At 33.7% G+C, this 115,343-nt stretch carries 78 protein-coding genes (2 of these 78 only partly in view); 34 read left to right on the top strand and 44 right to left on the bottom strand.

The features are described from left to right. Nucleotides 1-702, bottom strand: the 5' portion of a protein-coding gene (locus GQR97_RS06890; protein ID WP_158846783.1) for a DNA polymerase III subunit alpha. It extends 2,292 nt beyond the left edge of the window; 702 of the gene's 2,994 nt are visible here — the first part of the coding sequence; the start codon lies at nt 700-702; its stop codon lies beyond the left edge, outside the window. Between the two features lie 79 nt (nt 703-781). Between GQR97_RS06890 and GQR97_RS06885 the strand changes: the two genes are divergently transcribed. Together GQR97_RS06885 and GQR97_RS06880 are read left to right on the top strand one after the other, a co-directional pair. Then, entirely contained in the window at nt 782-1,564 is a 783-nt protein-coding gene (locus tag GQR97_RS06885; RefSeq protein ID WP_158846781.1) for an XRE family transcriptional regulator, read from the top strand. A 103-nt stretch (nt 1,565-1,667) separates the two neighbouring features. Then, complete coding sequence (locus GQR97_RS06880) at nt 1,668-2,114, top strand: LexA family protein (RefSeq protein WP_158846779.1); 447 nt, start codon at nt 1,668-1,670, stop codon at nt 2,112-2,114. Nucleotides 2,115-2,192: 78 nt separating this feature from the next. Here the strand turns inward: GQR97_RS06880 and GQR97_RS06875 are convergent, their stop codons facing one another. The 7 genes from GQR97_RS06875 to GQR97_RS06845 form a co-directional block, all read right to left on the bottom strand. Further along, nucleotides 2,193-2,471 (bottom strand): F0F1 ATP synthase subunit epsilon, encoded by a 279-nt coding sequence (locus GQR97_RS06875; protein WP_158846777.1) that lies wholly within the window; start codon nt 2,469-2,471, stop codon nt 2,193-2,195. Between the two features lie 114 nt (nt 2,472-2,585). After that, nucleotides 2,586-4,094: a F0F1 ATP synthase subunit beta gene (atpD, locus tag GQR97_RS06870; RefSeq protein ID WP_158846775.1), complete on the bottom strand. Its 1,509-nt coding sequence runs from the start codon at nt 4,092-4,094 to the stop codon at nt 2,586-2,588. A gap of 158 nt (nt 4,095-4,252) precedes the next feature. After that, complete coding sequence (locus GQR97_RS06865; RefSeq protein WP_199269914.1) at nt 4,253-5,824, bottom strand: G-D-S-L family lipolytic protein; 1,572 nt, start codon at nt 5,822-5,824, stop codon at nt 4,253-4,255. Between the two features lies 1 nt (nt 5,825). Further along, on the bottom strand, nt 5,826-8,609 hold the full coding sequence (locus GQR97_RS06860; protein WP_158846773.1) for a TonB-dependent receptor: 2,784 nt from the start codon (nt 8,607-8,609) through the stop codon (nt 5,826-5,828). A gap of 217 nt (nt 8,610-8,826) precedes the next feature. Further along, entirely contained in the window at nt 8,827-10,680 is a 1,854-nt protein-coding gene (glmS, locus tag GQR97_RS06855) for a glutamine--fructose-6-phosphate transaminase (isomerizing) (protein ID WP_158846771.1), read from the bottom strand. An 11-nt stretch (nt 10,681-10,691) separates the two neighbouring features. Continuing rightward, on the bottom strand, nt 10,692-12,377 hold the full coding sequence (locus tag GQR97_RS06850) for a DUF4270 domain-containing protein (protein ID WP_158846769.1): 1,686 nt from the start codon (nt 12,375-12,377) through the stop codon (nt 10,692-10,694). 28 nt (nt 12,378-12,405) lie between these two features. Then, nucleotides 12,406-13,215 carry a glycogen/starch synthase gene (locus tag GQR97_RS06845; protein ID WP_158846767.1) on the bottom strand — a complete coding sequence of 270 codons (810 nt, stop codon included), beginning with the start codon at nt 13,213-13,215 and terminating at the stop codon, nt 12,406-12,408. Nucleotides 13,216-13,377: 162 nt separating this feature from the next. Between GQR97_RS06845 and panC the strand changes: the two genes are divergently transcribed. The 9 genes from panC to GQR97_RS06800 all read left to right on the top strand — a co-directional run bounded on the left by panC (nt 13,378) and on the right by GQR97_RS06800 (nt 28,467). Beyond that, nucleotides 13,378-14,229 carry a pantoate--beta-alanine ligase gene (gene panC, locus GQR97_RS06840; RefSeq protein ID WP_158846765.1) on the top strand — a complete coding sequence of 284 codons (852 nt, stop codon included), beginning with the start codon at nt 13,378-13,380 and terminating at the stop codon, nt 14,227-14,229. Nucleotides 14,230-14,242: 13 nt separating this feature from the next. Beyond that, entirely contained in the window at nt 14,243-14,593 is a 351-nt protein-coding gene (gene panD / locus GQR97_RS06835; protein ID WP_042499542.1) for an aspartate 1-decarboxylase, read from the top strand. A gap of 4 nt (nt 14,594-14,597) precedes the next feature. Next, complete coding sequence (locus GQR97_RS06830; RefSeq protein ID WP_158846763.1) at nt 14,598-15,569, top strand: lysylphosphatidylglycerol synthase transmembrane domain-containing protein; 972 nt, start codon at nt 14,598-14,600, stop codon at nt 15,567-15,569. Between the two features lie 74 nt (nt 15,570-15,643). Next, nucleotides 15,644-16,795, top strand: a complete 1,152-nt coding sequence (locus GQR97_RS06825) for an alpha/beta hydrolase (RefSeq protein WP_158846761.1) — start codon at nt 15,644-15,646, stop codon at nt 16,793-16,795. A 44-nt stretch (nt 16,796-16,839) separates the two neighbouring features. Then, complete coding sequence (gene radA / locus GQR97_RS06820; RefSeq protein WP_158846759.1) at nt 16,840-18,198, top strand: DNA repair protein RadA; 1,359 nt, start codon at nt 16,840-16,842, stop codon at nt 18,196-18,198. 824 nt (nt 18,199-19,022) lie between these two features. Further along, complete coding sequence (locus tag GQR97_RS06815) at nt 19,023-23,696, top strand: LamG-like jellyroll fold domain-containing protein (protein ID WP_158846757.1); 4,674 nt, start codon at nt 19,023-19,025, stop codon at nt 23,694-23,696. A 120-nt stretch (nt 23,697-23,816) separates the two neighbouring features. Further along, complete coding sequence (gene ileS / locus GQR97_RS06810; protein WP_158846755.1) at nt 23,817-27,401, top strand: isoleucine--tRNA ligase; 3,585 nt, start codon at nt 23,817-23,819, stop codon at nt 27,399-27,401. Nucleotides 27,402-27,405: 4 nt separating this feature from the next. Beyond that, a complete protein-coding gene (locus GQR97_RS06805) occupies nt 27,406-27,783 on the top strand; it encodes a TraR/DksA family transcriptional regulator (protein ID WP_158846753.1) in 378 nt (125 codons plus the stop codon). 63 nt (nt 27,784-27,846) lie between these two features. Further along, nucleotides 27,847-28,467: a lipoprotein signal peptidase gene (locus GQR97_RS06800; RefSeq protein WP_158846751.1), complete on the top strand. Its 621-nt coding sequence runs from the start codon at nt 27,847-27,849 to the stop codon at nt 28,465-28,467. Between the two features lie 19 nt (nt 28,468-28,486). On the opposite strand, the gene GQR97_RS06795 is transcribed toward GQR97_RS06800, so the two are convergent. The 4 genes from GQR97_RS06795 to GQR97_RS06780 are packed head-to-tail and all read right to left on the bottom strand — an operon-like array spanning nt 28,487 to nt 31,377. Then, nucleotides 28,487-29,050, bottom strand: a complete 564-nt coding sequence (locus GQR97_RS06795) for a 5-formyltetrahydrofolate cyclo-ligase (protein WP_158846749.1) — start codon at nt 29,048-29,050, stop codon at nt 28,487-28,489. Nucleotides 29,051-29,098: 48 nt separating this feature from the next. Further along, nucleotides 29,099-30,073: a succinylglutamate desuccinylase/aspartoacylase family protein gene (locus tag GQR97_RS06790; RefSeq protein ID WP_158846747.1), complete on the bottom strand. Its 975-nt coding sequence runs from the start codon at nt 30,071-30,073 to the stop codon at nt 29,099-29,101. Further along, nucleotides 30,074-30,949: a 30S ribosomal protein S6--L-glutamate ligase gene (rimK, locus tag GQR97_RS06785; RefSeq protein WP_158846745.1), complete on the bottom strand. Its 876-nt coding sequence runs from the start codon at nt 30,947-30,949 to the stop codon at nt 30,074-30,076. A gap of 2 nt (nt 30,950-30,951) precedes the next feature. Continuing rightward, nucleotides 30,952-31,377, bottom strand: a complete 426-nt coding sequence (locus GQR97_RS06780) for an ATP-dependent zinc protease (RefSeq protein ID WP_158846743.1) — start codon at nt 31,375-31,377, stop codon at nt 30,952-30,954. A 341-nt stretch (nt 31,378-31,718) separates the two neighbouring features. Here GQR97_RS06780 and uvrC point away from each other — a divergent pair, with 341 nt between their 5' ends. The 3 genes from uvrC to GQR97_RS06765 all read left to right on the top strand — a co-directional run bounded on the left by uvrC (nt 31,719) and on the right by GQR97_RS06765 (nt 37,198). Further along, complete coding sequence (uvrC, locus tag GQR97_RS06775; RefSeq protein WP_158846741.1) at nt 31,719-33,518, top strand: excinuclease ABC subunit UvrC; 1,800 nt, start codon at nt 31,719-31,721, stop codon at nt 33,516-33,518. A gap of 58 nt (nt 33,519-33,576) precedes the next feature. Then, complete coding sequence (locus tag GQR97_RS06770) at nt 33,577-35,805, top strand: patatin-like phospholipase family protein (RefSeq protein ID WP_410488948.1); 2,229 nt, start codon at nt 33,577-33,579, stop codon at nt 35,803-35,805. A gap of 235 nt (nt 35,806-36,040) precedes the next feature. Beyond that, nucleotides 36,041-37,198: a homogentisate 1,2-dioxygenase gene (locus tag GQR97_RS06765; protein ID WP_158846739.1), complete on the top strand. Its 1,158-nt coding sequence runs from the start codon at nt 36,041-36,043 to the stop codon at nt 37,196-37,198. 32 nt (nt 37,199-37,230) lie between these two features. On the opposite strand, the gene GQR97_RS06760 is transcribed toward GQR97_RS06765, so the two are convergent. Further along, entirely contained in the window at nt 37,231-37,422 is a 192-nt protein-coding gene (locus tag GQR97_RS06760) for a hypothetical protein (RefSeq protein WP_158846737.1), read from the bottom strand. Nucleotides 37,423-37,450: 28 nt separating this feature from the next. Here GQR97_RS06760 and GQR97_RS06755 point away from each other — a divergent pair, with 28 nt between their 5' ends. The 4 genes from GQR97_RS06755 to GQR97_RS06740 all read left to right on the top strand — a co-directional run bounded on the left by GQR97_RS06755 (nt 37,451) and on the right by GQR97_RS06740 (nt 40,775). Next, nucleotides 37,451-37,936 (top strand): CCC motif membrane protein, encoded by a 486-nt coding sequence (locus tag GQR97_RS06755; protein WP_158846735.1) that lies wholly within the window; start codon nt 37,451-37,453, stop codon nt 37,934-37,936. 26 nt (nt 37,937-37,962) lie between these two features. Next, complete coding sequence (gene hppD / locus GQR97_RS06750; RefSeq protein WP_158846733.1) at nt 37,963-39,123, top strand: 4-hydroxyphenylpyruvate dioxygenase; 1,161 nt, start codon at nt 37,963-37,965, stop codon at nt 39,121-39,123. A 206-nt stretch (nt 39,124-39,329) separates the two neighbouring features. Beyond that, on the top strand, nt 39,330-40,214 hold the full coding sequence (locus GQR97_RS06745) for a cupin-like domain-containing protein (protein ID WP_233267618.1): 885 nt from the start codon (nt 39,330-39,332) through the stop codon (nt 40,212-40,214). Between the two features lie 63 nt (nt 40,215-40,277). Then, nucleotides 40,278-40,775, top strand: a complete 498-nt coding sequence (locus tag GQR97_RS06740; RefSeq protein WP_158846731.1) for a DUF6646 family protein — start codon at nt 40,278-40,280, stop codon at nt 40,773-40,775. An 85-nt stretch (nt 40,776-40,860) separates the two neighbouring features. Here GQR97_RS06740 and GQR97_RS06735 read toward each other — a convergent pair whose 3' ends face one another. Further along, entirely contained in the window at nt 40,861-41,337 is a 477-nt protein-coding gene (locus GQR97_RS06735; RefSeq protein ID WP_158846729.1) for a regulatory protein RecX, read from the bottom strand. Nucleotides 41,338-41,579: 242 nt separating this feature from the next. On the opposite strand from GQR97_RS06735, the gene GQR97_RS06730 reads away from it, so the two are divergent. After that, complete coding sequence (locus GQR97_RS06730; protein WP_158846727.1) at nt 41,580-44,000, top strand: T9SS type A sorting domain-containing protein; 2,421 nt, start codon at nt 41,580-41,582, stop codon at nt 43,998-44,000. Nucleotides 44,001-44,017: 17 nt separating this feature from the next. Here the strand turns inward: GQR97_RS06730 and GQR97_RS06725 are convergent, their stop codons facing one another. The 4 genes from GQR97_RS06725 to gdhA all read right to left on the bottom strand — a co-directional run bounded on the left by GQR97_RS06725 (nt 44,018) and on the right by gdhA (nt 51,119). Then, a complete protein-coding gene (locus GQR97_RS06725; protein ID WP_158846725.1) occupies nt 44,018-46,426 on the bottom strand; it encodes a TonB-dependent receptor plug domain-containing protein in 2,409 nt (802 codons plus the stop codon). 2 nt (nt 46,427-46,428) lie between these two features. Continuing rightward, entirely contained in the window at nt 46,429-47,124 is a 696-nt protein-coding gene (gene recO, locus GQR97_RS06720) for a DNA repair protein RecO (protein WP_317164127.1), read from the bottom strand. 23 nt (nt 47,125-47,147) lie between these two features. Then, the gene (locus GQR97_RS06715; RefSeq protein ID WP_233267617.1) at nt 47,148-49,568 is read right to left on the bottom strand and encodes an ABC transporter substrate-binding protein; all 2,421 of its coding nucleotides are present in this window, start codon (nt 49,566-49,568) and stop codon (nt 47,148-47,150) included. Between the two features lie 207 nt (nt 49,569-49,775). Further along, entirely contained in the window at nt 49,776-51,119 is a 1,344-nt protein-coding gene (gene gdhA / locus GQR97_RS06710; protein ID WP_158846721.1) for an NADP-specific glutamate dehydrogenase, read from the bottom strand. Between the two features lie 201 nt (nt 51,120-51,320). On the opposite strand from gdhA, the gene GQR97_RS06705 reads away from it, so the two are divergent. Both GQR97_RS06705 and GQR97_RS06700 read left to right on the top strand, forming a co-directional pair. Further along, complete coding sequence (locus tag GQR97_RS06705; RefSeq protein WP_158846719.1) at nt 51,321-52,124, top strand: THC0290_0291 family protein; 804 nt, start codon at nt 51,321-51,323, stop codon at nt 52,122-52,124. A 235-nt stretch (nt 52,125-52,359) separates the two neighbouring features. Continuing rightward, nucleotides 52,360-53,046, top strand: a complete 687-nt coding sequence (locus GQR97_RS06700; RefSeq protein ID WP_233267616.1) for a DUF3298 and DUF4163 domain-containing protein — start codon at nt 52,360-52,362, stop codon at nt 53,044-53,046. Here GQR97_RS06700 and GQR97_RS06695 read toward each other — a convergent pair. After that, nucleotides 53,023-53,487 carry a DinB family protein gene (locus GQR97_RS06695; protein WP_158846715.1) on the bottom strand — a complete coding sequence of 155 codons (465 nt, stop codon included), beginning with the start codon at nt 53,485-53,487 and terminating at the stop codon, nt 53,023-53,025. The genes GQR97_RS06700 and GQR97_RS06695 overlap by 24 nt on opposite strands. A 133-nt stretch (nt 53,488-53,620) precedes the next feature. Between GQR97_RS06695 and GQR97_RS06690 the strand changes: the two genes are divergently transcribed. Further along, a complete protein-coding gene (locus GQR97_RS06690) occupies nt 53,621-53,968 on the top strand; it encodes an arsenate reductase family protein (RefSeq protein ID WP_158846713.1) in 348 nt (115 codons plus the stop codon). A gap of 18 nt (nt 53,969-53,986) precedes the next feature. Here the strand turns inward: GQR97_RS06690 and GQR97_RS06685 are convergent, their stop codons facing one another. From GQR97_RS06685 to GQR97_RS06675, 3 genes are all read right to left on the bottom strand, one after another. Next, nucleotides 53,987-54,706, bottom strand: a complete 720-nt coding sequence (locus GQR97_RS06685; RefSeq protein WP_158846711.1) for an endonuclease/exonuclease/phosphatase family protein — start codon at nt 54,704-54,706, stop codon at nt 53,987-53,989. A gap of 152 nt (nt 54,707-54,858) precedes the next feature. Beyond that, the gene (locus GQR97_RS06680; protein ID WP_410488937.1) at nt 54,859-55,398 is read right to left on the bottom strand and encodes a YciI family protein; all 540 of its coding nucleotides are present in this window, start codon (nt 55,396-55,398) and stop codon (nt 54,859-54,861) included. Nucleotides 55,399-55,406: 8 nt separating this feature from the next. Then, nucleotides 55,407-55,886 carry a CYTH domain-containing protein gene (locus GQR97_RS06675; RefSeq protein ID WP_158846709.1) on the bottom strand — a complete coding sequence of 160 codons (480 nt, stop codon included), beginning with the start codon at nt 55,884-55,886 and terminating at the stop codon, nt 55,407-55,409. An 82-nt stretch (nt 55,887-55,968) separates the two neighbouring features. Between GQR97_RS06675 and dinB the strand changes: the two genes are divergently transcribed. From dinB to GQR97_RS06660, 3 genes are all read left to right on the top strand, one after another. Continuing rightward, nucleotides 55,969-57,066 (top strand): DNA polymerase IV, encoded by a 1,098-nt coding sequence (gene dinB / locus GQR97_RS06670; protein ID WP_158846707.1) that lies wholly within the window; start codon nt 55,969-55,971, stop codon nt 57,064-57,066. 277 nt (nt 57,067-57,343) lie between these two features. Further along, nucleotides 57,344-59,770: a TonB-dependent receptor gene (locus GQR97_RS06665; RefSeq protein ID WP_158846705.1), complete on the top strand. Its 2,427-nt coding sequence runs from the start codon at nt 57,344-57,346 to the stop codon at nt 59,768-59,770. Between the two features lie 15 nt (nt 59,771-59,785). Next, complete coding sequence (locus GQR97_RS06660; RefSeq protein WP_158846703.1) at nt 59,786-61,126, top strand: hypothetical protein; 1,341 nt, start codon at nt 59,786-59,788, stop codon at nt 61,124-61,126. A gap of 80 nt (nt 61,127-61,206) precedes the next feature. Here the strand turns inward: GQR97_RS06660 and pyk are convergent, their stop codons facing one another. The 5 genes from pyk to GQR97_RS06635 form a co-directional block, all read right to left on the bottom strand. Beyond that, the gene (gene pyk, locus GQR97_RS06655; RefSeq protein WP_158846701.1) at nt 61,207-62,649 is read right to left on the bottom strand and encodes a pyruvate kinase; all 1,443 of its coding nucleotides are present in this window, start codon (nt 62,647-62,649) and stop codon (nt 61,207-61,209) included. Then, the gene (locus GQR97_RS06650; protein WP_158846699.1) at nt 62,649-63,134 is read right to left on the bottom strand and encodes an IPExxxVDY family protein; all 486 of its coding nucleotides are present in this window, start codon (nt 63,132-63,134) and stop codon (nt 62,649-62,651) included. Before GQR97_RS06650 ends, pyk begins: the two co-directional genes overlap by 1 nt. 129 nt (nt 63,135-63,263) lie before the next feature. After that, on the bottom strand, nt 63,264-64,004 hold the full coding sequence (gene rnc / locus GQR97_RS06645) for a ribonuclease III (protein ID WP_158846697.1): 741 nt from the start codon (nt 64,002-64,004) through the stop codon (nt 63,264-63,266). A gap of 7 nt (nt 64,005-64,011) precedes the next feature. Next, nucleotides 64,012-65,262, bottom strand: a complete 1,251-nt coding sequence (gene fabF / locus GQR97_RS06640; protein ID WP_158846695.1) for a beta-ketoacyl-ACP synthase II — start codon at nt 65,260-65,262, stop codon at nt 64,012-64,014. A gap of 12 nt (nt 65,263-65,274) precedes the next feature. Continuing rightward, the gene (locus GQR97_RS06635; RefSeq protein WP_007647141.1) at nt 65,275-65,508 is read right to left on the bottom strand and encodes an acyl carrier protein; all 234 of its coding nucleotides are present in this window, start codon (nt 65,506-65,508) and stop codon (nt 65,275-65,277) included. A 184-nt stretch (nt 65,509-65,692) separates the two neighbouring features. Between GQR97_RS06635 and GQR97_RS06630 the strand changes: the two genes are divergently transcribed. The 4 genes from GQR97_RS06630 to GQR97_RS06615 all read left to right on the top strand — a co-directional run bounded on the left by GQR97_RS06630 (nt 65,693) and on the right by GQR97_RS06615 (nt 70,103). Then, nucleotides 65,693-66,259 (top strand): phosphoribosylglycinamide formyltransferase, encoded by a 567-nt coding sequence (locus GQR97_RS06630; protein ID WP_158846693.1) that lies wholly within the window; start codon nt 65,693-65,695, stop codon nt 66,257-66,259. Nucleotides 66,260-66,310: 51 nt separating this feature from the next. Next, nucleotides 66,311-66,949 carry a viroplasmin family protein gene (locus GQR97_RS06625; RefSeq protein WP_158846691.1) on the top strand — a complete coding sequence of 213 codons (639 nt, stop codon included), beginning with the start codon at nt 66,311-66,313 and terminating at the stop codon, nt 66,947-66,949. Between the two features lie 189 nt (nt 66,950-67,138). Continuing rightward, complete coding sequence (locus GQR97_RS06620) at nt 67,139-68,065, top strand: PfkB family carbohydrate kinase (RefSeq protein ID WP_158846689.1); 927 nt, start codon at nt 67,139-67,141, stop codon at nt 68,063-68,065. Nucleotides 68,066-68,204: 139 nt separating this feature from the next. Further along, nucleotides 68,205-70,103: an amidophosphoribosyltransferase gene (locus tag GQR97_RS06615; RefSeq protein ID WP_158846687.1), complete on the top strand. Its 1,899-nt coding sequence runs from the start codon at nt 68,205-68,207 to the stop codon at nt 70,101-70,103. Between the two features lie 665 nt (nt 70,104-70,768). Here GQR97_RS06615 and GQR97_RS06610 read toward each other — a convergent pair. Next, complete coding sequence (locus GQR97_RS06610; protein WP_158846685.1) at nt 70,769-71,377, bottom strand: superoxide dismutase; 609 nt, start codon at nt 71,375-71,377, stop codon at nt 70,769-70,771. A 125-nt stretch (nt 71,378-71,502) separates the two neighbouring features. On the opposite strand from GQR97_RS06610, the gene GQR97_RS06605 reads away from it, so the two are divergent. From GQR97_RS06605 to GQR97_RS06585, 5 genes are all read left to right on the top strand, one after another. Further along, nucleotides 71,503-74,643 (top strand): UvrD-helicase domain-containing protein, encoded by a 3,141-nt coding sequence (locus GQR97_RS06605; protein ID WP_158846683.1) that lies wholly within the window; start codon nt 71,503-71,505, stop codon nt 74,641-74,643. A gap of 435 nt (nt 74,644-75,078) precedes the next feature. After that, entirely contained in the window at nt 75,079-76,473 is a 1,395-nt protein-coding gene (locus GQR97_RS06600) for an OmpA family protein (RefSeq protein ID WP_158846681.1), read from the top strand. Nucleotides 76,474-76,554: 81 nt separating this feature from the next. Then, complete coding sequence (locus GQR97_RS06595; protein WP_158851629.1) at nt 76,555-79,314, top strand: PD-(D/E)XK nuclease family protein; 2,760 nt, start codon at nt 76,555-76,557, stop codon at nt 79,312-79,314. Nucleotide 79,315: 1 nt separating this feature from the next. Further along, nucleotides 79,316-80,164 (top strand): alpha/beta hydrolase family protein, encoded by an 849-nt coding sequence (locus tag GQR97_RS06590; RefSeq protein WP_158846679.1) that lies wholly within the window; start codon nt 79,316-79,318, stop codon nt 80,162-80,164. A gap of 92 nt (nt 80,165-80,256) precedes the next feature. Next, entirely contained in the window at nt 80,257-80,976 is a 720-nt protein-coding gene (locus tag GQR97_RS06585) for an NUDIX hydrolase (protein WP_158846677.1), read from the top strand. A gap of 74 nt (nt 80,977-81,050) precedes the next feature. Here the strand turns inward: GQR97_RS06585 and GQR97_RS06580 are convergent, their stop codons facing one another. The 16 genes from GQR97_RS06580 to GQR97_RS06505 form a co-directional block, all read right to left on the bottom strand. Then, the gene (locus tag GQR97_RS06580; protein WP_158846675.1) at nt 81,051-83,090 is read right to left on the bottom strand and encodes a discoidin domain-containing protein; all 2,040 of its coding nucleotides are present in this window, start codon (nt 83,088-83,090) and stop codon (nt 81,051-81,053) included. Nucleotides 83,091-83,535: 445 nt separating this feature from the next. After that, nucleotides 83,536-84,468 carry a glycosyl hydrolase family 17 protein gene (locus tag GQR97_RS06575; RefSeq protein WP_158846673.1) on the bottom strand — a complete coding sequence of 311 codons (933 nt, stop codon included), beginning with the start codon at nt 84,466-84,468 and terminating at the stop codon, nt 83,536-83,538. A 4-nt stretch (nt 84,469-84,472) separates the two neighbouring features. After that, nucleotides 84,473-86,806 (bottom strand): MFS transporter, encoded by a 2,334-nt coding sequence (locus GQR97_RS06570; RefSeq protein WP_158846671.1) that lies wholly within the window; start codon nt 86,804-86,806, stop codon nt 84,473-84,475. Between the two features lie 45 nt (nt 86,807-86,851). After that, nucleotides 86,852-88,267: a glycoside hydrolase family 30 protein gene (locus GQR97_RS06565; protein ID WP_410488947.1), complete on the bottom strand. Its 1,416-nt coding sequence runs from the start codon at nt 88,265-88,267 to the stop codon at nt 86,852-86,854. Between the two features lie 111 nt (nt 88,268-88,378). Continuing rightward, nucleotides 88,379-89,623 (bottom strand): glycosyl hydrolase family 17 protein, encoded by a 1,245-nt coding sequence (locus GQR97_RS06560; RefSeq protein WP_158846667.1) that lies wholly within the window; start codon nt 89,621-89,623, stop codon nt 88,379-88,381. A gap of 10 nt (nt 89,624-89,633) precedes the next feature. Beyond that, complete coding sequence (locus tag GQR97_RS06555) at nt 89,634-93,083, bottom strand: hypothetical protein (RefSeq protein WP_158846665.1); 3,450 nt, start codon at nt 93,081-93,083, stop codon at nt 89,634-89,636. 107 nt (nt 93,084-93,190) lie between these two features. Further along, nucleotides 93,191-94,864, bottom strand: coding sequence for a family 16 glycosylhydrolase (locus GQR97_RS06550; RefSeq protein WP_158846663.1), 1,674 nt, complete (start codon nt 94,862-94,864; stop codon nt 93,191-93,193). 12 nt (nt 94,865-94,876) lie between these two features. Further along, entirely contained in the window at nt 94,877-96,919 is a 2,043-nt protein-coding gene (locus GQR97_RS06545) for a hypothetical protein (protein ID WP_158846661.1), read from the bottom strand. A 12-nt stretch (nt 96,920-96,931) separates the two neighbouring features. Then, entirely contained in the window at nt 96,932-98,401 is a 1,470-nt protein-coding gene (locus tag GQR97_RS06540) for a RagB/SusD family nutrient uptake outer membrane protein (protein ID WP_158846659.1), read from the bottom strand. A gap of 12 nt (nt 98,402-98,413) precedes the next feature. Beyond that, nucleotides 98,414-101,428, bottom strand: coding sequence for a SusC/RagA family TonB-linked outer membrane protein (locus tag GQR97_RS06535; RefSeq protein WP_158846657.1), 3,015 nt, complete (start codon nt 101,426-101,428; stop codon nt 98,414-98,416). 631 nt (nt 101,429-102,059) lie between these two features. Then, complete coding sequence (locus tag GQR97_RS06530) at nt 102,060-105,152, bottom strand: PKD domain-containing protein (RefSeq protein WP_158846655.1); 3,093 nt, start codon at nt 105,150-105,152, stop codon at nt 102,060-102,062. A 40-nt stretch (nt 105,153-105,192) separates the two neighbouring features. Then, nucleotides 105,193-106,044 (bottom strand): family 16 glycosylhydrolase, encoded by an 852-nt coding sequence (locus GQR97_RS06525; protein WP_158846653.1) that lies wholly within the window; start codon nt 106,042-106,044, stop codon nt 105,193-105,195. A 32-nt stretch (nt 106,045-106,076) separates the two neighbouring features. After that, entirely contained in the window at nt 106,077-107,489 is a 1,413-nt protein-coding gene (locus GQR97_RS06520; protein WP_158846652.1) for a glycosyl hydrolase family 16, read from the bottom strand. Between the two features lie 13 nt (nt 107,490-107,502). Beyond that, on the bottom strand, nt 107,503-110,637 hold the full coding sequence (locus GQR97_RS06515; RefSeq protein ID WP_158846650.1) for a glycosidase: 3,135 nt from the start codon (nt 110,635-110,637) through the stop codon (nt 107,503-107,505). Nucleotides 110,638-110,916: 279 nt separating this feature from the next. Next, nucleotides 110,917-113,730, bottom strand: coding sequence for a triple tyrosine motif-containing protein (locus GQR97_RS06510; protein WP_158846648.1), 2,814 nt, complete (start codon nt 113,728-113,730; stop codon nt 110,917-110,919). A gap of 197 nt (nt 113,731-113,927) precedes the next feature. Beyond that, nucleotides 113,928-115,343: the 3' portion of an alpha-amylase family glycosyl hydrolase gene (locus GQR97_RS06505; RefSeq protein ID WP_158846646.1), read on the bottom strand. 246 nt of this gene lie beyond the right edge of the window; the window shows 1,416 of its 1,662 coding nt (coding positions 247-1,662); its start codon lies off the right edge, out of view; it ends in the stop codon at nt 113,928-113,930.

The raw sequence follows: 115,343 nt of genomic DNA, 5'->3' as shown, positions 1-115,343 counted from the left end.
TGGTGTCCCTGTTGAAAATTCAAAATTCACAGAACATTTATTTAAAATAGACTTAGTATTTTCAATAAGTTCGGGGAATTCATGGTAAATTTCAAATAACTCCTTAGCAGAAAGCATCACATCCGTTTCCTGTCCTTCTTCATTTTTAGGTAATTTACTTAACAGACAATTATTGGCTATCGCCCGAAGTAATCTATGCGTGTTAAATCCCTTTTTATTTTCAAAAGAAACCGCTTGTAAAATCACTAATTTATTTCGACTATTATTTTTTTTAGAGAATTTAAGTCGGTTCAAATCTTGCGGTTTCACACCTAAATACTCATGCTTTTTTAGATTGAAATCTCCATCATGCTTATAAGGATAAATAACAAATGTATCGCCTAATACGGGAGCTATATCGGGTATAACAAAACTAGTATTATGCAAAAAGGTTGACAAATATGTATTAATATTATGAAAGCCTTGATTACTTTTAGCAAGCATTACAAATTGTTGCTTTGCTCCGTTTCTAAAATCGACACCCAAGACTGGCTTTATTTTATATTTCTCCGATAACCGAACAAAATCTAAACAAGCCGATGTATTATTAATATCAGTTAACGCCATAGTTTCAAACCCTTTTTCGGAAGAAATAGCAAGTAGTTTTTCAGGGCTTATTGCCCCGTAACGCAGACTGAAATATGAATGACAATTTAAATACATAAGTTTTACAAAATTAGCTACATTTAAAAGTAATTGTTGCTTACATTTGTAGTAAACCAAATTAAATATTTAAAGGTTAATGAAATTTATTCAATCGAATATTAAACATTTACGAAGTCTGAAAAGTTTTTCGCAAGAACGTTTTGCGGACGAATTAGGTTGGACGCGCTCAATTGTGGGTTCATATGAAGAAGGACGCTCAGAGCCACCAATAGATCGTTTAATTGAGCTTTCTACTTACTTTAATATACCAATAGATATTTTGGTTAAAAATGACTTACGCCGCACTAAAAACACGTCGTTTATAGAGGTAGGGAACAAGCGTGTGTTATTTCCGGTAACGGTAAACGATATGGACGAAGATTTAATCGAGATTGTCCCAACGAAAGCTTCGGCGGGTTATTTACAAGGTTATGCCGATCCTGAATATATTGAGCAACTTCAGAAAATAAAATTACCGTTTTTACCTACGGGAACACATCGTGCATTTCCGATAAGTGGAGATTCTATGCTACCTGTAAAAGACGGATCTTTTATTGTTGCTAAATTTATCGATTCTATAAACGATGTGAAAAACGGGCGAACTTATATTGTTTTAACTAAAGATGATGGACTTGTTTATAAAAGAGTTTATAATAAAATTAAAGAAAAAAACTGTTTAGAACTTCGATCTGATAACAAATTATACACACCTTACGATGTGAAAACTGCCGATATTATGGAAATATGGGAATTTACTTGCTGTATCAATACACAAGAATATAGTGAGGAAGAACTTAAACTAAGTAGTATTATAAACATGTTTCAGGAACTAAAAATTGAATTAAAATCTATTAAAGGTTTAGAAAACTATGCTTTATAATAACCAAATTCGATTTTAATACTATATTTAACCAGAGTAATAATGATAATTAATTAAGTTCTTTTAAAAACCAAAGTATCATTAAAAAATAAAAACCACCGCCATGCTACGACCAAAATCAACACCATTAACGCTTTTTAACCCTGAAGAAACCGATAGTTTAGGTGCCCTTTTTTTCGATACAGGAATTTCTGCAGGTTACCCTGCTCCTACCGAAGATTTTAGTCAACAACAGCAACACTTATCTTTAGATAATGAACTTGTACGAAATAAAGAAACCACATTTTATGCACGTGTTAGTGGGCAATCAATGATTGGAGCTGGTCTAGACGACAATGATTTGTTGGTTATAGATAGAAGTATAGAACCAACAAATAATAAAATTGCAGTTTGCTTTCTAGACGGTGAATTTACGGTGAAGCGTTTAAAAGTAGATAAAGATGAAATGTGGTTAAAACCAGAAAACCCAAACTATCCTATTATTAAAATCACCAGTGACAACAAATTTCTTATCTGGGGAATTGTTACTAATGTGATTAAAAAAGTATAATTTTAAAGTTAAATTTAGAACATAAAAAAATGCGAAGCTTTACACTTCGCATTTTTAATATAAAATAAAATTGATATTTTAGTCTGCTAAAACAATCAACTTATTGTTTTTTAATTCTAACGTTCCAGAGTTAATTTTTAATAATGTCGCTCCTTTTGCATTTTTAGTAAATTTATCCTGAACCTCTTCATCTAATTCTATGTTTCCCGAAATTTTTACAAATCCTTCTTTTAAAATAGATATAATTGGCACGTGATTATTTAACATTTCGAATTCACCATTAACTCCTGGTACAGCAACGCTAGTTACTTCTCCGCTAAATAATACTGCTTCTGGCGATACAATTTCTAAATACATAGTAAAACTTATTTTACTACTCTGAATTTATTTCAGAGTCTTTTTAATTTTTATTGAAAATTCTATTTAAAAGATACTAGAGACCGAACCAAGTTCGGTATTTACTTCTTCGGCTTATACCTCTGCAAGCATTTTATCTCCAGCTTCGATAGCTTCTTCAATAGTTCCTTTAAGGTTAAACGCTGCTTCTGGTAAGTGATCTAATTCACCATCCATAATCATGTTAAATCCTTTAATAGTTTCTTTAATATCTACTAAAACACCTTTAAGACCAGTAAATTGCTCTGCTACGTGGAAAGGTTGAGATAAGAAACGTTGTACACGTCTTGCTCTACCTACAGCTAGTTTATCTTCTTCAGATAATTCTTCCATACCTAGAATAGCAATAATATCTTGTAATTCTTTATAACGTTGTAATAACTCTTTAACACGTTGTGCACAGTTATAGTGATCATCACCTAAAATATCAGCAGTTAAAATTCTTGAAGTAGAATCTAATGGATCTACCGCAGGATAAATACCTAACTCAGCAATTTTACGAGACAATACTGTTGTTGCATCTAAGTGAGCAAACGTTGTAGCTGGTGCAGGATCCGTTAAATCATCTGCAGGTACGTAAACCGCTTGTACAGATGTAATAGAACCTCTTTTAGTTGAAGTAATACGCTCTTGCATAGCACCCATTTCTGTTGCTAATGTTGGTTGGTAACCTACCGCAGAAGGCATACGACCTAATAATGCAGATACCTCAGAACCAGCTTGTGTAAAACGGAAGATATTATCTACGAAGAATAATACATCTTTCCCTTGTCCTTCACCAGCACCATCACGGAAATATTCTGCAATAGTTAAACCAGATAAAGCTACACGAGCACGAGCTCCAGGAGGCTCATTCATTTGTCCAAATACGAAAGTCGCTTTAGATTCTTTCATTCCAGCTTTATCAACTTTAGATAAATCCCATCCGCCTTCTTCCATAGAATGCATAAAGTCATCACCATATTTGATAATTCCTGATTCTAACATTTCACGTAGTAAATCGTTTCCTTCACGAGTTCTTTCACCCACTCCAGCAAATACAGATAAACCACCGTGTCCTTTTGCTATATTGTTAATCAACTCTTGAATTAATACTGTTTTACCTACTCCAGCACCACCAAATAAACCAATTTTACCACCTTTTGCATAAGGCTCAATTAAATCGATTACTTTAATACCTGTAAATAAAACTTCAGTAGAAGTTGATAAATCTTCAAATCTAGGTGCTTGACGGTGAATTGGTAACCCAGCTTCTCCAGCTTTAGGTAAATCTCCAAGACCATCAATAGCATCTCCAATTACGTTGAATAAACGTCCGTAAACATCATCGCCAACAGGCATTTGTATAGGCGCACCGGTAGCAGCAACCTCTGTTCCTCTACTTAATCCATCAGAAGAATCCATAGCGATAGTACGCACAGTATCTTCACCAATGTGAGATTGTACTTCTAGTACTAAAAGCGATCCATCGGCTCTTTTAATTTCTAATGAATCATAAATTTTTGGAAGTTCAGCACCAGCTCCGAATTCAACATCGATAACTGGACCTACTATTTGTGCAACTTTACCTGTAACTTTAGACATTACTTATATGTTTAATATTATGCGTTTTAATTCAACAAAAACCTTTTGGGTTTTCGCGTGCAAATATAATGGTTTTAATTTAAAATGAAAGTCGTTTTTTAGAATAAAAAAGGGTATCCTGATGGAATACCCTTTTTGTATCTTTTTAAATTACTTTTTTATTGCAATGTTGGAGAATAGTTTGTTGGATAATCTCCTGGATTTGGCACATTACCAGATGCTATAAAATTAGCCCCAAAAGAGTCATCAATAGCTTCCAAAAATTTATATGCCATATAAGAATATCCCCTACCTGTTAAATGAATACCATCTAAACTAACAGCTCCACCAGTTACCAAGTTAGCTTTTAAAGTGTAATTTCCAAAAGAAATTCCTGTTGTTGCTAATTCTGATAAAATAGTATTTAAATCTACTAGAGCAATATTATCATTAGCATCTGATACAGCCTTAATCGTTACATTATATGCATCTGTAGCATCTTTAATTGCTAATTGTTCTTCTGGTGTTAAAACCCATTTATCTGCTAGAGGAACAGCTACTCCATTTACACTTAGCGGGTTCCCGGGAACAGCTTCTGTTCCTATAAAAGAAGAGGCACTAAGCACTAACAAATCCTCAGCGGTTGCTTGTCTCATACTAACTAATGCTGGATTTATGGCTGTTAAATCGGTTAAATCTTCATCCATAATTACAACGGCGTTAGTTGCCGATTCAGAAAATTGAATTGTACGTTTTATAATTTCGGCATCGGCGTCTACTTGCGCCATTAAACCATTTCCAACTAGATATGCAAAACCTTGAACAATTCCCGCATTGTATGCGCCGTAAGCTGCTGCACTATTTAAATATCCTGCTGTAGCTGCATCTAATGGAATTGGATTATAAGGCACTGTTGTAAAATGTGGTAAATCTGTTATATAAGGCACATTAGTTACCACACCTTTAGCGCCTCCACTTGTTAATGTGGCAACTAAACCACTTAAAACATTAGCAAAAACATTAGGATCTGTAATATCATTACTTCCGTATGTAGAAGGATCTAAATTCCCTTGTTGATCTACACCACTTCCACCAGAAACAGCGAAACTTAAAACATCATTCGCTCCCATTTCTGATAAGGTAAAAAACGTAGGGCTTTGTGCCATAGCATCTCCTAATATGGTTGTACTTGGACTTGATGCCATTCTTACAAAGTAAGGATTAGCATAAGAACCTACACCCGCAATATTCCCATAGCTATCTGATAGTAAATGAAAACTTTTTGCTCCAGGCACACCTAAATTACTAAAAGGCCCTGTTGGATTATTTAAAACAATATCTGTAGATACCGTTACTGGGCCAACCAACGACTCTAAAGGCACCGGAGTAGACCCTCCAAAAACAAGTCTTGGTTCTGCTATTCTTGTACCGCCCGCTGCCAAGCCTCCGAAATTATCATTGGTTAAAGGTTGTGCGAAATCACCTCCTCCTAGAGAGGCAAATTGATTGGCCAATAAGTTTGGAAAAGAATTATTTTGCCCGGCTATAAAAAGCGCGCCATCTGTATATCCAGCTGTAAAAGATGCCCCTAGAGACACGTAGTTTGTAAAATCTGCTGACCCAGAAACTAGCTCTGGTAGAACCTCAGCCGCTTCTTCTCTACTAACATCGTCAATTTCGTTACAACTTGTAAAACCAATTAAAGCTGATAATACTAATATATATTTTGAGTTTATTATTGTGTTCTTCATCTTATAAATTATTAATTGTCCATGAAACATAATACATAGACCCAATGTGCCCTGTACCCACTGCTGTGAAATATTCATCTCCTAAAAGATTGGTTGCACCTGCCTTAAAAATAGATTTCATAGATGGAACCTTTAAGTTAATTTGTGCATCTACAACATGAAATTCTGGAACAACACCATTTGCAAAGGTTGCTTCCCAATAATAATCATCACTAAACCTATAAGCTACGTTAAAACCGAAATTTTTAAATAGATTTGGATTCCCAAAAGTAGCTTTAAATTTATGTTCTGGTGTATTAAAGTTTGTTGCAAAATCCGGGTATTTATTTCTATCGAAATCTAATTTTGCGTAAGTATAACTTGCGCTTAAATCGAAATCTTCAAATACTTTAGTTGATAAACCGACAGAAGCCCCATATGAATTAACATTTGCCTCAGAATTTGTATATGTACTATATGCTTGACTATCCCCATTTGCTAATGCTGCAATGGATAAGCCTCCATCACCAACGGTTCCGTAATATGGTGCAACAACAACTTCTTGTGAAATAAAATCTTTATAACTATTGTAATAAGCACTTAAATCAACAGTAATATTACTGAATTTACCTCTATAACCTACCTCTGCTGAGGTTACTTGTTCTGGTTTTACTATTTCTGGATTTGCAACTTCTAATACCGCAGGATTACCTGTCTCTGCAAGTTCTAAAGCAGAACTAGCCGTGTATGAATTATTATAAGCAGCAGATCCTGTTTGCGTTATACTTGCTGGTTGTAAAAGTGCTCTTCCTCCAGCTGATACCTCATAATTTCTTGTCCATCTATCTAAGTTAGTAGGAGCAGAACCAACTAAAATTGCTCTACCTGCATTTAAACCAATAAATAAATCTTGAGTTGTTGGGTTTCTAAATCCAGTTTGAACTGACGCTCTAATGTTATGATTTTGATTAAGTGTTAAAGCTCCAGAAATTCTTGGAGAGATAAATCCATCAAAAAATTCCGATTTATCATAACGAGCAGAACCCGTTAGTTTTAATTCCATATCATCGCTTAATTCAAAATTTTTCTGAATTTGTGTATAAATTCCAAATTCCGAATAAGTAATAGGCCCATCGATATCTGTATAAATGGTTCCAGATGAATTTAAATTATATTTTCTATAAGAACCACCAACCTGAATATCTGCGAAATCTATAAGATGACTAAAGTTATAATTTGCATCTGCATGATAATACGTAGAAGCATCTTGAAATTTAGAACCTGTTGTTAAGTCTGGATCATTTATACTTCTATTAAAAGCTGCTACAAACTCATCCGATCCTGGAAGAAATCTTCCTGTATCAGCAACTGTTCTTGCTGCTGCATGTGCTTGAGTTTCATCGGCACCACCAAGAGTTGCAGAAATAAATGCTCCAGTATATTCTCCAAACCATGTATTATTATCTTTCCAAGCACTATTTATATTAATACCAGTAAACACCATATCATAGGAGTCTCCTGCCTTATCAGACACAACATAGCCTCTTACAAAAAAGTTGTCATTTTTGAATTCAATTTTATGTTGTTCTTGAAAAAAGTTATTGATATTATATCTATTTGTTCCTTGATAAATTGTTGAACCTGTTCCAACCTTACCAACATAAGATATTTCAAAATCGTTTTCCCATGGACGATAGTACAATCCCCAATCGGATTTAATACTACTTGCATCATAATTTGTTAAATCTCTTTCATCATAACCTGTTCTACTTACATCTACAAGTGGTACCAAATCGACCAACGACGGGTTAGGTAAATTTGCTAAAAAAGTCTCGCTTTCTATTACATTTTTTAAATTTGTAGATACCTCATCTCCATAAACATTAATACCATCGTAATCTATATTTGCTCTTGTTCCACCGATATTAGTTTTATCTTCTTCACTAACGGCAGCCCAATCGGTTCCTTTTAAATACCCGAAGTTTACTTTAGCAGCAAATTTATCACTAAACTTATAAGCTGCGCGAATACTAACATCGGTATATTCGTTATCACCAGAAGCTTCTTGTGAAGTAATCCCTCTTTTAACAGAGGCACTAATACCGTGATGATCGAAAGGACTCTTACTTCTCATAAATAAAATACCGTTAAAGGCATTTGCTCCATATAATGCAGAAGACGCTCCGGGCAGCAATTCTACGCTTAAAACATCAGTTTCTGTCATACCAACTAAATTCCCTAAAGGAAAATTTAATGCTGGTGTTGAGTTATCCATACCGTCTACCAACTGCATAAACCTGTTGTTAGAAAATGTTGCAAACCCTCTTGTATTAATAGACTTAAATGTTAAACTATTAGTATTTACATCTACACCTTTTAAGTTTTCCAAACCATCGTAAAAATCGGCAGAAGCTGTATTTTTAATTTCTTTAAGGCCGAAACGTTCTACTGTAACAGGAGACTCGAATACTCGCTCTGGCGTTCTAGATGCTGAAATAACTACTTCGTCTAAAGCATTACCTTCTTTTAAAATAAAATCGACTTTTTGATTGTTTTTTGTAATTTCAATTGTAACCGTTTCAAAGCCAACGCTACTTGCTTGTACTGTGAAAGGAGGACTTTGATTGTAAGTTAGAGAAAAATTACCATCAAAATCGGTAATATTTCCTGTAGAAGTACCGAGAACGATAATATTCGCTCCAGGAATAGGTTGACTGTTATCGTCGACAACAGAACCAGAAATTGTAGTTTGTGAAAAAGTTATTCCACAAAAAAACAACATAACAAGGGGGAGAATTGCTTTCATTTATATTAGTTAGTTTTAATTTAGAATAGCAATATATGTATATTAAGTATTATTTACATACAAAAAAGCATAAAAATTATGCGCGCATAGCACTTATTAACAAAAAACCAGAGATAAAATTGTGATTTTCATAAAATAAAGATGGTATAAATGAAAATTAGCCTGATTTCAAAAAAAAATGAAACCAGGCTAATAAATTTATTTTTTATGCTAAATATTACTCTACCGTAACCGATTTTGCAAGGTTACGTGGTTGATCGACATTTTTATCTAATAACACCGCAATATGGTAAGATAATAATTGAAGTGGAATAGTTGTTAATAATGGAGACAGGGACTCTAAAGTTTCAGGAACTTCAATAACGTGGTCTGCTAGATCTCTCACTTGCACATCACCTTCGGTAACTATACCAATAATTTTTCCTTTTCTCGATTTAATTTCTTGAATGTTACTTACAACTTTCTCGTAATGTCCTTTTTTGGTTGCAATAACCACAATTGGCATATTTTCGTCAATTAATGCAATTGGTCCATGCTTCATTTCGGCAGCAGGATAACCTTCAGCATGTATATATGAAATTTCTTTAAGTTTCAATGCTCCTTCTAAAGCAACAGGGAAATTAAAACCTCTACCCAAATAAAGGAAATTACTAACATCCTTATAGATATCCGCAATCATTTTTATATGAGCATCAGATTCTAAAGCTTTTTCAACTTTCTTGGGAATCATTTCTAATTCTAATAAATGCTGACGAAAATCAGAACTACTAATTGTTCCTTTTGCTCTTGCTAATCTTAATGCAATAAGCGTTAAAACCGTAATTTGAGTTGTAAATGCTTTAGTAGATGCCACTCCAATTTCTGGACCTGCATGAGTATATGCTCCAGCATCGGACTCTCTAGCAATAGATGAACCAACTACGTTACAAACTCCGAATACAAATGCACCTTTAGATTTTGCTAATTTTATAGCAGCCAAAGTATCGGCAGTTTCACCAGATTGTGAAATAGCGATAACAATATCGTTCTCTGTAATTATTGGATTTCTATATCTAAATTCTGAAGCGTATTCAACCTCTACAGGTATTCTAGCTAAATCTTCAAAAATATATTCTGCAACTAATCCAGCATGCCAAGACGTTCCACAAGCAACAATGATAATACGATTAGCGTTTAAAAACTTTTTCATATTATCTTCAACACCAGCCATTTTTATAATCGCTTCATTTCGCAACAATCTACCTCTATAAGTATCTGTTATTGCCTTTGGTTGTTCATGAATTTCTTTCAGCATAAAATGCTCGTATCCACCTTTTTCAATTTGCTCTAAGTTTAATTGAAGCTCTTGAACGTAAGTCTGAACGATAGAATCGTCTTTTATTTTTCGAACTTTAACTCCTTTATGGAATCTAATAACAGCCATTTCTTCATCTTCTAAATAAACAGCATTTTTTGTATATTCTAAAAATGGTGAAGCATCACTTGCAATAAAGAACTCATCTTCGTTTTCCCCAATACCAATAGCTAATGGACTTCCTAAGCGAGCCACAACTATTTCTTCTGGTTTGTTTTTATCAAAAATAGCAATAGCATAAGCACCAACAACCTGGTTTAAGGCTACTTGTACAGCCTTACCTAACTTAACGTTTTCTTTCTTTTTTACATCTTCAATTAAATTAACAAGGACTTCAGTATCCGTGTCAGAATAAAATGTATATCCTCTAGAAATTAGCTCTTGCTTAAGGGAATCGTAGTTTTCAATAATTCCGTTGTGAACTATAACTAATTCACCAGAATTTGAAAGATGTGGATGCGAGTTAACATCGTTTGGTACACCGTGAGTTGCCCAACGTGTGTGACCAATACCAACACTACCTGTATTTGTAATCTCAGCTTTTACACGTGCTTCTAAATCAACAACCTTACCTTTAGTTTTAGAAACTTTTAGATCTTTGCCATCAAAAAGAGCAATTCCGGCACTATCATACCCTCTATATTCTAATCGTTTTAACCCTTCTATTACTATCGGATAAGCTTCTCTATAACCTATATAACCTACAATTCCGCACATATGTTAATGTTTTATTTGTTTGGCTCTGTATAGAACACTTTAAGTTTAATTTTTTTCTCTTGATCAACGCTTTCATTAGAACCATACAATACTGTTCCTCTTGGGGTAATAACGGATGCTGCAGGTACATTAGTAACATCTTCATCATCACTATCCGCGATTTTAGCATTTGTTATATAGTTCACATTGGTAGATAATACTAAACCAATTTTAGTATTTGTAGAATCGTTAACCAAGATATTATTTAAGTGTTCAGTTAAACGAATTTTATATTTATAATTACCATTTTCATCACCAACACGTTGTCCTTGGCTAATTAATTTAGAATTAAACGGATCCGTATCTGATTCAATTGGGTCGAAATCATAATCGATAGTAGATTGACTATTATTTACATCGTAAGCATAAATTCTATTGAAATGACTATAGTTATTACCATTAGAATCGTCTGGAAACGCCTGCATAACCTCATCTTCATATATAACAAGCTGTGCATCATTCACTAACCTGTTTAAAATATAGTTACCATCTTCGTCTTTTTCGTAATTATCTCCACTAGGAATTCTAAAACTATCTAAGAAATCTTTTTTAGCTTCATCATTTTCAAACAAATCAACCACAGCCATAGAATTACCAGAACCTTTTAAATAAAGTTCTTCATCTCCATTAGTTTCATCTCCATCTGCTAGAGTAACCTCTGTAATTTTATTTACAAAAGTATTTAGTGTATTACCTGTAAAAGACAAAGTATAAGTTCCTTCTATAGTTTCGTCTACAATAGTAGAATCATAACTATAGTTAATAACAATATTAGCCTCTGTAGAACTCATATCAAGCATAACCATACTCCCATCATCATCTACAGCTTCTGCTTTAAAAAACAGACCTCTAAAATAATTATTAAAATTATTAGCATTACTTAATTCTGATTCACCTTCTTTTTCAATTATAAGGTTTTTCCAAAATTCAGGATCTAACTCAACTTTAAAAGCGGGTGCACTTCTTGTTGTTAACTCATCATCGGTTCCTACATCTGTAACAGTTATAATAACATCAGAACTCGGCTCCACACTTTCATCCTCAAAAATTAATTCTCCTTTTAGATTATCGAAATTAATAGTAGAGCTTCCGTTGTAGGCCACATTATCAGAACTCCCATCGGGATATGAATAATATTTTTGAGTAGTATCTCCATCGGCATCAGCAAAAGGATCAAAGTCTCTTAAAAAATAGTCGTTTTTATAAATAGACAACTTAAACGGTTTTACTGTACCCGTATAATCACCATATAAAGAATCTTGAATAGTATATTCCGCATTACCATCTTCATCGTAATTATTAATTCTACTATAGTAAGGAATTGTAAGTACGACTGAAGTTATCTCCGGATTATCACCAAAATCTGGATCATAACTAGATGGGGTTACTTGCGTAACAATACTAGCGGTAGTTTGTCCGTAAGCAGGATCGTTAAACACTCCTAATAAATAAGAAGCCAAATTATTAACCTGAACAGACTCTAACTTTTTATTATACGCTACAATTGGAATTTCGTATAAACCAGTATCGAAATTAGCGTTGTCTTTTCCTAAAACGGCACTATCCAACTCGGTAAATTCTTTATCGCAAGCAACAAAACTAGTTAATAAAAATAGGAATGCAGCAGGGAATTTAAGGGCTTTAAATGTCTTTTTCATAAATTTTTTTAAATGAATTTTGAGTAGGCTAGCCTAAAACTTCGTTATTAAAGAAGTTTGTATAAGCTTCACCAAATTCATCTTTAGTTTTATACTCTAAAATAGGCTTGTCAGATGCTTTTATGTACGCATCTACTTCTTCTGTTATGTCTTCAGACCCTACTATTATTGCATCAGAGTAATCAATAGCAACTTTCATTAGGTTGTTATATGTTGGCTCCTCAAGCACTTTAATAGCATCTTCATTAATATTGTCAAATTTAACTTTATTAATCAGATCTTTATTTAACGTATTGTTAAAACTTTGATTGTATATCGAAGTCACAATTTTACTTTCGTTAAAAAGAGGCTCATCTTTATAATATTCTTTTAAGTAAACTGGCAATAATGATGCTAACCAACCATGTATATGTATAATATCTGGAGACCAATTAAGTTTCTTAACCGTTTCAATCACGCCTTTTGCGAAGAAAATAGCACGTTCGTCATTATCCGAAAACAATTTCCCAGCCTCATCCGTTAACGTCGCTTTTCTTTTAAAATACTCATCATTATCGATAAAATAAACCTGAATACGTTCTTTCGGAATAGATGCAACCTTGATAATTAAAGGCATATCTAAATCGTTTATCACTAAATTGATTCCCGATAACCTAATAACTTCGTGTAATTGATGTCTTCTCTCATTAATATTCCCGTATCTAGGCATGAAGATTCTTATTTGCCCTCCTTGTTGATTTACTAATCTTGGCGCTTCAAACGACATTGACGAAATCTCCGTTTCTGGTAAATAAGGAACTACCTCAGATGATACGTATAATACCCTCTTATCTTTCATATGTATATTTTTGATGACTTTTAACTTATTTTTTTATAAAAATTCATTGAAAAAACCCTTAGTTTGTTGCGAATTCTCGTTAAAAAACACGCAAAAGTACAAAATTTTATGCAGATTGCTTGTAAAATCTTAAGTTTGCAAGCGTTAAATTTTAAATAAAAGGTGGAAGTTTACTCGGAAAAACAACAAATTACAGCTGCAATTGATGCTGTAAAAGCTAAAAAACTAACTTTAGGATTAGTGCCTACAATGGGCGCTTTACATGAAGGGCATTTGCAATTAGTAATAAAGGCTTTAGAAGAAAATGATATGGTTGTGGTTAGCATTTTTGTTAACCCAACCCAGTTTGATAATCCTGAAGACCTCGATAAGTACCCGAGGACATTGGAAAGTGATGTTGCATTATTAAAAACAGTTAGTGAAACCAAAATTATGGTTTACGCACCCTCTGTAGATGATGTTTATGAAGGCAATACGGTTTCGGAAGACTTTGAATTCGACGGATTAGAATTTGAAATGGAAGGCAAATTTCGTGATGGGCATTTTAATGGTGTTGGAACCATAGTAAAACGCCTTTTTGAAATTGTAAAACCAAACAAAGCTTATTTTGGTGAGAAAGATTTCCAACAACTTCAAATTATTAAAAAATTAGTTGAAAAACATCAAATGCCATTAGAAATAGTGGGTTGTAAAATTCATCGCGAAGCTAATGGCTTAGCTATGAGCTCACGAAACACAAGGCTAAAACCGCATTTCAGCAAAGCAGCACCCTTCATCTATGAAACACTAAAAACTGCCAAAATAAAATTTGGCACAAAAAGTGCTAAGAAAGTAATGGAATGGGTTGAGAGGCAATTTAAAAATCATGATTTATTAGAATTAGAGTATTTCATAATTTCCGAAGTTGAAACATTAAAACCTTTAAAACGAAAAACGAACAACAAAGCATATAGAGCGTTTATTGCAGTATATGCAGACGATATTAGACTAATTGATAATATCGCACTAAATTAATTATCTTTGCCGCATGCAAATTCAAGTAGTAAAATCTAAAATACACCGAGTAAAAGTTACAGGTGCCGATTTAAATTACATTGGTAGTATCACTATCGATGAGGATTTAATGGAAGCTGCTAACATTATTCAGGGTGAAAAAGTCCAAATTGTAAACAACAATAATGGAGCAAGACTAGAAACCTATGCCATTCCAGGACCAAGAAACAGTGGCGAAATCACTTTAAACGGCGCTGCTGCAAGATTAGTTGCACCTGGCGATGTACTTATTTTAATAACTTATGCCTTCATGGATATTGAAGAAGCTAAAGTATTTAAACCATCGTTAGTATTTCCTGATGAAGCGACCAATCTACTGAAATAAGCTTTTGAATAAACAAGCAAAAAATATACTTAAAATTACACTCCCATTACTATTGGGAGTTTTTTTAGTCTGGTATTCACTATCTAAAGTATCGATAGAAGAAATCATTGAATACGCGAAAAATGCCGACTATAAATGGATTATATTAGGTGTCTTTTTAGGTTTATTAAGTCATTTATCACGCTCTTACCGCTGGCTTTTTATGCTAGAACCCATGGGTTACAAAATAAAATTCGGAAATAGCATCATGGCTGTTTTTGCAACTTATTTAATAAACTACACCATACCAAGGGCTGGCGAAGTTGCAAGAGCATCGATACTTACAAATTACGAAGGTGTGCCATTCGAAAAAGGCTTCGGAACTATTGTTGCCGAACGTATCGCAGACATGATTGTTATGCTTAGTATTATTGCAATAACACTCTTTCTACAATTCGATTTTATTTATGGTTTTTTAGTCGAAAAGTTTAATCCTGTAAAAATAGGAATAGCACTTGCTATATGTATTTTGCTAGGTTTTTTATTTTTACGATTATTAAGAAGAAGTCATTCTAAAATAGCATTAAAAATTAGAAGTTTTGCTAACGGATTAATTGAAGGCGCATTGAGCATTTTTAAAATGAAGAAGAAATGGGCGTTCATTTTCCACACTCTTTTCATTTGGGGCATGTACTTACTCATGTTCTACATAACATCCTTTTCCTTAACAGATTTACACGGTATTTCTGCAGGCGCCATTTTAATAGGTTTTATTTCGGCAAGCTTTAGTATTGCTGCCACCAATGGAGGAATAGGCTCCTACCCTTTAGCTATTTACGCAGCCTTTTCAATTTTTGGAATTGCAGAAGAACCAAGTATTGCTTTCGGATGGATTATGTGGGCATCACAAACTTTAATGGTTATTATTTTTGGTGGCCTTTCATTAATTTACCTTCCAATTTACAATAGAAAAAAAACAAATAAAACTGTGCAATAGAACAAATTATCTTTTTTTGAATTGTAAATGCATATTTCATACCTTGCCATATTAAATCTCAAATCATCATTAAAATGAAGAAATCTATCCTTTTATTTTTCCTATTTAGCCTTGTTATTAATAATACTGAAGCTCAAGTAAAATATGAAACTATCGAATCTTCTAAACTTGGAGAAACGCGCCAGATAAAAATTCAACTACCACGTGGCTACAACTCTAACGATAATAAAAGCTATCCTATTTTCATTGTTCTAGATGGCGATTATCTATTTGAAGCCGTAGCTGGAAATGTAGATTACTATTCCTACTGGGAAGATATGCCAGCATCTATAGTCGTTGGGGTAAACCAAATGGAAACCAGATATGACGATTGTTTATATTCTGAACAAAACTCTTTACCTGTTGAAACCGGAGCAGCATTTTTCGAATTTATTGGCCAAGAACTAGTTCCTTATATCGAAAAAACATACCGTACAGTAAATTTTAGAGTTGTCGTTGGTCACGGACAAACAGCAAATTTTATTAATTATTATTTATTAAAACCTCAACCACTATTTCAAGGTTATATATCTATTAGTCCCGAATTGGCGCCAAGCATGATAGATTATATTCCTGAAAGCTTAGCTAAAGCAGAATCTAAAATATTCTATTATTTAGCAAACACGAATAACGACGGGTCTTCTATAAAAAAAATGACCAAGGCTCTAAACACAGATATTGCAGCATTAGATAATAAAAATATAGTTTATAATTTTGATAGTTTCGATGGCCCATCACATTATTCTGTGCCAACACATGCTATTCCAAATGCTATCGAAGATATATTTCAGATATTTCAACCTATTTCAAAAAAGGAATATAAAGAAACCATTCTCGAATTAGAAATTTCACCAGCTTTATATCTTCAAGAAAAATACGATGCTATCAACGAATTATTCGGAATTGACAAAAAAATTCTAATTAATGATTTTAAAGCAATTTCGGCAGCAATCGAAAAAAATGAGCTTTACGAGTATTATGAAGAATTAGGCAAAATAGCAAGAAAAGAATATCCCGAAACACTTTTAGGCTCCTATTATATCGCACGTTTTTACGAAGAGACAGGTGAACCTAAAAAAGCGATGCGCACTTATCAATCTGCCTATACTTTAGAGGAGGTTGCTGGTATTACTAAAGATGAAATGTTAGAAAAAGCAAACCTTATTAAAGAAGATTTTGGTTACTAACTATTAAAATTTTCAAAACAAAACTTAAATTCCAAATCTAAAAAATGGCTAAAGTAAAAACCACTTTTTTTTGCCAGAACTGCGGCACGCAATACGCCAAATGGCAAGGGCAATGTAATGCCTGTAAAAACTGGAACACCATAGTTGAAGAGGTAGTGCAAAAACCAGAAAAAAGTGATTGGAAAACACCGACATCCTCGACGAAAAGAGCATCGATTCCATTAAGGATAAAAGATATAGATTCTTCTAAAGAAGCGCGACTAGATACTTTTGATGGTGAATTTAATCGCGTTTTAGGAGGTGGTATTGTACCAGGGTCATTAACACTTTTAGGCGGTGAGCCAGGTATTGGAAAAAGCACACTACTACTTCAAATTTCATTAAAATTACCTTATAAAACTTTATATGTTTCAGGTGAAGAAAGCCAAAAACAAATAAAAATGCGTGCAGAACGCGTTAACCCTAACAATAACAACTGCTACATTCTAACCGAAACTAAAACGCAAAACATATTTAAACAAATTGAAGCTTTAGAGCCCGATATTGTTATAATAGATTCTATTCAAACCTTGCATAGCGATTATATCGAATCGTCTTCCGGAAGTATTTCTCAAATAAAAGAATGTACAACCGAACTTATAAAATTTGCAAAAGAAACAGCAACACCCGTGTTATTAATTGGCCATATTACCAAAGACGGTAACATTGCAGGTCCAAAAATCTTAGAACACATGGTAGATACAGTTTTACAATTCGAAGGCGACCGAAATCATGTATTTAGAATTTTAAGAGCAAACAAAAACCGTTTTGGATCAACAAACGAATTAGGCATTTATGAAATGCAAGGTTCTGGTCTGCGTGAAGTTACTAACCCAAGTGAAATTTTAATTTCTAAAAAAGACGAAGATTTATCAGGCAACGCCATTGCCGCAACACTTGAAGGCATGCGCCCGCTTATGATAGAGGTGCAAGCCTTAGTAAGCACAGCCGTTTATGGTACACCACAACGAAGCGCCACAGGCTTTAACGCCAAACGCTTAAACATGCTTTTAGCTGTTTTAGAGAAACGAGCAGGTTTCCGCCTTGGCGCAAAAGATGTTTTTTTAAATATTACAGGAGGCATTACAGTAGATGATCCCGCAATAGATTTAGCCGTGGTTGCCTCTATCCTGTCTTCTAATGAAGATGTCGCTCTACAAAAAGATTTTTGTTTTGCAGCCGAAGTTGGACTTTCTGGAGAAATCCGTCCCGTTCAACGTGTTGAACAGCGTATTTTAGAAGCTGAAAAACTGGGATTCGCAACCATATTTGTATCTAAATACAATAAAATCTCTCTTAAAAATACAACGATTAAAATTCAGTTAATATCTAAAATTGAAGATTTAGTATCAAATTTGACTTAAAAAATCTATTAAACTACTGTAAAGCGCAATTGGTCGCTAAAAACCACCTGTTTCAACGAATATTTATTGAATTACAAATTTAGTTCTTTAATTTTGTCGAAATATTTATACGGAACAGTTTTAAATAATTGAAAATTTACTCCCTCGATATATTTCAATTAGCTAGAATACATTTAAAAAACAATAAAATTTCCCTCCGTATACACCTTTTAACGATTATTTAAGTGTTTTATATCAAAAAAATGCTTTTTAACGATTATTTTAGTTATTATAACGATGAAAAGTATTAATATTACATTCAATAGAAGTCTAATTTAGATTTACAAACCTAAAAAATTAACACATTATAAGTTTACTTCCCTCGTAAATATTTTTTTAATAGATCCATTTATCAAAAAATAGTTTATAGTCAAAATTTAATAGTCCCAAACTAATTAAAGTTTTAACCTATGAGGATAAATTACGATAACCAATGTCTTGTTACAAAAAAACATTTAGCATACACATCTTGTATAGTTTTATGTTTATTAGCTAAAATATTTTATGATCTAATTTTTTGTAATCAAAACAGTTCATGCATCTCAACTCTTACTTTCACTAGTATTAGCCACATCTTTTTATTTATAACCTATTCTTTTTTCCAATCTAGACAACACTATACAACCCCTAGCTTAGGCATACTCGATTTAGTGTCGCAAAGTATAAGAAACCAATACCATACTAACACAAAACCTTAAGAGTAGAAGATTTGATTTTTAAATAATTCGAAAAATCTTTACCTCAAAAAAACATACAAATTTATAATCACCCAAATTAATTCAACAATGCACCTCAATAATTTTAAGTCCAGATTTATTCTATTAATTTCATTTGTTTTATTTAACACTGCAAATGCTCAATTAAGTGATTTACATTTTTTACCTCCGTTAAAACAAGATAGTAACAATCAAGCTATTCAACAGCAAACAATTTATTTGTCAACTCCGGTTACAAGTTCATTTACTGTAAATGTATATATAGGCACGAGTACAACGCCTATTAAAAGTTTTTCTTTATCCAAATCTACTCCTGTATCTTATGATTTAGCTAATGGAGACAATAATATCACCTTAGTAACCAATGCTAATACAGGAATTGTGTTAAGTAACGCTGGTTTAAGATTTGAAGCTCCATCAAGCAATAAATTTTATGTAAACTATAGAGGTAGATCTAGTGCACAAGCAGCATCAATAACGTCTAAAGGTAGAGCGGCTATGGGGCAAAAATTTAAATGGGGTGGCGCACCTATAGAGGCAAACCATAGCTCCATGAGTGCTACCTTAGGTATTATGGCTTCAGAAAATGATACAAATATTATTATTTCGGGCTACAACCCCAACTGTAAGTTCCGTCTAGGCAGTGATTTAGATGGTATTACATCAAATTCAATTAGCGTTACCCTACAAAAAGGAGAGTCTTATGTAGTAGAAGCACCTAAAGACGCTACAGATGAAAATATTGATGGCTGGATTGGAGCCTCAATAGACTCTGATAAAGATATTGTTATCAGTAATGGAATGTTAAATTTTGGAGTAAGTGCTTCTAGCGCAAGTAGAGATGCTGGAGCAGACCAACCAGTTCCAGAAGATAAGTTGGGTAAAGAATATGTTTTCGTAAGAGGCTACGGAGGTACTACGAATGAATATGTTATTATAATCGGAACTCAAGCAAACACTAATGTTTATGTAAACGGGAATACAACACCATTTGCCAATATAGATGAAGGGGAATATGCCGAAATACCAAGTTCATATTTTTCAGGAAGTTTAGTTGGCGAGAATATGCTGGTTACCACCTCTAAAGATGCATATGCTTATCAAGTAATTTCCGGAGCTTCGACTATTTACACAGTAAGTCTTAATTTTGTCGCCCCCGTAAACTGCTTAATGCCAGACTCTATGGATTATATTTATGATATTAAAGATATTGCTGGAATTACTGCTTCTGGTGGATTGTTTTTAATAGCATCTTCTACAACGCCTAATTCAAATATAATAGTGGAAGACGAAACAGGAACAGTTACATTGCCTGAACCATTAACTGTAGCAGGCACATCTTCATGGAAATCCTTTTATATTTCAGATCTTACAGGAAATGTGTCCGTTGAATCCTCAGGACCAATTGCTGTCGGCTTTTTAGGCTACAATGGAGCTAGAGGTATTGCAGGGTACTTTTCTGGTTTCGATACTGTACCAGAAGTAGATCTACAAGTAGGAGGCGGAGGTTGCTTACCAGGCGCTATTGTAGAAGTGTATGATGAGACATTTGATTCTTATCAATGGTTTGAAGATGGTGTATCAATAGAAGGAGCTACAGACCCTACTTATACACCAACAAAATCTGCAGACTATTATGTAAGAGTTGTTAAAGGTGGGTGTACTTATGATTCACAACCACTTTCGGCATACTATTGTAATCCTGATATTTTACTAAACAAAACGGTTGACAAAGAAAGTCTTATCGAAGGTGAAACAGCAATATTTACTATTGAAGTAGAGAACTTTGGTGTAAATCCAGTTACCAATTTAACCGTTGTAGATGATATTCCTAGCGGACTAACTCTAATAAGTTCTAACCCCTCTATAGGAACTTGGAGTGGCAACACATGGACTATAGGAACTTTAAGCTCTGGAAGTAAAGAAACTATAGAATTACAAGTTCAAGCCGATGAAATAAACACTCTAATTACAGATTTAACTAATACAGCATATAATTATCAAGACCAAACAGATAATAATATTACTACAGACAGTCCTTCTGCTAATATTTCCGTATATAATTATATCAACGAAGCTACAGTATATTTTGATGGTCAAGACGACTATCTTGATGTAGATTCTTTTATTACTAACTGGGACTCTGCAACCATAATGGGTTGGGTTAAACTAGAAAGTGACAATACTGGAAATTTAACTGGAAATTATAGCATTGCCGGGCAAGAAACTATTAGACTATATGTTACTTCGGGAAGAACTCCAGCTTTTTTAGTTTATACACAAGCCCAAGTAACTAGTTCAAAAACATACCCATCCAATAATATTCAAGTACAGCCAAAGGCTGCAGATAATATTAAACTAGACAATGATATTTGGTATCATGTTGCCGGTGTTTTTGATTCGAGTTCTCAAACAATAAAACTTTATCTTAATGGCGAACTACTAAATACGGTAACCGACTCGGATTTAAACTCAGAAATACTATCCACATTTGATAATGGCACACCACACACCTATGCAAACCGAGACTTTGTTATTGGTAGATACCCAACCAATACTAGTACAGCAGGAAACGCTCATTTTCATGGAAATATTGACGAAGTTCGCGTGTTTAATAGAGCCTTGAGTGAAGAGCAATTACAACAAATGGTTTATCAAGAAATTGAGGATAATAGCGGAAACTTAATAGGAACAATAATCCCTAAGGATATTCAAGATTCACAAACTAACGAAAAAATATTATGGAGTGATCTTCAAGCTTATTACCCAATGACAGATATAATAGGCACAACCATTACAGATTATTCTAATAACAACCATGCTCTTACTATGCATAACATAACTACCATTAACGAGCAAACTGCACCCATGCCATATGTTTCAAATTACGATGGCGATTGGACTAGCAAAAGCACATGGTTACATGGAGACGTCTGGGATATAACAGATACGGACACAAATAAAGCATGGAGTATTGTAAGTATACAAAATGATATCGATGCCAATCATTCTATAGAAAACATAGGTTTAATTATAGATTCAGGTAAAACCCTGACTATAAACGGAGACAATCTTGTGCAAAATAATTGGTATTTAGAGCTAGGAGGAACACTCGATTTAATGAACGATTCTCAACTTATTCAAACTAAAAACAGTGATTTAGTAACATGGGAAAACGGCAAAATATTACGTAGACAAGAAGGAACATCCAATGTATATTGGTACAACAGTTGGTCGTCACCCGTCGGAGTTACAGGTATCACATCGTTAACAGATAATAACACCTCTGCCAATAATAACAATAATACTGACTTCGAAATAGATATGATAAAATTCAATTCTGGTTTAGAAGGAAAGTTCACCTCTAGCTATAGCGGATCAGGAAGTATTAGCACCTATTGGCTATATACTTTTATCAATGGATTAACCTATTGGGACTGGGAAAAAATATCCACATCAACTCCTATAAAAACCGGAGTAGGATATACACAAAAAGGAACAGGAAATGTAGGCACAGAACAGGAATATATTTTCGAAGGCAAACCTAATAATGGAACAATCTTAATCGATGTTATTGACAAAGGAGGAGATGGATCGGTAGTTAGTGTTTCAAAAACAGAGTATCTTTTAGGAAACCCTTATGCATCAGCACTGGATATACACAAGTTTATAGATGACAATGAAGGTTTAATTGATGGAACACTGCAACTATGGCAACAATGGAGCGGTGCTTCTCATAATTTAAGAGATTACAATGCAGGATACGCACAAGTTAATAAACTAGGGGCTTGTAGAGCACGCCAATTTGCAGGACGAAACGGAGGGACTACAGGTGGTGAAGTCGGAACACTTACCCCTACAAAATATTTACCTGTAGCTCAAGGTTTTATTACAGAAATTATAGCAACAGGAAAAATAGAATTTAATAATAGCCAGCGTATTTTTATAAAAGAATCTGATGTCGACGGGACAGAAAATAATGGTTCGGTATTTTTTAAAGGAGCACAAGGAAAAACTACCACTACAACTAATATCACTTCTGAAGAAAACGTTATTCAAAAAATTAGATTAGAATTTAACTCGATTACCGGACCAGAAACAAAAAGAGAGCTTTTACTTGGGTTTAGCGAGCAAACCTCTGACGCCTATGATTACGGATACGATGCAGAATCAGATGATGTAAACAACAACGATTTAAATTTAGTTTTAGACGGTAAAAACATGAACCTGCAAGCTTATAGCGAAATCACTGAAGACAAAGTTGTTCCGCTAAACTTCAGATCATCTGGTGATAATTCTTTTGAAATTAAAATCTCTGAAAAAATTAATTTAAATGAAGATCAAGAGGTTTATTTACATGATAATTTATTAGGGTTGTATTTCAATTTAAATCAAGAGTATGGATATAGCTTCACCTCTACCCAAGGTATATTTAATGAAAGATTCGAAATTGTATTTCAAAATGAAACAACAACACTAAGTAACGAAGAGTTAGCTACTACAGAAAACTTTATCTATTTCAAAAATAGCGCAAACACATTATACGTTAAAAAGCTAAATAGCGAAGTGACTAAACTAGCCTTAATTAATATGAGAGGTCAAACAGTTTTAGAGCAACAAAACGTATCGTCTAGCGAACTAAGCAATGGTATTCCATTTAATAATTTTGCGACAGGAACTTATATTGTTTGCTTAAGAACAGAAGCTAATGAGGTGCTTACTAAAAAGATAGTTATAAACTAACAGTTAATTACATAAGCGTATTTTAAAAGACCACAACTCTAGTGGTCTTTTTTTATTTTAAAAAATTAATGTTTTAAGTATTATTGCTTAAATTCGCATCCTTACTAGAATTAATGATAAATGAGCGCTAAATTTCCTGAATACAAAGGACTTGACTTACCAAATGTTGCAGACCAGATCTTAAACTATTGGCAAGAAAACAACATATTTGAAAAAAGTGTAACCACTAGAGAAGGTAATAAACCTTTTGTGTTTTTCGAAGGCCCGCCTTCGGCAAACGGTTTACCTGGTGTACACCATGTTTTAGCACGTGCTATTAAAGATATTTTTCCACGCTATAAAACCATGAAAGGTTACCAAGTTAAGCGTAAAGCTGGTTGGGACACACACGGTTTACCTATTGAGTTAGGTGTAGAAAAAGAATTAGGTATTACCAAGGAAGATATTGGTAAAACCATTTCAGTAGAGGATTATAACGCTGCATGTAGAAAAGCAGTAATGCGCTATACAGATGTTTGGAACGACCTCACTCAAAAAATGGGATATTGGGTTGATATGGACGATCCATACATTACTTACGAACCAAAATACATGGAAACCGTATGGTGGTTGCTAAAAGAAATATACACTAAAAAACTAATGTATAAAGGCTACACAATTCAGCCTTATTCACCAAAAGCAGGAACTGGTTTAAGTTCTCATGAGGTTAACCAGCCAGGAGCGTATCAAGACGTAACCGACACTACTATCGTTGCTCAGTTTAAAGCTATAGAAAGTACATTGCCAGATTTTTTAAAAAATGAAGGTGATATACATTTTACTGCATGGACAACAACTCCTTGGACATTACCAAGTAATACAGCATTAACTGTTGGACCAAAAATTGACTACGTTTTAGTTCAAACGTATAATCAATACACATTCAAACCTATTAAGGTTATTTTAGCAAAAGCTTTAGTTGGAAAACAGTTTGGAGGAAAAAATAATACTCAAGTAGAAACTAAAGCAGAGTTATTAGATTATAAAGAAGGAGACAAGAAGATTCCGTTTTATATAGTAGATGTTGGTTGGGATTATTCTGACGAAGAATATGAAGAAATTAAAAACACATATAAAAAAGAGAGCATAATAGGTGATAAAAAAGCTCCAAAACAAACATTTTCTCGAAAGGAATTTAAAGGAAACGATCTTGTTGGCATTAAATACGAACAATTATTACCATATGCCTTACCAAATGATAATCCAGAAAATGCTTTTAGAGTTATAGCCGGAGATTTTGTAACTACCGAAGATGGTACTGGAATAGTGCATACAGCACCAACTTTTGGAGCAGATGATGCTTTGGTTGCAAAACAAGCTACACCAGAAATTCCGCCACTTTTAGTAAAAGATGAAAATGACAACCTAGTACCACTTGTGGATTTACAAGGTCGTTTTAGACCAGAAATTAAAGATGATATTTACGGTTTTTCAGAAGAATATGTAAAATCTGAATACTTAAGTGAAGAGGAGTTTATTATAGAACTAGCAAAACAACAAGAAAAATTAAAGCCTGTTATTGCAGATTTAAAAAGCTATTTGAGTGTTGATGAAAGACTAGCTCTTAAATTAAAAAATGAAAACAAAGCTTTTAAAGTTGAAAAATATAAGCATAGTTACCCACATTGTTGGAGAACAGATAAACCTATTCTTTATTACCCATTAGATTCTTGGTTTATTAAAGTAACGGACATAAAAGGCCGTATGCACGAGTTAAACACAGGTATTAACTGGAAACCAAAATCGACTGGAGAAGGTCGTTTTGGAAACTGGTTAGCAAATGCAAACGACTGGAATTTATCACGTTCACGTTATTGGGGGATTCCATTACCAATTTGGAGAACCGAAGATGGTAAAGAAGAAATTTGCATAGGTTCTGTTGAAGAACTGAAAGCAGAAATGCAAAATGCAGTTACAGCCGGTGTTTTAGCTGAAGATATATTTGCAGATTTCGAAGTTGGAAATAATTCCGAAGAAAACTACGCGAAAATAGATTTACATAAAAATATAGTTGATGAAATCACTTTAGTTTCAGCAAGCGGACAACCTATGAAACGCGAAAGCGATTTAATTGATGTCTGGTTCGATTCTGGCTCTATGCCTTATGCGCAATGGCACTACCCTTTTGAAAATAAAGATAAAATTGACGAAAACAAATCGTTTCCAGCAGATTTTATCGCTGAAGGTGTCGATCAAACACGTGGATGGTTTTATACGCTTCATGCTATAGCGACTATGGTTTTCGATTCTGTAGCTTATAAAAACGTAGTCTCTAACGGATTAGTGTTAGATAAAAACGGACAAAAAATGTCTAAACGTTTAGGTAACGCCGTGGATCCGTTTGAAACTTTAGGGACATATGGTGCCGATGCTACGCGTTGGTACATGATTGCCAATGCAAATCCTTGGGATAATTTAAAATTCGATTTAGAAGGGATAGAAGAAGTAAAACGTAAATTCTTCGGAACACTTTACAACACCTATTCATTCTTCCAGCTTTATGCTAATCTTGATAACTTTAATTATAGTGAAGCCGATATTCCGTTAAACGAACGTCCAGAAATAGATAGATGGATTCTTTCAGAATTACACACATTAATCCAAAAAGTAGATGCTTTTTATGCCGATTACGAGCCAACAAAAGCAGCGCGAGCTATTTCAGACTTTACACAAGATTACGTAAGCAACTGGTTTGTACGTTTAAGCAGAAGACGTTTCTGGAAAGGTGATTACCAACAAGATAAAATTTCAGCATACCAAACACTTTACACCTGTATGGTAACTATTTCGAAATTAGGCGCACCCATTGCACCGTTCTTTATGGACAAGTTGTATTTAGATTTAAATTCGGTTACTAAAAAAGAATCTTTCGAGAGTGTTCACTTATCAGAATTCCCAGTATTCGATGCTAATTTTGTTGATAAGTCGCTCGAAAACAAGATGGAAAGCGCTCAAATCATTTCATCTTTAGTACTTTCATTACGAGCTAAAGAAAAAATAAAAGTAAGACAACCATTACAAAAAATCATGATTCCTATTGATAGTGAATCTCAAAAAAATGAAATACTAGCGGTTGCAGACCTTATAAAATCTGAGGTTAATGTAAAAGAAATTGAAGTTCTAGAAGATGCTTCGGATATTTTAGTAAAACAAATAAAACCAAACTTTAAAGTTCTTGGCCCACGTTTTGGAAAAGACATGAAAGCCATCGCGCAATTAGTTAATAACTTCACTGCTAGTGACATAAAAAACATCGAGCAAAATGGTATTTTGGACATCGAAGTTAACGGAAAAAGTATTACCTTAGAACGTACAGATGTTGAAATAACATCACAAGACATCGAAGGGTGGTTGGTTGCAAACGAAGGTTCATTAACTGTAGCTTTAGATGTAACGATTTCTGAAGAATTACGTAAAGAAGGTATTGCGAGAGAATTAATAAACCGCATACAAAATTTACGAAAAGATTCAGGATTAGAAGTTACCGACCGTATTAATGTAACTTTTCAAAAAGACGAACATATTGTCAAGGCTGTAGAAGCAAATATTGCGTATATTAAGTCTGAAACACTAACAAACGAATTAAATATTATTGATAATTTACAAGATGGTATAGAAATTGCTTTTGATGAGGTAAATACCAGATTGTATATCCAAAAAAACTAAAACTATGGCTGAAAATACTGAGAGATATTCGGATGCTAATTTAGCAGAATTTAAAGTGCTAATATCTGAAAAAATAAAAAAGGCACAACACGATTTAGCACTAATACAAAGTGCGTATATGAACGACCATAACAATGGTACTGAAGATACATCGCCTCAATTTAAAGCTTTTGATGAAGGCAGCGCGGTAATGAGCAAAGAATCTAACTCACAGCTAGCAATACGTCAAGAAAAATTTATCCGTGATTTAAAAAACGCATTAATTCGTATCGAAAACAAAACTTACGGTGTTTGTCGAGTTACAGGAAAATTAATAAACAAAAAACGTTTAGAGCTTGTACCACACGCTACATTAAGTATCGAAGCTAAAAACATGCAATAATCACAATTAAAATTTTATATTTGAAACGTCTCATGCTTTTATGAGACGTTTTTATTTTTGAACATGTCTTTAAAAAAATCCATCATACTTATTATTTCTATTTTATTAATCGATCAGATTAGTAAAATCTATATTAAAACCCATTTTGCTCTTCACGATAGTGTTGAGGTGTTTAGCTGGTTTAAAATATATTTTATTGAAAACGATGGTATGGCTTGGGGCACAAAAATTAGTGATTTCGTTTCATTTATTAATGATAGAACTGCTAAAATAGCTTTAACCCTATTTAGAGTATTTGCCATTTTCGGTATTGGTTATTGGTTATTTGATGCTACAAGAAAACAGAGTTCAAATATATTGATAGCAGCTATTGCTTTAATCTTTGCAGGCGCTTTAGGAAATATTATCGATTCTGTATTTTATGGTGTTTTGTTTGAAAACAGCATGAATCAAGTTGCTTCATTTTTACCAGAAACAGGAGGTTATGATAGTTTACTTCACGGTAAAGTAGTAGATATGCTCTACTTCCCTCTATTTCAAGCCGATTTGCCACAATGGCTTCCTCTATATGGCGGACAACGCTTTAACTTCTTTGAACCCGTTTTTAACGTTGCCGACATGGCTATAAGCACGGGTTTTATAATGTTGATTGTTTTTAATAAAAAAGCATTTAGTAAAAGCTAAAAGAAAGTAACTTCTATAACTAAAACTCATAAACAAGCTCGGGAGTCACACAATAATCTAATCGTACATCACTTTCAAAAACATCCGTAATTTCAGTATCAGCTTCAAAAAAAGACAATCCAATTTTAATAGTTTCAGGTTTACATTTCGCCAAAAACCGATCGTAAAAGCCTTTACCATAGCCCACGCGATTACCAATTTCATCAAAAGCTAAAAGCGGAATAAAAACAACCTCAACTTTATCATCTAAAATTTCGATACCATCAACAGGTTCAGGAATATTATAACTATTTTTTTTAATAATGGTATTATCAGTTAGCAGAAAATGAATCATTCCACCCTCTTTAAAATCACTTTTAGAAATTAAAATATTTTTATCTTTTCCCGATAAAATATTCAGAATATAATCGGTATTTACTTCCTTATGCTCTTCAATAGCAAGAAACACGTGGTAAAACGAATGTCCCCAAATAGGTAATTTTAAAAGTTGATTAGCAATAGCCAAACTAAAATCGTCTATTTGAGTCGTCGATAAATTATTCCGTAGACTTTTATATGTTTTTCGCAACTCATTTTTAGTCATACTAAATACAGATTTTCAAACCTTTATAATCAAAAAAGTTTTTCAAAATTAATGTTTTAAAGTCGTAGAAATATGAAACAATGCATCACCTTGATACACAATTGGCGATTCGTTCACATTAATAATATATCCAGAATTTGGTGCTTTTACAGCGTAATCAAACTTCCCGTATGGATCTGTAATATTCCCCAGCACATCACGTCTATCTACGTAAGACCCAATGGCAACATCAGGCTTAAACATACCCGAATATTTAGCACGCTGCCATTTACTATCATCAATAAAAACAGTGCTTTTTCTAGGAGTAGCAGATTTAAAATTAACACCTAACATACCCAAATATTTCAACACACGTTTAGAGCCATTTACACCAACATTGGTAACTGCATCATCGATATGGTTAGATTTTCCACCTTCAAAAAGCAACATGGGTTTCCCTAGCTTAAAGCAAGTTGTTCTAAAAGACTTGGATAAGTTTTTAGAATACAAAACAAAAGGAGCTCCAAAGGCCTTCGCTAAATTGTTAAGCTCTAAATCTTCTTTAACATAACGTAATTGAGGCGCATTAAAGCGGCCAGAACCACCTGTATGGAAATCTAAAATAATATCCACGTGCGGCAAAATTTCATTCACCAATTTAAATGCTACACGAGCAGCCAATGAGCCCGACGGACTCCCAGGAAACACGCGGTTTAAATCACGTCCATCAGGAAATTCTCGTTTTAAATTGATAAAACCAAAAACATTAATAACCGGAATACAAATAATAGTTCCAATTTTGGGTTTATTAATACCCTTAGCAATAATTTGCCTTACAATTTCAACACCATTAACTTCGTCGCCATGTATTCCTGCAGTAAAAAGAACTACTGGCCCAGGCTTTTTAGCACGTTCAATAATAACAGGTACATTTACCGGTGTGGATGTATGTAAATTAGCGACATCAAAATTAACTTCTCTCCGCTCTCCAGGTTTAATATCCTCTCCTAAAATAGTTAAAATGTCGCTACTTAATTTTGCCATTTATTTGGTGTTTTTCTCAATATAAACAATAATATTTTTTGCAATGTTTCGTCCAGTAGCCCTTTCAATACCTTCTAAACCAGGTGTAGAGTTTACTTCTAAAAGTAACGGTCCACGTTCAGACTGTAACATATCAACACCACAAACAGGCAATTTCAAAGCCGTTGCTGCATTCATAGCAACTTTCAACTCATCGTGATTTAGCTTAACAATCTCTGCCGATCCGCCACGGTGTAAATTAGATCTAAACTCGCCTTCTTTTCCTTGACGCTTCATGGCACCAACTACTTGTCCATCTACAACTAAAGCACGTAAATCTGCCCCTTTCGCTTCCGAAATATACTCTTGCACCAAAGCACGAGCCTGCAAACCATTAAAAGCCTCTAAAACAGATTCGGCAGCATTTTTAGTTTCAGCTAAAACCACACCTAAACCCTGAGTACCTTCCAAAAGCTTAATAATAACAGGCGTTCCACCAACATGCTTAATAACACGTTCCACATCGCGCGAATAATTAGTAAATACCGTTTTTGGCATACCAATCCCCGCTTTAGATAAACGTTGAAAACTACGTAATTTATCACGCGAACGAATTATAGCGTCCGATGTTACCGTAGTAAAAACACCCATCATTTCAAATTGGCGCACCACTGCACACCCAAAAAACGTAACCGACGTTCCAATTCTAGGGATAATAGCATCAACATAGTCCAAATACCGATCTTTATAAAAAATCGTTGGCTTTTCTTTCTCAATAATAAGGTCACACTTCAACGGGTCTATAACCTCAATTTTGTGGCCTCTTTTTTCTCCTTCCTCCACCAAACGATCGGTCGAATACAATTCCGCATTACGCGATAAAATTACTATGTTCATTGTTATTGTTTTTTCATTTTAAAAGAAACCTGTTCCAAATCCACATCGATTAAAAATTTTTGCTTTAAAAATTGTCTACCAATCAATACGGGATATTTCATATCGCTTCTCGTGCTTAAAGTTAAGTTAATCTTGTACGTTTTTCCAAAAATTACGACATCCGATTTTACTTTATATCTATTTTCCTTAAAACCGTTACTGCTTTTCACATTAGTGCGCCAAAATTCGGTAAAAACAATCTCTGTATCACCAAAATTTTCGTGTACATCACTATTAAAACCACATTTAAGCACATTATTTTCTTCAATAATCTCTGTGCAATGTATAGCCGATGTATAAGCACCCGTATCCATTTTTACATCAATATTAAACAAACCTAATCCCGGAAAATCCACAACATCGGTTCTACCTAAAATTTTTTTACTCATTTTTCAATTATTTCTTTGGGCGTTACCACAAGGGCCGGGCTTTCAGCAGTCGCTTTTTTGTGTTGCATAGGCGCAACAACACAAAAAGAGCTTCAACAATGCCTCAATCCCTAACGCGGTCTCGGCCGCCAACATACATTTTCTTCATTAAATAAAATACGATCTAATTAAATAGAAGCATTTTTAAAAGTGGCGAAAGTATACAATTAGTCAATTCAAAAAACATTTTTAAAAATTATTTTCAATCAATAATATTACACGCATAAGTTATAACATCTATTCCTATAAATTCGTGAGATTACTACCTAAAAAACATCAATAAAATAATTACCTTTGAGACAATGGAGACCCCTGACTTAGACATACAATTAAAAACCCTACCAAACCAACCTGGTGTTTATCAATATTTCGATAAAGATGATACCATAATTTACGTAGGTAAAGCCAAAAACCTAAAAAAAAGAGTAAGCTCCTATTTCACTAAAACCCACGATAATGGTAAAACCCGTGTGTTGGTAAAAAAAATAGTGAATATCAAGCACATTGTAGTCGATACAGAAACCGATGCGCTTTTACTAGAAAACAATCTTATAAAAAAATACAAACCGCGATATAACGTTTTACTAAAAGACGATAAATCGTACCCGTGGATTTGCATAAAAAACGAACGTTTCCCACGTGTGTTTTCTACCCGACGTGTTTTTAAAGATGGTAGCGATTATTTTGGACCATACACCAGCGGAAAAACCGTTTACACCCTTTTAGATTTAATAAAAGGACTTTACAGTTTGCGTACCTGCAACTTTAATTTATCTCAAGAAAAAGTAAACTCTGGCAAATATAAAGTCTGTTTAGAATATCATTTAGGTAACTGCAAAGGCGCTTGCGAAAACCGAGAAACCGAAGCGCAATACAACAAAAACATAGTAGCGATAAAAGAAATTTTAAAAGGAAATTTTAAAGATTCTTTACAGCAATTTAAACAACAAATGCGGGACTTGGCCGATAATATGCAGTTTGAAGAAGCGCATAAAATGAAAGAGAAAATTCAGGTTTTAGAAAACTACCAAGCCAAATCTACCATTGTAAATCCAAAAATTAGCAATGTAGATGTATTTTCAATAATGAGCGATGAAGGTTACGGTTACATTAACTTTTTACAACTATCCTATGGTTCCATAATTCGTTCGCATACTTTAGAAATTAAAAAGAAATTAGACGAAACCGATCAAGAACTACTAGAGCTTGCTATTACAGAAATTAGACAACGTTTCGATTCGAACTCTAAAGAAATATACGTGCCTTTTAAAGTCAATTTAGGAGAAAACTTAAAAGTTACGGTTCCGCAATTAGGCGATAAAAAACACATTTTAGATTTATCACTTCGGAATGCCAAATATTTCCGAATGGAGCGTTTCAAACAAATAAAAATAGTAGATCCCGATAGGCATGCTAACCGAATTATGGCACAAATGAAGGCTGATTTACGTCTTTCTGAAGAACCTCGGCACATAGAATGTTTCGATAACTCGAACATACAAGGCACAAACCCTGTTGCCGCCTGCGTAGTATTTAAAAACGGGAAGCCAAGTAAAAAAGATTACCGTCATTTTAATATAAAAACCGTTGTTGGCCCAGACGATTTTGCCTCTATGGAAGAAGTAGTGTACCGCCGTTACAAACGCTTAGTTGAAGAAGATCAACCTTTACCTCAACTTATAATTATAGATGGTGGAAAAGGACAATTATCATCAGCATTAAAAAGTATAGATGCTTTAGGTTTAAGACAGACCATTACGGTAATTGGTATTGCAAAACGTTTAGAAGAATTATTCTATCCAGACGATCCAATTCCCTTATATTTAGATAAAAAAAGCGAAACCTTAAAAGTGATACAATTTTTAAGAAATGAAGCCCACCGTTTTGGTATTGAACATCACCGAAATAGACGGAGTAAATCGGCATTAAATACAGAGTTAGAAACCATTCCAGGAATTGGTGATAAAACTATTGTAGAACTTTTAAAACATTTTAAATCTGCCAAACGCATAGCCAATGCGAAACTAGACGAATTGGAAGATGTTGTTGGCGTATCTAGAGCTTCTAAAATTTATAGTTATTATCATGAAAAGCAAAATTAAAATCGATTATCATTTCAATATTTAGAGGAATTACAGAATAGTTAAAACAAAAGCAGTGATTAAAAAAACCTTCATATTACTTCTAATTCTGTTCATTACTTTTTCCGCGAAAGCGCAAAACAAAACAGAAACACACAAAACAAAAGTTGGCTTAGTGTTAAGTGGTGGCGGCGCAAAAGGACTCGCGCATATTGGTGTTTTAAAAGTAATTGATAGCTTAGGCATAAAAATAGATTATGTTGCAGGAACGAGTATGGGCGCCATAATTGGAGGACTTTACGCTGCGGGATATTCTGGTAATCAACTCGATTCAATTTTTCATGAAGTAGATTTTGATAAACTTATAAGCGACGATTTACCCCGAAGTTCCAAAGCCTTTTATGAACGTGATAATGCCGAGCGCTATGCTGTAAAACTACCATTCGATAATTTTAAAATAAAATTACCATCGGCTCTCTCTCGTGGGCAAAATACTTATAACTTATTTTCATCATTAACATTACCCTTTAACGGAATTAGTGATTTCAATAAATTACATATTCCATTTTTCTGCATTGCTACAAACGTAGAAACAGGTAAACAAGTGGTTTTAGATACTGGCGACTTAACACAGTCTATTATGGCGAGTAGTGCGTTACCATCATTATACCAGCCTGTAATAATTAATAACAATGTACTTATCGATGGTGGTGTAACAAATAATTATCCAATTGAAGAACTACGCGCTAAAGGCATGGATAAAATTATTGGTGTCGATGTGCAAGACGGACTTTTAAATCGTGATGAGCTTCTTTCGGCTCCCGATGTTTTGTTCCAAATAAATAATTTCAGAACCATAAATGATATGAAATTAAAAACAAAGCATACCGATATTTACATAAAGCCGAATATTAAAGAATACAACGTGGTATCCTTTAATGAAGGTCGAGAAATTATTGAAAGCGGAAAAAAAGCAGCTTTAGAAAACTTAGAAGATTTTAAAGCATTACCAATACGAAAAAAGACGCATTACCTTAAAGAAAAAATTCCTGATAGTATTACCATAAATAACTTCTCTGTTAAGGGAAATAACAACTATACCCGCGCCTATGTTTTAGGAAAACTAAAATTAAAACCAAATGAAAAAATAAGTTATAAAGACCTTGTTAAAGGCGTTAATAATTTGGTAGCGACTAATAATTTCGATTCATTTCAATATAAATTAAAACCAACAGGAACTTCTGAAACTTATAATTTAGAAACTCACTTAACCGAAACAAAAAATACTACATTTTTAAAGTTAGGCATCCATTATGATGATTTATATAAAAGTGCAGTCCTTGTAAATATCACAAAAAAACAATTGCTTTTTAAAAATGACATCGCATCTTTCGATTTTATTTTAGGAGATAATGTCCGTTATAATTTCGATTATTTAATAGATAAAGGTTTTTACTGGAGTGTTGGATTCCGTTCTAGATTTAACACATTTACTAAAAACATAAGTGCACAATTATTACTAGAAGACAGCGAAATAGACGCCACAGGATTAAATAAAGTAAACACAGAACTAGATGACCAAACTAATCAGCTTTACCTACAAACACTGTTTAGAAAAGATTTCGCCTTTAGTATAGGCGCAGAGCACAAACGTTTAGAACTTAGCTCGGAAACCTTTTTAACCGGCAGTAGTGATGAAGAGTTTGTATTCGAAAAAACAGATTACCTAAGCGTATTTGGAAACTTAAAACTTGACACGTACGATAATAAATACTTTCCTAAAAAAGGAGTTTATTTTAATGGGGATTTACACATGTATTTATTTGCATCGAATTTCAATAAAAGCTTTGAAAAGTTCTCTATAGCAAAGGCCGATATAGGTTACGCCTTTAGCACTTCAGATAAAATGTCGTTTAACCTCCAAACAAGTGGCGGATTTAAAACCGGAGATAAATCGACAAAAACACTCGATTTTGCTCTTGGTGGTTACGGTAATAATTTTATTAATAATTTTATTCCTTTCCTTGGTCACGATTATGTTTCCCTTACGGGTAATAGTTACGTAAAGGCATTTGCAAGTGCCGATTATGAAATTGTAAAAAAACATCACATTACACTCGAAGCCAATTGGGCTAACGTAGACGATGATATTTTCGAATCTGGCGAATGGTTCTCTCTACCCGATAACCGTGGTTACGCATTAGCTTACGCCATGGAAACCTTAGTTGGCCCAATTCAAGTAAAATACAGCTATTCGCCCGATCTTAAACAAAGCATTTGGTTTTTCAATTTAGGTTTTTGGTTCTAGCCCGAGCACTACGATTTACTCAAAATAAATTCCATTTACCTATATATAATTTAAAAATTCACGATATTTGTAGTAATATGACACTTTTTTGGGCAAATTTACTTCAGCACCTTAATTTCCTTATCAAGAGAAATCCTGAATAGGCAGGCAATATTATATCTTTAAACCACTTTTTTTTAAGTTTAAAGCCACACGCTTCAAAGCTTTTAATTATTAACTTATAATTCTAAAAAGTATGCCTTTTTATCATAAATTAGGAAGCATTCCTCCTAAACGACACACACAATTTAGAAAACCCGACGGCAGTTTATACGCCGAGCAACTCTTTGGTACCATTGGGTTCGATGGTATGGCAACTAATAGCTACCACGAGCAGCGACCAACGCAAGTAAAAGCAATAAAAAACCAATACAGCGTAGCTCCAAAAATTGCTTTAAAAAACAACATAAAATCGTATCGTCTAAGAGGTTTTCAAGTAAAACCAGAAAACGACTATTTAGAAAGCCGAAAAACGGTTTTAGTAAATAGCGATTGTGCTATTATTTTAGCCGCACCAAAACAATCCACACAAGATTATTTCTATAAAAACACCGATGCCGACGAGCTTATTTTTATCCATAAAGGCACCGGAAAATTACGCACGCACTTAGGAAACATAGATTTTAAATATGGAGATTACCTTATAATTCCGCGTGGTGTAATTTATAAAATGGATTTCGATACCGAAGATAATAGACTTTTTATAGTAGAATCGCGTCGTCCAATTTACACACCAAAACGCTATCGCAATTGGTTTGGGCAACTTTTGGAACACGCTCCATTTTGCGAGCGAGATATTCGCCGTCCACAAGAACTAGAAACCCATAACAAAAACGGCGACTTTTTAATAAAAGTAAAAAAACAAGATGATATTATAGAAATGGTTTACGCCTCGCATCCCTTTGATGTTGTAGGTTACGACGGCTACAACTATCCTTACGCCCTTTCCATTCACGATTTCGAACCCATAACCGGCCGCATACACCAACCACCTCCAGTGCACCAAACTTTCGAAACCGATGCCTTTGTGGTTTGTAGTTTCGTACCGCGTCTTTACGATTACCATCCGCAATCAATTCCGGCCCCATACAACCACAGTAACATCGATTCCGATGAAGTTCTATACTACGTTGATGGCGATTTTATGAGCCGTAATGATATCGATCAAGGTCATATTTCCTTGCATCCCGCAGGCATTCCTCACGGTCCACACCCGGGAGCAACCGAGCGCAGTATTGGCAAAACCAAAACTAACGAACTCGCTGTAATGGTCGATACTTTTAAACCACTTATGCTAACCGAGGAAGCCATGAAAATTGCCGACGAAAATTATTATAAGTCCTGGTTAGAATAATAAAAGGACTAAGAAGCTAATCCTGCTTTCCGCTATATCTTTTTACAAAGCCAATCCCTACCAAATTTCAGGGTTTCGAGTTTTAATAAAGGTTTAGCTAAAATTAAAATAAAGTCTATATTAAGGCTTTTTAAAAAGGATGCCGCTGCAATCAGGGCTAACCAACCTGCCAACAAAACGCTTAACCTAAAAACACTCAAATCCCCAGTTTGAGCACCTTCCAAACCAGAAGTTTAATTATGGGTTTATTATATGAATTACAGTAAATTACCAGCCGATCCAGCTACACTAATTTTAGGAATTGTAGCACTCGTATTTGGCTTTGCTGGCTGTTGTTGCTATGGTATTTTCGCTATTATACCATTAATAATTGCAATTATTGGGTTAGTTAGCGCTAATAAAAGTTTAAAAGAATTCGCCAATAACCCGGAAGCCTACACACCACAAACACGAAGCAATGTATCTACAGGGAAAGTAATAAACATTATTGCTATTGTTTTTAACGGCATTATTGTCCTAATATTTATAGGTGCGTTAATATTTTACGGAACCATGATATCCTCAGGGTTTCTTGATGAATTTAAAAACTTCGAAGATTTTGAAGACTTTGAAACTGAAGAAATTTATGAATATGAAAACGATAGCATTTTCAGTGACACAGAATACGATGATACCGAAGTTATTATAGACACCATTGATGTTGAACGGCTTAAAGATACTTTTGAGGAAGACCAATAAAAAGCAGAACTAACAAATAAGATATCATGAGTAAAGATATAAAACCAGTGAATTACGGATTAGAAAAAATATTTGAAGGCGCACAAGATTTCCTACCGCTTTTAGGAACCGATTATGTAGAATTCTACGTTGGAAATGCAAAACAATCGGCCCATTTTTATAAAACCGCTTTTGGTTTTCAGTCTTACGCCTATAAAGGCTTAGAGACTGGCTCTAAAAATTCTGTGAGTTATGTACTTACACAAGATAAAATTAAACTTGTTTTAACCACGCCTTTAAATAGTAAGTCGAAAATAAACGACCATATTGTAAAACATGGCGATGGCGTAAAAGTAGTTGCCCTTTGGGTGGAAGATGCTCGAAAAGCTTACGCTGAAACTACAAGCCGTGGTGCAAAATCGTATATGGAACCTACCGTAGAAACCGACGAACATGGAGAAGTGGTTCGTGCTGGTATTTACACCTACGGAGAAACTGTGCACATGTTTGTAGAACGCAAAAACTATAAGGGTGCATTTTTACCTGGATTCGTGGAGTGGAAATCGGATTATAATCCAGAACCTGCAGGTTTAAAATACATAGACCATATGGTTGGCAATGTGGGTTGGAATCAAATGAATGTTTGGGTTAAGTTTTACGAAGATGTTATGGGCTTTGTCAATTTTTTATCTTTTGATGATAAGCAAATCCATACCGAATATTCGGCCTTAATGAGTAAAGTGATGAGTAATGGTAACGGACGCATAAAATTCCCGATAAATGAACCTGCGGAAGGAAAAAAACGTTCGCAAATTGAGGAATATTTAGATTTTTACGAAGGTGCTGGTGTGCAACACATTGCAGTTGCAACAGATGATATTATAAAAACGGTGAGCCAATTAAAATCTAAAGGTGTTGAGTTTTTATCTACACCACCCGAGGAGTATTACAGAGCCGTACCTGGAAGATTAGAAGAGTACAGCCACGAACTGCGCGAAGATATTGAAGCGCTTAAAAAATTAGGCATTATGATTGATGCTGATGAGGAAGGTTATTTACTTCAGATTTTCACGAAACCTGTAGAAGATAGACCTACTTTATTTTTCGAAATTATACAGCGTATGGGTGCTAAAGGTTTTGGTGCGGGTAATTTTAAAGCGCTTTTTGAATCTATTGAGCGTGAACAAGCTAAACGAGGAACGCTTTAAGTTTTACTACATTTTTTTTAATATTATTGATAATTATAATTTATAAAACCCCGCCGAGTTGTAAAAAACAAGGCGGATTTTCTTTTGCGTTAGCGATTGAACGACCTGTTTGAGCTCCCGACCTAAGGAGGAGCGAGTAGTGAAAGCGCGACCCTTTTGGGTAAAGCCCAAATTAGTGTTTTTAAATCGGTCGCGTTTTGTTAACTTTGACACCGAATACAAAATTAGCTTTAACCTTGAACTTACAGGATATTCCGCGCGTAAAACACATTACGAAAGCGGATTTTTTAGAACAGTATTTTATTCCACAAAAACCTGTGGTTATCGAACATTTTATCGATGACTGGCCTGCTTATTCTAAGTGGAATTTAGAGTACATGAAGCAAGTTGGCGGCGATATTACCGTACCACTTTACGATGATAGGCCTGTGGATTTCAAGGATGGTTTTAACGAGCCACATGCTAAAATGAAACTTGCCGAGTATATTGATTTACTTAAGCGTGAGCCTACTAAATTTAGAATATTTTTATGGAATGCGTTAAAAGAGATCCCAGCTTTACAGAAGGATTTCACGTTTCCCGATTTTGGTTTACGCCTTTTAAAAGGTGTCCCTATGTTGTTTTTTGGTGGTGAAAACTCGCATACCTTTATGCATTATGATATTGATTTGGCTAATATTTTCCATTTTCATTTCGAGGGTAAAAAGCAATGTATTTTATTCGACCAAAAACAGAATGATTTTTTGTATAAAGTCCCACATTCATTAATTTCTCGCGAGGATATCGACTTTAATAATCCCGATTTCGCCAAATGGCCCGCATTAAAAAAAGCAAAGGGTTATAAAACAGAACTTAACCATGGTGAAGTACTCTATATGCCCGAAGGTTATTGGCACTATATGCGCTACATTACACCTGGTTTCTCTATGAGTTTACGCGCTATTGCTAGAAACCCAAAAAACCTCGGACAAGCCTTATACAACCTCTTTATTATGAGAAATTACGATAACTTAATGCGTAGAATTAAGGGACAAAATTGGATTGATTGGAAAAACGAACAAGCCATACTGCGTACAAATAAGCATTTATGAATTAAACCTTTGATTTTAAAAAAGTTGGTAATACCTTTGCCGACTTAAAATAAAACTCAAATCATGAATAAAAATTTAATAGTATTAGCATTAGTTATACTTAGCGTATCGTTTGCGCATTCGCAAGCATTTACAGGTAAGGGAGATAATAAATTTCAAGTTGGTGCTAACTTGCAAGATAATGGAACAGGACTTAACTTAAGTTACGATTATGGTATTGGCGAAAATATTTCTATAGGCCTATCGGGAACTTACGTATTAGGTGTTAATAATGATATTGATGCCGATTTTGGTGATCGTGCAGATCTTAAAGCACGTTTTAATGCAAATCTTGGAAACGTAATTAATGTTGACGATAATTTTGATATTTACCCTGGTTTAAGTCTTGGATTACACAATTTTGGTGGACACTTGGGAGCACGTTACTTTTTTTCTGATGGGTTTGGTGTTTACACAGAATTTAATACGCCTTTAGCAAAATATGATACTGGAAAATTAACAGCTGCGGAATCTTTAAACAACCAATTTACGGTTAATTTAGGTATGGTATTTAACATATAATTTTTAGTTTATCCTTATTTTTTTAAGGATGAAACTCACAAAAAAAGCTGATAGAAATAATTTTCTATCAGCTTTTTTTTATGCCTTATTTTATTAATTCGTGCGCTTTTTCGTAAACCAAGTAAGACTCCCAACCGCGATATAGAAAATAGTCTACAAATTTTTTACGTTTCTTATAAACGTTGCTCTCTTTTATGGTTTCAACCTTTTTTTCGGCTAACTCATTGAAAATCTCGATGTAATCCTCATTTTCGATTTCGGCAAGTGCCTGATTTACATTAAATTTACTAATGTCCTTTTTCTTGAGTTCAAAAGATAATCGACCTTTGCCCCAATGCTTAATTCTGAACTTGCCGCGAACATAAGCCTTCGCAAATCGTTCTTCATTAAGATAATTATTTTCGATAAGATGAACGGTAACGACATCTACAATTTCGGGAATCATGTGCATAGAGATTAGCTTTTGCCTAACCTCTTGATGGCAACGTTCTTGATATGCGCAATAATGCTCCAGTTTTTTGGTGGCTTCTTGTAAAGTATAAGATTTTATGGAACGCTGCATAAGTAACAAAAATAACAATTAGATTAAATAAAATTGAAATTTACATAGTTTAAAACTAAAGTTTATCGATAAATAAAAGGTATTCAACGTATTAATTAGGCATTGCGTCTATACAAATACCCTTTAGTATAAAAAATATGTAATTTTGCCCTTGTAATTACAGTACCGTTAGAAATTTTGAAAGTCTCTAACGGTGTTGTTACTACTAAAAATGAAAAGATAATTATAAAACCCCAAATGTTTTGAAAAAATTCTCTCTTATAATATTAATGCTTTTAGCTTATAATATTGGACAATCACAAATAATGATTAGCCAATATATAGAAGCTGCTTCGGGAACTACTCCAAAAGGTATTGAAATATACAATGTATCAGGCTCAGATATTGTTTTTTCACCTACAAATAACCTACGGGTTTATCTAGGAAGGAATGGAGGAGCTTGTTCAATTTTATCTGGTATAAATATTACTTCGGGAACTTTACGAGCTAATGAAGTATGGGTAATAGGAACAACAAATTTAATTACCTATGCAAATTCGAATGGAACAAATCTATCAGGAACAACAGATTACGGATTTGACTTTAATGGAGACGACTCTTTACAATTATATTTAGGCGGAGCTTTACAAGATGTTTTTGGAACTTGTGGTTCTGACCCTGGTAGTGCTTGGACTGGAGGAGGAGTCTCTACGGCAAATAATAATTTACAAATTAAAGATGGTTTATGCTCGGGTAACCTTACCGGTTGGTCAGATCCAAGCACCCGGTTTGATGAAATAACCGACGGTGAAGATATGACAGGTTTTGGAAATGCTCCTACTTCTTGTTGCTTATCAACTTCAATCTGGAACGGATCAACATGGAGTACAGGCACACCAGATTTAACAACAGAAGCGATTCTTGATGCCAACTACGATACTAGTAGTAATGGAAACATTCAAGCTTGTAGTTTAACCGTTAGCTCAAACTTCGATTTAACCATTGCAAACAACACCTTTGTTGAAGTAAAAAACGACCTAACTGTAGAAGCAAATGCAAACATTTATGTGGCATCTCAAGGCGCATTTGTACAAAATGACGACTCAAGCACCATTACTAACAATGGTTATATTGAAGTTACAAAAATTACCGCCCCAACAAACTATTGGTACGAATACACCGCCTGGAGTTCTCCTGTAGCAGGAGCAGATATTGATAATGGTTTATCTGAATCTAAATCGAACAGACGCTATAAATTTCTTAGCGAAAATTTTCTAGATGCTACGGCAGAAACTAACAACAACAACGCAACTATTGCCGGACAAGATGATATTGATGATAATGGTGACGATTGGCTTAATGTAAACGGCTCGACAGTTATGGAAACAGGTGTTGGTTACGCATCTATGCACGACCCTGTAGGCTTTGCTGGCCCTGGTAGTGCTCCATATGAATTTAGCTACACTTTTGAAGGCGCCTTTAATAACGGTGTTATATCTGTACCTGTTCATAGAAATGATTCTGAACTTAACGACACAAACTGGAATTTTATTGGAAACCCTTATCCTTCTGCTATTGATGCCGATTTGTTTTTATTGGCCAACGATGGCACTACTAGCACAGCTGATTTAGGTGGAGCCATATTTTTATGGTCTCACAACACACCGCCTGCCTCTACTGCTAACGGTAACGAACAACTCAATTTTTCAAATAATGATTATGCTATTATAAATGGCTCTGGCGAAACTGCTGGAGGCGATGGAACTTTACCAATTGTAATAACATCAACAGGACATAGAGCAATTCCGTCGGGTCAAGCCTTTTTTGTAGGCTATTCAAACTCATCTCCAACAACATCTGTTTCTGGAGCTATTGCAACGGGCGAAGTTATTTTTAACAATGCAATGCGATTAACTGATATAACGGCAAATAGCGAATTTTTTAAAGGCACTAATTCTAAAAACACATCTAGCAGTACAACTATTGCAGATAAATTATGGCTTGATTTAACATCTGATAATGGTGTTTACAATCAAATTTTAATAGCTTATGTAAATGGCGCAACTAATGACGATGATGGTTTAGTCTTTGATGCTGATAAATACCCAACTAGCGGTGCTGCACTTTACTCTACCATAGAAGGCTCTATTAAAAAATTCGCCATTCAAGGGAAGTCTTCAGAAAGTATAAATGAAGATGAGATTATCAATTTAGGTTTCAACTCATTTATCAATGCAGAAACAGAATACACAATATCTATAGACAAACTACAGGGTGATTTTCTTGACAATAACACGGTCTATTTAAAAGATGATTTGCTTGACATCTCACATAACTTATCGGATAGCGATTATAGTTTCACATCGGAAACAGGAGAGTTTAAAGAACGTTTTCAAATTGTTTTTAAAGAGGACACTACGCTTTCGGTAAGCGATATAGCTACTAACGAAAATACGTTACAAATTATTCAATTAGATAACGACCAAGTAAACTTTAAAACAGGAACTAGCGAAACTATTAAATCGATTATTATTTACGATTTATACGGTAGAAAACTATACCAATTTGAAGGACAAAACAGCTCTGAAACGTTTAGGCTTTCAAACATAAATACTGCAGTTTACATTGCTCAAGTTCAACTTTCTAACAATGCTGTAATCACAAAGAAAGCAATAAAAAGATAATTAGGTTTACACCGAAATTACAAAGTATACTTTAATGCTAAAATAACATTTATTCCAGCCGCTGCAATTCCAGAAGAATAGGTTTTGTAGCGTTTGTTGGTTATATTCTCTACACTTGCCGAAACCGATGTAGATTTATGTATTTGGTATTGGCCTCTTAAATTAAATGTGTGCCAAGCCGGAGAATAAGGGTTTCCGTTAGCATCCAGAGCATATATATAATCTTTTTCAATTTCTGAAGGCGCTAATTGATTATACGATAATTCGTTATTATAATTAGCAAAAGCATCTAGTTTCAACTTGTTTCTAGCCCACGTAATGTGCGTATTTCCAAAATATGGAGCAACATGCCTAATTGGAACTTCAATACCTTCATCTTCTTCTGTGCCACCAATAACGTTATATTGCGAAGTTAGTTTTAACTGTTTTGATATATGGTATTTCAATCCAACTTCAAAACCATAAATCCATGCTTTTGATGCATTCTGAATGGCTTGTACGTTACTTAATTCGCCATCGTACATAATTTCGGTTTCACCATTTAAACTATAATCTCGGCGCACCAAAGCATTATCTAAATACGTATAATAGGTGTTTAAATCTAAAATAACTGTGTCGTCGAAATTCAATTTTAAACCGAGTTCACCACCATAAGCGTATTCGGGTCTTAAATTATTGTTTGGAACTACCACCGAACCAGGTTCGGAATCGAAAACCTTACCAATATCGTCAATATTTGGTGCTCTAAAGGCCGAAGACGCATTAAGCTTCCATTGTATGATATTATTTGGCGACCAGCTTATTCCTGCTGTGCCTGTAAGCGCACCAGCTTCATTTTTAGAAGTTGTAAAAGGTAAATTTAAATACACATTGTTTTCGGTGAAATCTGCTTTAGAAATAACATGATTAAAACGCAACCCAGATTGAAATACAAACTTGGTATTTGGTTTATATTTTATACTAGAATAAACCGCAGCAGATTGCCAAGTAGCACCATTGGGATAGCGAGAAACTGTTGATGTTAATATGTTTGTATCTATGTTTTCTTCGGAACCAATTGATGATACTTTATTATAAACATACTCGAAACCGTAAAAGAATTGCATTTTAGAGTTTATAGTTTTTTCTAAATCTAAATTGAATGAGTAAGCGTCTACAGCTTCTTCCCGAATGCTCCTGATGGATGATTGAAAATCGCGATCCATTCTACTTTCTTCAAAATTTTGATACGCCATTGTCGCATTTATTTTATCGTAAAGATTAGAGTTACTACTCAATTTAGTAATCTGCAAATTAGACATAAACCAATTTTGCGGTCCATAATTCCATTCTGCAGAGCGTAAAGTGCCACTTCTATATCGAATTAAACGATCGTATCTTGGAATATTAGACGATGTGGTGTAAAACAAACCTAAATCGAAACTTAAATTCTCCAAAGGTTCATACCTAACTTTTTGCATTAAATTTAATTGATTGTAACCCGAATACTTTTGCTGTAATGGATTCGAGTTTTCTTCAATAACATCGCCATCACTCCTTGTTACAACATATTCTGGCCTTAAATAATCGTCTGGGCCGTTTTTACCCATTTTTAAATCTCCAAAATTGGTATAACTGGCACTGGTAACAAATGCTAGTTTTTTATAACCCAAATTAATATCGAAATGCCCTGTATTTTCATTACTTGCGGAGGCGTATCGTGCAACAATATTCGATTTAATTAAAAGGGAATCGGTGTAAGATAATTGAGGTTTTCGGGTATAAAAACTCATAACACCACCAACAGCATCACTTCCATAAATTACCGATCCTGCGCCTAGAGTTACTTCTGTGTTTTGTACTGAAAAAGGATCTATTGCAATTACATTTTGAAGATTTCCGCCTCTAAAAATAGCGTTGTTCATACGTACACCATCAACGGTAATTAATAATCTATTGGTTGAAAATCCTCGAATCATTGGGCTACCTCCTCCCATTTGGCTTTTTTGCACATAAACTTGCCCCGTGGTTTCTAATAAATCTGCACTAGTTTGTGGGTTGGTAAATTGTATATTTTCCGCGTTTAGACTTACTATTTTTTGCGGAATATCTCTTTTGCTTTGTTCGAATTTTGAAGCTGAAATAACAATTTCCTGAAGTCCTTCGGTATTCGATTCAAGAAATATTTTTTTTAACGATCCAATCTCTACTTTGGTAGTTTGCTTTAAAACGTGGGATAAGTGTTTAAAATAAATAACTTCGGTATCTTGAAACTCACTCAACGAGGCTTCGCCTCTAAAATTAGTAACTTCCGATTTCGATTTATCGACATTATAAATAGCAACTCCAAAAATAGGCTCTTGGGTTCTTTTATTAAGCACCTTTACATTTTGAGCACAGGATGCCCAAATTAAAAAAAAGAAAAATATGCTATAAAAAAATTTCATGCTTAATTAAAAACTTGATTAAAAATCTTTAATGATTTTGGTGTTTTAAAACTTCCCAATTGTAGTTCGAAATATAGCAAAATCATATTTAAAAACGATTGCCTTTGCCTCGCATTAATTTTCACATCTTGTAAGGTATCAAATGTTGTTTCCAATAGTTTTTTAAGCAGGTTTAAATCTTCACCTGTTATAGTATTTCTGAAGTCTTGCTTAATTTGAAATTTACCTTCAACTAAATTAAAATGATTTAATTCTCTATCGATGACATCAGGATAAAAGCCTAAATACTTCGTTAAATTTAGTAAAAATAATAAGTGAAAATTAGCGTAATCACTTTGTTCGTCTAGCCATAATAAAGTAGTCTCTAAATAGCTAAATAGGATTTCATTCGATTCTTCTTCGCGTAAAGCACTGCTTAAAACCTCGGACAGAAACATGACAATAGCACTTTTTAAAACATGCGTATGTAAACTACCATATAGATGATTTAACCTCACCTCGCTTAAACTTTGCAGCGAGCGACTTGATTTATAATTAACAGTAATTTGCAACTGAGATAACAATTGAAAGTATGCAACTTTGGTGCTACCCTTTTTACTTTTTAAAACACCACGAAGTAAAAAACTAACAACACCTAATTCTTTGGTATAGCATTTTACTATTAAATCGCTGTCTCTATATTTTAGTTTAGACAACACTATGGCGTTGGTTTTAACTAACATTACCTAACTACCATTAGTTTAACAACCTTAGTTTCGAAAGTATCTAAATCGGAAATCATAACTAAATACACTCCAGAAGACACAATATTATTTGCCATATTTTTTCCATTCCAAAATACGGTTCCACCATCTATTTCAAGGTTGTAGTTATTATATCTTAGATTAATTCGAGATTGCGCTTCGGCTACCAAATTACCTTCTATATCCGTAATTTTGATATTTACGTTATCGGAAATATTTTTAATAGTTACCTTTTTTTCAACGATATTAAAGTTTGGACGCACTGGGTTTGGATAAGCGTAAACTGATTCTAAATCTTCCGTTGTGCTTGAGCCTCCCGACTTAAATGAAACTAAACCTTTACTTGTAGCAAAATAAATGAGGCTATTAGTCTCATCGATAGAAATATCATTGACATCGTTTGAAGGCAATGGTGAATTATCGGTTGTAAAATGATATATAGTTTCCTGCCCATCTGAAGATAGATAAAACACACCGGCTCCAATAGTGGAAATCCATTTATTGTTTCCTCCATCCACTTTTATATCTGAAATATATTGATCTGCTAGGAGTTCTTTTGCAATACCATCTTCAATAATTATAATCTCATCTGTAGTAACATTTTCATCTGTAAAAAATCCAGATGTATTATATAAAACTCTTAAACCAAGATCAGTACCAACCCATAGTTGATTTCTATTATCTAAAGCTAATGCTCTTACTGTTTTAATAGGTAAATTACCATCGAGTTCACTAATATTTTTAATTAACGGACTTCCGTTATTTTCATTAAAACCAATAATACCTTTAGAAAAACTTGCTATCCATTTTGTACCATTATCATCTACAATTAAATCGCTAAACCCTAAATTATCATTTATTACATCTTCAATTATATCTTCAAAACTATAAGAAACCCATTGATTACCAACGGGGTTATATGATTTCAAAGGTTCTTCGACTAAACTCGTTATAGTCCACAACAAACCATTATTATCAAATACAGACCCACCAACTCTTATACTTCTATAGTTTGAATTCCCTGGTAATTGAAGCGATTCTAACGCACTATTTGTTTCATCATACAAAACAGTAGGCTCGTCGTTATTAAACTCCAATAAACCTTGAAAAAAAGAACTCACAAACACTTGATTGTTGTTTGAAGGATTAACAGAAACATAATTTAAATGAGTAGCTCCTAACAAATCACTATAAGCTGTATTTATCCAAGTTCCATCGTTTAAATGACTCATGCCCCTATTGCCAGAAAGCGGCTCGTAATACAAAGAATACTCTCCATAAGTAACCCATATACCATTAGGTTCGGATTGAATTAAAAAAGGAGCATTTAATAAAGGTCCGTCTGGATAAATTTCTTCATAATTAGCAAGATTTGATAAAGATGTAGATAAAACACCAAAATTATCGGTACCTACATAAATATTATCGTTATTAACTATGGCCGCATTAAAATCGGTATCGTAATCTGTACTTTTTGAAGCTTGAACTAGCAAATTAAAATCGATATCGTAAACAAAAATATTGTTTTTAGTGGTTACAATTAAATTTTGTTCTGCAGCAACCATTTTTAAAGGCGTATCTGAAAACACAAACAAACTAGTTAACACATCATTATTAACCTCGTATATTCTTTTACTTGTATTTATAGCATACAATTTATTTTGGTTTGCTTCTACAGACAAAAAATCACCACCAGTTACTAGCTGCCAATTTTTATAATCGATTAAATTTGGGCTAGCAATAGCAGCTTTTTTCAAACCACCACCATCGCGGCAAGCTGCATAAATATAATCACCAAAAACAGTGGTTTGACTCACTTCTATCTGACTTCCTAGGTCTCCAATAAAATAAGTATCTCCAAACTCTAAACGCTCTAGATCGAATACAGAAATACCATAACCTGTAGACAAATAAATAAAATTTTCATAAGCATTAATATGATTAATTTTTTTATCGCCATCGCCGATAGTAGATTTATTTACAATATCGACTACAGTTAATACATTATCGTCGTCGTCGAAAACAATTTCAATTAAACCATTTTCGTAAGCAACCACTAACAACGCATAGACATCACTGTAATATATGGTTGAAATGGTTTCACCCGATAAGCCATTAATTGTGGTAATTTCTTCTAATTCTTTAGTTTGTGGGTCGAAACTAAAAACAGCATTTTCTGAAGCTGCATATATTTTATTATTTCCAACTACAACATCATTGACTTGATTGTATGAAAAATAACCATCCCAAATATTCGAAAAATCTTGAGCATACTGCACCAATGGCAAAATATAAATTAGAAAAATTATTAATTTTTTAAGCATCATTTTTAAGTATAAACAAGGTTTTCCGTTTTCCAAAATATTTATCGGATTATTCCATAATTTATGAAATTTCAAAAAAATTATTAATTTTAGATAGAATCCTTTGATAAAACCACTAGTAGTTTAATTTGATCCAAATATATTTATAACTAACGAGTTTTGCTTCAAAAAAATATATTATAGCCCTTAAAGTTAAGATTAACAGCTAAATTTTTTATTCTAAAACAAAAAAAGCCTTCTGCAAAAACAGAAAGCTTTTTTTTAAAACCTATTTTTTAGACTTTATACCACTCCTTGTGCTAACATGGCATCGGCCACTTTTACAAAACCAGCAATATTTGCTCCACGAACATAGTCTACATATCCATCTTCATCTTCTCCAAACTCTAAACATGATTTATGAATATCGGACATAATATCCTTTAATTTACTATCTACTTCTTCTCTTGTCCATTTAAAACGTAATGAATTTTGAGTCATCTCTAAACCAGAAGTTGCTACACCACCAGCGTTTGAGGCTTTACCTGGCGCGAATAATATTTTTGCTTCATGAAATACCGTAATAGCATCCTTTGTAGATGGCATATTAGCACCTTCGCTAACACAAATACAACCATTTGAAACTAAAGTTTTAGCATCGTCTTCATTTAATTCATTTTGCGTAGCGCATGGTAATGCAATATCACATTTAACTCCCCAAGGCGTTTTTCCTTTTACAAAGGTTGCGTTCGGGTAGCTCTCTAAATATTCACTAATTCTGCCACGTTTAACGTTTTTAAGGTTCATAACAAAGGCTAATTTATCAGCATCGATACCATCTTCATCATAAATATATCCAGAAGAATCAGAAAGTGTAAGCACCTTTCCTCCTAATTGTAGCACTTTTTCTGCAGCATACTGCGCCACATTACCAGAACCAGAAACTACAACTGTTTTTCCTTCAAAACTATCTTTTTTAGTTTCAAGCATTTTTTGTGCAAAATAAACATTGCCATAGCCTGTTGCTTCAGGTCTAATTAACGATCCACCCCAAGACATTCCTTTTCCTGTTAACACGCCCGTAAACTCATTTGAGAGCTTTTTATACATACCAAACAGAAATCCAATTTCGCGAGCTCCAACACCTATATCACCAGCAGGAACATCTGTATTTGCGCCAATATGTCTAAACAATTCACCCATAAAGGCATGGCAAAAACGCATAATTTCGTTATCACTTTTCCCTTTTGGATCAAAATCACTTCCACCTTTTCCGCCACCCATTGGTAACGTGGTTAAACTATTTTTAAAGACTTGCTCGAAAGCTAAAAACTTTAAAATACTCATATTTACAGTTGGATGGAAACGCAATCCGCCTTTATAAGGACCAATGGCAGAATTCATTTGAATTCTATATCCACGATTTACTTGAATTTCGCCAGCGTCATCTACCCAGCAAACCCTGAATGTAATGACACGCTCCGGCTCTACCATCCTTAACAAAATATTTTTGCCGTAATATATATCGTGTTTAACAATGTACGGAATTACAGTTTCCGCAACCTCTTCTACAGCTTGTAAAAACTCAGGCTCATTGCCATTTCGTTCTTTTACTAGATCTAAAAATGCTTTAATGTTATTTTTCATTTAATATAAAATGTATTAAAAATTATATAATATACAATTATCGGATGCAAATATACGTTATCTTTAAAAATATAGTGTTATTTTTTAAAAATTCGCAATACAAGTTTACACTTTATTAGCTCTAAGGTTATAAACATTTGTTAGTTCGATGAGATTTTCTATATTTGCTTTTATTAATGCCTCAAAAACAGTATATTAATTATGCTTAACTTAAAGCGTTTAGCTTGTTTTATTTGCGTGTTTGCTACCTACCAAACAGCATTTGCCCAACTGGGATTTTCTCACGAAATTGGTGTTATAGCAGGCCCAGTTCAATTTAGATCGGATTTTGGACAACGCGATAACTCAAGTACAAATTTTGGTAATTCAGGCTTTGGAATTGGAATTGTTCATTATTTAAACTTTTCTTACGAAGCCGATTGTAATTGCTACACGACAGACACCTATTTTAATGATCATTTCAAATTACGAAACGAAATATCTTACAACAAAAGTAATTTAGAACATGTTGGCCATTGGGTCGATGCGAGTAAAAACTCAGCAGAAGCCAACCAATTAAGAGGCCATAAAGGCGTTGCAGAAAATTTTGATATTGGTACCCAACTTGAATTTTATCCTTTAAGCATACGCTCATTTCAATCTTTTGATCCTAGAATAGCTCCTTTTGTTAGTTTAGGAATTCACTATACGGCCTTTTCACCAAGTGTAAGCACTACTTACGCAAACCCAGATCCTACAGCTATAGGTGATGTCACAGATGCTAGTAATTTTTATTCTCAATGGGATCCTGGTTCTGTAGATGCTACAGCAGGTGGCACTTGGTCTACAGTATCTAGTATTGGAATACGATATAAGCTAGATCGCGTATCAGATTTAATGATAGATTTAAGAGGACAATTTTATTTTAGTGACTGGGTTGATGGACTTAACCATCAATTAGACTATAATAAAAACAACGATTGGCTTATTTGGCTTAACGTTGGTTATATTTATTACTTAGATTAATAAAACTCAATTTATATAAAAGGGAAAAGGCAGGTATTTAAATAAAATATCTGCCTTTTCCCTTTTAGAATCAACATAAGGTTCCATACCTGTTTTTGAAATATTCCCCACTAATGTTTCTCTTAATATTATTACCTTTTAATTCGGTGTATTCAAATGCAATAATTATCTTTAATGTTGCTAAATAACACCATCCATGCTTAAAACGAATTCACTCTTTTTTATTTGCTCTCTCATGCTATTATTCAGCTGTAAAGACGATATAGACACTACTTTTGAAGATATAAATATTACAACAGAAGAAAATACCATTGTTGAAGTTAACATACCGAAAGCTCTAGGAAATACATCAATTTCTAATGCTATTAACTCTGCAATTAATAAAGAGGTTATAGCAGATTTACATATTGGAGAACCAAAAAGTATTCGCACAACTACTATTAAAGAAAGTATTACAACTTTTAATAAAGAGTTTGATAACTTTCAAACCGATTTTCCTGAAACTACTCAAGTATGGGAAGCACAAATTGATGGTGAAATCATGTTTACTTCACCAAATATTATAAGTATTGCCTTAACATCATATACGAATACAGGTGGTGCGCATGGTATGCTAAAAATTTCATTCCTAAATTTTGAAGCTTCAACTGGAAAAATAATTTCTAATGAAAATTTAATAAACGATATCGAAGCTTTTAAACAAATAGCCTCACCCTATTTTAAAGAAGCCACAAAAGATAAAGATATATTTGAATCGGAATTAGACATTTTTAATTTACCAGAAAACATGGGTTATAACGACGAAGGCATTGTTTTACTTTATAATGCATACGAAATCGCCCCATATTCAACAGGTATTATAGAATTCGAAATTCCTTTTAATGAAATTGAGAGCTACTTAACCTTTAACGGCGCGAGATAGTGCAAGAATATAACCAAAATGCATCCCTTCGTGAACCAAATCAAACTGTAATGCATCATCAATACTTCTTAATGTATTTCCTGTGGTAGATACGGTATACTCCGTATAATTTTTAAAAACGCCTGTTTTATAATCGGCTTCTAATTTCGTAATGGTAGAAATTAATAGACCATTAATTTCATCAACCTCAGCTTGAGTAACATCACCTTCTGGTTTGCTATCTTTTTTGTATTTACCAATCATCTCATCACTAACAACCATTGGTAAGCCAGAAAGCTTATAAACTAAGACTTGCGTAGTAACTACCATATGAGCTATATTCCAAATAATATTATTATTGAATCCTTCTGGAATTTTATTTAAATCCTCTAAAGTATTATTTTCAATATGTTTTTGTGCCATAGCACGAATATTAGCTAAGATGCCGAATGTAAATTGCATATTTTTAATTTTTGCATAAATATACTTCTAAAACAAAATACAGGCTAAAATAAATTCATTTTATTCAATAACATTTTCTAAATCAATTGGCATAAAACTGAAAATTAGCTTTATTTTGCTTTAAATAAAAGTTATGAAAAAAGTATATTACTTAAAAACGTGTAGCACTTGTATTAGAATTTTAAAAGAATTGGATCTTCCTTCCAATTATATTCTTCAAGATATTAAAACAGAACCTATAACCGTAACTCAATTAGAGGAAATGGAAGCTCTTTCTGGAAGTTACGAAGCCTTATTTAGCAAACGCGCTAAGCTTTACAAAGAAATGGATTTAAAAAACCAAGACTTAACTGAACGTGATTACAAACAATACATTTTGGAGCATTACACTTTTTTAAGCCGTCCAGTAATTATAAATGAAGCCGCTATTTTTATAGGAAACTCTAAGAAAACTGTTGAGGCTGCAAAACAAAGCCTTTAATATTTTATTTGAAATGCCTTATTTTCTAATCACAGTTTTAATCATACTATGATCGGAATTTCTTGTATTTATCTTTTCAGAATTTATGATCTTCAAATCTTTAGACACCCAAATATGGTCAATAGATAACAACGGCATATTCCAAGGCCAAGTTTCTCTAAAACCATTACCTTTTTTGGAAAAAAAGTGATTGTAATGATCTTTTAAATCATTTAAAAACCTAGATTCGTAAGGCACATTAAAATCACCTAAAACAATAGTGTTTTCGGTGTTTTTTACAATTTTGTTTTCAAATTTAAACTCCCAAGTTTTAGGCACATCTAGACTTGCTACCATGTCCACAACATAGAAATTAATACCCGCAGAACTAAACTTAATTACTGCCGAATTAAATTTCGATACCTGCTCTATTTCTATATCAATAGGTGTTTTTGAAAAAATATCAATCTGAAAATCAGATTTATAAAAATAATATTCAGGGTATTTTTTCTTTACTCTATCTAAGCTAATTGCTTTAGCTTCATTTAAAACCATAATATCCGGAATCCCTTCGTTCTCTAAAAAAGCTGTTTTAAAACTATTAGCTCTAGCGCAATTCCAAAACACAACTTCAACATCATTCTCTATCACATCTTCAGGAAAACTGATGCTAAAGCTTCTAAAAAACCATAAACATAATAGTAACCCTGCTAGGATTAAATTGTACTTTCTACGCTTTCCAAGAAAAACAGAAAACATTAAAACAACTACAATTATGATAGGTAAAGGAAATCGGTAAAACCAGTATTCTAACTTTTGTATACTATCTTTTAAAATAAAATGAAGTATTAATAATGCGGAAACAGTTATAATATTTCCAATAAATAGAATTTTACTTAAAACCCTAAGTATTATCTTAAACGGTACCCTTTTGCTGCCCACCATGGATGTATTTCAATTTCTAATCGTTCCGCTTCTACCATTGGATCGGATTTCGCTAAACTATCTGCCATTTTTAAAGTTGGCACATTATAGATGGTTATACCTCTAATATCACCATCATCACCAAAAGGTCCAGAAATATCTGCATAACCCAACTCGTACATTTTAGATAAATGTTCTAGATGGAGCTTTTGCAAACGTTCACTCTCCTCTTCGTTTTGCATATGGATCTCACTTTTTTTCAAAAATGCCATAAAATACTGTTGCATAAGTATGGTATCCTTTGTTTTTTCATCAACGTAATCAAAAGTTTTAAAACCTTTGGCTGTTAATTCTTCTTTTATTTGTTTAATTGATTTTTTAACAGGTACTGCAGGAACTTCAACAATAATGGTGTCAGTTTCTTTTAAACCCATTTCATCAACAGATTGATTTCCTTGTTTTGTCTCATTCTTACAAGACCCTAACAATAAAACACATAACAATGGTAGTATTATTTTTTTCATCATAAATAATATTAAAGTTCTTTATTCCAAGATTTAAAAGGTTGTTTACTTAATAGCGAATTATAATATCTAACATCTCCGGTAACTTCTACTCCCAACCAATCTGGTTTTATATACGTTTCGTTTTCACTATTCAGTTCTATTTCTGCAACAATTAAACCAGAATTTTCGCCATAAAATTCATCTACCTCAAAGATATGGTTTCCTTTTTTTATTTCATATCTGGTTTTATCAATAATTGAAGGTTCACATAACTCTAATAGCGCTTCCGCTTCAACTTTTGGAATTTCTTTTTCCCATTCAAAACGAGATACTCCATTTTTAGAAGATATACCTTTTACCGTTATAAAACCATGTTCTCCTTTTAACCTTACACGAACCGTGCGCTCTTTATTGGTATTTAAAAAACCCTGACTTATTCGTGTTTGTTTGAAAGCCTCCTCTTTAAACGCTTCCGATTTTACTAAAAATTTACGTTCTATTTCTACCATAGGAAATTCCGCGAAAGCGAAAATATTTTAAAAATATTAAGTTTAAGAACTGCCCTTAAATATGAATTGATAAATTTACACTATGTTAACCGATTTACCAATAAGAAAAATTATTCATGTGGATATGGACGCCTTTTATGCGTCTGTTGCGCAATTGGATAATCCGGAATTAATTGGTAAAGCCATTGCTGTTGGCGGAAGCGGCAGGCGTGGCGTAATTAGTGCAGCCAGTTACGAAGCCCGGAAGTTTGGTGTAAAAAGTGCTATGTCTGGAAACTTGGCCATTAAGCTTTGTCCGGAATTAATTTTCGTAAAAACCGATTTTGAACGCTATACCTCTATCTCCAAAAAGATTAGAAAAATATTTCTCGATTATACCGATTTGGTAGAACCGCTTTCCTTAGATGAAGCTTACCTCGATGTTACGCAAAATAAAAAAGGTAATCCAAGCGCCTCTATGATTGCTGAAGAAATTAGAGCGCGTATTTTTAATGAAGTAGGCTTAACAGCTTCCGCAGGAATCTCAATTAATAAATTTATTGCCAAAATTGCCAGCGATTACAATAAACCTAACGGACAAAAAACAGTAAATCCAGAAGAGGTTATTCCATTTTTAGAAACGCTAGATATTAGAAAATTTTATGGCGTTGGTAAGGTTACTGCCGAAAAAATGTATCAAAAAGGCATTTTTACAGGCATGGATTTGAAACAAAAATCTATAGAATTTCTAGAGGAGCACTTTGGAAAATCGGGTAGCTATTATTACAACGTGGTTCGCGGTATACATACTAGTGAAGTGAAGCCAAACCGGATTAGAAAAAGCTTAGCCGCCGAACGTACTTTTAGTGAAAATTTATCTTCGGAAGTTTTTATGATGGAGAAATTAGAACAGATTTCTGAAGAAGTTACCAAACGCTTATTGAAAAGTAAAGTTGCAGGCAAAACAGTAACTTTAAAAATAAAGTACAGCGATTTTAGTTTACAAACACGAAGCAAAACACTTCCCTATTTTATAAGTGATAAAAACATTATTCTAGAAACGGCAAAAGATTTACTTTATCAAGAAAAAATGAGTAATTCGGTGAGATTACTAGGCATTTCTCTTTCCAATTTAAATACAGATACTAAAAAAGCACCAGAACCAAAAAGTGTTAGCGCACAGCTAAAATTTGGATTTTAAAAGTTTAAGATATTTATTAAAAATCACCCAAACTTAACTTTATTTAACAACTTCTAGCCATTTTTTTGCTTATTTACTCATCTAATTGTATAAATCTAGGACATATCACTATTTAGAATAATTAAAAATAGACACAAAAAACTTAAATATTCTTAATGAGAGTATAGAATTTCTTGTAAATAAAAAGTAAATCTACCATTGCATTAAATTATCATCAAATCCATTATTTTTATTTGGACTAAATATAAATAAGAGTAGTTTTGTAAAAAAATTACTCATGCCATCAGTAAAAATATTTTCAACTTTCTTATTGTTCTTCTTCAGTATTCTTGCTTTTAGCCAAGACGGAGATCTATATGGTAAAGTTAAATTTGACAGCAACGAGCCAGTTATAGGAGCCTATATTATTTTAAAAGGTTCTAATTTTCAAAAGGAAGCAAACTCAGATATTAATGGTGATTTTTACTTCGAAAGTATCCCTTACGGAAATTACACGCTTCAATTTCATTCTTTAGATGCTAAAGTTAAAACTGTAGATGTTACCATAAATACTTCAGAAAAAAAAGTAGATATTTTATTAACATTTGCCTCTTATCAAGATTTAAAAGAAATAAAAATTGCAGGTAAAACCGTAAAAAGACAAATTGAAGATAAAGGCTTTGCTGTAAATGTTATTCAAACAAAGGAAGCTAGTATTAGAAACATTCAAACAAACGATTTACTGAACACCACAGCTGGTGTAAAAATTCGCCAGAATGGTGGTTTAGGTTCCAATGTAGAATATAGTTTAAACGGCTTATCTGGTAGTTCCGTTAGAATTTTTATTGATGGTGTTCCAATCACCATGTATGGTTCTTCTTTTAGTCTAAACAGTATTCCAGCCTCAATGATTAAAAATATAGAGGTTTACAAAGGTGTTGTTCCTGGACATTTAGCAGACGATGCTTTAGGTGGCGCCATTAATATTATACTTCATAATTCTACTCAAAACTACTTGAATGCTTCAGCTTCTTATGGATCATTTAATACATTTCAAACTAACGTAAACGGTTTATATAGATTCGAAAAATCTGGTTTTACGGTTAAGGCCTCTGTGTTTCATAATTATTCTGACAATGATTATAAAGTTTCCGGACGCAGTGTTGTGGTTACTGGTTTAGGTGGTGTGCAAACCCCAATTACTGCAAGACGATTTAATGATGCATATAGATCTACAGGTGGCGTGGCACAAATTGGTTTCACAAACGTAAAATGGGCAGATCAATTTTTTGTTGGAGTAACAAGTTCCGATGATTACAAAGAAGTCCAACACGGCGCTTTTATGACCATCACACCATACAAAGATCGTTTTTTAGAGTCTGATGCATTGATAGGTAATTTAATTTACAAAAAGAGAGACCTTTTTACAGAAGGCTTTGATGTAAATATAAACGCTTTGTACGGTAAACGAAACCGAACTGTAAATGATACCATCGCTGCTGCATACAGTTGGAATGGAGAAAGAGCCGTAGATTTTAGAGGAGATGAATACGAATATACTTGGGATTCTCAGCAAGAAGGCGGACCAACTCTAGCAAAAATAGAAAGGAACGTCGCTGCTGTTAGAACCGGATTATCTTATACTATAAACGAGCATCATAAAGTACTATTCAACCATGCATACTCCAGTATTAAAAGAGAAGATAGCGATGCCTTAAGGACGATTTTAGAAAACACCTTCATGGGTACTAGAGATTTATATAAAAATATTTTTGCTTTAACCTACGAGCTATCTGCTATTAACAACCAATTAAAAACGAGCATATTTGGTAAATATTATAGCCAAAAAACTTTGAGTATCGATCCTACCATTGCAACAGATAGTGAAGGAAATGATACCGTAGTTGATGAAGTTGTAAGCGCTAACAATAAGTACGAAGGTTTTGGTTTTGCAGCCTCTTATGCTATTACACCAACGGTTAGCTTATTAACATCGGCCGAAAAAGCGATTAGATTACCTAACGAAACGGAAGTATTTGGTAACGATGGTGATAATGTTGTTGCAAACCCAAGCTTAAACCCAGAGGTTAGCAACAATTTCAACTTGGGTTTTAGATTTGGTAGATTCAAAATAAAAAAACATGCTTTTACCATTTCGACCAATGCTTTTATAAGAGACATAAAAGATAGAATTGGATTACCTATAGAAACATCTTTAAACGTAGATGACGAATTAATTTTATACGTTAATCAGGGTAATGCAAAATCTAAAGGTATAGATACACAACTTAGCTACACGTACAATAAAAACTTAGGTTTTAATTTTAATATATCTCGTTTCGATTTAACAAGTGAAACCGCCAACGGAACAGAATTCGATATTCCGAACACACCCTTTTTCACAATGAATGGTAGTTTGAGGTATTCATTCAAAGAACTTATTCAGAAAAAATCTTTATTAAATCTTTTCTACTCTGTGTATTTCACAGACGAGTTTTCATACTTAGTATCTCAAGGCTCTAACACCGTTGGTGACGATTTCTTTAAAGTACCCGAACAATTGGTTCACGATTTAGGCCTTACCTACTCTTTCCCTAATAAAAGATTAGCGATGAGCTTCGATATTAAAAACATTTTTGACGAGCCCGTTTACGATAACCTTTCGGTACAAAAACCAGGACGTGCTTTTTATTTTAAACTGAATTATACAATCAACAAATTTTAAATCAACTCTAAAAACATGAAAAAACAAATTTTAAACCTTAAAACCTTAGCCTTGCTATTTAGTATTTTATTATTGGCCTATAGTTGTAGTGATGACGATGCTCCAAAAGAAGTTATAGACGAAATAAGTGAAGAAGGAAGTAGATGGATAACAGTTGCAGCCGCTAGAATGAGTGAAGAACCTGGCGATGGTAATGGCGGTACTTTAATTTACTCCGTTAGTAGTGAAGACGCTAAAGACCCAACAGTATCTATTGAAGCTTTTGAAAACGGATTTATTGCACCATCAAACAGAACGGCTCGTTTACAATCATCTGAAGATGGAAATACTATTTTTAACATTAGCTACGCCGGTGATACTGGTGGTAACTATACTAAATATCTTGTAGAAGGCGGACAAACCTTTACTCAAACCGGAACAGAAATCAGTATTGCGCCTTACGTAGGAACAGCTCCAAGATGGATTAAATTATTCGATGGCGACCAAACAGGTGCTGCCGTTTACGTTTCTACAGAACATGAAGCTGATGCCGATGGAAATTACACAAGAACTAATGCTACTATTGGTGTAGTAACTTTAGATTTAGAAAACTCGCTAATAAACAACTTCCAAGAGCACGATGTGCCTTTAACAGCTGAAGAAGAAGCTCTAGGTTACTATATTTCTAGAATTGATATGCCAACTTTAAATGCTGCTGGCGATAAATTATATATTGGTGCACGTTTAAGTAAAGTTGACCCTGCCACTACTGAAGGCGATAGCGATTATGAAATTTTAGGATCTAAAACGATTGTATTAGATTATCCATCACTTTTAAATCCATCAGTTATTACATCAACTGTAGGACACGGAAATACTAACGGATACCGTAGTATTAATGCTTTTCTTTATGACGGAAGTGTTTATCAAGCTAACCAGAATGACCCTGAAGGTTCTCATATTTTAAAAATCAATGCAGATAACACTTATGACGATTCTTATGATTTTAATTTAGATGAAGCTTTAGGTATCGAAGGTGCTTATATTCTTGCTTGGAGACCTGCCTCTAACGGAAAAGCTGTATTAGCTTACCGTCATGATGGTTCTGCGGAAGGCGTTGCTGGAGCTCAAGGATTTTTTGCTCTTGTTGATTTAAATGCTAAAACAGCTCAAAAAATTGAAGATATCCCATATCACGAAGATTTCTACTTATTCCAATACCAAGGTTTTGTAGTTGATGGAACAGAAATATACTTAACTCAAACTCCTGTTGGACAAAATGGAAACATATATGTTGTAGATACCGAAACTGGTGTTGTAACAAAAGGTGCAGAATTAGTTAATGTAGAAGGAAGCCACTTTATAGGAACTTTCTAATAAACAAGCCATATAATTACAAACAAAAAACGCCAATAGATTTAAATCTATTGGCGTTTTTAATATAAAAAATTTAAGTTTTAAATGCTACAAGAAGTAATCTCTGTAACTCTTAAAGTATTTACCATACCTTTATCTTGAATTGGCATAGCAGCTAAACTAATTAACATATCACCAACTTCTAAATGACCTTTTTTACAAGCTATTTCATTAACATCTTCGATAGTTTCATCGGTACTAACGAACTTATCATAATAAAACGCATGAACACCCCAAAGCAAACTTAAACGTGTTAAAATTCGTTTATTTGATGTAAAAACTAAAATATGACATGAAGGTCTCCAAGCTGAAATTTGAAATGCAGTATAACCACTATTTGTTAAGGTAGAAATAGCTCTAGCATCAATTTCATTTGCCATAAGCGCCGCATGATAACAAATTGATTTTGTAATATACCTATTTGTTCTAATATGCGGTGGTAATTGCGGCACCTTAATTAATTCAGAATCTTCAACACTTTTTAAAATGTTGCTCATTTGTCTAATAACTTCCACAGGATATTTACCAACTGATGTTTCACCTGAAAGCATAACAGCATCGGCACCATCCATAACAGAATTGGCAACATCATTTACTTCTGCTCTTGTTGGCGTTAAACTATCTATCATAGTTTCCATCATTTGCGTAGCAATAATTACCGGAATTCTCGCTTTTTTAGCACGTAAAACCAATTGTTTTTGGATTAACGGTACTTCTTCTGCAGGAACTTCCACACCTAGATCTCCACGAGCTACCATAATACCATCACAATGCGTAACAATTTTATCAATATTCTCTACAGCTTCTGGTTTTTCAATTTTAGCAATAATTGGAATTTTATGTGTACCATGTTTTGCTATTAAATCACGCAATTGTATTAAATCTTCAGCATGACGCACAAACGATAATGCCATCCAATCTACATCTAGTCCTATAGCAAAAATAGCATCTTCAATATCTTTTTCTGTAAGTGCAGGTTGAGATATGTTTGTATTTGGAAGATTTACTCCTTTTTTAGATTTTAATGGTCCACCTTGAACAACTCTTGCTAAAACTTCAGATTTTCCGTCTGTAGAAACAACTTCAAAAAGTAATTTTCCGTCATCTAAAAGAATACGTTCACCTGGTTTCGCATCTTGCGGAAACCTATCGTAAGTCATGTAAACACGCTCCTTAGTTCCTACAAAACGTTCACCCGTAGCGAAAATAATTTCGTCACCAGGGTTTACAAAAACATCTTCTTCCATAACTCCTACACGAAGTTTCGGACCTTGTAAATCACCTAAAATGGCGGCAGTAAAACCAAACTCTTCGTTTAACTCACGAATCATGGTGATACGCTCAGTCACATCTTTATAATCAGCATGAGAAAAGTTAATTCTAAATACATTAACACCTTCTTCAAGCATCGCTTTTAGTACTTCTTTCGTGCTTGTAGCTGGCCCTAGGGTTGCTACTATTTTGGTTTTTTTTCTTGTTGCCATTAGCTAAAAATTAAATTGTCTTTTGATTTTAATTGATTTGTATCAATACTATAAGCAGTTGCAATTAAAGATATTTCTAAAATATTATCTAAAATATATTTTTCTTTACTTGAACTGAACTCGTTTTCTATTTTTAAAAAATAATTAACACGCTTATATTCTGGTATTAAATGAATTGTTTTTGTTATTTTTTCTTGATTATCAAATAAAGATTCATAACTAATTTGTTGAAAACTCTCGGTTTTACAAGTATTAGACACTAAACTCCATGTGGTTAGCTGCTTTTTATCTTCCCATTCAAATATAGAATAGTTAGATTTACCCTTGTTAAAATCTAAATCCTTAGACCTTCTAGCAAGTTTTATCTTTAAGTGTTTATTAAGAAGAAAGGCCAGACGGTAGTCCTCAATCGAGCAATGCATTGCTACTAATATGTATGATACATCGTCAAAAACATCATCAAGTATCAGTTTATGAACAGCCATAACTTCATTTTAATATTTGTAAATATAGTATATATAACAATTACTAAATACATTTTATAACGAATCTTAATAAGAATCGGTACTAAAACGTTATAGTTAATTTTATTTTCTAGTAGAGCTTAAGTTTAGCTAAACTGTTTTAGTAATTTTATTTTGAAAAACGAAAAAAGCACGCTTTGAAGCTTTTTCTTCTGCTTTTTTCTTTGAAGTTGCTCGCGCTTTCGATACAACCTTATTATCTATAGATAGCTTAACCGAAAAATGCCTAACATCATCATTTCCCGTATCTTCATAAACGTTATACCCAAAAGTCTTCTTTTCTTTCTGGCACCACTCGATAAGCAGACTCTTATAACTAATAACTTTACCTTCTAAGGTCGCGATATCAACATAAGGCAAAATTACGCGATTATAAATAAATTTTTCGCAATACTTATAGCCTCTGTCTAAAAAAATAGCTCCTACTAAAGCTTCAAACAAGTTACCGTGAATATTATCGCCAAATTGGCCTTTTGGTATTTTGCTTTCTACTAAATCAATAAGTTTTAAATCCTTACCTAACTCGTTTAAATGCTCTCTACTTACTATTTTAGAGCGCATTTTGGTAAGATAACCTTCATCGCCACTAGGCACTTCTAGATATAAGTGAGAAGCAATAACTCCGCTTAACATGGCATCACCCAAGAATTCTAATCGTTCATAATTAATAGCATTTCCTTCGCTATCTTTTATGTTCATAGAACGGTGTGTAAAAGCCTTTCTGAAATACTTTATATCCTTAGGCTTAAAACCAAGAATTTGATTTATTTCCATAAAAAAATTCCCGCTGCGTTTAAAACGGGAATTTAATATGTTACGAATGTATTTCATTCGGGATTTAATCTAATTTTTTGAATACTACACAGGCGTTGTGACCGCCAAATCCAAATGTATTACTCATTCCTACTTTTATATCTCGCTTTTGTGCCTTGTTTAAGGTTAAATTTAATTCTGGATCTATATTCTCGTCTACCGTAGTATGGTTTATGGTTGGAGGTATAACTCCGTTTTCCATCGCCAAAATAACCGAAATCGCTTCAATAGCGCCTGCTGCACCTAATAAGTGCCCAGTCATAGATTTTGTTGAATTAATATTTATGTCTTTAGCGTGACTTCCAAAGATCTCTGAAATTGCCTTTAATTCTGCAACATCTCCTAAAGAGGTTGATGTACCATGTGTATTAATATGGTCTACATCTTCCGGTTTAAGTCCTGCATTTTGCAAGCAATTTTTCATAACCGCTACAACTCCAATTCCATCTGGATGCGGTGCTGTCATGTGGTAAGCATCAGAAGATAAACCTCCTCCAATAAATTCCGCATAAATTTTAGCCCCTCTTGCTTTTGCATGCTCATATTCTTCTAGAATAAGTGCGCCTGCACCTTCGCCTAGAACAAAACCATCACGCGTTCCATCAAATGGACGTGAGGCCGTTTCCGGACTTTCATTTCTAGTTGATAGTGCGTGCATAGCATTAAATCCGCCCATACCTGCAATAGTTACTGCTGCTTCACTTCCGCCTGTAACAACCACATCACAATGCCCTAAACGAATAATGTTTAAAGCATCAAACATAGCGTTAGCCGAAGATGCACATGCAGAAACTGTTGTATAGTTTGGCCCCATAAAACCATGTTTTATAGAGATGTTTGCTGGTGCAATATCCGCAATCATTTTAGGAATAAAGAACGGGTTAAACCTTGGTGTTCCATCTCCTGCAGCAAAGTTTAAAACTTCGTTCTGGAAGGTTTCCAATCCACCAATTCCTGCTCCCCATATAACACCTACTCTTAACTTGTCAACTAAATCTAAATTCAATTTTGAGTCTCCAATGGCTTCATCTGCTGCTACCATAGCATATTGTGCAAACTTATCCATTTTTCGAGCCTCTTTTCTATCAAAAAAATCAGTCGCGTTAAAGTTTTTCAATTCGCAAGCGAATTTCGTTTTAAACTTTTCGGTGTCATAATATGTTATAGGCGCAGCACCGCTTTTACCACTAACTAAACCTTCCCAAAATTCATCTTTGGTATTGCCTATTGGTGTTAAAGCCCCTAATCCTGTGACTACAACTCGCTTTAATTCCATAAAATATTTTGCTTATTTTGCTGCTTCGATGTATGATATAGCTTGACCTACTGTTGCAATGTTTTCAGCTTGATCATCTGGAATTTGGATATCGAATTCTTTTTCAAATTCCATTATTAATTCCACAGTGTCTAAAGAGTCTGCTCCTAAATCGTTTGTGAAGCTAGCTTCAGTTACAACCTCATTTTCGTCTACTCCTAATTTATCAACGATAATAGCTTTTACTCTTGATGCAATGTCTGACATAATTTTAATTTTTTAATTTTATTAGTTGGCAAAAATAAAAAACTTTATTTTTAAAACACACCTTTACTCTAAAAATGTGTGTGTAATTTACTAAAAAAAGTTTTAAGTATTTCTATTTTACCTTCTTATTGTTAATATTTATTCTTTTTTTTGTTTGAATAATTATTAAACACAATGTCTGTAAATGAAACGAATTGTAATTTTTGCGTCCGGGAGTGGTACTAATGCTGAAAATCTAATTAAGTTTTTTCACAACAGAGAAAATGCTTCTGTTATTCAGATACTAACTAACAATCCTCATGCCAAAGTTTTGGATCGCGCCAAAAAACTTAAGGTTAGTGCTCTTTCTTTTAATAAAATTGCGATTTCTCAAACGGAAGACGTTCTTAACATTTTAAAGGCATCAAAGCCTGATTTAATAGTATTGGCGGGCTATTTATGGAAATTTCCCGAAAACATATTAAAAGCCTTTCCTAATAAGGTAATTAATGTGCACCCTGCATTATTACCAAATTACGGCGGAAAAGGGATGTTTGGAATGCATGTTCATAATGCTATTGTTAACAATAAAGAAAAGGAAACTGGAATCACCATTCATTATGTAAATGAACATTATGATGAAGGCGCTATAATTTTTCAGGCGAAATGCGATGTGAATGAAACAGACTCGGCTGATGATGTTGCAGCGAAAATTCATGAATTGGAAATGGAATACTTTCCGAAGGTTATAAATGATATATTGTCGAAATAAATACTAAACTTTAATTTATATAGATTGCCACTTTCGTGGGAATAACCAAACATGTCTAAAAAAAAGAAATACTATACCGTTTGGAAAGGCAAAAAAACAGGCGTTTTTAAAAAATGGAACGACTGTAAAGCACAAATAACCAATTTTGATGGCGCACAATATAAATCCTTTACAACATTAGAAGCAGCAGAAACGGCATTAGAAGGTAATTATTTTGATTACATCAGAAAAAACAAAGGTTTTAAAAGCGAATTAACTCCCGAACAGCTTAGAAAAATAGGGCAACCCAATTATAATTCCATTTCGGTTGATGCTGCTTCTAGCGGAAACCCAGGTATTATGGAATACCGCGGTGTAGATACCAAAACGAAAAAACAACTATTTATTCAAGGCCCCTTTCCGGAAGGCACCAATAATTTAGGTGAATTTCTCGCACTAGTTCACGGTTTAGCTATTCTTAAAAAAAATAACAGCGACCGTATTTTATATACAGATTCGCGCACTGCGATGAGTTGGGTACGCAAAAAAATATGCAATACTAAACTAGAACGTAGCGCCAAGAACAAACCCGTTTTCGATTTGGTAGATCGTGCCATAGATTGGTTGAAAAACAATAGTTACAAAACCGTAATTGTAAAATGGGAAACTAAGGCTTGGGGAGAAATTCCAGCAGATTTTGGACGAAAATAATTGTTTTCAATAAAAAACTTAAAGGACTTCTCTTATTGATAGATTCACAGAATTAATCTATAATAATTAAATTTTCTTGCAATAAACACCCAATAAATTAAGAATTTAAAACACGTAAATTCTAACAATTTATTAGGGAAATGGTGCTTAAAAAAACCATATATTTGCAGAAAATTATCAAGAACTTTCATGGGTAAATTAGTAATAGTTGGCACAGTAGCTTATGATGCTATTGAAACGCCATTCGGTAAAACCGATAAAATTTTAGGTGGCGCTGGTACGTACATCGGCTTATCTGCATCTAATTTTGATGTAGACTCTGCCATTGTATCTATTGTTGGTGGCGATTTTGAACAAAAATATTTAGACTTACTTTCTAGTAAAAATATCGATATTTCGGGTATTGAAATAGTGAAAGAAGGCAAAACATTCTTTTGGAGCGGAAAATATCATAACGATATGAATTCTCGCGACACTTTAGTCACTGAGCTAAATACTTTAGAAGACTTCAATCCTATTGTTCCAGAAAACTATAAGGATGCCGAAGTGGTTATGTTAGGAAACTTACACCCACTCGTCCAATCTAGTGTATTAGATCAAATGACTACTAAACCAAAATTAGTAATTCTAGATACTATGAATTTTTGGATGGATATTGCACTCCAAGATTTACACAATGTAATAAAACGTATTGATGTGATTACCATTAATGATGAAGAAGCACGACAATTAACTGGCGAATACTCGTTAGTTGTTGCAGCGCAAAAAATTCATGAAATGGGACCAAAATATGTGGTTATTAAAAAAGGAGAACATGGCGCATTATTATTTCATAACGAACAAATGTTTTATGCACCAGCTTTACCATTAGCAGAAGTATTTGATCCAACAGGAGCCGGAGACACCTTTGCAGGTGGCTTTGCAGGTTATTTAGCAAAAACAGGCGATGTATCTTTTGAAAACATGAAAAATGCTGTTATTTATGGCTCTGCCCTAGCTTCTTTTTGTGTCGAGAAATTTGGCACAGAACGCATGGAAAATCTATCGCATAGCGAAGTACAACAACGACTGATGCAGTTTAAGCATTTAACGCAATTTGAAATAGAATTAACATAAACTAACGCGCTCAAAATTTGGGCGCGTTTTTAGTTTAACAGATATTGTTATTCTCACAAAGCCTGATAGTTATCAGATGAGAAATTAAAAAATTTATTTTTAAAGTGAACTTAAAGAACAAAGCGAAAACATTTAGACTATGAGTGATGCCCTAAAACACGAATGTGGAATAGCAGTTATTAGACTATTAAAACCGTTAGAATTTTACAAGGAAAAATACGGTAGCGCATTTTATGGCGTAAATAAAATGTATTTAATGATGGAAAAGCAGCACAACCGTGGTCAAGACGGAGCTGGGCTTGCAAGTATTAAATTAGATACAAAACCAGGTGAACGCTACATTAGTAGAGTACGTTCTATTGCTCAGCAACCTATTCAGGACATTTTTGCTCAAATAAACGACCGTGTTAATGCCGAGTTTAAAGCACACCCGGAATATATGAATGATGTGGCTGCGCAAAAAAAGAACCTTCCTTATATTGGCGAAGTGTTACTTGGACATGTGCGTTATGGAACTTTCGGAAAAAACAGTGTCGAAAGTGTACATCCATTTTTAAGACAAAACAACTGGATGCACCGTAACCTTATTATGGCCGGAAACTTTAACATGACTAATGTAAAAGAATTATTCAATAGCTTGATTGAATTAGGGCAACATCCAAAAGAATATACTGACACCATTACTATAATGGAAAAAATTGGTCATTTTCTTGATGATGCAGTTAGTAAAATATATCGTGATTTAAAAAAAGAAGGTTATAATAAACAACAAGCTTCTCCTTTAATTGCTGAACGTTTAAAAGTTGGTAAAATTTTAAAACGTGCTGCTAAAAGTTGGGATGGTGGTTATGCTATGGCTGGACTTATTGGCCATGGTGATGCTTTTGTTTTACGTGATCCAGCAGGAATTCGACCAGCTTACTATTATCAAGATGATGAAATTGTTGTTGTAGCTTCAGAACGTCCAGTAATTCAAACCGTATTTAATGTGAAGTTTGAAGATGTTAAGGAACTAGAACCAGGACAAGCTATTATTATCAAAAAATCTGGAGAATTTAGATTGAAACAAATATTAGAGCCTTTAGAGCGTAAATCTTGTTCATTCGAGCGTATTTATTTCTCAAGAGGTAGTGATGCCGAAATTTATCAAGAACGTAAAATGCTTGGTAGATTACTTATGCCGAAGGTTTTAAAAGCTATTGATAACGATACAAAAAACACGGTATTCTCTTTTATTCCAAATACTGCCGAAACATCGTTTTTCGGGATGATTGAAACTGCAGAAGACTATATTAATAAAAAGAAAACGGATGCTATTTTAAACGGAAAACGCTCTATTTCAGCAGAAGAAGTAACCGAAATTTTATCAGAACGTGCTCGTGTTGAAAAAATAGCAATTAAAGACGTAAAGTTAAGAACGTTTATTACGGAGGATAGCAGTCGTGATGATTTAGTAGCTCATGTTTACGATGTAACTTACGGGGTTATAAAGCCAACCGATAATTTGGTAATTATTGACGATAGTATTGTAAGAGGTACCACTTTAAAGAAAAGTATCTTAAAAATGCTAGATCGTTTAAATCCTAAAAAAATAATTGTTGTATCATCGGCTCCACAAATCCGTTATCCAGATTGTTATGGAATTGATATGGCAAACTTAGAAAGTTTAGTTGCTTTTCAAGCTGCTTTAGCGTTGTTAAAAGACAACAATAAGTATCATATTATCGAAGATGTTTACAAAAAATGTATAGAGCAAACTGATTTGAAAGATAAGCACGTACAAAACTTTGTAAAAGAAGTTTACGATCCGTTTACAGATGAGCAGATTTCAGATAAAATATCAGAGTTGTTAAGCGACGATAGTATGAAAGCAGAAGTTAAAGTTATTTTCCAATCGGTTGATAATTTACACAAAGCTTGCCCGGAACATTTAGGAGACTGGTATTTTACAGGAGACTACCCAACCAATGGCGGAAACCGTGTAGTTAATCGTGCATTTATCAATTTTTACGAAGGCAATAATGAACGTGCGTATTAATTTTTAAATTATCGTTTTTCTTAAATTTAATTACGAAAAATGTATTTCACCCTAAAAAAATGTATTTCATCTAAAATATAACAAATTTACGGCAAATACACATAAATTAGTCTCACCATAACATAAGTAGGTTAAGTTCATGGTAGATTTGGGGCAAAAAAAGGCGAACATCTGTTCGCCTTTTTTTATGCACAATATTTTCGTTTCTAATTTATTTTCGATTAAACCCCAACAATAATTAATATAACTCTTAAACCAATATATCAGTAGTTTAACTAAGAAATTTTAGTAACTAAGTATACAAACATATATTTGTCTCACCATAACATAAGTAGGTTAAGTTCATGGTAGATTTGGGGCAAAAAGGTGAACATCTGTTCACCTTTTTCATTTTATAAAATCTCGCATTTTCTTTAAATAAACTTCAAGTAGAATCAACTCCTTTTACCCCCCTTATATTCTACTTTCATATAAAGGCCTAATGGTACTGTTTCTTCAACTAAACAAATACATTCTACAAATCTTAATCAAGTAACGATCAAGCTAGATTTCATCGTCATATTTTTCCGAAGATAAAATCTATTAAATTTCCGAATAGAAATTATTAAAAAAAAAACCGTCTCCTTTAACAGAAACGGCTTTATAAAATATTATATGTTATTTACTTACTTTGCTTCAGCATAACGTTTTTCAACTTCATTCCAGTTAACAACACTAAAAAATGCTTTAATATAATCTGGACGACGGTTTTGGTAGTTTAAGTAATATGCATGTTCCCAAACATCTAAACCTAAAATTGGAGTTCCTTCACAAGTTACACCTGGCATTAATGGGTTATCTTGGTTTGGCGTAGAACAGATTTCTAGCTTCCCTCCTTTATGAACACATAACCATGCCCAACCAGATCCAAAACGAGTAGCTGCTGCTTTACTGAACTCAGCAATAAATTCATCTTTAGATCCAAAAGTTGCATCTATAGCATCTTTTAATTCTCCAGATAAATATCCTTTATCTTCAGGATTCATTACACTCCAAAATAAAGAGTGGTTAAAAAACCCACCTCCATTATTTCTAACCGCTGCATTATCCATATCTAAATTTGTAAGAATATCTTCAATAGATTTCCCTTCTAAATCGGATCCTGCAATAGCATTATTTAAATTATTTGTATATCCTTGGTGGTGCTTAGTATGGTGTATTTCCATAGTACGTGCATCCATATGTGGTTCTAAAGCGTCGTAAGCGTACCCTAATTCTGGTAATTCAAAAGCCATAATTTTTATTTTTATTTAATTAATATTTAATTTATTTCAAATCTACACATAAATCAGGTTAATTAAAAATAATAAATTGTTATCAACTCATCGATAGTTTTTATCTTGTATGCAAATTAAAATTCATGCAAAGCAACCAACCTTTTACTATTTACAACGCCTCAGCGGGCAGCGGAAAAACATTCACCCTAGTAAAAGCCTATTTAAAAATCCTATTTAGTTCAAATAAACCTTATTTATTTAAGAATATTTTAGCAATTACTTTTACAAATAAAGCGGTTGCAGAAATGAAAGGCCGCATTATAGATACTTTAAAGGAATTTTCGAGTGAAAAAATTCTGAAATCTGACAATGCCATGTTTTCATCAATTTGTAGCGAATTAGATTTAAAACCAGAACAACTTCATAATAAAGCTATTACACTTTTAGAAAGTATAATACATAATTACGCTGCTTTCGATATTTCTACCATAGATGGTTTTACCCATAAATTGATTAGAACTTTTGCACACGATTTAAAATTACCATTAAATTTTGAGGTTGAATTGGACCAAGATTCTCTTTTAAGGGAAGCCGTAGACAGCCTAATTTCTAAAGCAGGAACCGATGATATACTTACCAAGGTATTGGTGGATTTTGCTATTGAAAAGACAGACGACGATAAAAGTTACGATGTAGCTTTCGATTTTAATAAAATAGCCAAACTATTGGTTAATGAAAACGATATCCCTTTTTTTGAAAAAATAAAAGATAAAACTTTAGAAGATTTTAAAACACTGAAAAATCAGCTAAAAAAAGATATCATACAAGAAGAAGCCTTTATTGCAGAAAAAGCAAAACAATTTTTAGTACAGCTTGAAGCATCTGGACTAGAATTTAAAGATTTTACTAGCGGATATTTACCAAAACATTTTGAAAAACTAGCCAACAACAATCTAAATGTCGCCTTTGGGAATAAGTGGCAAGAAAATCTTGAAAACGGCACATTGTACCCAAAACGAGTTACGGCAGAAATAGCCGGAATTATTGATAGTTTACAACCACAGATAAACCTCGTTTTCAACATAACTAAGCAAGCGGTATTTAACCATAAATTTTTGAAAGCTTTTTATAAAAACATCACACCACTATCTGTTTTAAATGCTATAAACACAGAACTTACTTTACTTAAAGAGGATCAAAACAAAATGCTGATTTCAGAATTTAATAGCATTATTAGCAAAGAAATTAAAAACCAACCTACACCATTTATTTATGAGCGTATTGGTGAAAAGTTTAATCATTATTTTATTGATGAATTTCAAGATACTTCCGAAAGCCAATGGAGTAATTTAATTCCGTTACTCGAAAACTCAGTAGCCTCCGAAAACGGTAGCACCATGATAGTTGGTGATGCAAAGCAAGCTATTTACAGATGGCGTGGTGGTAAAGCAGAACAATTTATAGATTTGTTTAACAAAAAAAGTCATCCATTTCCAATCGAACAACTGGTAGACAATTTACCAGACAATTACCGAAGCTTCAAAGAAATTGTTGGTTTCAATAATAGTTTTTTTAAGTTTCTTTCGAGTCAAATTTTTAAAAAAGAAGATTATAAAGATTTATATGAAAACGCAAGTCAAAACATAAAAAAAGATCAAACAGGTTATGTTGAAATCTCTTTTCTAGATTTTGAAAAAGAAGATGATAAAGACGATGTTTTCCCAAAAAAAGTACACGAAAACATAAAAAACTGCTTAGTAAACGGTTATAAACTAGAAGACATCTGCGTTTTAGTTAGAAAGAAAAAGGAAGGTGTAGCAGTTGCAAATTATTTAAGTCAGCAAAATATCCCGATTATATCATCGGAAACTTTACTAATCAACAATGCTCCTGAAGTGGTTTTTACAAATGCCGTTTTAGGCTATTTAATGCAGCCTAAAAATGATGAGCTTAAAATGGAGATTTTGGATTATTTAGCGAAGCTTTTTAACATTGAAGACAAACATGGCTTCTTCGCAAATCATATTACGCTTAATATTTCAGATTTTTTCAAGAGCTTTGAAGCCTTCAATATTTCAATAAATAGTGAAACTTTATTGCAATTACCACTTTATGATTTAGCTGAAACTATTGTTAGAAGTTTCAATTTAGTAAAAACATCAAACGCTTATGTGCAGTTTTATTTAGATATTGTTTTAGACTTTTCACAGAAAAAAGGATCGGATATTTCGGCCTTTGTAGAATATTTCGACAAGAAAAAGGAAAACCTGAGTATTATTTCCCCGAAAGGGCAAGATGCTGTGCAAATAATGACCATACATAAATCTAAAGGTCTAGAATTTCCGGTAGTTATCTTTCCGTATGCAGATATGGATATTTACCGAGAAATAGAACCTAAAGAATGGTTGGAAATTGATAAAGAAAAATATAATGGGTTTTCGCATACGCTTTTAAATTTCAATAAAGATTTTGAGTTCTTTGGAGAACAAGGCCAGCAAATATTTGAGAACCATAAAGCAGAGCAAGAATTGGATAATATTAATTTGCTTTACGTTGCACTTACACGCCCAGTAGAACAACTATATATTATATCGAAAAACGATAGCGCTTTGAAAGAAGAGGCAAAATCTAAAAAATATTCCGGCTTACTTATCAATTATTTACAACATTGCAATCTTTGGAACGATAGTGAATTGATTTACAGTTTTGGCGACATTACAAAAACATCAAAGGAAACTTCAACTTCAAAAGAAACTAATATTCAACACGAGTTTATTTCAACCTCAAAAGAACATCACAACATAAAAGTTGTTACCAAATCTGGTTTTCTTTGGGATACCAACCAAGAGGAAGCAATTGAAAAAGGGAATTTAATACATGATATTATGTCGCACATTGAAACAAAAGATGATGTTGACAGTGTTATTAAGGATTTTGTTTCATCGTCCACTATAAATCAAGAGCAAGCTTTTGAGCTTAAACCGCTAGTTTTTGAAATCGTAAATCACAAAAAACTCGCTACATTTTTTACAAAAAGCAATACCATATATAATGAGCGAGACATTATAACGAAAGAAGGTGTTATTTTACGTCCAGACCGCGTAGTTGTAAATGCAAATAAAGAAGCCGTAATTTTAGACTACAAAACTGGTATTGAAGACAAAAAACATGAACAACAACTTCAGGTTTATCAAGATATTTTAGAAAGCATGAATTTCTCTGTTAAACAGAAATTCCTTATATATATTAACCAAGAAATTAATATTAAAGAACTTTATTTTTAGAAAAACTGTTAAATTACACATGAATTAAGGGTGTTAAATTGTTAAAAATAGCAGCACACTTAATCTAAATGTAATTTCTTACAAAGAAAAATATTTTATTCTTAAAAAAGACAATAACGCCTTCTTTTGTTGCAAATTCCAAACGCTTAACTGTCTCAAACTATCGCATTTTGCTGAAAAAAAAGAAAATTCACTGCTTTTTTTTATAAAACTTTAAAAAAGTAAAATTTGAATGATTAAACACTCCAAAACAAGGCGAGACAATGTTAATACGGCAACGACACGTTATACATAACTGTTAAATTTGATAAAAAAAGACTTGAACAATCGACGAAATACACGTGTCTAACTATTTTTTATATATTTGTCTTTGTTAATAAGATATAACAACTTACTTTTGTTCACAATTAACACTTAAAATTTAAAATTTTGAATATGAAAAATCTTAGCAGATTATTGTTCGCTATGTTGCTTGTACTATGTTATAGCAACGCTAATGCGCAAGACAAAAACAACCCTTGGCAAATCACCATTGGTGTAAACGCAGTTGATGCTTATCCTTCTGGAGACGGTAGTCTTTTTACTGGAGGTGGTTTCGCGAGTGACTCTTTCGCAGATGAGTTCGCTAATGCTTCTGATCACTGGAACATTTTACCTTCTTTATCTACTATTTCGGTATCTAAATATTTAAGCGATGGTTTCTCTTTTGGAGTTACTGGTTCTTTAAATAAAATTGAAAAATGGGGAGATATTAGTTCTAACCCAGATGTAGAAAATAGCGTTGATGATTTATCATACTACGGTGTTGATGGTACAATTAAATATAACTTTTTAGAAAACACTACAATTGATCCTTTCGCAGGAATTGGTGGTGGATACACTTGGATTGATGAAATTGGTGCTGGTACTTTAAATGGTACTATCGGTTTAAACGTTTGGTTTAACGATAACATCGGTTTAACAGTTCAAACATCTTACAAACATGCGTTTGAAGATTACTTAGATTCTCATTTCCAACATTCTGCTGGTATCTCTATCAAATTTGGTGGAACTGATACTGACGGTGATGGTATATTTGATAAAGATGATGCTTGTCCAGATGTTGCTGGTTTAGAAGCTTTCAACGGTTGTCCTGATACTGACGGCGATGGTATCGAAGATAGCAAAGATGATTGTCCAAACGAAGCAGGTACTGCTGAATTTAACGGTTGTCCTGATTCTGACGGTGACGGTGTTGCTGATAAAGATGATAACTGCCCAACTGTTGCAGGTTTAAAATCTTTAGGTGGATGTCCTGATGCTGACGGTGACGGTGTTACTGATGCTGATGATAAATGTCCAGATGTTGCAGGTCCTGCAGCTAACAAAGGATGTCCTTACACTGATACTGATGGTGATGGTGTTTTAGACAAAGATGATAAATGTCCTGAAGTAAAAGGTACTGTTGCAAATAATGGTTGCCCAGAAGTTACTGCTGCTGTTCAAAAACAATTGAATGAGTATGCTAAAACTATCTTATTTGATACTGGTAAATCTTCAATCAAAGCACAATCTTCTGCTGTATTGACTGATATCATCAATATCTTAAAAGAATACCCAACTTCTAAATTTACAGTTGAAGGTCATACTGATAGTGTTGGTAGCGATAAATTAAACCAAAGATTATCTGATTCTAGAGCTAATTCTGTAAAAGAATACTTAATTCAAAACGGTATCGATGCATTTAGATTATCTGCACTTGGTTATGGTGAATCTAAACCAATCGACTCTAACAAAACTAGAGCTGGTAGAGCAAATAACAGACGTGTTGAAATTAACTTAGCTAAGTAATTAGATATAGTTAACTTTAAATAAAATAAGTTTACAAAAAACGCTTCGGATATCCGAAGCGTTTTTTATTTTTATAAAATGATAACAACTTTCATTTTTGATGTTTTAAACGATTTAAAAAAGAACAACTACAATCTTTCTGAAATCACTTTTGTTTTACCGAGTAAAAGAGCCGGTCTCTTTTTAAAACATCAATTAGTCCATGTTATACAAGAAACTATATTCGTTCCAGATATCATTAGTATCGAAGAGTTTGTTGAAGATTTATCTGGACTTAAAACCACATCGAATACCGAGTTACTTTTCGAATTCTACAATAGCTATTTAGCACTTACTAATAAGGAAGATCAAGATAGTTTTGAATCCTTTTCTAAATGGGCCCAAATATTACTTCAAGATTTTAATGAAATAGATCGTTACCTGATACCTCAGGAAAACATATTTAACTATTTAAGCGATATTCAAGAATTGACACATTGGTCGGTAGAAGCGAACCAAACAGACTTTGTTAAAAAATATTTACAGTTCTGGAATAAGCTTTATAAATACTACATCCACTTTACCAAACAACTTTTAGATAAAGAGATTGGCTATCAAGGTTTAATTTACCGTAAAGCTGCAGAAAACTGTGATACATACATAAATAACAACTCAAATAAACATCACGTTTTTTTAGGTTTTAACGCGTTAAACACAGCTGAGGAGACCATTATACAAAAACTATTAAAAAGTAGCTTAGCGAAGGTTTATTGGGATATTGATAGCGTGTTTATCAATAATCCAAAACACGATGCAGCACTTTTTACAAGACAACATAAAAAAAATTGGAAATACTTTGAAAAAGAACCCTTCGAGTGGATTACCGAGAACTATTCAAAAGAAAAAAACATAAATATTTATGGTGTTCCAAAAAATATCGGGCAAGCTAAATATATTGGTACACTTTTAAAAAACATTGAAGCCGAAACTAAATCGTTACAAAGCACCGCGGTAGTTTTAGGAGATGAAAACTTATTAATTCCCGTATTAAATTCAATACCACCAGCAGTAGATGCGCTCAATATTACAATGGGATTCCCGTTAAAATCAATTCCACTAGCATCACTATTTGAAAGTTTATTTCATATTCATAAAAGCTCTGGCAACACTTTTTATTTTAAAGATATTGTAAAGGTGTTATCTCATCAGTTTATTCGTCCATTATTCTATAGTGATAATGTTGATTATGCCGCTAAAATAATTGAAACTATAGATTCCAATAACTTAGTTTATCTTACAGTTGCACGTTTAAAAGAGATAAAGAACCCATCGAATGATATCTTAGATTTATTGTTTTCTAACTGGAATACATCTATAGATTTAGCATTAAAAAACTCTAGCCAAATTATTTCAAAAATAAAAAATCATTTAGATGAAAACAAAGAAGCGAATTTACTCTCGCTAGAATACTTGTTTCGCTTTAATGAATTATTTAATTCCCTTTCTTTGTTAAATTCCGAATATCACCACATTAAAGATATTTCGACCTTATTTGGTGTTTACAAAGAATTATTAAGCTCTGAAACACTAGATTTCCAAGGCGAACCACTGCAGGGTTTACAAATTATGGGTATGTTAGAGTCTCGGGTGCTAGATTTTGAAACTGTAATTATTTCATCGGTTAACGAAGGTATATTACCATCAGGAAAAAGCAACAATTCATTTATTCCATTTGATGTTAAGATAGAAAATAAACTACCCACTTATAAAGAAAAAGATGCGGTTTACACCTATCACTTTTATCGTTTACTACAGCGTGCTAAAAATGTCTATATACTTTACAACACAGAAGCTGATGCACTTACTGGTGGTGAAAAAAGCCGTTTTATAACTCAACTAGAGCTAGAAAATATACATAACATTCACCACGAAATAATAGCGCCACACGTACCGGTAATTTCTCCCGAATTAAAGGTTGTAGCCAAAACTGAAGATTCCCAAAATAGATTAAAAGAAATAGCTGCAAAAGGTTTTTCCCCTTCTTCCCTTACTAATTATATAAGGAATCCGATAGATTTTTATTATCAGAAAATTTTAAAAATCAAAGAACACGATGAAGTTGAAGAAACAGTTGCAGCCAACACATTAGGAACCGTTGTACACAATACCCTCGAAGATTTTTACAAACCTTTGGTAAATACATTTTTATCGGTTGAAACTATTAAGAAATTAAAAACAAAAATTAACGAAAAAGTAACCTTTCATTTTAAAAACGAATTTAAAGAAGGAGATATCACTAAAGGCAAAAATCTTATTATTTATGAAATTGCAAAACGTTATGTTTCAAACTTTTTAGATTTAGAAATTGAAGATTTAAAGGCCGGGAATGAAATAAAAATAATCAAAATAGAATCAAACAATAATGTTTTAATCGAAATTCCAGAACTCGATTTCCCTGTAAAACTTACAGGAAAAGTAGATCGTGTAGACGAATATAACGGTGTAACTAGAATTGTAGATTACAAAACAGGCCGTGTTGATGCCAATAAAGTTGAAATTGTAAACTGGGAAGACATCACTACCGATTATACCAAATACAGCAAAAGCTTTCAGGTGTTAACCTATGCTTATATGATGTTCTTATCTAATGAAATTACGCTTCCGGTAGAAGCCGGTATTATTTCATTTAAAAACTTGAAAGCTGGATTTTTAAAGTTTTCTAAAAAAGATAAGTCAGGAAATGGCGCTAAAAAAGATGCATTAATTACTCAAGAAACACTCGATAATTTCTATGTTGAATTAAAAACTTTAATTTTAGAAATATGCAATCCAAATATTCCATTCACCGAAAAAGAAGTTTAATATGATAGCAAACGACAATTTTATTATTGACGGCAAACACGAAAAGCCAATTTTAATTGATATAACTTTTGATTCAGAAAAATCTAATTTACCAATAATTATTTTTTGCCATGGTTACAAAGGTTTTAAGGACTGGGGTGCTTGGAATTTAATGGCAAACGCTTTCGCAGAAGCTGGCTTTTGCTTTATAAAATTCAATTTTTCCCATAATGGCGGTACTATGGAGCAGCCCATAGACTTCCCTGATTTGGAAGCTTTTGGAAATAACAATTACACTATAGAGTTAGACGATTTGGAATCGGTTATTAATTGGACTAACGAAAACGAAACCATTAAATCGATTGGGCGTCTAAATGCAATAAACTTAATTGGACACAGCAGAGGTGGCGGAATTGTTGCTATTAAAGCCGAAGAAGATCCTCGAATTAAAACTGTGATTAGTTTAGCAGGTGTTTGCGATTTAGGCAAACGAACAGCAACCATTGGCGATTTGGATGATTGGAAAAACACAGGTGTAAAATATGTTTTAAACGGCCGAACAAAACAACAAATGCCACATTTTTATCAGTTTTATGAAGATTTCATTAAAAATGAAGAACGACTTACGATAAAGCGCGCCGTTTCAAACTTAAAAATTCCGCATTTAATTATTCATGGTAATAACGATACTAGCGTTTTAATTGACGAAGCTGAACACTTGCATAAATGGAATCCTAAAAGCGAATTAGAAATTATTAAAAATGCCAATCATGTTTTTAATACAAAACATCCTTGGGAAAGCAATGTTCTGCCGAAAGAACTTAAAAATGTTGTTGAATGTGCGGTGTCGTTTATAAAAAATTCAATATAAAACCTTAAGATTTGAGTTAATTCTATTAGCAAAAATCTTTAAATATTCTATTTAACCCCTTTTAATTAAAGCTATTTTTTACTTTTGTTTTTATGGATAACAGTAATTTACCGTTAAATGATATTTATGCACCCGAAATGCGAATCTATGTTGCAACCGATTGCATCATTTTTGGGTTTGATAACGGTATTTTAAAACTATTAGTTTTTGAAAGACGCGTGGAACCTTTTAAAGGCACTTTATCTTTAATTGGAAGTTTTGTAAAGCCTGATGAGGCTGCAAATGAAGCTGCTCGTCGTGTTTTAAAGGAAATTACAGGCTTAGAGAACATCTTTATGGAAGAGTTAAAGACCTACTCTAATATTGATCGAGATCCTGGTGCTCGCTGTATTTCTATAGCACACTATGCACTAATTCGCATTGATGATTACGATAAGGAATTGGTTGCAAAACACGATGCCATTTGGTATGAGGTTGATAAACTCCCTAATTTAGTTTTAGATCATGATTTAATGATTGAAGATGCACTAAATAGATTACGTCGAAAAGCTAGATTTTACCCAATTGGATTTGAATTACTACCTAAAAAATTTACTATTCCGCAGTTTCAAAATTTATATGAAGCTATTTTTCAGAAAACATTAGATACTCGGAATTTCAGAAAAAAATTAATGTCTCTAAAATTGCTTATTCCTTTAAATGAAAAAGATAAATCGGGTTCTAAAAAAGGAGCTTTCCTTTATAAATTCGATTATACAAAATATAAAAGGTTAGAACAAAAAGGGTTTAATTTTTCGTTGTTCAAAAATTGAACATAAAAAAAGGCCGAGCGATAAATGCTCAACCTTTTTCAAACTTAACTAAAGAAATATTTAAATACTTTTATCTAATTTCTTAGTAGCTTTAAACTACTTGTTCCTTTTACCGTTTTTATAATGGCAAAGTACAAGCCCGTTTTTAAATTTGAACCATTTATAGTTGCTTCAGTTGTATTTGGTGCTACTGATAATACATTTTTCCCTAAAACATCGAATACTTTAATAGATGATATGTTTTCGGACTTAGTCTTAATAGTCCAACTATTTTGAGTGGGATTAGGAAACACACTATAAGCTGTTACATCCACACTCTCTATTCCTAATGTACAAGCATCACCAACGGTATAAGTAAAATATTTAGTTACACCAAATCCTCCATCTGCCCAAGCAAATTTAACAGCATAACTAATGTCTTCTCCTATTGAATAACCAGACAAATCTATTGTAGCCACGGTTTCTGCAACCGTCATAGCTGTTTCTGCAAACGGATCTTCTTTCCAAGCATATGCTACAATACCAACAGCTCCCGCTTCTAATAAATCAAAAGTCATTCGAACATCTCCATTTCCTAATGTTTCAAATTTATAACTATATCCTCCGTTAGAAAAAGTTCCTTGCTGGGCATCCGTTGAAGTACCATCACACGGTGTGTTTGTATCTACCGTAAAAGATACTGTATATGTTTTTGTGGTTATTCCATCTGCACCAGTAACAACAATACTTGTTGTTCCTGGAATTTGAGAAGCAGGAGTTACAACAGCTGTTGCTCCTGCATCATTTGTAGTAACGGTTACCGTTGGAACAATAACAATTTCCGAAGTTACATTTTCTGTATAATCTAAAGTATTAGAGCTAAAATCGCTTATGGTAATACCATCAACTTGCAAATCACTTAAATCTGCATCAGTTCCCGGAACAACAGGTGCTTTCCAAAAATAAATATTGTCTAAATAAATATCAGATGGAGAAACTCCTCCTTGTCCATCAAACTTCAATTGAAAAACTGAATCCCACGTCATTCCTGTAAAACTAGCAATAGGTAAATCTACACTACTCCAAGACCCATTTATAACCGGTAGAGAAACGAGAACTTCACTAGGACCAGTACCATTATTGATAGGTGTTACTTTTACATCAGTAGCGTTTGCTGTCCAAATATCAACATGTAAGTACTCCATTTCAGAAGCATCTTGAGGGGTTAATATTGTTCCTTGATAATTAAAATTTGTATACGCCATTGCAAAGTTTGTTCCTCCACCTGTTGGATCATATGTTGTATTTACTGCACCAGATTGATCCCAACCTGGGTTATAATCTGTTGCAACACCGGTATAAGCATCACTGTATATAGAAATTACATCAGCAGCTAAAGGACTTGGAGAAGGCGCATCTATTGTTGGCGCTGTTGGCGGTGCTATAAAAAAAGAAACCGTATATGTTTTTGTAGTGGTTCCATCTGTAGCAGTAACTACCACAGTAGCATCTCCTGGTATTCCAGCGGCTTGGGTAATTACAACAGTACCTTCTATTGGTGTTGCAGAAGTAATAGTTGGAACTACTGTTGTTCCTTCTGGCAAACTATAATCATAATCTTCTGTACCTGATGAGAAATCGCTTATTGTAGCAGCATCTACTTGTAAATCACTTAATCTAGCATCTGTTCCTGCAGGAATTACTCCATATACTTCAAACTCATATAAGCTATAGCCATACACAGTACCTCTTGCCGTTCCATACATTCTCACATATCGTCCTGCTCCCGTAACATTAAGATTATCCTCTCCACCATCTCCAGCTGCTTCGGTGTATACCGTAGTATATGTAGTAAACAACGAATCATCGGATATTTGTATTTCATAGGCACTTCCAAATGCTCCTTCCCAATTTAAAATAACCTGGGTAATATCATAGGTAGCTCCCAAATCAATAGATATCCATTGTGGGTCTTCGGTAGCAGACTCCCAACGTGTACCAAGGTCTCCATCGATGGCATTACTTGCCGCTTGATTTTCTGTAGAACCTATTGCAGCTCCACTAAGTGCAATGTTCTGTGATTGCGCAAATGCAAAAAACATTAATGCAATAAATAATAATGTAATTTTTTTCATAATAAATTATTTAGATTAGTTATTAGTAAAAATAACGTCTAATATTTATTAATTTATCATTTTAATAGGCTACAAAAAACATACATCGTAAAATTAATCCGTATTTTTTAAATAATTCTTAATAAATCTTGCGCTCTACCTCAAACAAAGGCAAGAGAAGGAATACTAAATCAAAACAAATACTAAGAACCTGTTTTAACCTATGTTGTGGTAATGTTGTGGTGTTTTACTTTCTAAATTCCAAGCATTTAACGTAATTATTTATAAACAAAGACTTTACCTACAATTCTTTACTATTGAAAATTGTGAATAAACCTTTTAGATTTACGAGACCAAACAGAATAAGGCAGCATTTATTATAAATACCAAGCCATGTAAATTAATAATTAAATTGAGAGAAGATAAAATAATTTTATCCTTAAGAAGTGCAATACAATAAATAACCTTATAATTTTACTAGGGATTTTACTTTATCTAAAACAATAGATTTTCTATAGTATTTAGGTTTTTCGTTCTTATCCCATAAGCCCCAATATGCGCCAACGTCACCTTCGGTTCCTACTTTCCATGATTCATCAAAAGAGGAAAAATAAAACATATCAATATTATCTTCTTTAGACCATTGTTGACTATTAATAAAATACTTGATTGCATTTTCATGCGAAGGTTTAGCGCCTTCCAATCCAAAGCCTTGACTTGGCCAGCCTGTTTCGGTAATAATCACTTTTTTGCCATTAGCTGCTTTGGTAGCTATGTTGAACATATCTTTCATATAAAGTAAAGAATACTCTAAACTACAACCTTCCCAATAAGGATAACAATTAGCTAAAATAACATCGCACGCTTCGGTTATCTTGGGGCGATCGGCAAACTCATAATAAGAATCTACATAGCCCATAGGAGTTTCTGGAATAGCTTGTTTAACTTGCCACATAAAACTTAATAATCCATCTTCCGATAAATCACCTCGATACATCACCTCATTTCCTACTGCTGCAATGTCTACAAAACCATGTTTTGCAAGTTTAATAAGCCCTAATATTTCTTTGTTATTAATTTCAGCATCATTACCTAGCCAAGCTCCAACAAGAGTTTTCATTCCTAATTCTTTAGCTATTTCTGGTATAAGTTCATTCCCATCAGTACAAGAAAACGTACGAACCCAATTTGTATATGGCTTCAAAATTTCTAGGCGTCTCCTAATTTGTGCTTCACTAATTTTATCACCAGCTTTTTGTCCTTCTTCATATGCACTAAAACAAATACCATGCATGCCATCCTTTAGAACTCTATGCAATGTGTTTTCAAGACCTTTTGTAGTTTTACCTTCTAGATGAATTCCAGAAAGCGCCATAATGTTTTCTTTTCTATATGACATAATCTTAGTGAAACTTTAAATTTTCGTTTTTATCCCATAATCCCCAACGTTGCCCGACATCACCTTCATTATGTACTTTCCAAGACTCATCAAATGAAGAGAAATAAAATAGGTCTATTCCTTGTTGATTCGCCCAATTATTAGTTTCAATAAAATACTTCATTGCATTCACCTGAGACGGTTCTGCTTCTTTTGTATTATCACCCTTACTTGGCCAACCCGTTTCTGTAATAATAACAGGTTTACCCTTTGCAGCCTCTTTAGTTACAGCATACATTTGTTTTAAATAGGCAGAAGTTTGATCTATATGGCAACCTTCCCAAAACGGATAGCAATTAGCCAAAATAACATCGCAGGCATCTACTAATCTTGCACGTTCACTAAATTGAAAATAAGCATCAACATAACCAACAGGTGTATTTGGCAATGCTTTCTTTACCTCAGCAATATATTCTAGTATATCTTCTTCTGTTAAATCATCACGTAATAGCGCTTCATTTCCAACAACAGCAATATCGACATAGCCATCTTTAGCCAATTTAATTAAAGCCTTAATTTCTCTATCGTTTTTGGCCTTATCAGTATCAATCCAAGCGCCAACCATTGTTTTAAGCCCCTTATTATGAGCAACTATAGGGATAAGTTCATTACCATCTGTACACGAAAAAGAACGCACCCATTTAGTATAAGGCGCAATGATATCCATACGTTGTTCTATCTGTTTTTTAGACAATGTATCGCCTATGTTTTGTCCTTCCAAATAAGGGCTAAAACATAACCCATGTAATCCTTGGTTTAATGATTTTAAGAAAAGCTCAACTATTTCTCCATCCGTTTTTGAAGACAAAGCACTATCTGATTTAGAATCTAAATCAACATTTTTAAATGATAATAGCTTTTGTGTTTGATAATAAGAACTTGACTTAGGTTTTTTATCTGCTTCGCGTTGATCCAATTCTGCACGAATTTCACCAGCACGCGCTTCTGTAACATCATAATTCCTCATAACATACATGGCAGCTAACGTTCCTAGAACCGGAAGCCCTGAGAAAAAGAATCTTAAACCATCAATAGCACCTTCAGGTTGGATTTCGGCTCCAGAATCAAAACCAACGGAACTCATGATAACACCACTTAATCCACCAGCAATAGCAAAACCAAATTTTACCATCCACCAATAAATCGCTCCAAAGGTTCCTTCTCTTCGCTTTCCTGTATTAAGTTCATCTAAATCAATAACATCCGCAGTCATAGACATCATTAACACAAATAGACTTCCTATTCCAAAAGAGAAAAATGGCAAGGCAAATATGAACATATACGGTTTACCCGGAATAAACAAAAACCACAGCATAATATAACCTATAACAGATATGCCTTGAGAATAGATAAAGGCTTTCTTCTTACCTATTTTTTTTGACATTCGTGTCACAATTGGAATAACCAAAAATGTTGTTCCTAAAGCACCTAAACACCCAAAAAGTGTCGGCCAAATACCAGCGGCAGCAGCATCACCATCAAAAAGATGGTATACAATTATAAAAAAAGAAAATGCCGCAATGGTATTAAAAGCATTAAAAACCAAAAATGTTGCAATACATAGTTTTCTAAATGGCTTTATCCTAAATGCCTCTAGGAAACCATATAATATTTTCCAAAGACTACCACCTATATTCTTAAAATTAAGAGGCGAATAATCTTCATCTAAAGTTGATTTACTTTTAATAAAAATGGCAGGAATCATAGCAAAAATCATACAAGTGACACCAACCCAAACAGCTAATGTTCTCGTGGCAACATCTGCAGAAGGAAACAAATCTGGATCGTACATAATTACCCAAAACCATGGTGCAATAACCCATGCCCATTGCCCAATCCATTGTGCAACGGCCATAATACTAGTGCGCTCATGAAAATCATTACTCATTTCATAACCCATTGCCACATAAGGAACACTAAAAATAGTTAACCCTAAATAGAACAAAAATGACCAAATCATTATGTATGTAAAATTGTAATCTACCCCATTCTCTCTAAATAGTTGCCACATGATGATAAAAGAGATCCCCATGATAATGGCTCCTAAGAATACATATTGTCGACGACGTCCCCAACGTGATTTTGTATTATCTGAAATAAACCCCATAATAGGATCTGTAAAAGCATCAAAAATTCTTGGAAAAAAATAAATAACACCCCACATCCAACCAGGAAAACCTAAATCTTGGACTAAAACTACCATAAAAATTCCCAAAGCAGCTGGAAACATTTGATTGGCAAGCATGCCTACCCCAAAAGCAACTTTTTGACCGAACGGGACTTTATTTATTTTAGACATAATATTTAGTTTTTGGTTAGTTAGAATGAATAATTAAATGATTTACTATTCAGGAATTATGATAGTCTGTATAGCTTTCTCATTTATTTTAACATCAAAAGATTTTTCGCCTAATATAATTTTGAAACTTTTAGCGATATCTCCTTCATTAAATAAAACAACAGCAATAGAACCATCGGGATTTTTAGCTGCTGTAACCATTAAATCTTCATCGGTATTATCTAGAGCTATTACTTTTGCATTTGGTCTAATATACTTGCTAAAATGAGCCATAGTATAATATAGTGGTGTAAAGTAAACCTCATCATTATCTGGGTCAACAATTACAGGAGCTACGCACCAGTTTTTAAACCAGTTTGGCCCACCTTGGCGATCTAGTACCATATTCCAATCTACCCAACCATCTACCCAATTGTTTAAACAACCAATAATATCTCTTGCATAACGGTTTACGGGCGCGTATTTAGGGTGTAAATGTTTATCCTCTGGAGGTGCCCAATCCCAACCCCAATCGGTGGCTTCTTTTTTCCAATACCAAGCATCATCTTTCCAAACAGGCACTTGAGAGTCAATGCAACCTTCAGTTTCTATTAAATATTTATTTGGTGCTTTGTTGTGTGCATATTGCAAGGCTTCCGGGAAATAATCATAAGTGCTTTCATACCAATGAATAGCGGTGCCATCAAAATATTTCGATGACGCCTCATCTCTAAACATTTCATCTACCCATTCTTTAAGTCCACCGCGATTTTGATCGTAACCTAAAATAATTTTATCTCCATAACCATCAGCTTCCAATTTTGGACCTAAATGAAATTCTACAAAATCGGTCATTTCCTTTGGAGAAAAATGCATGCTTTCCCAGTTATTTCCATTTCCGTGTGGTTCATTTTCAACAGTAAAACCCCAAATCTCGATACCTTCGGCCTTATAAGCCTCTATATATTTTGAAAAGAATAAAGCCCAAGTATCATAGTATTCTGGTAATAACTTACCTCCAACCCAATGGTTATTATCTTTCATCCAAGGTGCAGCTGTCCAAGGTGAAGCAAAAATATCGAACCCATCTTCCGAAATAGCTAAAGCATCTTTTATCATCGGAATTAAATCATCACGATCTTCTTCAATATTAAAGTGTTCTAGGTTTTTATCGCCTTCAACTGGAGAATATGAATAATTAGTTAGAGAAAAATCGCAAGAATTCATGTGCGTTCTTGTTAAGGAATAATTAGCACCTTCTTTCGAGAAATACGCTTTTAGAATAGTGTCTCTATTTTTTTTACTTAATTTATTTAATAAATATGCTGAAGATTCTGTAAAAGCACCACCAAAACCTGAAATGGTTTGTAATTTCTGCTCGGGTTTTAGGGTAATAATAACTTTGTCATCACTAGTTTGAAATTCGTTAATTCTATTTAGTTTATTACCACTAGCAGAAGTTTCATACACTTCAAATTTCATCGATTTATCTTCTTTAGCACAACTTGATAATAAAATCATTATCGTAAAAACTATGAGGGTATTAATCTTTTTCATCTCTAATTATTTAGTTGAGTATTATTAACAGCTTATTTATTTTATCGGAACTAATACGGTTTTTAATAAATCGTTTTTGTTTCCGTTAAATGTTTTTATAATCGGATTTCCATTTCTTGAAAGTCCTTTAAACACATTAGAATCTACCAAATCCCAAAGTGCATATTTTGCTTTTCCATCGATAGTGAAAAGGCCAAAGTGATTCTCAGAACCTTCTGGATTCTGCGCATCTTTCCAATTTTCATCAAAAGCTTCAAAATAGAAACACGCCATATTTGCTTTCTTCGTCCAATCGCGCATATGTTTGTAATACAAAGCTTCTTTATATTCGTCGGTTGCTCTAGACCCTTCGTTTCCGTAAAGTTCATTTGTTGAAGATGCCCAGCCTGTCTCACCAATATGAATGGGTTTATTAATTCCTAAACTTTTCATATAATTGAAAACACTATCATATTGCGATATCGCGTATTCTTTAGCTTTAAGCATGGCAACATCAATTTTATCCAAATCTGATAACGTATCAGATTCTTCACCAACACCCCAAAAAACAGGATTATAATGTGTGTCGTGCATAGGGTATGTATGCATAGAAATATAATCTACCGCATTCATAAGTTTGGTTAAATCTTCAACATGATATTCGCCATCACCACCACCCCAAGAGGCAAAATTATCGGAGCTTGTTATCCATAAATCTTTAGATAACTCACCAGAAACTTTCAACCCTTGTAAATGATTGACCCATTTTAAAATAACACTAGGTTGCACATAATAACTAGCCGCCCATTTTACCATAGCCTCATTACCCACAGCAATTACTTTAACAATATCTGGATATTGCTTAGCAAGGTTTACAGCTCTGTTTATTTCACCTTTATTATTCTCAAAATCTTCAATGTCATGGTTTGGCGTTTTATCTGTCCATGCGTTTTGGCAATCTATCCAAGCACCAAGCATTACATACATTTCGAAATTTGAATCTTCTTCTTTTAATTCGCTAATGGCTTTTAATAAATTTGACGCTTGTTGTAATTGCACGTTATATGTCCGTAATATTTTTACACCCATTGCCGAAAGCAACTTCATGTCTTCTTTTAATTCCGGAATGCTAGGCTGAATATCTCGCGTATTTTCACGATAACCACCATAGGAAATTGCTAAATAATTTGAATCTCCTAGAATATCGGCTGCAGTTTTTTGCTTAACAGCCTGTGGTTTCTCATTACATCCTAACATCATAAATACTAAAAAAAGTGTTATATACGTTTTTAATTTACACATTGCTTTACGCCTATTTGTTTACCGAAACTATAATTTGATTCACCTCGCCTTTGCGCCCAAAAATAGATTTTGAGGTTTCTAAATCGAGACTCATTTCATTTATATCAATTTGCCTGCTATCATTAAAAACAACCTCAATGCCTTCGTTTTCTGAAATTTTATAAATTACGGGAACTTGGCAATATGTAAAACATAATGAGCCAACCTCCAAATCGATAGATTGGTTCTCTTTATTAATATTTGTAAAATTAAAAGTTGATGGAGCGTGTAAAAACTCTTTAGTTTGTAATAAACTTGGTTTAAATACTATTTTCCCGTCGGCAACAAATACACCTAATTCTCCAAAACGACTAAGTACATCTTCTTTAACTTGCCCTGTCATCCCTGGTTGTTGTGCTCCTTTTGAGGCTGGTGTATGCGAATACGGATCTGTTGGAAAAGCACCATATAATTCCGGTGATTTATGCACACCTATTCCAGCATTAATTTCGTAATAATGATCTAAAAGTCGTCCAATAACAACATTGCTTTCGTTACTATTTATAGCTAATAAGCAATTTTCTTGAACGGCTAATGATAATTTAGAAACCATGTGCCAATAAATAGAACCTAAACCTTCGTAACCAAAGAAAGTTCCCGAACGACCTGTAAACGATTTATGATCGAAAATGTCTTCAAAAGTTTGAAGTAATTTTTCAGTATCACTTTCAACCAAAGCTTGATAGTTTTCATCTAAATTACCTAAAGCATCTTTTAAACTATTGGCATTATTAAAATTGCCGTTGAAATGGTAATTACCTAAAAAATCTTGTTCTATAATTTGTCTATTTCCATCGGCAACTAATGTTTTTAATAAGGTTGAAGCTTCAACCTTTTCCGAAGGAATATTATTCTTTTTATCAAAACGAGGTAATTCCTTATTTGGATATAAAATATAACTGTACTGATCTTCTCTAAATAAAGCGCTACTTTTTAAACCATCCAACAAACTTAAAGCCTGTGTTGGCGTTAAATAACCAGAACTTAAAGCAGATACTTGCCCCTCTAACATTTCGGATAAATATGAAATAGAAACCTCTTTTCCATTTTCAACCGTCATTAAATTATAAGCATGATACATATTATCATCACGTTTATTGGCATCGATAGTATGTTGTAAATATGATTTTGTAATTTGAATAAACTCTAATAGTTCTTGCTTATCAATTATAGATTTATCACTAGAAAAACCATTCTCGTAAATTGTATTTCTGTATTTACTTCCGGCCAAACCTAATCCGTCGAGCACTGTTTTTCTATCTTTATCTGAAATCTTCCCTGAAATTATATTTTTATTAGTTTGAAATGTTTTAACCACTTCATTAAAGAAAGTAGCCAATTCCGAAGAAATTTCAACCTCTTCCGTTTTAGATTTTGCTATAATATTTTCAAAGAAATTTAAAAACCTGTTTAAATAATAAAGCGTAACCATAGACACTCCATTACCAACCAATGCGTTATTAGCATCGTTCCATTCTGGACGTTGTGTATTTAACCAAATACCACCTTCGGGTATAAAGTTTGATACTTTTGCCAAAACAGTAGCTAGTAACTTCTCTATTAAATTTACTTTATAAATGAAGAAATTTTCATCTCTCAATAAAGCACCATCGGCACCTAATTCTTCTCTTTTTTCTCGAATTTTAGCATCTAATTCGTAATCGAAATCAATAGTATCCTTTGGGTGCTTTAGTATATCCTCGTAACTCTTAATTTTATAAGGAACATTAGCGTATACAAAAATGTTTTCTGAAAAACGTTTTTCTAACTGATTTGGATAATACTTTTCTATAAACTCTAAGAATTTTAAAAGATATATTATTTGATGATCTCCCCAGTAGCCAATGTAAGACCACGGATCGTTTTCTTCAATAGCTTCCCAATCAAATCCACCTTTTGTAACACGGTAAGGGTTGTAACCTTCAAATGTTGTGGCATTCAAAAACTTATGAATCATCCCTTCAATAAACTCTGGATATGAGTGCGCTAGGGCTTCCCAGTTTTGGAAAATATCTCTCCAGTTCCCTTCGTAATCTAAAATTTTAGAACCATCTATTTCACTTTGCGTGTTTATAGAGAACTTATTCCAAGGTCTACTCGGATCGCCATGACGACGACTAAATTTAAGCGGTAAATATTCAAAACAAAGTCTTTTTAAATTTTTGTCTTCGTCCTGCTCAGCTATCTTTCGAATGTCGTGCAACGTAAAAAGTTCTGGCAATGTATTTAATACATCTTGCTTTTTCTTAAAAACCTTTTTGTTTGCGTGAGCTATATATTTTACAAAGTCTTGCTTTTCAATTTTATAATCATCGTCAAAAATTCCACCTCGCATAATATTAAATAACGTATTTGCGAAATGTCTTGAATTTATTAACGGATCATCGGTTAATTGTAAACCGTCTGCAGCACCAGATAATGCTAATAATTTTTTGGTGCCCTCCTCAATATCTTTTTGAACTAATGCTTCAATGCTATCTTCGTTTTTGATAAGTTCCGAAATTTGAACAACATCTGTAATAGATTGATTTACATTGGCAACAAACATCCAGCTCTTTTCTGATGACGCGGCCATTATTAAATCTGAAGAAATAAAATAAGCACCTTTTTCTGCCTTTACATCAACTTCTTCTGTAATAGCTTCGCCTTTTCTAAAATTGTATAATTGGCGAGATGATAATAAATGTGATGGATTTTCCATTCCTGAAGACCATACCACGTTTGCTTTTAAAGCTTCACTAGGTTCTGCTCTATCAACAATAACAGCACTTAAAGCGTAAATACCTAAACCAGATTCGGTTTGTAATTCACTTTTTTTGTAAGCATCTACAAGATTAGAATAGCTATTTTGCATATCTGAACCAACATTGCTTGGTAAAATATTTTGTAAACCGTCTAAAACTGTTATATTAATTTCTTTGCCCGAATTATTTTCGATAGTAGACTCTTTCACAAAACCAAATTGATTACTAGAGCTCCACTGGTATCTAAAAGTAAGTCGTAAATCTCTATTAACTTCTTCGAAAATAATTTTATTTCCAAAGGTGTTTTTATAAAGATTTCTTGTTGTTCTGTATAATCCCGTTTGTCTTTCCGAAAACGGTTCCCATACGTAAGTATGCCCTTTAATATGAATTTGAAAAATTGTTTTACTTCCTGTTATATCAGCAAGCTCAGTAATTTTATCATCTGTATAATAAGGAAAAAGTGCAGACTCGGCATTTTTTCTACCAGCAGTTAAACCTCCATTACTTGAAATAAACATCCAGTGATTAGAGTCACTTACGATGCTCATAAAAAACGGACGCATTTTGTCGCTATTAGATATTTTAAAATATGTTTCGCCATTAAGTTTTACTAACTTAGAATCTATAGCTTGCTCTTCTGAAAAAATCTGATTATCTTTTTCTGTCTTATTCATTATTATAATTGGTATTAAAAGGGTATAATGTTTAATTAAAAATACGTAATGTAAAAGGCCGGTTTAGAGAGATTTTTCCGGCCTTTTTACTATCAACAACTAAACTATTACTCGTAAACTCTTACATAATCTATTTCCATAGTATCCTCAGTAAATGCTGGATCAATATCTCCACCTAAAGAACCTCCCATAGCTACATTTAGTATCAAGAAAAAATCCTTATCATAAAATGGTAAGTCTGCATTATTATCCATAGCTACCACCGTTACATTATCTACTAAAACAGTCAGTTTTTCTGCCGTCCATTCTAAAGTATATAAATGAAACTCTGTTGAAACGTCCTCTACTGCTAATGTTTCTCCATAACTTGCATTGGCGTTTGTGCCTGTATCGAACCAATGGTACGTGCCTAACGATGTGTTTTTATCTCCACCTGTCTGCTCCATGATATCAATTTCACCACATTGTGGCCATCCAACATCTGGAAAATTAGCACCCAACATCCAAATAGCTGGCCATGTACCTTGCGCTGCTGGAAGTTTTGCTTTAACTTCTACACGACCATATTGAAACTCTTGTAAATCAATAGATTTTAATCTTGCTGAAGTGTAATCACTACCATCTTTTATCGCTGTTATTTTTAAAGTTCCATCGGAAACAATAACATTACTAACATCGTCTGTATATGTTTGAACCTCTCCGTTCCCCCAGCCACCATCGCCTAAGTCGTAAGTCCAACTTGCTGTATCTGGAGCACCATCTGTATCGAATTCATCAGACCATGATAAGGTATTAAACTCGGATTCGAATTCAGCTTCACCTTCAACCGGTTTGCTAGAAGTAAATAATTGATACCAAGCAGCTCCACCACCAGCTTCAATAATTCTAACACGTAATTCATTTTCGGTAATTGAAATAATATCATAAGTACTTGCTCCAACATACCAACCCATAAAACCACCTTCCGAAATTTCGAAAGCTGTTTGTCTATATGGCTCTTCATTATAACTTCCTTCTAAAGCAGCTTTTGATGTTGACGGTAAAAATGATACATTTTTAACACCAAACATTGTTGTTGCAACGGACTCATCATGGCAAGTATCTCCGTCTACTCCAATTATACCAGCATAAGTTCCAGGAACAAAAGCAGGACCTACTGTTTGCTCGAAAGTTAAACCTTCCGCAGAGCGAGTAAATACAAACTCATTTGTATACATACAATATTTCTCTTCATCCCAAGGTTGAATTGTATTCCACCAAGCTTCATAAGCAAACTCGCCATTACCATAATCATCTTCAACTGGACCTAAACCAACATGAAGTGGTAAATTTGCTGCCCAATACCATGTTTTAGAATCACCAACTAACTCACCCGCTAAAAAGTTTTCAGCATCAGGATCAGAGAACGAACTAAACACTTGCACTTCCATAGACGTACTCGACATAACACCACCAGTACCAACAGCACTTGCTACAACCGTATAAGTATTTACACCTGTTTGTGTAAACCTATGTACCGTTTCTCCAGATGGAGCAACTCCTGTTTTGCCATCTCCAAAATTAAATTGGTATGTAATTTCGTTATCGGCAGTAGATGTAAAATTTACAATTCCGCTACCATCCCCATAAGGGTTTTCGGCATCTTGTCCAACAATTTCAGCAGATATGGTTACTCCAGTTGGAGCCACAATATCACCTATCGTTATATCATCATCTTGACAACTTGTAAAGAGTAATGTTACCGACAGAATAAATCCTATATAATATTTTAAGTTTTTCATATATCTTAAGTTTTAATTTTGAGCAATATCATCAACGTAAATGGTATAATTTGCTGTACCATCACCTGTTATACCATTATCAATAATAAGGACCATATTGTAATATTCTACAGCCATATCAACACTAGAAAAATCGAAGGCTACAGTTTCCCATTGATTTGCTAAAGTTGTTGTTGCAGTAATTTCGGCTGTTGCTATAGTATTTGGCCAAGGCGTAACGTCTTCAAACTTCATTAATAAATTTAATCCTGCTCTTGGCGACCAAACTTTTGCGGTAATTGTTGTGCCAGCAGTAAAATCGAATTGTGTTGGAACCGTAATTTTAGATCCTGCCCATGGTTGCCCAGCACCTTTTACTAATTCTAAAACATTTGCCGATGTATTTCCGTTTGAATCCGGATTCGCGATAACCGATGTTCCTCCTCCATCAAACTGATCTAAAGTATATTCTGGCTCGAAAGTTAACATTGGGCTTGATGAAATATCATCAACATAAATAGTATAATTTGCACTACCATCACCCACTGTACCATTATCCATAATAAGTACCATATTGTAATATTCTACAGCCATATCAACACCAGCAAAATCGAAGGCTACAGTTTCCCATTGATTTGCTAAAGTTGTTGTTGCCGTAATTTCGGCTGTTGCTTGCGTATTTGGCCAAGGTGTAACATCTTCAAATTTCATTAATAAATTTAATCCTGCTCTTGGCGACCAAACTTTTGCAGTTATTGTTGTACTAGACGAAAAATCAAATGGAGTTGGAATAGTTACTTTAGATCCTGCCCACGTCTGTCCTGCACCTTTAACCAACTCTAAAACAGTAGATGATGTATTTCCGTTTGAATCTGGATTTGCAATTACTGAAGTTCCTCCACCATCAAATTGATCCAAAGTAAATCCGCTCTCAAAAGTTAACGGTAAAACACCTGAAATACCAGTTGCTGATTCTTTATAAAAATAAAGGTTATCTATAAAAATAGTTCCAGCTCCTGATGGTGCTCCTTCAAACTTAAATTGAATAATATTTGAAAAGTCAACTAAAGGATTTTGATCTGTAAAGCTCGATAATGGAATATCAAAAGATGTCCATTGATCCTGATTCAACTCTAAAGTAATAGCTGTTTCATTAGGCCCCGCACTTATTGGAGACATTTTAGCATCAAAATCAGCATCTGCAGTCCAAACATCTACGTGAATAAATTCCATTGCAGAAGCATCTAACGGTGCACCATTAAAATCAATTCCTTGATAAGTAATATCACCATATTGAATCATATTATTACCGTCTACTGCAATCTGAGTATAAGTTGTTGTTTGTCCCCAATTTGGATAATAATCAATTGGATCTGGATCTGTATAAACATCACTATAAATAGAAACTACATCAGTTTGCGCTCTAAATGGTACTGGAGCTCCTGTTAATGGTTGCAATATTGCTGTAACTACAAATTCTTCACTGTATTCTGTAGTTTCAATAGCCGCACTTTTTGCAATCACTTTAATAGTATAAGTTCCAGCCTCTTCATATTGATAAGAAATAGTTTCCTCTAAATTTAAAACTACAGGAGTTTCATCTGTAGATTCACCAAAATAAACTTCGTACATAGTTGCAAAATCTGCAGTTGCTGAAAGGTTTACTTGTTTTGAAATAGCGGCATCGTTATCAATAATTACTACTAAATTTTCTGGCGCTTTAAAAGAAACCAAAACACTTTGAGTAACCGTTGTAGTTAATCCGTTTAAACTTACAGCTGTAATTGTAGCTTCGTAAGTTCCCTCTTCGTATATATGCTCTGCTCCGTTCCCTGGAGTTATATCTGAAACCTCTTCCGATCCATCGCCAAAACTAACCGTATAACTAACAGCTCCTTCCGCCAATGGCGTAATAGTTACCGTACCTGTATTATCTTGTGTTACGCTTACTGCTGCCGTAACATTTGTTGGAGCGGTGATTTCCTCTGCATAATCTAAATTATCATCCTCCACACAACTAATAGTTATTAGTGTAAAAAGACATAAACTGAATGCGTATTTTATAAATTTCATCATCGTATGTTTTTATTAATAATTATCGTTTTGTGCCCAGTTTCCGTTTGAAAATTGAATTTCCTCAATTGGAATTGGAAATACTTCGTTTTTACCAGCTGTAAATCCGTCGATTTCTGCACCTCTACCTGTACGAACTAAATCGAAAAAGCGATGACCTTCACCTACTAATTCTACACGACGTTCGTGAGCAATAGCATCGGTAAGTGTTGCTCCTGTTGAAGTAACATCATTTACTGTTCCAAAAGCTCTTTCACGCACGCGGTTTAAATAGCCTTGCGCTTTACTATCGCTAATTCCTCCACGATTATAAGCTTCGGCTGCCATAAGTAAAACATCAGCAAAACGAATAGCACGATAATTATTTGGATTTGTTAAGTTTTGATCGCCTGTATTTAAATCGCCTTTACGTGCAATATATTTTCTATTGAAATATCCTGTGTGTTCGTTTCCTTCTCCGTAAGTTGCACTGTTTGCTGTTGCCCAAGCTTCAATATCTAAAATAGCAACATCTTTACGTAAATCTCCATCTTCGAACTCGTCTACCACCTCTTGTGTTGGCACGTTAAAACTAAAACCAGAATCGAAAAATGGTCCTGTATAATTTCTAATACCATTAAATCCAACAGCTACATTTCCTTCACTACATTGTAAACACTCGAAACCAGCACCTTCGGCATCAGAATATTGAACCTCAAAAACAGATTCGATATTGTTCTCTCCATCGGTTTCAAAAATAGTATCGTAATCGCTAACTAAATCGTACGGCCCTTCAGTAATTAATTTATCTAAAATCGTTGTCGCTTCTATAAATTTATTTTGATATAAATACGCCTTCCCTAATAAAGCTTGTGCAGAACCTTTTGTAGCTCTACCCACTTGTGGTGCCGTATAGGTTAAGTTATCGACTGCATATTTTAAATCGGTTTCAATTAAAGCATACACATCAGCAGCTGGTGAACGCGGAATACTTGTTTCATCTCCTAATGTAAAACGAGTTTCTTTTAAAGGAATATCGCCAAACCATTTTACTAATTCAAAATAATAGTAAGCTCTTAAAAAATGTGCTTCACCAAGTATAATTTCTTTACCTTCAAATTCCGTTTTATCTTGAAATTCTAAAATAAAGTTAGCACGGTTTACACCGGCATACATCCATTCCCAAAGCTTTTTTAATTCCGCATTAACGGGTGTATGAATCATATCATCAATTTGCTGCCATGCTACCACATCGGTTGCGCTTTCTCCTCCACACAATGTATTATCAGAAGCTATTTCACCTAAAATAACATTTAAGTAAGTAGACTGCATTAAATCGTACGCACCAACTAGGGCATTATAATAATCGGTTTCGGAGTTGAAATAACTTTCAGAATCTATACTGTATCTATCAACTTCTTCTAAATAAGAATCTCCACAAGAATTAGCGCCTAACACTAAAACCAATAAAAAGAGACCTTTAAGTTTATTTATATATTTTTTCATCTTTTAAATATTTTATATGGAAAGGTTTAAACCTAGAATAAATTGTCTTGAAATTGGGTAAAAACCATAATCGATTCCACCACCAATAGCGTCTCCATTAGTTGCTGCAGGATCGTAACCTTTATACTTTGTTAAAGTAAAAGCATTGTTTACTTTAGTATATATACGGAATTTACTAATCCCCAACTTATCGATAACATCTTGCGGTAACGAATAGCCTAGTTGAATGTTTTGCATTCTTAAGAATGAAGAATCTTCAACATAAAAATCTGAAAACAATTTGTTCGTTGTTGCTCCAGTTGTAGCTCTTGGCACAGAATTACTTGTACCTTCTCCAGTCCATCTATCTAAATACAAGCTTAATCGATTTACATTAGGCTGGTCACGTTCATAATTACGAACAGTTTCCTTACCTAGCTCAGCATACATATAAGCACTGAAATCTAAATTTTTGTAATTGAAACTAAAATTTAAACCCATGATATAATCCGCCTGAGGCTTACCAATATAGGTTCTATCGTCGATAGTAATAGCTCCATCTTTATTAACATCTACAAAACGAATATCTCCAGGAGATGCTTCAGACCCTAAACCAACTTGCGAAGGCGCTGCATCTACTTCTGCTTGATTTTGGAAAATACCGTCAGATTTAAGTCCGTAGAAATAACCAATTGGTTGCCCTACTTCCATTCTAGAAATAGAAGGTTGCCCAACACTAAAAGTTCCGCCCTCTGAAACAACACCATTACTAACAGCAGTAACTTCGCCATCAATTTTAGTTACGTTATAACTTATACCGTATGAAAAATTATCAGATACAGATTCTTTATAATTTAAAAAGAGCTCAACACCTTTATTTCGTGTTGTTCCTGCATTAACTGTTGGTAGACCAGCACCTGGAGCACCACCACCTAAAATCCCTGAAATTGGAAAATCTTCAATTAATAAATCATTTCTATCTTCAATAAAATAATCGGCTACAATTTCAAGTTTGTTATTAAACATATTCATGTCTAAACCAATATCCAGTTTTTCTGCAGTTTCCCAAGATGCATCTGCATTAGGTATTCTTCCATTTGCTGTACCTGTTATTAATGCTCCATCTAAAACATAAGTAGCTTCCCCACTTAATAAAGCGCGGTATAAATCGTCTCCAACATTGTTCCCTAGAGTACCATAACTGGCTCTAAGTTTTAAGAAGTTTATTACTTTGGAATCTTTTAAGAAGTCTTCATCAGAAACTTTCCAACCTGCTGTTGCTGAATAGAAATAATCAATTCTGTTTTCTGGTGAAAAATCTGAAGAACCATCACGACGTACCATAGCAGAAAGTAAATATTTTCTATTATAATCATATTGTAATCTTCCGAAGTAAGATGATAACCTAGAATCGTAAATGTAAGAGCTTGTTGATTTAGCTTCACTTAAACCGTTTGCCAAAGAAATATCGGCAAATTCCCAAGAATTGTTTGGGACATCGAAACCTGTTCCTTGAAGATTATCCCCCCAAGCACGTTGCGCACTAGTCCCTAATGTGAATGTAGTATTATGCTTTTCGTTAAAGACCTTATTATAAGTAGCAAAAGTATCCCATGTATAAGAATTATCAGTATTTTGTGTTTGTATTACACTACTTCTATCATTATTAAAAACTTTACCAGAACCATAACCTACAATTGGGAAAAATTCCTTTTTGTTATCGTTGTATGATTTTAAACCAATCCGAGATGTGATTTTGAATCCCTCAAAAGCTTCGTATTCTAATTGAAACGTACCTTCTATAGAATTTCCAGAATATTTATTAAATACATTTGATAATTGTGAAATTGGATTAACAACCTCATTCCCTAAAAAACCGGCAGTATCTTGTTGATCTAAACTATAAGTTGGTGCATAATTAAGCGCATTGAATAAAGGCGTACCCAAAGCATTTTCACCAATAGTTTTTCTATTATTGGCGAAATAATTTGCAGAAGTTGTGAATGTCAATTTTTCAGTAATATCGAAACCTAATTTAATTTTAGCATTCGCACGGCTAAAGTTAGATTTATCGCTAGCAATAATTCCGTCTTGTTCTAAAACCGAACCACCAAAATAATAGGTGCTTTTTTCACCACCACCTGTAACCGATAAATTATGACTTGTAATTGGCGCTTGACCAAAAAGCTCACTTTGCCAGTTAACACCTGTGCCTAAACCATTAATATTTGGATAAGGTAATGCTTGGCCGTTTGCAGCATAACTTTCATTTAAAATTAAAGCATATTCGGTAGCATTTAAATACGGTAATTCACGCGTGGTTTCTTGAATTCCAGTATAAGCATTATAGCTTATACTTGCAGCCGAATTTTTCTTACCACGTTTTGTAGTAACCAATACCACTCCATTTGCACCTTGAATACCATAAATAGCAGCTTGTGCATCTTTTAAAATAGAGAAGGTTTCAATATCACTTGGGTTAATAGAGTTTAAATCCCCTTTATAACCATCGATAATTACTAACGGCCCATTATCTCCATTAGAACTTACTCCACGAATTAAAATGTTAAATTCTCCACCAGGTGAACCTGAGGGCGACGTTACCGAAACCCCAGCCGATGTACCCTGTAATGCTTGTGCGGCATCTACAGGTCTTAAATCTTCTAAAGTCGCGGCACTTACAATAGATACTGCTCCTGTAACATCTTTCTTTTTCTGTGTACCATAACCAACTACAACTACTTCATCTAGCTGAGCTAAATCTTCTTCTAATTGAATGGTTAATTTTTTGTTGCTTGTAACCACTATATTTTTAGTTACATAACCAATGTAACTTACCGAAATAGTTGCTCCACTTGCAACATCTGATAATGCGAAATTACCATCAAAATCTGTTGTTGTTCCCTTGCTGGAATCTTTAATAATGATGTTCGCTCCAGGAATTGGAAACCCCGTTCCGTCCTGTACATTTCCGCTTATATCTATATTCTGCGCACCTGAGTATGCCATAAAGAATAAAGCTAAAATTTTGAATAGCGTGTGTCTCATAAATTTGTTTAGTTTTTGTTTATCATAAAATTAACATAACAGATTGAAGTATTAATAAAATACACCTCAACAAAAAACATACATCGTAAAAATATACGTTGCTTTTTATCAAATAATTAATAATAACTAGGTTTTAAGGGCGTTCATACTTGAATTCAGAAACACCAAAACAGTGCTAAAATCAAAAATGTTGTGGTAATGTATAGGTAATAAATAGCAATGTTGTACCCTGTATAGATTAAAAAAACAGACCTGCCTTCGATTTTAGTCTACGGACATATTTTTGATTAAAAAGATGTAACACTTCATCTTGATCTTGTAAAATTAAAAACCGGCGCAAGCTGCATGAATTAAAGCTTGAAACCGTTAAAAATGAACGTATTTAGACATAAAAACTCATAAGGTTTGACACATGATGCTTAACACATCACCTACCATACACCAACTAATTCACTCTCCTTATTATAGTGCAATTATAAAAGCTAACCAATCACGTTCTACGTTACTAAGTAAAGTAATACACTAAAAAAAATTAAAACTTTACTCTAACTTAATACTTAAAAAAAAAAGGGTTGAGGAAATATTTCCTCAACCCTTTACTCTAAAAACTACTACTCTAAACTAACTCTCTCTAATTAAATGTAATATTATCAAAATACACCACGTTATCTGAAGCTCTACCATCTATAAAATCTGGAAAAACAATAACTTGATCTACATTCGTAGTTCCATCTTGACCTATTATACCAAGAAGATGACTGAAATCGAATGTTAACTCTTCCCATTCATTAATTTTAGTATTAGCTACTTTTACTTCGGGTTGAGCTCCACCATTTGCACTAGCCAATTTAATTCCAACATCGCTAATCACGGTTTTGTATACCATAATCTTAATAGTTGTATTAGAAGCAGAAACGGTCCATGTAATTCCCATTTCGCCATGTGCTATTTCAGTTCCAACCCATGGTGCTCCTGCTTGTAATGCAGTAATCTTAGCTACCGTTGAAGATGTATTTATTCCTGACGCACTTGGATTGGTTACAAATTCTAATGGTGAATTTCCTACGTTTTCAAAAACATTCCATGTCCAGCCTGCACCAAACCCAGATGGTTCAAAATCAATAGGAAGTGTCAGGTTATAATCTCCACTATTACCACCTGATGCTTGTAGCGTAAAATCAACAGTATAGGTAGATGTTGTTACCCCATCTTCTGCTGTTACAACTATGGTAGTTTGTCCTGGCAGTGATCCAGCCGGAGTTATTACAGAACTGGCAGCTCCTTGAGTTTCGGTTACTGATACCGTTGGAACTGTTGTTGTTCCTTCAGGTAAAGTTACAGAATAGCTTAATGTATCCGGATTGAAACCTGAAATGCTATTACCATCAACCTTCAAGTCTGATAGAGTTGCATCCTGTTCTGTTGAAACTTCGAATTTATTGAACGTAATATTATCAAAATAAGTTACTACATCTGAAGATCTTCCGTCAGTAAATTCTGGAAATACAATAATTTGATCAATATTAGTAGAACCATCAAGTCCATTACCAATTCTACTACTAAAATCGAATGTTAATTCTTCCCATTCGTTAATTTTAGTATTAGCAACCTTTATCTCTCCTTGCGCACCTCCTGCAGCATTTGCCAACTTAATACCAACATCGCTAATTACCGTTTTATATACCATAATTTTGATTACTGCATTTGAAGCTGAAAGATCCCATGTAATTCCCATTTCTCCGTGTACTGTTTCAGCACCTACCCATGGAGCACCTGCTTGTCTTGCTGTTATTTTGGCAACTTGAGCAGATGTGTTTATACCTGACGCACTTGGATTAGCTACAAATTCTACTGGTGGATTATCTTCATTCTCAAAAACATTCCAAGACCAATTAGCTCCAAACCCTGTAGACTCAAAATCGATAGGTTTATCAAGGCTATATGCTCCAGTACTCCCACCGCCACTAGTTCTTTCATAAAGTTTTAGATCGTCAAAATAATACGTATTGGTATTTGCTTCTGCTAAATCAAAGATTAAAACAATTCTATCATACTTAGCATCATGATTACTTGTAAAAGCAAATGATAACTCTTCCCATTCATTGGTTTTCGTTGTTGTTAATTCTATTTCAGTATTTACACCTGGATCTGCAATAGATTCTAATTTTAATAACACAGTATAACCTGGTTGAGCAGAATACACTTTAACTTTTAACCCTGCATTTGCACTTAAATCTAATTTAGCATCTAAATCTATTTGGTTATTATCCCAAGGATTAGTTCCACTTTTTGTGATTTGAGCCACTTTACAAGAACTATTTACACTATTATCAGAATCTGGATTATCCGCCCAAACAAACGTTGCATTGTCATTTGTAATACTAGAAGTAAGATCAGACATAAAAGTCATATTTAAACCTGCTGCTGTATTGTTTTCTGTAGACTCCGCAACACAAGCACTTCCTACTGAACCTGTACCATAAAGCATTAAATCATCGAAGTAATAAGTATCTGTGTTTCCAGCATTAAGATCAAAGAAAATAACAATCTTATCAAACTTTTCGCTTTCCGTACTCGCAAATGGAAATTCTATTTCTTCCCATTCATCAGTTTTGGTAGTAGCAACCTCTAATTCAGTGTTATTCTCTGGAGCACCATTTTCTTCAAGTTTTACTCTTACTTTAAAGCCTGGTACAGCAGAATATACTTTCATTTTTAAACCCGCGTTTGCGACAAAGTCTAATTTAGCATCTAAACTGATTTGAGTATTATCCCAAGGATTGCTTCCTAACTTTGTTATTTTAGCAACTTTACAAGACATATTTAAATCATTATCAAAATCAGGATTCGCTGCCCATTCGAAAGAAGTACCATCTGCAACAACACTCGCTGTAGGATCTGACATGAACGTCATGTTTAAATCCACTGCGCTATTAGACTCTTCAGTTTCTGCAGTACATGGTGCTGGAGGCGTTTCTACCTGCATAACATCATCGATATAGAATGTACCCGCAGTTTCCCCTGGACCATCCACAAACAATGTTAATCTTGAATATTTATCTGAAGGATTAAAACTAAATAATAATGTTTCCCATCCGGCACCTGTATGACTCACTGCAACTTCAGTATCTGCACCTGTACCTTCTTCCAGTTTCATTAAAACAGTTGTAGCCTCATCTGCCCAAAAACTCATACTTACAGTTTTTTCTGTTGCCAAATCTATATCAATTCCAAGATCGAAGTTAATACCCTCATACTCTGCTCCACTATTAGTAATAGCACCTACATTAGAAGCTACACTGTTTGTACCTGATACATCTGGATTTTCAACAATTTCAAAAGCAGCACCGTTAAAAACAGCCGCATTATAAATTACATCTGCATTATCAAAATTAATTGGCAAACCAAGTTTTTCTGGTATTGTAAATGTGATTTCACTCTCGAAAGTATCTGTTGCTCCTGCAACATTTTTGGATTCTAATACAACCGTATATGTTCCGCTTTTATCATATGTATTTATTGGGTTTTTTTCCGTAGATGTGTTTTCATCTCCAAAAGACCACTCATAACTACTCGCGTTTTCAGAAATATTTATAAAAACAACTGTTCCCGTTTCTAAATTAATGGTATAAGTAAATCCTGCGATAACTTGAGGATAATTATCATCGTCGTTGTTACACCCTACAAAGGATAACACTAAAAGCAAAATTGAAATTTGCTTCATTTTTTTAATTATTTGTTTCATAGTCTTTGATATTTTCAGTTTAGTCAATTAAATTATTTTTATACACTCTTACATAATCCACAAGCATGGTTTGAGGAAAAACAGTTTCTTCATTTGGTGCGCCTACATAATCTCCTCCAATGGCCATATTTATTATGATAAAGAAAGGATGGTCGTAAACCCATTCTCCTGTAACATCTTCTGGTGTTATTTGGTTATACAAAACATCGTCCACGTAATAGTTAATATATTCTGGTCCCCATTCAATACCAAATATGTGAAATCCTGTATCGAATCTGTCATTTGTTAATTCATAACTTTTCGATATAGATTCTCCGGCTGAATATCCTGGACCATGTACAGTACCGCTAATTAAAGTTGGCTCTTGCCCACGGTTTTCCATAATATCGATTTCACCACATTGTGGCCAACCAACTTCATCAACATCTGCACCTAATAACCAAAATGCAGGCCAAAGACCTTGACCGTAAGGCAATCTAATACGTGCTTCAAAACGTCCATAAGTTTGCTCAAACTTTCCTTTTGTTAATATTCTAGCAGATGTATAATCAGAACCTTGAAAAGATTCTTTGTTAGCCGTCATTATCAATACTCCATTTTGAACAACAGCATTTTCTGCACGGTTTGTATAATATTGAAGCTCGTTATTTCCCCAGCCATTTTCACCATTTCCTATATTGAAATCCCAAATAGAACCGTCCAAAGCACCATTTGCATCAAACTCATCTTGCATCACTAAATCTGTAAACTTTGCAACAGTTTGGGTATCATCTGTAGCACAACTCGTTATCACCAGCATTGGCAATACGAACAAGGAAGTTTTAAGCAGTGTCGCTTTAATTCGTTTTTTATATTTATTTATTTTATTCATCTTTTCGTGTTTTTGGTTTTAGAAGCAACTTTTTAGTTATGGAAATAAATATTATCTAAATAGAAACTCTCTATTGATGATGTTGTTGGGTTATTTATATTTTCATAAATAATAAGACCAATATTGTTCTTATTTGCTAAGGTTACAGGTATTTCTAATGTAGCCCAAGTATATGCAGTAAAATCAGATGCGTAAAAAAACACTTGTTGCGTTGTATCATCATCACCACCATCAACAGCATCTGCACCAAAATCTTTTATTGTAATTAAAAAATCTAGATCTGATGGAATTTCAGCCGGTATATACATATTAAGATGTAAAGTAGATTTTTCAGTCACATCTACTGTTGGGTTAGCAAACTGGTTACCAACAAAATTAAAACTAGTGTAGTACAATATATTATCTCCATTTAGAAATAAATCGGCCGATTGAGTTGTTTGAAAAGGCTCCCAATATCCGTTATAAAAGTCTACAGGCACATTGGTGTAAGCATCGCTAAATATAGAAATAACTTGACTTGACGCCAATGTTGGAGTAGGAGCAAAATCAAACCCTCCAATAGTCTCTATGGTAAGTGAACCTTGTGCTTTTTCGCTACCTAACATTGCCGTTATAGTTGCCGTACCATCGCCTATTATAGAAACCACACCTAACTCGCTCACTCTTGCAACTTCAATATCCGATGAAATAAACGTGAAATAAGACGGTGCCGCAGTAACCGTTTGGTTTACACCTGATGATAAATTATACGTTTGAGTAAGCCCACGATCTACCAAGTTTATAGTACTTCCAGAAAATACTTGCTCTACAACATCTTCTCCATTTAATATAGCCGGTTGTGGTTGTGCTATAGTCCCTAATTTTTCGAATTGCAATTCATCTATCCAAAAAACATAACCACCCTCATCATCTGCATTTTCCGCGCCTTCAGCATAATAAAACATGCCTATTTCTTCAATTAATTTTGTAGGATCTGGAATAGCAATAACATACTTTGTCCACTTTGTTGATATCTCCAAATTACTTAAAGACACCTGAAACTTACTGTCATCTCCATCAATACCAAAACCTATTTCGTTTATGTCGGCGCCTTGTGAAGCTTTAGCCCAAAACGTTAAAGCATCATAACTTGTTAAATCGCGCGGACTAGTACTAGGGAAAGTAGCTCCGCCATAACCTACACCAAATGCCGGAATATCAAAACGCATAGATGCATCTCCTTTATAAGTTTCATTTTGTTCTACTGAAAAGGCTTCTTCAAAAGATCCTCCGAAAGGAAAATAATCCAATCCACCAACAAACCCATCAATAAAAACTTCGCCTGTAGCAGCGTGTGTAGCAAATTCTACTGCATCAGAAGCTTCTCTTTCACAGCTTACTGCAGTAACAAAAATTAAACCTAATAGGAAGGTGATTTTTGAAGATATAAATTTTATGTTTTTCATTTTTCTATCTTTTTTATTTTCCAATATTGATGTGTATGTAGGTTCTAATTTCCCACTCGTTTCCATTTCCAAAACCAACAGGACTTATTACTGGCGCTGTAGCAAACTCACCTATTGTATTAGGGCTATACCTTGGAGAATATTGATCTAAAGAACGCCATGTTCCTCTAATTCCAATTTTAGTATCGGGTAAAATAAACCAATCGGGTTTACCTAAGGTTGTAGATAAATCTAGCATTAATTGCACAGGATATGTTAAGTTAAAATCACGATGATAATCAAATGGTCCCCAATCATTAATTTTAAAAGAATGCACTAGCTTTAATTTATTATATATAAGTCTAATATCACCTCCAACACGTTGAATCATTCGCTCATCACTACCATTAGCTTGACCATTACCTGCGTAAAAATTAGCAATTACACCTAAATCTGGGTGCACTTTAGAAACAATTCTAGAATGAGCCTCCCAAAGATCTTCTGCTGGTGCAGAATTTGGAAAAGCAAAAGATGTTCTATTACCTAAAAACCCTACAGCAGCATCTTGAGCCGTTGGAAGATGGCGGTATACAAAACCAAAATTCATAGCAAATTTGGCATCTTCCGATCTATCGTTATCCCAATCGTACATCCATGTTCCTGGAGTTGGATCGAATGAAAACAAAAGCTCTCCTGCCGTAGTTTCTCTATTTGCGCGAACTGCAAATGGATCGTCTTGAATATTTCTAAGTCTTCCAGGTGCTTGCACATCGTTGGGCATAGCATCTACAATTGGCTTTTGCCATAAGAAATTTGGTGCAATTTGAAAATCACCAAAAGTATAAGTAAATCCAGAAAGGAAATTAGTTTGATTGCCACTACCAGAATCTTTTAATCTCCAACCTGTAAACGTTTTTGTTTGATCGGCACCACCATTTGCAACTAAGCCCATGGCTGCTCCTTGAGCGTACCAGTTAATAGCTCCTTTTTGATAAGTTATTTTGGCTTTTGCTCCCCAGTTATCTTCATTATTTATTTCATCGTTGTAAACAATATAACTTCCAGGCTCTCCTTCTACAAGTTGAAATTGTCTTCCATTTAATGGCTGACCACCCCAAATACCACCTATTTCGAAACCAAGATTTCCAAATTGCCTTTTAGCATGAAGCGTAACACGACGTGTTTTAGGTAATGGAATTGCTATAGAGGTTACCGCTTCACCTATATCATCAATATCTTCGTGATATACCGCAGTAACATCAAACTTGCCTATTTTGCGTGTGTATTTTAATAATACTGCTGGATTTGCACCCCACCATAATTGCGGACCAAAGGCAGCCTTTAATCCTTTTAAACCACGTTTTCCATCAATTTCAAAACCAGAAGTTTCACCGTTATAAATATCTAAATTTTCACCATAATTGGCTTCTGGATAAAGATTGAAAAAATCACCTTCATAAGCCCAGTGATAATGGCCAGTACGATAAAAACCACGAACATCAAAATCTTTAGCCGTCCAAGTATAACTTGCATTGTAAATTTGTACGCGATTAGGATCGGTAATAGTAACATCTCCATCATCTGAGTTTACTGTTACTGGTCTCCCTCTATTCTCATAAAAAATTTCATCAATAGGGTTGGCTGCTACATTACCTAAAATACTAACATTAACTTCTGCTTTCATATTTGGTGCGGGATTACCCTCTACACCAATATAGTAAGATTGCATATGATCGAAACCCAACTCGTTTGGATAAGTATTTGAGTCTGGATCGGCTGTATTAGGCGTTGTAATTAAACTTCCTCCGGTATTAAAAGTTGTAAACTCTGCTCTCATGTTACTAATTCTAATCTTATCAGAACCATTTCCTTTTAATGCTGCTTTATCCCCTCTGGCGCGTAAAACAGCGTCCATTAGTGAAATGTTTTTAAAATGATTGCTTACAAATTCTAAATCTACACCAGACGTGTAAGGATTTAATTGATGCGCTTCTTTTAAAGCATAATATGCTGCACGCGGATACAAATCATAAAGTCCTCTAGAATTTGTTGGTCCTTTGGCACAAATACCAAACCATTCTTCGTTCATATTATTATTACCACCTTCTAAATCAAGTTCATAACCACCATTAGACCAAGAAGCATTATTATCATGCACATCTAAATTTGTAGTTTGACCATATTTCCACCATCCATCACTAAATTGAAAAGTAAAACCACCAATAGAATTATTTGCTTTTCCTAAACCTGCAGCATTTTGGTAAATATCTTTCCAGTTTTCTACCATATAATAAGCCTGAGACTTTTGATCTTCTTGATTTTCTATGGCATTAAAAGCATCGGCTCCAAACTCGGTAAAGAGAATAGGTTTGTTTAGTTTTTCTTTTACAACATCAAAAGCATCTCCAAAAGAAGCCCCACGATACATATTAGTTCCTAGAATATCTACATCTTTACATTCTTCAGCAATAATCTCTATAAACAAAAGATCTCCATTGCAAATAGCAATTGGTAATGAAGCATTAATAGATTTCATTTTAATGGCCGCTTCATTCATTAGTCTGTACATTGCTCTACCGCGTGTATCACCAATAAATTTCTTTTTCTCCTCATCGTCCGGGAAATCCTCAGTTTCTGCTCCTGCCCAAAACAAACCATAATTATTTTCATTTCCTAAAAGGAATAATAACAAACCTGGTGTATTCTTATAAGTTTGCGCCATTTCTGAAACTTCGGTCAATAAAACTTCTTGAGCATCTTTATGACTGTAATCTGTTACAGCAACCCACGCACCATTTAAATTTAACCCATAACGCCCAAAAGAATGATTAAGCATGGTGTAAATACCGTAGTTTTCATAAATATATTTAATCCACTTTGGTTGTACTCCCGTGTACTGTCTAATAACATTTACACCCATATTTTTTAACAATCCCATTTCGGAATCTAATGCAGCTTTAATAACATCATCAGATTGTTTCCATAAACTGTAGGAGTAATTGGTGCCAATTGGGAAGTAATCCCAATTCATTCCATTAATCATTAATTTCTCTCCATTAACGGAAAGAAACATGCCTTCACTATTACTCTCAACCATTACTTTATCCGCTTGCGCAAAAAGTGATGTTGAAAATAAAATCAAGACTAATTTTAGAAAGTTTTTTCTCATAATATTAATACTTAAGTTGTCTTAGTTAATAGCTTGTTTAGTAGCATAAAGCTCACAAAACGTACAGCTATGTAAAATTAACCTATATATATGTTAAATTAACTTTAATAACCCCAACAAAAAGCATACACTAGAAGACAAAAGCATATTTTTGTATAAAACCCATAGTATGTAAGGGTTTTATACAATTGCTTTTTTTTTAAAAAAACTAGTTAAATTCTACTTAAAATATTAAATGTTGTGGTGCTGTATGGGTAAGTAAGCAATATGTTAAGGATACTACAACTCCAAAATGTAGTTTGTTAAGCTTGTTTCGTGAGGTAGCTCCATTTTCTTTCGTAATCTATACCGTTTCACTTCTACACTTCGATGTGAAATATTTAACAGAGGCGCAATCTCCTTTGAAGACAGATTTAATCGTAAGTAAGCACAAAGACGTAAATCGTTAGATGTTAACTTTGGATGGATTCCTTTTATTTTTTTTAGAAAATCTTTATCAGCATTATTAAAAGCTTCCTGAAACAGATTCCAATCGTCTGTATGGTTAATATTTTTATCAATTATCTTAATAACCTGCTTTATAGTTTTACTACCCTCTACATCTTCAAGCTCTTTCTTTAAGCTATTTAAAAACTCATTTTTCTTTATAAGACTCATGGTAGATACTCCCAATTCACGATTTTTCGCCTCAATATCCTCACGAAGCTTATCATTCTTAAAACGCATAAGCTTTTGGTTGTTTTCAAGTTCTTTAAGCTCAAATTCTCTTGTGGTTTTTTGCAATAATCGTTCGCGTTGATTTTTATAATAACGCTTATAAAACGTATGCATAAACAAGGAGAACAACAATACAGCAATAATATAAGAAGCAATCGCTATGTTTGAAAGCAACAATGGACGCTCTATTTTAAATGCATACGATGCCGAATTTAAAGTTAACTCATCACCAATACGCCCACGAACCACAAAGCTATAATCGCCATACGGCAGGTTTTCAAAAACCACTTCACCCTTACTACTCCAATGGCTCCAAGTATCATAAATTCCCTCTAGCTTGTATTGGTATTCTAGTTTCTGAATTTTTAAATATTGAGGAATACTGTAAGTAAATTTCACGTTATTCTTCTTATTTTTAAATACTGCCGAAGTTTTTAAGTTAACGTACTCGAAAGCTGTTTCTATTTTAGATGCACTTACTTCAACCTGATTTATACTTATTTCTGAAGGGTAACTATGAATCTTTTTTAAATCGAAAATAAAATATCCCGTTGCAGAACCAACTAAAAATTGTTCATCAACAATATTCGTTATATTTTCAAAACCGGTAATATCCTTTCTAATTTCAGAAGGAAATGAAATAGTTTCTATTTTCTGTTCACCGGTTAATTTTGCAGCAGTTAAATAATGCAGCCCGTAAGTAGATAAACTCCATAGCTTATCGGTTTCTAAATCTAGAATTAACTTACCCGAAGTATAATTACTTCCATTTATTAACTTACTTAAAAGCGTATCTTTTTGAAACCGATTAATAGCTTTCTGATACTTAAAAACACCTTTTTTAGTAGTATACAACAAATCATCATTATACTTAATAAAGCTAGAAGTTAAACCTTTTTCAACTAATGTATCTTGTTTAAAACTTACGGTTTTTCGGAAGCTACTATCAACTTTAACATTAAAAACACCCTTATATTCATGGCTAACAATAAGATTCTCTGGGTCTAAAAACTCAAAATATCGACTAGAGATATTAAAGTCTTCAATTTTATTTCTAAACTGCCATGATTCATTTATTTTCTCAAGAATGTTTAAACCATTATAGTTTCCTTGAATCAATAAATTTTCATGATTAGGAACTTTCTTAATTTGCCAAGCGCCTAATACATTAGATATTTTTTTCGATTCGGCACCTTCAATTAAAAACGTACCTGAATTATGACCACAAAAAAGCTGATTATCTAAAATCTCTAAACACCATACCTGCCCTTGAGTATTTGGGACAAACTGAAAATCTTCAGAACTATTTAATGGTTTACAAAACAAACCTTGATTAGACCCCAAATAAAGCAAACCATTGTAAACTTTAGATGTATAAACACTGCCAATAATGCCATTGTTATCAATATATTGCAAGTAAGGTGATTTACTATTTATACAATCAATACCATTATCTAAACCTAGCCAAATGTTATGATCTTCATCTTCAAACAAAGATAAAACCGTATTATTACTAAGCCCGTTAGATTGATTAACACCATGCTTTACACTACCATCATAAGTTAAATGTATTAATCCATCGGAAATAGTACCCAACACAAAACTCTTATCTTGAAGTTGAATACCGCTAAAAACACTAACATTATCCAAGATCTCTTTGTCTGCAATATCCCATGGCGTTAATGCCCCATCGATAAATTTAAAAAAGCCACGATCCTGAGTTAAAATCAGCAATTCCTGGTTTTGCTTAAAAATATTTACGATTAAATTTTCTTGAAGAATAGCATCATCAGATACAAGAACGCCCTTACCATTTTCAATTTGATATAAACCTTTATTTACATTTTGAAAGTATAGATTCTTTCCTACTAGAAACAACCTCGAAATTTTAGATTCAGAATCTACTACGCTGTAAGTTTTCTTTACCTGATCGTAAATATGAATGCGATCTAAAGATTGAAATAAAATCCAGTTTTCGAGTTTTAAAATCGTCCAAATTTCTTCATCTTCTAAAAAATCGACATTAAGTTGCTTTGATAGCGGCGTGTAATTTAAAAGTCCAAAATCATCCTTTTCCCAATAACCAAACCCTCTAAAACTACCTGTATAAATAAGCGAATCAATCACTTTTACAGTACGAAGAATCGTTTCGTTTGGTGAATGATACAAATTCCATTTGGCACCACTAAATTCTAGCAGCCCTTTGTTATTGGCAAAATAAAGATACTTATCGGAAGACTGAGAAATAGACCAATTCTGGTTTTCACCTCCATAAACTTCAGGTGTATAGGTTTGTATTGGTGGAAATTCCTGTGAACTTAGTGTAAATACTAAGCCTATACAGAAACAAAACAAGAAACAATAATGCTTTTTCATTTTTAACCCTAATGTTGGGCCAACAAGATACTGAATATCCTTTAAATAAAGGTGCTAAAAAATAATTGTATAGGTAATCACAGTTTTATATCATCTTCAAATAACTACTCATATTTCATATATGAATAAAAAATTAGCTATCAAATTATACTAATATGTCTTTCTAGAAAAAGCACATTAGTATAGGTGAAAATCAATTATTTCTTCTCTAAAAGCATAATAGTATCATTTGAATTAATAAGAACTTGCCCATCTTTCACTTCGGAATAAACACCAGAATATGCATCATGAATTTTAATGCCATTTTCAAACACTTCCGAAACATCAATTATTTTTTCTCCCTTAGGAAAATCCAAACCAACAAGTACGACATCATTAAAATCTTCTTTTGAAAAACGACGTGTAAATAAATAAGGTTCTTGAGATATCATTTGATGAATACCAGCTCCAACCGCTGGATGGCTCGCTCTAAATTGTCCTAATTTCTGCCAATGTTTTAAAATAGCTTGGGTTTTTGTATTGTTTTTAAAATCGTCCCAATTCATAAAAGAACGCAGTGTAGCATCTCCTTCCGCACCTTCAATAACAAGTGGTCTAGCTAACTCATCGCCATAATACACCTGCGATGCACCAGGACACAACAACAATTTTGTGGCAGTTTCAAAAGGTTTCTCACGCTTCGCATCAAATGGCTGTCCATCGTCATGCGAGGTTAAATAATTTAAAACACTATAACCTTTTAAACCACCATTTAATATCCCTGAATAACGTTTAAACACATCTTCCATAAGCCTTTGTGCTAAATTCCATTTAGCTTCAAAATTGATTAAACTTTCAAAAGCATTGTCAAAATAGTTAACTTTTTTATCCCCAAAATCGTAGGTCTTTTCATTTGATATGTTATAATTATAAACCTCACCAACAAGATAAAACTCATTATTATCCAAAACCTTTTCTGGGTTTTGCTCTTTGTACTGTGCAAAAGCATAATCGCACTCTGCTTTATATTCCTGCCAAACATAAGCTTCGGTGTGCTTTACAGTATCTACACGGTAACCATCAATACCGTATTCTATAATATAATCCGTTAGCCACTTCATAACATAAAAACGTGGCGACCTAGGATGGCCGGTGCGCTCAAAAAACGCATCTAATTCCTTAATTTCTTGATCGTATCGACCTTCAGTTTTCCACTTTTTGATCAAGAACGGCGGTAAATCAATATTTTCATTGCTTTCCGTTCTAAGATCTGGTAAATTTTTCACAAGCGTACATGCAACAGTGTTCTCATAATTATCATAACTGCATTGTGGACCGGTACGCACCCACTCTTTCGGCCAAACAGAATCTTTATCGGTTACTGGCCCTGTATGGTTTATTACACCATCCAACAAAACACGAATACCGTGTTTATGAGCCGTTTTAATTAATTCATGCAAATCGGCTTTACTACCAAAATTTGGATCGATAGACGTCCAATCCTTTGCCCAATAACCATGATATCCATAACTTAAACCCGTGCCTTCGTCCGTTCCTCCATGAATTTGTTCAACAATAGGCGTCATCCAAATAGCATTAATTCCTAAATTAGTAAAATAACCTTCATTAATTTT

It is taken from the genome of Algibacter sp. L1A34, assembly GCF_009796805.1.
Classification (GTDB): Bacteria; Bacteroidota; Bacteroidia; order Flavobacteriales; family Flavobacteriaceae; genus Algibacter.
Note: the sequence above shows the minus strand (reverse complement) of the source record. Positions and strands in the feature narration are given on the sequence as shown.

Coding starts and splice junctions, on each gene's coding strand:
- GQR97_RS06790 (WP_158846747.1), bottom strand. CDS start 30,073: ATGGCAAAATTAAGTAGCGACATTTTAACTATTTTAGGAGAGGATATT.
- GQR97_RS06525 (WP_158846653.1), bottom strand. CDS start 106,044: ATGAATAAAATAAATAAATATAAAAAACGAATTAAAGCGACACTGCTT.
- GQR97_RS06765 (WP_158846739.1), top strand. CDS start 36,041: ATGCCTTTTTATCATAAATTAGGAAGCATTCCTCCTAAACGACACACA.
- ileS (WP_158846755.1), top strand. CDS start 23,817: ATGAGCGCTAAATTTCCTGAATACAAAGGACTTGACTTACCAAATGTT.
- GQR97_RS06825 (WP_158846761.1), top strand. CDS start 15,644: ATGAAGAAATCTATCCTTTTATTTTTCCTATTTAGCCTTGTTATTAAT.
- rnc (WP_158846697.1), bottom strand. CDS start 64,004: ATGAAATACATTCGTAACATATTAAATTCCCGTTTTAAACGCAGCGGG.
- GQR97_RS06515 (WP_158846650.1), bottom strand. CDS start 110,637: ATGAGAAAAAACTTTCTAAAATTAGTCTTGATTTTATTTTCAACATCA.
- GQR97_RS06550 (WP_158846663.1), bottom strand. CDS start 94,864: ATGAAAAACTTAAAATATTATATAGGATTTATTCTGTCGGTAACATTA.
- GQR97_RS06535 (WP_158846657.1), bottom strand. CDS start 101,428: ATGAGACACACGCTATTCAAAATTTTAGCTTTATTCTTTATGGCATAC.
- GQR97_RS06650 (WP_158846699.1), bottom strand. CDS start 63,134: ATGGCTGTTCATAAACTGATACTTGATGATGTTTTTGACGATGTATCA.
- GQR97_RS06700 (WP_233267616.1), top strand. CDS start 52,360: ATGCTATTATTCAGCTGTAAAGACGATATAGACACTACTTTTGAAGAT.
- GQR97_RS06680 (WP_410488937.1), bottom strand. CDS start 55,398: ATGATGAAAAAAATAATACTACCATTGTTATGTGTTTTATTGTTAGGG.
- fabF (WP_158846695.1), bottom strand. CDS start 65,262: ATGGAATTAAAGCGAGTTGTAGTCACAGGATTAGGGGCTTTAACACCA.
- GQR97_RS06665 (WP_158846705.1), top strand. CDS start 57,344: ATGCCATCAGTAAAAATATTTTCAACTTTCTTATTGTTCTTCTTCAGT.
- GQR97_RS06865 (WP_199269914.1), bottom strand. CDS start 5,824: ATGAAGAACACAATAATAAACTCAAAATATATATTAGTATTATCAGCT.
- GQR97_RS06555 (WP_158846665.1), bottom strand. CDS start 93,083: ATGAATAAGACAGAAAAAGATAATCAGATTTTTTCAGAAGAGCAAGCT.
- GQR97_RS06795 (WP_158846749.1), bottom strand. CDS start 29,050: ATGACTAAAAATGAGTTGCGAAAAACATATAAAAGTCTACGGAATAAT.
- GQR97_RS06580 (WP_158846675.1), bottom strand. CDS start 83,090: ATGAAAAAAATTACATTATTATTTATTGCATTAATGTTTTTTGCATTT.
- GQR97_RS06635 (WP_007647141.1), bottom strand. CDS start 65,508: ATGTCAGACATTGCATCAAGAGTAAAAGCTATTATCGTTGATAAATTA.
- rimK (WP_158846745.1), bottom strand. CDS start 30,949: ATGAACATAGTAATTTTATCGCGTAATGCGGAATTGTATTCGACCGAT.
- panD (WP_042499542.1), top strand. CDS start 14,243: ATGCAAATTCAAGTAGTAAAATCTAAAATACACCGAGTAAAAGTTACA.
- GQR97_RS06850 (WP_158846769.1), bottom strand. CDS start 12,377: ATGAAAAAGACATTTAAAGCCCTTAAATTCCCTGCTGCATTCCTATTT.
- GQR97_RS06875 (WP_158846777.1), bottom strand. CDS start 2,471: ATGTATTTAGAAATTGTATCGCCAGAAGCAGTATTATTTAGCGGAGAA.
- GQR97_RS06630 (WP_158846693.1), top strand. CDS start 65,693: ATGAAACGAATTGTAATTTTTGCGTCCGGGAGTGGTACTAATGCTGAA.
- GQR97_RS06685 (WP_158846711.1), bottom strand. CDS start 54,706: ATGTTTTCTGTTTTTCTTGGAAAGCGTAGAAAGTACAATTTAATCCTA.
- GQR97_RS06740 (WP_158846731.1), top strand. CDS start 40,278: ATGAATAAAAATTTAATAGTATTAGCATTAGTTATACTTAGCGTATCG.
- GQR97_RS06845 (WP_158846767.1), bottom strand. CDS start 13,215: ATGAAAGATAAGAGGGTATTATACGTATCATCTGAGGTAGTTCCTTAT.
- GQR97_RS06805 (WP_158846753.1), top strand. CDS start 27,406: ATGGCTGAAAATACTGAGAGATATTCGGATGCTAATTTAGCAGAATTT.
- GQR97_RS06605 (WP_158846683.1), top strand. CDS start 71,503: ATGCAAAGCAACCAACCTTTTACTATTTACAACGCCTCAGCGGGCAGC.
- GQR97_RS06675 (WP_158846709.1), bottom strand. CDS start 55,886: ATGGTAGAAATAGAACGTAAATTTTTAGTAAAATCGGAAGCGTTTAAA.
- GQR97_RS06690 (WP_158846713.1), top strand. CDS start 53,621: ATGAAAAAAGTATATTACTTAAAAACGTGTAGCACTTGTATTAGAATT.
- GQR97_RS06510 (WP_158846648.1), bottom strand. CDS start 113,730: ATGAAAAAGCATTATTGTTTCTTGTTTTGTTTCTGTATAGGCTTAGTA.
- GQR97_RS06590 (WP_158846679.1), top strand. CDS start 79,316: ATGATAGCAAACGACAATTTTATTATTGACGGCAAACACGAAAAGCCA.
- GQR97_RS06565 (WP_410488947.1), bottom strand. CDS start 88,267: ATGAAATTTGAAGTGTATGAAACTTCTGCTAGTGGTAATAAACTAAAT.
- GQR97_RS06860 (WP_158846773.1), bottom strand. CDS start 8,609: ATGAAAGCAATTCTCCCCCTTGTTATGTTGTTTTTTTGTGGAATAACT.
- GQR97_RS06545 (WP_158846661.1), bottom strand. CDS start 96,919: ATGATGAAATTTATAAAATACGCATTCAGTTTATGTCTTTTTACACTA.
- atpD (WP_158846775.1), bottom strand. CDS start 4,094: ATGTCTAAAGTTACAGGTAAAGTTGCACAAATAGTAGGTCCAGTTATC.
- GQR97_RS06815 (WP_158846757.1), top strand. CDS start 19,023: ATGCACCTCAATAATTTTAAGTCCAGATTTATTCTATTAATTTCATTT.
- GQR97_RS06705 (WP_158846719.1), top strand. CDS start 51,321: ATGCTTAACTTAAAGCGTTTAGCTTGTTTTATTTGCGTGTTTGCTACC.
- GQR97_RS06735 (WP_158846729.1), bottom strand. CDS start 41,337: ATGCAGCGTTCCATAAAATCTTATACTTTACAAGAAGCCACCAAAAAA.
- GQR97_RS06800 (WP_158846751.1), top strand. CDS start 27,847: ATGTCTTTAAAAAAATCCATCATACTTATTATTTCTATTTTATTAATC.
- GQR97_RS06885 (WP_158846781.1), top strand. CDS start 782: ATGAAATTTATTCAATCGAATATTAAACATTTACGAAGTCTGAAAAGT.
- GQR97_RS06615 (WP_158846687.1), top strand. CDS start 68,205: ATGAGTGATGCCCTAAAACACGAATGTGGAATAGCAGTTATTAGACTA.
- radA (WP_158846759.1), top strand. CDS start 16,840: ATGGCTAAAGTAAAAACCACTTTTTTTTGCCAGAACTGCGGCACGCAA.
- hppD (WP_158846733.1), top strand. CDS start 37,963: ATGAGTAAAGATATAAAACCAGTGAATTACGGATTAGAAAAAATATTT.
- GQR97_RS06780 (WP_158846743.1), bottom strand. CDS start 31,377: ATGAGTAAAAAAATTTTAGGTAGAACCGATGTTGTGGATTTTCCGGGA.
- GQR97_RS06695 (WP_158846715.1), bottom strand. CDS start 53,487: ATGCAATTTACATTCGGCATCTTAGCTAATATTCGTGCTATGGCACAA.
- GQR97_RS06585 (WP_158846677.1), top strand. CDS start 80,257: ATGGATAACAGTAATTTACCGTTAAATGATATTTATGCACCCGAAATG.
- uvrC (WP_158846741.1), top strand. CDS start 31,719: ATGGAGACCCCTGACTTAGACATACAATTAAAAACCCTACCAAACCAA.
- dinB (WP_158846707.1), top strand. CDS start 55,969: ATGTTAACCGATTTACCAATAAGAAAAATTATTCATGTGGATATGGAC.
- GQR97_RS06530 (WP_158846655.1), bottom strand. CDS start 105,152: ATGAAGCAAATTTCAATTTTGCTTTTAGTGTTATCCTTTGTAGGGTGT.
- GQR97_RS06625 (WP_158846691.1), top strand. CDS start 66,311: ATGTCTAAAAAAAAGAAATACTATACCGTTTGGAAAGGCAAAAAAACA.
- GQR97_RS06570 (WP_158846671.1), bottom strand. CDS start 86,806: ATGTCTAAAATAAATAAAGTCCCGTTCGGTCAAAAAGTTGCTTTTGGG.
- GQR97_RS06660 (WP_158846703.1), top strand. CDS start 59,786: ATGAAAAAACAAATTTTAAACCTTAAAACCTTAGCCTTGCTATTTAGT.
- GQR97_RS06575 (WP_158846673.1), bottom strand. CDS start 84,468: ATGTCATATAGAAAAGAAAACATTATGGCGCTTTCTGGAATTCATCTA.
- GQR97_RS06610 (WP_158846685.1), bottom strand. CDS start 71,377: ATGGCTTTTGAATTACCAGAATTAGGGTACGCTTACGACGCTTTAGAA.
- GQR97_RS06725 (WP_158846725.1), bottom strand. CDS start 46,426: ATGAAATTTTTTTATAGCATATTTTTCTTTTTTTTAATTTGGGCATCC.
- GQR97_RS06755 (WP_158846735.1), top strand. CDS start 37,451: ATGAATTACAGTAAATTACCAGCCGATCCAGCTACACTAATTTTAGGA.
- GQR97_RS06540 (WP_158846659.1), bottom strand. CDS start 98,401: ATGAAAAAATATATAAATAAACTTAAAGGTCTCTTTTTATTGGTTTTA.
- GQR97_RS06600 (WP_158846681.1), top strand. CDS start 75,079: ATGAAAAATCTTAGCAGATTATTGTTCGCTATGTTGCTTGTACTATGT.
- GQR97_RS06880 (WP_158846779.1), top strand. CDS start 1,668: ATGCTACGACCAAAATCAACACCATTAACGCTTTTTAACCCTGAAGAA.
- GQR97_RS06560 (WP_158846667.1), bottom strand. CDS start 89,623: ATGTGTAAATTAAAAACGTATATAACACTTTTTTTAGTATTTATGATG.
- glmS (WP_158846771.1), bottom strand. CDS start 10,680: ATGTGCGGAATTGTAGGTTATATAGGTTATAGAGAAGCTTATCCGATA.
- pyk (WP_158846701.1), bottom strand. CDS start 62,649: ATGGCAACAAGAAAAAAAACCAAAATAGTAGCAACCCTAGGGCCAGCT.
- GQR97_RS06620 (WP_158846689.1), top strand. CDS start 67,139: ATGGGTAAATTAGTAATAGTTGGCACAGTAGCTTATGATGCTATTGAA.
- GQR97_RS06520 (WP_158846652.1), bottom strand. CDS start 107,489: ATGAAAAACATAAAATTTATATCTTCAAAAATCACCTTCCTATTAGGT.
- gdhA (WP_158846721.1), bottom strand. CDS start 51,119: ATGAAAAATAACATTAAAGCATTTTTAGATCTAGTAAAAGAACGAAAT.